The organism is Vagococcus proximus (assembly GCF_029143285.1).
Classification (GTDB): Bacteria; Bacillota; Bacilli; order Lactobacillales; family Vagococcaceae; genus Vagococcus_D; species Vagococcus_D proximus.
In genome coordinates this window covers 1-115,343 of the sequence record NZ_JAPDSH010000008.1, presented here as the reverse complement: position 1 = coordinate 115,343, position 115,343 = coordinate 1, and the positions used below count along the sequence as shown (strand labels likewise).

Below are 115,343 nucleotides of genomic sequence, written 5' to 3'. Positions count from 1 at the left end.
GCAACAATACCAATAAGAGGTGAAAGAGTTAAGATAAGCACAGTTAACCAAATACCAAATAATAGGGCTAATGCACCAAAAATCATCCATATCATGAATAAGCCGTTAAAAAGAAGAACGCCTGCGACTTGGCAGAATCGAATAAAGAAAGAGGCGGGTTTCTTTTGTTGTTCTGAGAAACTCTGATAGTAAGGATGGTCATCGTAAGCATCGCTGCTTGAAAATTCTTGCCAGTCACTGCTTTTTTCAGAAGAGTAATCTGTAGGCTTGATGCCATATTCTTTTAGGATTTCTTCAGCGATATGTTGGGGATGTCCAAGTTGTTTTGAGACGTAGACTTCTTCTAGACCTTCATCTAGTAATTGATTAAATTTATCATTATAGAGGTGTAGAAAGTAAGCTTGTTCTTTTTTAGGTAAAGGACGTAGCTTTATTTTTAACTCAGTTAAAAAGTGTTCCTTGTTCATAAGTAGAACCCTCATTTCTTTGAAATTGCTCTAAACGTGAAAAACGTTAAGTAACTAGTATAAATATAGCCTCTAAAGACTAGTAGTACAATAGGATAGGGCAAAAATCAGTCAAAAGTCCTAGAGGGACTAGGGCGTTAGTTTTGTTTTTAGGTTGCAGTTGATGGGGTTATTTGATACTATGAATAGTATACAAACGAAGAGGAGTAGTAAAGAGTCCTAGCTTACAGAGAGCATGTGGTGGTGTGAACATGCAGTGAACGCTTTTGAACTTACCTTGGGAACTGTTTAACTGATAAGGTTAGACCGGTGTCAGCCGTTATCATGATTATGAGGCATTTGTGAATGACTACAAATGTAAATTATGGGTGGTACCACGTTTAGATGACAATCAAACGTCCTATAAAAGCGACACGTTATTGTGGTGGCTTTTATAGGGCGTTTTTATTTTTATTACTATTAGGAGGGATAATGTATGGGATACCAACACAAAGAAATAGAAAAGAAATGGCAAGATTTTTGGGCTAACAATCACACATTTAAAACAACTGAAGATAAAGGGAAAGATAATTTTTATGCACTAGATATGTTTCCGTATCCATCAGGACAAGGACTTCACGTAGGTCATCCAGAGGGGTATACAGCAACTGATATTTTATCACGTATGAAACGTAGCCAAGGTTATAATGTGTTACATCCAATGGGCTGGGACGCGTTTGGTTTACCTGCTGAACAGTATGCACTAGATACGGGGAACGACCCTGCAGAATTCACACAACAAAATATTGAGGTGTTCCGTAAACAAATCAATTCACTTGGGTTTAGTTACGATTGGGATCGTGAAATTAATACAACAGATCCTAGTTACTATAAATGGACACAATGGATTTTTACAAAATTATTCGAAAAAGGGTTAGCATATGAAGCTGAAATTCCAGTTAACTGGTGTCCAGCTTTGGGAACTGTTTTAGCGAATGAAGAAGTTATCGATGGCAAATCAGAACGTGGAGATCATCCAGTATTACGCGTTCCGATGAAACAATGGATGTTAAAAATTACAGCTTATGCAGACCGTTTGATTGATGATTTAGAAGAAGTAGACTGGCCTGAAAATATTAAAGAGATGCAACGTAATTGGATTGGTCGTTCTGAAGGAGCTAAAGTAACCTTTAAAGTGGCAGATTCTGATAAAGAATTTGAAGTCTTTACAACTCGTCCTGATACATTATTTGGAGCAACTTATGCTGTATTAGCACCTGAATTAGATTTAGTAAAAGAAATTACAATTCCAGAGCAATTAGCAGAAGTTGAAGCATATAGTGAAGCAGCTGCTAAAAAATCTGAATTAATGCGTACAGAATTATCAAAAGAAAAAACAGGTGTTTTCACAGGAGCGTATGCGATTAACCCGGCTAATGGCGAAAAAATGCCTATCTGGATTGCAGATTATGTTTTAGGAACATATGGAACGGGCGCGATTATGGCAGTTCCTGCACATGATGAACGTGATTATGAGTTTGCGAAAACATTTGATTTAACAATCACACCGGTTGTTGAAGGTGGCGATATTGAAAAAGAAGCCTTTGTAGGTGATGGCAATCATATTAATTCTGATTTCTTAAATGGTTTAGGAAAAGAAGAAGCTATTACAGAGATGCTTAAGTGGTTAGAAGAAAAAGAAGTAGGACGTAAAGAAGTAAGTTACCGTCTACGTGATTGGCTATTCTCTCGTCAACGTTATTGGGGTGAACCAATCCCAGTGATTCACTGGGAAGATGGGACAATGACAACTGTTCCAGAAGAAGAATTACCGTTAATTTTACCTGTAACAAACGATATTAAACCAAGTGGTACGGGTGAATCACCACTTGCTAATATTGAAGAGTGGGTGAATATTGTAGATCCTGAAACTGGTATGAAAGGACGTCGTGAAACAAATACAATGCCACAATGGGCAGGAAGTTCATGGTATTACTTACGTTATATCGACCCTAACAATGATGACGTGTTAGCGGATCCTGAGAAATTGAATGACTGGTTACCAGTTGATATGTATATTGGTGGAGCAGAGCATGCTGTTCTTCACTTATTATATGCTCGTTTCTGGCATAAATTCTTATATGATTGTGGTGTTGTTCCAACTAAAGAGCCATTCCAACGTCTATATAACCAAGGAATGATTTTAGGAAGTAACAATGAGAAGATGTCTAAATCAAAAGGGAATGTTGTTAATCCGGATGATGTGGTTGAAAAATATGGAGCAGATACATTGCGTCTATACGAAATGTTTATGGGACCTCTTGATGCAGCTATTGCCTGGAGTGAAAATGGTCTTGAAGGTAGCCGTAAATTCTTAGACCGCGTGTGGCGTCTAATCGTAACAGAAGATAATAAAAAACGTGATGCGATTTCATCAGAAGCAAATGATGCACTAGCGAAGGTTTATCATCAAACAGTTAAAAAAGTAACTGAAGATTATGAAGGTCTACGTTTCAATACGGCGATTTCTCAATTAATGGTCTTCGTAAATGAAGCGAATAAACAAGAAGTATTACCTCAAGAGTATATCGAAGGATTTGTTCAATTGTTAGCTCCTATCGCGCCTCACATGAGTGAAGAACTATGGGCGATCTTAGGTCACGAAGGGAGCTTGACATATGTAGCTTGGCCAACATATGAAGAAAAATTCTTAGTGGAAGATGAGTTAGAGATTGTTGTTCAAATCAATGGTAAAGTTCGCGCGAAGTTAACAGTAGCACGCGATACTGAACGTGAAGAGTTAGAAAAATTAGCGATGGCAAATGAATTAGTTGTTGAGCAATTAGCAGATAAAACGGTTCGTAAAGTGATTGCTGTACCGAATAAATTAGTTAATATTGTGGCGAATTAAATCAATAGTGTAGAAAGAACCGTAACTTTTACGGTTCTTTTTTTTTCGGGTAGACTAAATGAAAATTTAATAATTAAATATGGGCTATACCTTAACTATTGTGTTTATTTTTGGTAGAATGATAGTAACAGTTTTTTAGAATGGTAAGAAAGTTGGACATAAAACATGGAAATTCAAAATGAGAATTTTGAACAAAAGGAATTAGACTCTAAACAGAAGATGGTCCGAGGATCACTTTGGATGACAATTGGTAGTGTTGTATCTCGTTTAATGGGGGCCATTTATATCATACCTTGGTATGCGTGGATGGGTGAGAATGCGAAAGTTGCGAATAATCTATTTACAAAGGGCTATAATATTTATGCGTTGTTCTTAATGATTGCAACGGCTGGTATTCCTGGTGCTATAGCCAAACAAATTTCTCACTATAACTCGTTAAATGAATACGGTTTGAGTAAGAAATTATTTAAAAAGTCGATGTACTTGATGCTAGGTCTAGGTGTAGCATTTGCGGGTATTATGTTCTTTGCAGCCCCGATATTAGCGGCTGGTGATAAAGAATTAATTCCGACAATGAGAGCGCTAAGTGTCGCGCTACTGATTTTCCCTTGTATGAGTGTTATACGTGGTTTCTTTCAAGGTTACCATGACATGATGCCATCAGCTGTTTCTCAAATTGTAGAACAGTTTGCACGTGTCTTTTACATGCTACTTGCAACGTTTATTATTATGAAGGTAAAAACGGGTGATTATGTTGCAGCGGTAACACAATCAACATTTGCAGCATTTATTGGAATGCTAGCAGCGCTAGCAACGTTAGCGTGGTTCTATCAGAAAGAATCAAAGAAAATGCGTGAACTAGAACAAAATAGTGATAATAAAATTACAATTTCAACAAATGATTTATTAAAAGAAATGATAGTTGAAGCGTTACCGTTTATCGTAATCGGTTCAGCTATTACGATTGTGAAAATATTTGATCAATATACATTTGAACGCGCGATGCATCATTTAACAAATTATACTCCGACACAAATCAAAGGGTTGTTTAGTACATTTAGTGCGAATCCAGACAAATTAACAATGATCACTATTTCAATTGCCACGTCTCTTGCTGTAACAAGTTTACCGCTAGTGACAGAAGCTTTTACGCTAAAAGACCGTCGGGGTGTCGCGAAACTAATTGCGGATAATTTTCAGCTGTTTTTCTTCGTTATGATTCCGGCAACAATGGGCATGATAGTGTTAGCTTATCCATTAAATACATTATTCTATGAGCCGGATCATTTGGGTTCATCAGTCTTAATTCAAGCGTGTTATGTAGGAATTATTTTAGGCTTTTATATGCTAGTGTCAACGACGCTTCAAGGCTTGTATGAAAATAAAAAAGCCATGCAATTTTTAGGAATAGGGTTACTTGTAAAAGTGATTTTACAATACCCATTCATTGCGAAGTTCCAAGTTTACGGGCCATTGTTATCAACGGCAGTTTGTTTCTTGGTAGCATCTTATTTAACAACAGCGCATATCAAAAAGATAACTCGATTTGATTTAAGTATTGTATTAAGAAGAACGATTTTAATTTTCATTTTAAGTGTAATCATGACTGTGGCAGCTTATCTAGCTCGTTTACTACTGTGTACATTCCTAAGTCCAGATAGTAAAATGCAATCATTTATTATTGTAATGGTTGTAGGTGGATTAGGTGTTGTAGTGTATGGTTATCTTGCTTTGAAATTACGCTTAGCTGATCAATTATTAGGTGATAAAGTAGCGGGCATTCGTCGTAAATTAAAAATTAAAGCTATTTAAAAATGAGAAGAACACTTTTAAAAGTGTTCTTTTTTACTACCATGAAAATAAGTGAGGGATTAGATGAGATTAGATAAATTAATTAGTCATTGTGGCTATGGCAGTCGTAAAGAAGTGAAAGAAATTTTAAAAAAAGAGAATGTAGAAGTTAATGGTAAAAGAGTTAAGGATGGCAAGTTTAGTGTCAATGAGTCATCGGATAATGTGACCTTAAATGGAGAAGTTCTGGAGTATCAAAAGTATTTATATTATATGCTACATAAACCTGAAGGCGTTATTTCAGCTACAGAAGATAATCGCCACAAAACAGTTCTTGATTTACTAACACGTGAAGATTACCGTGAGGATTTATTTCCAGTGGGACGATTGGATAAGGATACAACAGGTCTTTTGATTTTGACCAATGATGGAAAACTTAGCCATAATTTATTATCACCCAAAAAACATGTTTCAAAATGTTATCACGCCCTGATTGAAGGAGTTGTGACAGAGGAAGATGTAGTCAGGTTTAAAGAAGGGTTGATTATATCAGGAGATGAAGAATGCTTACCGGGTTATTTAACCATAGTGTCTGTTGATGAAGAAATGAAACAATCAAGAATTGAGGTTGTGATCTCTGAAGGGAAGTATCATCAAGTGAAGCGAATGTTTGAAGCGGTGGATAAAACTGTTTTGACACTCCATCGTCATTCTATGGGGGGACTTGTTTTAGACGATAGTTTAGCTAGAGGGAGCTACCGCAACGTCTCAATGGAAGAGCTAGAATTATTACAAAAACCAAAAGTTTAAAAAGATAAGAAGCTCCTTTTTATTTTTTTCGAAAAAAATGGTAGAATGAAGTATGTTTAAAATCAGATAGGAGTGGAATGGATGACAATTAATTGGCGTGAAGAAGTAGAAGCAAGAAAAGACGATTTATTTAAAGACTTATTTGATTTATTAAGTATCCCAAGTGTGAGGGAAGACGATAAAGCAACTGAAGATGCTCCCGTTGGACCTGGTCCTAAAGCAGCTCTATTGCGTTTCTTAGAGATTGGTGAACGTGATGGTTTTAAATCAAAAAATATTGAAAACATTGCTGGCCATTTAGAATTTGGTGAAGGTGATGAAACAATGGGAATTTTTGGTCATGTTGACGTCGTTCCTGTTGGGACTGGTTGGGATACAGATCCATTTACACCAGTTATTAAAGATGGAAAATTATTTGCTCGTGGTTCAAGTGATGATAAAGGTCCAAGTGTGGCAGCTTATTATGCTTTAAAAATGATTAAAGAATTAGGCTTACCTGTTTCTAAACGCGTTCGTTTCATTATTGGGACAGATGAAGAGAGCGGTTGGCAATGTATGGATCGTTATATGGAAGTTGAAGAGAAACCTGATTTTGGTTTTGCTCCAGATGCAGAATTCCCAATCATCAATGGTGAAAAAGGAAATGCTTCAATCAATTTAGAATTTAACGGAACGACTCCAGGTGCTTATCAATTAACAAACTTCAAATCTGGACTACGTGTTAACATGGTGCCGGAATCTGCAACAGCAGTGATTGAAGTATCTGATGAAGAAGCAGCAGCTAAAATGGAAGTAGATTTCATTGATTTTGCTGAGAAAAACCCAATTTCTGGTTCAGTAGAATTAGATGGTAAAACTGTGACAGTTATTGTAAAAGGAAAATCAGCTCATGGCGCTAGCCCTAAATCAGGAATTAATGGTGGAACGTATTTAGCAGCATTCTTAAACAACTTTGCTTTTGAAGGCGATGCTAAAGCGTTCTTAAATACAATTGCTACATCTATTCATGAAGATACAACAGGTGGAAAATTAGGAATTGCACATACAGATGACGTCATGGGTGAATTAACAGTTAATGCTGGTTTATTCTCATTTGTTGCTGGTGAAGAAGGCAACTACGTCACTCTTAATATTCGTTATCCTAAAGGGACAACTGCTGATGACATGAAGGTTAAATTAGAAGAGTTAGTTTCGCCAGCTGGTGGATTGGTAGTAGTATCTAAAGCTAGCCAGCCTCACTATGTACCAGAAGATGATGAACTAGTTAAAACATTATTAGCTGTTTATACTGAACATACTGGTCTTGAAGGAAAAGGTAAAGTGATTGGTGGCGGTACATTTGGTCGTATCTTAGAACGTGGTGTTGCGTTTGGCGCAATGTTCCCACACAGTGTCGATACAATGCACCAAGCTAATGAATTTATGGCAGTAGATGATATTATTAATGCGACTGTTATCTATGCAGATGCGATCTACCGTTTAATTAAATAAAATAAAAAAGCTTAGCCCTTCGGCTAAGCTTTTTTATTAATGGCTATCTTCAATAGACTTTTGTAAATCTTCAATTTCTACTACTTTATATTTTTTCTTTTCTAGATGGGCAATTACAGAATTAAGTGTATCTTCTGTAGTATCTGCAGGTAAAGTAAATAACATGCGTCTGATGAATTCATCTTGTCCGACATCTAATGTAATACAACTTGTAATAGAAGTTTGTTTTGAAATGATTTTAGAAACAGCTGCTAAATCCCCTTGTTGCCCCGTAGAAGCAACAGTTAGTACGTATCGTCCTTCAGTGACATTCCAAGATTGGGCCAAAACGTTTAATAATTTACTGTGAGTTAAAATACCATAAAAATGTTGTTGCTCATCAAGAACAGCGATATAAGGTAATTCTTTAATAGTAAAGAATATTTTGAAGAATGAAGAATTGATATGAATAAATTTCGTCGCGTTTTTGATAAGGTGAGTAACGGGCAGTGTCATATCACCACCGTTAGATTTATGACGGTAGATATGCATTTTGTAGATATTACCTCTGAATATTTTTCCTGTTGAATCGAGAACCGGTACACAACGGTAACCAGAATCTTCAAGAATAGTTAAAGCAGCTTCTAGCGAACATGTCTCGTCAACAGTTGTTAAGGTTTGTTTTGGAATGCAAACTTGTTTGATTAGCATTTTAGGAACCTCCTGATTATGAGTGATTTGTTAGTATTATCTTAACATATATTAATCAAAACCCCTAGATAAAAGTAGAATATATTTTTTGAATACTCATTTTCTTTGAATGGTCAATTGACAGTATAGAAAAATGGTGGTAATGTAAACTAGTAAAACTAAAGCAGGATGGGGGATACTGTACCGTGCCAACTAAAAAATCATCACTTGCTTGTTCGGTTTGTGGGTCTAGAAATTACTCTAAGTCTGTAAATGAAGGACAACGCACAGAACGTTTAGAAATCAAAAAATTTTGTAAATACTGCAAATCACATACATTGCATCGTGAAACAAAATAAGTAAAGAATAGGAGGATTACCTGATGAAATTTTTAAAGAGTGTTCGTGAAGAAATGAAAATCGTAACATGGCCTTCAAAAAAACAATTGAAGAAAGATGTATCTACGGTTATTCAAACAACATTATTATTTGCTCTGTTCTTCGGAGTTGTTGATTATGGTATTAACTTGATTATCAAATTATTTGTATAGTAATGAGAGTCATCCCTAAATGTAGATAGCCTACATTTAGGGATGACTTTTTTTAAATTTTCTCTTTTTTTTAAAAACTTCTTAAAATTATGGAAAATAAAAACAAATTTTATGATATCATGTATATAATATCAAGTTTTATTTGAAAGGATACTTTTAAATAATGTCTTATAAAACAAAAAAGATTAACTATATAAGCTTTTTTGTCATATAATGTTCAGTTAGGTCTCTTTATTTTGTTTTTTGTTAATAAGGTGATCTTATTTTCAAGCGTTCAATTTTAAAAATGAGATAAATTAATATAGGGAATATAATAGGTGGTATGTGATGATTGATAATTTGCTAGATAAAAGTGCTAAACGAAAATTAGATTTTGTCAGAATTTTGGAAATAGCAAGTGATTTTTCAGTTGCTAAAATCGAACTTCAAGAAATGATGGGAATTTCAGAATTTATTTGTAATCAAATTATTGAAGAATTGTTACTTGATTTTGAAGAATATAATTTAAGTGATTATTTTAATTTGATGATTTCTGGTTCAGATATTGTTCTTTTTGAATCTCATCAAGCCAATTCGGAATTATTATTAGAGATGTTGGTTAAAAATTCCTTGAAGTTTAACTTGTTGTTAGATATTTATATGAATGACGAGTTGAATATGAATGAATTTGCAGAAGATAATTTTATCAGTTTGTCAACGATGTATAAAATGGTTAAAGAACTTAAGCAATTTATGTCAGAATTTGATATTGAGATTACTAAGAAATTTGATTTGATAGGTCCAGAAGAAAATATTAGATATTTCTTCTATCATTTATTTAATAGGGTGGATCACAATGCAGATATTATGTACCCTAAAACAATACATTTGGGTGTAGGAGAAATAGTAGATCGTTTAGTTTTTGACACGGGTTTAAGTTGTAAAAAGGTATCAAGAAACAAATTGTTTCATTACATTGATATGTCTATTCATCGTCATAAATCAACGGATTATAGTGGCATTGGGTATAGAGCAATAGATATTTATTCGAGAGACTCTATCATTTGGCAAAGTGTTTATATGTCTTTAGAAAATATTGGGATTTTTTCAGAAGAGGCGCTTGAGCATGAAACAACAGTTATAATGGGGATACTGTTAACTGAACACATGCTAGATGTATCTGATTGTATTGATGTACCAAACGATTCAGTGCTTCATACTTATGTGGGGGACTTTATTAATGAATTTAAAAAAGGCTTCCAAAATGAGATTGTTTTGAAAAGGACAGAGGAAGAGTTTGTTAATGATTTGATTATCTCTGCATATGGGATATTGGCGTTCGCTCCTAACAATATGTGGATGCCCAATAATTTAGAGGTGACCTATTTTGAAGAAACATATAATGAGTATTTCCACTTTTGTAGAGAATATATTATGAATTGTGAGTTACCGAATATTGATGACTATCAACAACACTTGTTTTATAACTATTTGCTAGTACTTATAAAATATATCTCCCTTTCCAATATATCTAAGGCAGTTACAGTATGTGTTGATTTTGGATTAGGGCTGAACTATGTCGAATTTATCAAAGAGAATATGATGTTTTTGAATTCTATTAATATCGAATTTAATGATGATTATAGAGAAGTTGATTTAGTATTGACCGATTCACCAAGTACTTATGAGGATATTGATAATAAAATAGTTTGGTTAGCGCCACCACGTGCGACCGACTGGACAAATTTAGCGAATTATATTGTTAAAATTCGTAATGGAGAAATAAAAAGCCCTATGTCATAGGGCTTTTTTTTAAAATAACTAGTAAATGCCTAACAAGAGTGATATACTAATTGACAGAGAGAACTTCGGAAAAGACTGAGGTTTTTTTATTTTACACAAGAAAGTAGGATGCTAGAAATGGAAACATTTGAAAGACAATGGTATGTATTGCATACATATTCTGGCTATGAAAATAAGGTTAAAGCTAATATTGAATCACGTGCACAAAGCATGGGGATGGATGATTTTATTTTTCGTGTAGTTGTTCCAGAAGAAGAAGAACGCGAAGTGAAAAATGGTAAAGAAAAAATTAATATCAATAAAACATTCCCAGGATATGTTTTAGTTGAAATGGTCATGACAGATGATTCTTGGTATGTTGTTCGTAATACACCAGGCGTTACAGGATTTGTTGGTTCTCATGGTGCAGGTAGTAAACCAGCTCCACTATTAAAAGAAGAAATCGAGCACATCTTACGTAAACTTGGACTAAGCGCGCGCCATAAAGAATTAGATGTTGAGATTGGTGAAGTTGTTAAGATTATCGATGGTGCTTTCTCTGGGTTGACAGGGGAAATTTTCGAAATCGATTTAGAACGTCAAAAACTTAAAGTAACAGTCGATATGTTTGGTCGTGAAACGTCAACAGAGTTAGATTTCGAGCAAATCGATAAATTATAATTTTATGAAGAAAGTCGGTACTCCTATTGTGAAGTATTGGCTTTTTTCGTACATGAAATCCTGAAGTAGAGGGAGAATGAGAAAAATGAAATGGTATAAAGAAGTTTTTTTGAAATGTTCAGATTTTTTTTCAACTCATTTGATTAGAAATAAGCTAAGTTATCAAGAGGAATTAGAGTGTAGGTCTAAAGAAAAAAATCGTATTGTGCCGACCATTATGATGCATGGTACAAATGGAACAAGGCGTTCTTTAGGGAGTATGATCAAGCGTTTGACAAAAGCTAAGAAGGCTAAAAAAGTTATGGATATTGAGGTGTCTAAAACTGGGGATATTACAATAGATGGTGAGTTAGATTATTATAATAATGGTCCGGCTCCATTAATTCAGATTATCTTTAAAGAAAGTAATCCTACAGAATGGCAACAAGGAATGTGGTTGAATGATGTTCTCACTAAATTACAGGTAGAGTACGGTGTTGTTGAGGTGGATTTTGTGGGACATTCTATGGGTGGGATTACAGGTCTGAGATATATTGTGGATCATGCTCATGATTTTAGCGCTATTCAAATTAGAAAGTTAGTTTGTATAGGAAGCCCTTTTAATAGCGAAGTGGTACATGAGTCGGGGATCACTAAGTATGATTGTGATGAGAACGGACCTAATCATTTTCATGAGACGTACCGTTATTTGAAAAGTTATAGTGAACGGTTACCGAATAGCTTACGTATTTTAAATATCTATGGAGATTTGAAGAATGGAAGTAAAAGTGACGGTGTAGTCTCTACTTCGAGTGCGAGAGCTTTAAAACATATAATAGAAGGAAAAGTAAATTATTATATCGAGCGTGAGGTTAGAGGTTGGCGTGCACAACATAGTTTACTTCATGAAAATAGGCAAGTAGATGATTTAGTAGCTTATTTTCTGTGGCGTAAATAAAAAAGAACTCCTAAGAGTTCTTTTTTATTTGAATAATTCTTTTGCAATGCGACGGCCAGTTGGTGTATCAGCAAGGCCCCCTTCAGCAGTTTCTTTAAAAATAGTTGGCATTTGTTCGCCGACTTTGCCCATGGCAATAACGACTTCATCTGGTGGGATGACACTTGTGATACCAGCTAAAGCCATATCAGCTGATACATAAGCTTGCGAAGCACCCAAAGCATTACGTTTAACACAAGGTACTTCAACAAGGCCAGCAACAGGGTCACAGATAAGCCCCATCATATTTTTAAGTGTAATCGCGATAGCTTGTGCTGATTGTTCAGGTGTACCACCTGATACAGCAACTAGAGCGGCGCTTGCCATAGCGCTAGCTGAGCCAATCTCAGCTTGACATCCGCCAGCAGCTCCACTAATAGAAGCGTTATTAGCAATAACTAGTCCAAATGCACCAGCAGTAAATAAGAAATCAGTTTGTTGCTCGTCTGTTAAGTTTAAATCTTCAATAGCCGCACCTAACACACCAGCAGCAACGCCAGCACTTCCTGCGGTCGGGTTGGCACAAATTAATCCCATCTCAGCGTTTACTTCGTTAACGGCGATGGCATTGCGAACCGCTTTAAGAATAGAATCGCCACTTAAAAATTTACCTTTTTCAAGATAAGCATTCATTTTGGGGGCGTCGCCACCAGTTAAGCCTGTAACAGAAGTAACACCTGCTGTCCCTCTGTTAATAGAAGCTAGCATAACGTCACGATTTTTTTGCATATGTTTGATAATATCTTCGCGAGAGGCTTTTGATACTTGCATTTCAAGTTGGATCATTGCTTCAGCGACACTGCCCCATTTATTAGCTAGGGCGACCAGTTCCTCTATAGTTTCGAACATGATTTAATCCTCCGTAGTATGTAATTAGTTAAAGAATGAGATGTTTTGAATTTCAGATAATTTCTCCAGTTCAGGGATGCAACTGTCGGCAGTAGGGGAATCTACTTCGATAACCATCATAGCGTTACCGCCTTTGTTTTCACGAGTGACATTCATGATGGCGATGTTGATATTTTGTTCTTGGAAAATACGGGTCACGTTTGCAACGGCTCCAGTAATGTCTTTATGTACAATGATAAAGGTTGGGACGCCGGCATTTAAAGCAATTTTAAAACCGTTTATTTCAGTAATTTGAATATTACCACCGCCAATTGAAATACCTGTTACGCTTAATTTACGGTCGCCTTTTATCAGGCGCATTGTCACTTGGTTAGGATGATCCGCTTGTTCTTTTTTCGGAACGAAAGCGACCTCAACTCCAGCTTCATGTGCTAATTTAAGTGATGAAGACAAGCGTGGATCATCGGGCTCCATTCCTAATAAGCCACCAACTAGAGCGATATCTGTTCCGTGGCCGCGGTAAGTTTTGGCGAATGATTCATAGAGTAAAATGTCCACTTGTTCAGGGAGTTCTCCAAAAATTTTACGAATAATTTTTCCGATACGAGCAGCACCTGCTGTATGAGAACTACTTGGCCCAATCATTACGGGGCCGATAATATCAAAAACACTTCTAAATTGTCCTGTAGACATGCTAATTCTCCTTTGGTCTGTTAGATTTACTTGATAGTGTCATGATAACATATCCAATGGTATAAAAAAATTAGGGAGTACTATTAGAATGGTAAGAGTTTTAATAGAAATGAAAAGAAAAGGGCTTGCTATATAAAGCCGTATCCACTATAATTATACAAGTGCGTGGAAACACGTATTCTTTTGGCAACAAAAGAAGGTGGGAGGAGAAATCTTAATCTCCATATAACCACATCACGGACTTAAGGAGGTATGTCTCGTGGCAAAAAAAGTAGAAAAAATCGTTAAATTGCAAATTCCTGCAGGTAAAGCAACACCAGCACCGCCAGTAGGTCCTGCGTTAGGTCAAGCGGGTATCAACATCATGGGATTCACTAAAGAATTCAATGCACGTACTGCTGATCAAGCTGGATTAATCATTCCAGTAGTAATCTCTGTATATGAAGATCGTTCATTTACATTTATTACAAAAACACCACCAGCTGCTGTATTACTTAAAAAAGCTGCTAAAGTGGACAAAGGTTCAGGCGAGCCAAACAAAACTAAAGTTGCATCAGTAACAAGCGACCAAGTTAAAGAAATCGCTACTCTTAAAATGGAGGACCTAAACGCATCTGGTATCGAATCAGCAATGCGCATGGTTGAAGGTACTGCAAGAAGCATGGGGATTACAGTAGATAACTAATCTTTGTGTAAAGCCACAGCCTGGCAAACAATTAAAGAATGTACTGTAACCACCGGAAGTAGCTTCTCAGTCGGTTTATATTGAAAGATATAAATTCCGTGGGAGGTTCTACCGTTATAACCACAATCAAGGAGGAAACATAATGGCTAAAAAAAGCAAAAAAATGCAAGATGCATTAAAAAAAGTTGATTCAAATAAAGCTTATGAAATTACAGAAGCTATCGCATTAGCGAAAGAAACAAACATCGCAAAATTCGACGCAACAGTTGAAGTTGCTTACCGTTTAAACGTTGACCCTAAAAAAGCGGACCAACAAATCCGTGGAGCGGTTGTATTACCAAACGGAACTGGTAAAACTCAAAAAGTTTTAGTGTTCGCTAAAGGTGAAAAAGCTAAAGAAGCTGAAGCAGCAGGCGCTGACTACGTTGGTGATTCTGATATGGCAGCTAAAATCCAACAAGGATGGTTTGACTTCGATGTTATCGTTGCTACTCCAGACATGATGGGTGAAGTTGGTAAATTAGGACGCGTTTTAGGACCTAAAGGTTTAATGCCTAACCCTAAAACTGGTACTGTTACAATGGACGTTACTAAAGCTATCGAAGAAGTTAAAGCTGGTAAAGTAACTTACCGTGTTGACAAAGCTGGAAACATCCACGTGCCAATCGGTAAAGTATCATTTGACGATGCTAAATTAGTAGAAAACTTCAACACTATTCATGATGTAATGGTTAAAGCTAAACCAGCTGCAACTAAAGGTACATACATGAAGAACTTAGTAGTAACAACTACATTTGGCCCTGGGGTTAAAATCGATACTACTTCTATCTAATTTATAATATAAAGTTAGAAAAATTTCTTGACCTAATCACTTTGCCTATGGTAAAGTGATTAAGTTAAGTCTAATAAGACGTACCGAAGACAGTAGGTGGCATTTGCCTTAATTCCCTACCGAGGACAATATCTGGCAGTAATGTCAATAGTCCCTCTATGTCAACGGTGGCATGGAGTTTTTTTATTGCCTTGGCAGTATGAGACCCCACCATCAAAAACTCAGGAGGTGAAATTAAAATGAGCGAAGCAATTATTGCTAAAAAAGCACAACTTGTTGAAGAGGTTACAACTAAATTCAAAGAAGCAGCTTCTGTAGTCGTAGTAGATTACCGTGGTTTAACTGTTGATGAAGTGACTAACTTACGTAAACAATTACGTGATGCTAATGTTGAAATGAAAGTAATCAAAAATTCTATCCTTTCTCGTGCTGCTGTTGCAGCAGGTTTAGAAGGTATGGAAGAAGTATTTACTGGACCTACAGCAATCGCCTTCAGTAATGAAGACGTAGTATCACCAGCTAAAATTATGTACGATTTCGCTAAAGATGCGGAAGCATTAGAAATCAAAGGTGGCGTAATCGAAGGTAAAGTATCTTCAGTAGAAGATATCAATGCTTTAGCACAATTACCAAACCGCGAAGGTATGCTATCAATGTTACTTTCAGTACTACAAGCTCCTGTCCGCAACGTGGCGTACGCTATCAATGCAGTGGCAGATTCAAAAGAAGAAGAAGTGGCTTAATAGCGGCTTAATCTTTACAAACTAAAAAAAACAACATAATAATGGAGGAATTTAAAAATGGCATTAAACATTGAACAAATCGTTGCTGATTTGAAAGAATCAAGCATTTTAGAATTAAACGACTTAGTAAAAGCAATCGAAGAAGAATTTGGCGTATCTGCTGCTGCTCCTGTAGCTGCTGCTGCTGCTGGTGGCGCTGCTGCTGAAGAGCAAACAGAATTCACTGTAGAATTAACTGCAGCTGGAGACCAAAAAGTTAAAGTTATCAAAGCTGTTCGCGAAGCTACTGGTTTAGGCTTAAAAGAAGCTAAAGCTGTTGTAGATGGCGCTCCTGCTCCACTTAAAGAAGGCGTTTCTAAAGCTGAAGCTGAAGCTTTACAAGCTTCATTAGAAGAAGTTGGCGCTTCAATCACAGTTAAATAATTTAAATTTAATTGTTCAAAACTCTATCCCTTTTGGGGTAGAGTTTTTTTTTGTATTAAAATATCACAGTATTTTTAAACATATCAATCTAGACTCTACGCAAAACATGTTACAATAGAGAGGAATAATAGAAGGGTCAAATGAAGCTTCTATAGTAAAAAGTAGAGAGGGTATGACATGAACAAGACAAGTTATCCAGACGATAGTTTAGTACTACACACTGATCTTTATCAAATTAATATGATGAAAACCTATTGGGAATTAGGTAGAGCAGAGCGTCATGCAGTGTTTGAATGTTATTTCAGAAATATGCCGTTTAAAAATGGCTATGGTGTATTTGCAGGTCTTGAAAGGTTAGTTGATTATTTTGAGAATTTAAGATTCAGTGAATCTGATATTGCTTATTTACGTGATGTGGAAGATTATCCGGAAGAGTTTTTGACGTATTTAAAAGAATTTAAATTTGAATGTACAGTCCGCTCGGCAGTTGAAGGGGAATTGGTATATAATAATGAACCTATTTTACAAGTTGAAGGTCCGCTTGCTCAATGTCAATTAGTTGAAACAGCTATTTTAAATGTGATTAATTACCAAACGTTAATTGCAACTAAAGCGGCTCGCATAAAATCAGTTGTAGGTGATGAAAAGTTAATGGAATTTGGTTCTCGACGAGCGCAAGAAATGGATGCAGCAATTTGGGGAACGCGTGCGGCGTACATCGGTGGTTGCGATGCGACAAGTAATGTTCGCGCGGGTAAGATTTTTGGCATACCAACTAGTGGGACTCATGCTCATTCACTTGTTCAGTCTTATCGAGATGACTATGAAGCCTTTAAAGCTTACGCAACAACACACAAAGACTGTGTATTCTTAGTAGATACATATGACACGTTAAAATCAGGTGTACCAAATGCGATTAAAGTTGCAAAGGAAATGGGAGATAAAATTAACTTCCTAGGAGTTCGTATTGATAGTGGTGATATGGCTTATATTTCTAAAAAAGTTCGTAAACAATTAGATGAAGCTGGCTTTACTGAAGCGAAAGTTTACGCTTCAAATGATTTAGATGAAGCGACTATTCTGAATTTAAAAATGCAGCACGCAAAAATTGATGTATGGGGCGTTGGAACGAAGTTAATCACAGCTTTTGATCAACCAGCATTAGGTGCTGTATATAAATTAGTTTCGATTGAAAATGATAAAGGGAATATGGTTGATACGATTAAATTATCAAATAATGCTGAAAAAGTATCAACACCAGGTAAAAAGCAAGTGTGGCGTGTGACACATAAAGAAACTAAAAAATCAGAGGGGGACTATATTGCGTTGTGGCATGAAGATCCTAATGAATTAGAGGAGCTTTACATGTTCCATCCTGTTCATACTTATATCAACAAGACTGTTACCAATTTTGAAGCGCGTCCTATTTTACAACCTATTTTTGAAGATGGAAATCTGGTGTATGATTTACCGACTTTATCAGAAATTAAGGCGTTATCTATGGCTAATTATGCAGGGTTGTGGGATGAGTACAAGCGTGACTTAAATCCACAAATTTATCCAGTTGACTTATCTCAAGAGGCTTATGATAATAAAATGCGGATTATTGAATCAGTAAGAAGCGACATTAAAGCGTTATAATAAGTCGGACCAAATAAGAGCAAATCCTATCGTATGAGATGGCTTGCTCTTATTTTTAATTGAAAGGTGAGTGTGAAAAATGAGAGAAAAACAACGAGAAATTATAGAAGCTTTACAATCAGAGGCACGTATTGAACCTAAAGAACAACTAAGAAAAAGAATTGATTTTATGAAAGACTATTTGAAACGTTATACATTTTTAAAATCATTAGTATTAGGGATTAGTGGTGGTCAAGATTCTACTTTAGCGGGTCGATTGGCTCAATTGGCGATTGAAGAATTACGTGAAGAGACAAAAGATGAGAGCTATCAATTTGTCGCAATCCGTTTACCTTATGGAAAGCAAGCAGATGAATCAGATGCCCAAAAAGCATTAGAATTTATTCAAGCAGATAGAGAATTAGTTGTGAATATAAAAGAGGCAGTTGATGCAAGTAGCCTATCTCTTTCAGAAGCGGGGTTAAACATCAGTGATTTTAATAAAGGAAATATTAAAGCGAGACAACGTATGATTGTACAATATGCGGTAGCTGGTGATTGTAATGGTGCGGTTATTGGAACTGACCACGCAGCGGAAAGTGTGACAGGTTTCTTTACTAAATTTGGTGACGGTGGTGCAGATATTTTACCACTTGCAGGTTTAACTAAGGGACAAGGAAAAGCGTTATTAAAAGAGCTTGGAGCGACTGAAGAGTTGTATTTAAAAGTACCGACAGCTGATTTAGAAGAAGATAAACCGATGTTAGCGGATGAAGTGGCGCTAGGCGTAACCTATAAAGAAATTGATGCTTACCTTCAAGGTGAAGTAGTAACAGAAGAGGCTGCAATTAAGATTGAGAATTGGTATACTAAAACAGCTCATAAGCGTCACTTGCCGATTACAATGTATGATGAATTTTGGAAGGCGAACTAGTGCTGAAAAAGTTAGGTCGTGTGTTTTTAGTTTTAGTTGTTGTCTTCTTAAGCCATGTGTACTTACAATTGGCCCAAAATCATTTTTCTTGGCATTTGGCAAGTAAATTTATAGTGTCTTGGCACACGGAAAAATTTATTCTTGGTACGCTTGTTCTACTGAGCGTATGGGGAGTATGTTACGGTATTGTGGCCAATTTATCAGTTAGTTTGTTACTATATAGTTTAGGGATAACAGTACTAGGGATTGCGAATTATCAAAAAATTAAGTACCGAATGGAACCTCTTTATCCAGATGATTTGAAAATGATAACGGAATGGTCTGTTTTAAAAGATATGGTAGGTCCAGTGCTTGTTATTGGGTTAGTTATCATAATAGTGGTGTTGATAGGAATAAGTATCTACTGGGCACTGAGAAGTATTAAGTTGCCTAAAAACAGACAGATTTACAGAGGGATTTTTTTAGTGATTGGGCTTGTGGGTGTAGGGTACAGCAGTCAGTTTAATTCTCCCAATAACTTGCTTAGAAAAGGTTATAATCATACAGCGTTGTGGGTCCCGTATAGTCAAGAGATGAATTACTACAATACGGGATTTGTAGGAGGATTTTTATATAATTTAAAAGTAGAACCTATGACGAAACCGAAAGGCTATTCTAAAGATAGGATTGCTGAAATAGTTAAAACTTATCAGACAAATAAACATAAGAATAATGCGACTGACCAACCTAATATTGTATTTATTATGTCAGAAAGTTTTTCGGATCCAGGTCATTTAACCGGCCCAAAATTTTCAAGAGATACCCTACAACCTTATCATGAGTTGGCACATCAGACTTATAGTGGGCAAATGTTGTCACAAAACTATGGTGGTGGAACGGCAAATATTGAATTTGAAGCTCTAACAGGGATTTCGTTAGAACCATTAAATTCCCAAATGACAACGCCTTATACGATGTTAGTACCTAAGCTAGAGGAACTGCCCTCTATTGTGAGTGTATTAAAAAATGAAGGATATGAAGCAACAGCGATACATCCTTATAATACATCAATGTATAAGCGAAAAGATGTGTATAATGTTTTAGGGTTTGATCAATTTATTTCAGAAAAAGAAATGACCTATCAAGATAAGATAGAAAATAACTCTTATATATCAGATGAATCAGCTTTTTCAGAGGTAATCAAGAAATTGAATGAAAGTCAGAAAGGACAGTTTATTCATCTGGTAACTATGCAGACGCATATGCCATATTCTGAGAAATATCAGGTGTCTAATCAACAGGTTTCAGGTGTAGAAAATCCTATTAGTTTTAAAACTTATTTAGAAGATATTGGTTATACGAGCCAAGCTCTGGCCAAGTTTGTTAAAGAGTTAAAGGTATTAGATAGAAGAACGCTTGTGGTGTTTTGGGGAGATCATTTACCTGGTATTTACGGTGAGCAAACCAAGAAAAATAATGGCGAAACAGCCCTTCATTTGACGGAGTTTATGATGATTGATTCAGAGGATACATTCAAACCTGTAGATAGCGGAAAAGGCAGCATACTTAGTCCGATTTATTTTGGCCCTAAATTATTCGGGAAGATAGGGAAGGCCTTACCTGGATACTATGAATTATTAATTAAGTTGGAGCAAGGGTTACCGGCTTTTGAGAAAAATAGGTATTACAGTAATGGAAAATGGTCAAAAGAAAGAACGCTATCAGAAGAAACTCAAAAAGTATATGAGGATTATGAGTTAATCAGTTATGATTTAGTATCAGGTCATCGTTATAGTGTTGAAATGAATTTTTATAAGGAGTAAGTAAATGGGATTTAAAAAGAAAGACAATCAAAATTACTACACCCCAATCAGACGTGCTATTTTAAATCATGGGTTGATAGAACCTGGTGATAAAGTAGCAATCGGAATGAGCGGTGGAAAAGATAGTACATCGTTGCTTTATTTTTTAGATAGAGTTAAACGAGACAGACGGTTAGGATTTGACTTTGATATCGTGCCAATCAGTTTAGATATGGCGTTTGGGATGGATATCAAACCAATGAAAGAGTTTGTAGCTTCCTTGGGTTACCAATTGGAAGTTGTCCCTACAAATATTTCAACCGTCGTTTTTGATATAAAGAAAGAGCGATCGCCATGCTCGCTTTGTGCTAAATTACGTCGTGGTATTTTAAATAAACGGGCAAAAGAGTTAGGGTGTAATAAGCTTGCTCTAGGGCATCATTTAGATGACGCTATAGAAACATTCTTTATGAATTTTTTATTTCACGGTAAAATGGCCAGCTTCGACCCGATTACGTATCTTAGTAATGTTGATTTAACTGTTATTCGTCCTTTGATTTATTTAGAGGAAAAAGCTATTATAAAGTTGGTTAATCGTGAGGAGTTACCCATTATATTTAACCCTTGTCCCGTTGATAAGAAAACAAAGCGTGAAGAAGTTAAAGGTGTCATTAGTACGCTATCTGAATCTTATCCAGATATTCGGCAAAAATTTATTCAAGGTATGGAACAAGGGAGCATGGATAATTTTTGGGTGAAAAGCTTTAAGATGGAGGATAAAAATTAAACGAAGTGTTATCTTATAAATTGCATATTTAGTGAATATTGTATATAATTAACATGAACTTGCTCATAGGGGAGTAACTGGCGGCGTGAGCCGTGACAACATCACCAACACTGAAAACTATATTTTCTGGTGTTGTCTTAATTAGTGAGACCTATGTATGCTTATTTAAGCATACATAGGTCTCTTTTTCTATCTTATTGAGTAAAGTGAAGAAGTGAAAAAGTAGGGGGGAAAGCAAATGTCAGAAGAAAAAAAGAAACAGCTACAAGAAGCCTTTTATACTCAAACGAGTTCTGAGGTTTTAGAAAAAATGGAGACAACTGAAAAAGGTTTATCTGGTAAAGATGCAGAGGAACGTTTGGCTTCATATGGTCGAAATGAGTTAGATGAGGGAAGTAAAAAATCTCTATTTAGTAAATTTATTGATCAATTTAAAGACTTTATGATTATGGTCTTGCTGGCAGCGGCGTTAGTATCATTCTTTACGGGTGATAAAGTGGAAGCGATTATGATTATTGTGGTGGTTGTCATCATGGCAATATTCGGAGTGGTTCAAGAGGCGAAAGCAGAGCAAGCTATTGATGCACTTAAAAGTATGTCAACGCCGAATGCTAATGCAATCAGAGATGGGCATGTCCAAACGGTAAAAAGTACAGAATTAGTACCGGGTGATGTTGTAACGCTAGAAGCTGGAGATGTTATTCCAGCTGATATTCGTTTGATTGAAGCGAACTCTCTTAAGATTGAAGAGGCCGCTCTTACAGGTGAGTCTGTTCCAGTTGAGAAAGAAGTTGTCGTTTTAGAAGGAACAGATATTGGTATTGGTGACCGAATCAATATGGCGTACATGAATAGTAATGTGACATATGGTCGTGGGTTAGGTGTTGTAGTTGGAACAGGTATGTCAACTGAGGTTGGTAAGATTGCTAGCATGTTAGCACAATCTGATGAGACAGATACACCACTTAAACAGAACTTAAATTCATTAGGTAAAACGTTGACGATTGCTATTTTAGGTATCTGTGTGATTATGTTTGGTGTTGGGATGATGAAAGGCGATCACACTTGGGTAGAGATGCTATTAACGTCTGTATCTCTAGCGGTAGCAGCCATTCCAGAAGGACTACCAGCGATTGTAACAATTATTTTAGCTTTAGGGACACAAAAAATGGCGAAGCGTAATGCTCTAGTTAGAAAATTACCAGCTGTTGAAACATTAGGTAGTACAGACATTATTTGTTCAGATAAAACAGGAACGTTAACGCTGAACCAAATGACAGTTGAAAAAATATTTACAAATAATCAATTGGTTGACGCAGCTGATACGACAATGTCAGATAGTAAAACGTTAAAAATCATGAACTACTGTAATGATACAAAATTCTCATCTGAAGGTAATCTGATTGGAGACCCGACAGAAACAGCATTGGTTCAATTTGGTTTGGATAAAGGCTTCGATGTTCGTGAGAAGTTAGAAGACGAGCCTCGTGTTGAAGAGTTACCGTTTGATTCTGTTCGTAAGTTAATGACAACCGTTCATAAAATAGATAATGGTCGCTTTATGATTACCACTAAAGGAGCGCCAGATGAGTTGTTAAAACGTTGTGAAAATTATGACTTAGATGGTAATGTGTTGAGCTTGGATGATACTCAGCGTCAATTGATTTTAGAAACTAATACAGCTCTAGGTCAACAAGCTCTTCGCGTACTAGCAATGGCTTACCGTATTGTTGATACAATGCCAGCGATTGTTTCTACTGATGAGTTAGAACAAGGCTTAACATTCTCAGGGCTTGTTGGGATGATCGATCCAGAGCGTAAAGAAGCAGCAGAAGCAGTAAAAGTTGCTAAAGAAGCAGGTATCAGACCGATTATGATTACAGGTGATCACCGTGATACAGCAGAAGCAATTGCAGTTCGCCTTGGTATCTTACAGGAGGGACAACATGAAGCCGTTATTACAGGTAGTGATTTAAACGAATTATCTGAAGAAGAATTTGCCAGAGTGGTAGGGCAATATTCAGTTTACGCACGTGTCTCTCCAGAGCATAAAGTACGTATTGTTAAAGCTTGGCAAAATGAAGGTAAAGTGGTTGCAATGACCGGTGATGGTGTTAACGATGCTCCCGCGCTTAAAACAGCAGATATCGGAATTGGGATGGGTATTACAGGGACAGAAGTTTCCAAAGGGGCTAGTGATATGGTTCTTGCGGATGACAACTTCTCTACAATCATTGTAGCTGTAGAGGAAGGACGTAAAGTCTTCTCTAATATTCAAAAAACAGTTCAATATTTACTTGCTGCCAATTTAGGTGAGGTTTTAACATTATTTATTGCAACACTAGTAGGATGGGATACCTTGCTACCTGTTCACCTATTATGGATAAACGTAGTAACAGATACATTCCCAGCGATTGCTTTAGGGCTAGAACCGGCTGAAAAAGATGTTATGGCACATTCACCTCGTGGTCGTGATTCAAACTTCTTCTCAGGTGGCGTGATGAGTAGTATTATTTATCAAGGGATTTTAGAAGCTGCGATTACGTTAGGTGTTTACTTCTTTGCAATCTCTTACCCTGTTCATACAGGTGATTATAATGCGATTCATGCTGATGCTTTAACGATGTCATACGCGACACTTGGTTTAATTCAATTATTCCATGCGTTCAATGTGAAGTCAGTACATCAATCATTGTTCAAAGTAGGCGCATTCCGCAATAAATTCTTTAACTATGCGGCGCTATTATCGTTTGTGTTATTAGCAAGTACGATTGTTATTCCAGGATTCAATGACCTATTTAGTGTGAGTCATTTAGATGGCTACCAATGGGCAGTAGTCTTTGGGTCATCATTTGCAATTATCCCAATCGTGGAAATTGTAAAATTTGTTCAAAGAAAACAAGGTAAAATGTAACAGAAATAGAAGGGGGGAGCTATGTTATTAGCTAGACCCCTTTTTTTATTGGTTGAAACAGTGTAAAATAGGAATAGATTTTAAAAAGAGGGAAAAGAAAGAGGATTATACTATGAAACCAAATTTAGGATTTTACGTACAAAAGATAAATGATATCGTAACAGAAACGGAAGCTATTGGGGATAAATTAAACCCATTTTTCGTTGACGTGAGAACATCATTAGATAACAATGAAGACTTATCATCAGAAAAATTAACAGAAGTTCATACTAATTTTTCTTCAGGTGCTGCGCGTTATGAAGAGATGCTTGCGACTATCGTTGCATTAAAAGCACCGGTTAAAGTAATCGGTATTCATAAAAAATTAGAAAAAGCATATACATCTTATGTAGCCGCTTGTAAAGATATGGTAGACTCTATTGACGCACCAGCTGGAAAAGTTGATCGTGAAAAATTCGATGCTTCTGAAAAAGAGCAAGATGAAACAACAGATGTTATTGCTTTTTGTATTCAACGTATGACAAGTTTATTATTAAAATAATAAACGTTTTTAAAATGTTCATCATTTATGATGGACTTTTTTTTGTAGATAAGATAACGGAAGTGAGTTATTACTATGAGATTAGACAAATTTTTAGAAGAACAAAAGCAAGGGTCGAGAAAACAAGTGAAGAGATTATTGTTATCTAAGCAAGTAACGGTCGACGGCGAAATCGTAATGACGATTAATTATAACGTGGATCCTTTCATCCAGGAAGTTAGAGTAAAAGGCACTCATTTGCAAGGGAAAGCACATCGATATATTATGCTTAATAAGCCACAAGGGGTAGTCACAGCAGTAAAAGATGATAAACATCAAACAGTAATTGATTTGATAGGTGAAGGACCTGAGGTTGAAGGATTATTTCCTGTAGGTAGGTTGGACCGAGATACAGAGGGACTTGTCTTTCTTACCGATAATGGTCAGCTTGCTTATCAGCTAGCAATGGCTGATAAAAAGGTTGTGAAGCGTTACGAAGTCCGTGTGAACGGCGAAGTGACGCCTGAAGATGTTGCTTATTTTAAGCAAGGGGTTGCCTTTTTGGATGGGCCTGTTTGTCGTCCTGCGGAGTTGCGTATTATTGAAAGCTCAAAAAATGATAGTCATTGCTATTTGGATATTGATGAGGGTAAATTTCATCAAGTGAAGAAAATGTTTTTATCAGTAGGGAAAAAAGTCACTTATTTAAAACGCTTGAGTATAGGACCTATTATTTTAGATGAAACATTAGAATTAGGCGGCTGTCGGTTATTTTCTGAAGAAGAACGAGAGAAATTGAATGTGTTTTTTAATTCAAAGTAAAAATATAATCATAAACGTTATTTTTTGATTGAATCTGAAGGCAATATAGATTAGTATAGATAAAGATAATAGTATGCGGAAAGAGGGTTTTATCAAAAATGGATACGTCGACAAAGCCAATCGTTATTGGTGTAACGGGTGGATCAGGTAGTGGCAAAACAAGTGTAAGTAAGGCTATTTTAAATGAGTTTAAAGACCACTCTATTTTATTATTTGAGCAAGACTCTTATTATAAAAATCAAAGTCATTTAGCATTCGAAGAACGTTTAAAAACAAATTATGATCATCCCTTTGCGTTTGATACAGATTTGTTGATTGAACAATTGACGGATTTAATCGCATTTAAAGCGGTAGACAAACCTGTCTATGATTATGAAGCACATACTAGAAGCGACAAAATCGTTCATCAAGAACCAAAAGAAGTAATTATCGTAGAAGGAATCTTGATTTTAGAAGATGAACGTCTACGTGATTTGATGGATATCAAGGTGTATGTTGACACTGAGGATGATATTCGTATTATTCGTCGTATTAAGCGCGATATGGAAGAGCGTGGCCGTACGCTAGATTCAGTCATTGATCAGTATCTATCTGTTGTAAAACCAATGTTTACTCAGTTTATTGAACCAACTAAAAAATATGCTGATATCATTATCCCAGAGGGTGGCGAAAATCAAGTCGCTATTGATTTGATGACAACGAAGATTGGAAGCATCTTAAACAAATAAACATGCCACTAAGGTGTGTTTTTTTTGATTGATAAAGAACTGACGTTCGCTTATAATTAAGAAGAGGAGTGATGTTATGAGTAATGAGCTGCGTTTTCCGTTGAATAATGATTTATCACGAAAGATTATTCATTTAGATATGGACGCTTTTTATGCGTCTGTGGAAGAGCGGGATAATCCAGAATTAGTTGGAAAACCGTTAGTGATTGCTCGTCATCCCAAACAGACAGGTGGCAAAGGGGTTGTCACAACAGCTAATTATGAGGCAAGGAAGTATGGGATTCATTCGGCTATGAGTGCTCAAAAAGCCTATGAACTTTGTCCTAAAGCTAACTTTGTTCAAGGGAACTTGGAGTATTATAAAGAAATTTCTGCTCAAATTCACGAAATATTTAGACGTTATACGGCTATCATTGAACCACTGGCATTTGATGAAGCATATTTAGATGTCACTGAGAATAAAGTTGGGTCATCAAGCGCTATTAAAGTGGCACGGATGATTCAATTAGATATTTGGAAAGAGTTGCACTTAACATGTTCGGCGGGGGTGAGTTATAATAAATTTTTAGCGAAATTAGCTTCAGATTTTGAAAAACCAAGGGGCTTAACTGTAGTATTACCTGATGAAGCTGAAGCATTTTTAAAAGAACTTCCGATTGAAAAATTTCATGGTGTAGGTAAGAAGACTGTTATTAGAATGCATGAGTTAGAAATTTTTAATGGAGAAGATCTCTATAAAAAAAGTGAAATGGCGCTCATTCAAGAGTTTGGTAAGATGGGATATGAGTTATATCGTAAAGTAAGAGGGGTTCACAATGCACCGGTTAACCCGAATAGAGAACGCAAGTCATTAGGTAGAGAGAATACTTATAGTAAGCCGCTAGTTTCAGAGAATGATGTAACCTTACAATTGAGAGAATTGTCAACTAGAGTGGCAGAGTCGCTCAAAAAAAATGACAAGCAAGGTCAGACAGTGGTGCTTAAAGTTCGTTATGCTGATTATGAGACGATAACAAGACGGCACACGATTACAGATTATCTTTCAAGTGCTGAGAGTATTTACTACCATGCTAGTGAGTTATGGGAAGAGTTGGGTGAGATAGCGAGAGGTGTTAGGTTACTAGGTGTAACAGTTACAAACTTAGCTCCGAGAGAGTATGAAAATATTGTGTTGCCATTAAAATAAAAAGCGGCCTACTGATGAGTAGGTCGCTTTTTATTTTTTGAATAACTTAGCAAAAAAGCTGGTTTTTTCTTCAGGTTTTTCCGCAGCAGCGGTGACTTGTTCAGATGTTTTTCGAACAGGTGCGTATTTTTCTGAAACGGCAACTTTTTCAACATTAACAGCAGTATCGCCTGCGTAGACAAGTCCGATTGTTTCATCAGACAACGCTTCATCACTGTCTATGATTTTAAAAGGACAGTTTGCTTTTTGGGCGATGACCATATAATTATTTTGTAGCGAAAAATCAGCGGCAGCATTTAACAACAGTTGTTGACCAGGATTATCTTGGAGCTCTTGTTTAAAATGTGTCACGTTTTTTTTATCACGCATTTCGGCAATCGTCATTGTTAAATAAACACGTTCACGAAAGGTTCCTAAGTATTGTCTTTTTTCTTCTGGTTTAAGTTGTGGGGCGCCGTACATTCCTTTTTCTAAATAGTCTTGAACGTCCTTCGAAGGCATAGTATCACTCCAATTGATTAGTTGTATTTTATTTATTATATCATAGGAAACTTATACTGTCTGAGTTGACCATAACTAATAAGGGATAAAAGTTAGTGAAATAGGCTATAAAACGCTTGCTTTTTATGCTTAAATTCCTTACACTTACAACTGATAGTGAAAATCATTCTCAATTACAAAAGGAGAGACGCTGGTTTGAAAAAAAGTGTTGTTATTATTTGTTTAATACTACTAGCGATTACTTCGTTATTTATAGGTGTTCAGAGCATCCCAGTGACAGATATCTTTCAGTTGGACGAGACTCAGAAATTAGTCTTATGGAGTACACGTGTACCACGAACTGTAAGCCTGATTATTGCAGGTGCAACAAGTGGTGTGTGTGGGTTAATTATGCAGCATCTCACTCAAAATAAATTTGTATCGCCCACAACAGCGGGGACAATGGATAGTGCACGTTTAGGGATATTGATTGCAATGGTCTTTTTCCCGAATAGCTCGACCTTCGTTCGTTCAGGGGTAGCGTTTCTGTTTGCATTTTTAGGGACAGTGCTATTTATCCAACTTATTCAGAGATTGCCTCGTAAAAATCAGGTAATGGTTCCTCTAGTGGGGTTAATGTTTGGTAATATTATCGGATCGGTTGTCACGTTTTTTGCGTATCAACTTCAACTGGTTCAAAATATGTCTTCGTGGTTGCAAGGGAATTTTGCAACGATTACGCGCGGTGGTTATGAGTTAGTTTATCTAACAGTACCACTGTTACTTCTTGCTTACCTTTATGCGTATCACTTTACGATAGCAGGGATGGGAGAAGATATGGCGACAGGAATCGGCTTGAACTATAAAGTGATTCAGTTATTTGGTTTAGGTATTGTTGCTTTAGCAAGTAGCGTGGTCCTTGTGACTATTGGTGGGTTACCATTTCTAGGCGTTATTGTTCCAAACGTTGTCTCGCTCTATTATGGCGATCAAATGAAACAGACAATCTGGTTGACGGCAGGTGCGGGGAGTTGTTTCTTGATTGTCTGTGATATTATCTCAAGGTTAATTATTCAACCCTATGAAGTGCCAGTTAGCTTAGTTGTAGGTGTGATTGGTAGCGTCATGTTCATTGCCTTATTATTAAAGGGGGCACGAAAATGAGAGTAAGTAGATTATCAATTAGAGGAAAACTAGTGTTATTGGTTGTAGCCGTTATAGTGATGAGTTGGTTGTTTTTAACGTATCATACATATGGCAACTGGGAGTTTGCATTAAAACTTAGGGGTAAAAAGTTATTAGCCTTTATGTTTGTTGGTGTCGCAACCAGCTATGCGACAATAACATTTCAAACGATTACACAAAATCATTTTCTGACACCGAGTATTTTAGGGTTTGATTCGCTTTATATTTTAATTCAGACCATTTTATTTTTCTTCATGGGAAGAGAGTCGGCTGGGTTAATGGGACACAGACCATTTATGTTTATACTCAACGTCGTGTTGATGGTTGGGTTAAGTACTGGATTATTTTACTTTTTACTAAAAAAGGGTCAACAGAATTTATTTTTATTATTAATGATAGGTATGATTTTAGGCACGTTCTTTAGTAGCTTTAGCACATTTATGCAAGTTTTATTAGACCCAAATGAATACGATAAGCTACAAGGGAAATTATTTGCTAGTTTTGGAAATGTAGATGTGTCCTTGTTGACGGTTGCAGGTGTTTTGATGGCTGTCACGATTGTGTATCTATGGCTTAAAGCGCCACAACTTGATGTTTTACATTTAGGTAAAGACAAGGCGTTAAATTTGGGCGTGGCCGTAGATAGCTTACAACTTCGATTATTGATTGCAGTTAGTTTACTTGTTGCTTTATCGACTGCTTTAGTGGGTCCTGTTACATTTTTAGGGTTTATTGTGGCGAATTTAACCTATCAATTTTTAGGAACATTTCGTCATCAGTCGTTATTTATTGGAGGAAGTTTGATCGGAATTCTTTTATTAGTAGTCGGTCAATTTTTCGTAGAGCAAGTATTTCACTGGAATACAACAATGAGCGTAGTCATTGAATTCATCGGCGGAATTTACTTTGTGACCAAAATTTTAGGTGAGAGGAAGGCAAGTTAATATGAAAATTGAAAAAGTATCAAAAAAGTACGGTAAAAAACCTGTCGTGACAGATGTTGATTTACCAATTTCAGAAGGAAAATTAACAGCCTTTATCGGTCCTAATGGTGCGGGGAAAAGTACGCTATTGTCAATGATGAGTCGCTTGATTGAAAAAGATACAGGTGAGATTTATCTAGCTGGAGATGAAGTGAAATCTTGGAAACAAAATGATTTAGCAAAGAAATTATCGATTTTAAAACAAGCCAATGCGGTTACTTTAAAGATTACAGTTCGTGAATTAGTTGCATTTGGTCGTTTTCCTTATAGCAAAGGCCGTCTGACAAAAGAAGACAACAAAAAAATTGATGAAGCTTTAGACTATCTAGGTCTAAAAGAGTTGCAAAATGAACCGATAGATTCGCTTTCTGGTGGACAATTACAGCGTGCGTATATTGCGATGGTATTCGCTCAAGATACAGATTATATATTATTAGATGAGCCTCTTAATAATTTAGATATGAACTTTGCGGTTCAAATGATGCAGACGTTGCGACGCCTGGTGGATGATCATGGTAAGACAGTTGTGATAGTCCTACATGACATTAACTTTGCCTCAAGTTATGCAGATGAAATTGTCGCAATGAAAAACGGCCAAGTCTATAAGCATGGCCCGACGGATGACGTGATTCAAAAGGAAGTCCTTGATAGTTTATATGACATGAGTATTCGTGTCTGTGAGTTAGAGGGCAAACGTTTCTGTCTTTACTTTAATGAATCTTAATGGCATCAACTACCTTAAAAAAGGAAATTAAAAAGAGAAAGGATGAAGGTTAAGATGATGAGAAAAACAAAGTTTAAAGCATTTGGGATAGTACTAGCAGGAATGTTGGTTATGGCGGGGTGTTCAAAACCGGCTGATAATAAAGAGGAAAACGAAGCAAAAGGTGACAAGGTTAGCCAAGTTATCACGGTTGAAGATGCTTCTGGAAAAGTAGAGGTACCAACCAATCCGAAAAAAGTAGTCGTTTTTGATATGGGATCGCTTGATACGATTCGTGAATTAGGGAAAGAAAAGTCAGTTATTGGTGTTCCTCAAAAGAATTTACCTAAGTATTTAGAAAGTTTTAAAGAGGTTGAATCAGTTGGTGGACTTAAAGAACCAGATTTAGAAAAAATTAATCAACTAAAACCAGATTTAATCGTTATTTCAGGACGTCAAGAAGATTATAAAAAAGACCTTGAAGCAATAGCGCCAACGGTTTATTTATCAGTAGATAGTTCTAAGACATGGGAATCAACAGTAAGTAACATTAAGACGTTAGCTAAAATCTTTGACGAAGAAAAAGTAGCAAAAGAAAAAGTAGCAACGATTGAAAATAAAATTAAAGCTGTTAAAAAAGATGCTCAAGCAAGTGGGTTGAAAACATTGACGACATTAGTAAATGAAGGACAGCTATCAGCTTATGGTGAAGGTTCTCGTTTCGGTATCATTCATGATACATTTGGATTCCCGGTAGCGGATGATAAGATCGAAGCATCAACTCACGGACAATCGGTTTCTTATGAATATGTGTTAGAAAAAAATCCAGATATTATTTTTGTGGTAGACCGCACGAAAGCAATTGGTGGCGATACGTCTCAAAATAATGTAGCTAAAAATGAATTAGTGGCTCAAACAAAAGCAGGACAAACAAATAAAGTCGTCTCATTAACACCGGATGTGTGGTATTTATCAGGCGGCGGTATTAAGTGTACAGAATTAATGCTTGAAGATGTTGAAAAAGCATTAAAATAATCGATTAGGGAAGTATGACTTTGGTCATGCTTCTTTTTTATTATTAGAGCGAAAGATATGCTATGATAAATAGGACTGAGAAGAAGAGGACGTGAAAAAATGTTTGAGTATCAAGATTTTGATGTATTTGAAGTAGAAGGGTTAGACGAACGTATGGCCGAAGTCAGACGTGTCATTCAGCCAAAGTTTCAAGCGTTAGATGAACGTGTTGTTACTGAATTAGAACCAGTATTAGGGGAAGAATTAATTATCCATATTGCACAACATAGACGCCGTACAACTAATGCACCTGATTTTACTTGGTCAGCTATGGGTGGAGATAAACGAGGCTATAAAAAGTACCCACACTTTACTTTAGGAATTAATGGCGAGTACATCGTGATGTGGTTGTCATTTATTGATAATCCACTTAATGAAAAAACGATGGCTGATGCGTTGATGAAGGAAAAGGGTCTATTTGATGCGCTGCCTGACGATTTCATGATTAATTTAGACCATACCGTCAATAATTATCACTCTCTTAAAGACGCGGATTTAATAGCTGCCCTAACAAGATGGCGAGATGTAAAAAAAGGTGAATTTCAACTAGGACGTATTTTACTTAAAACAGATGAGTTACTAAATCAGCCAGAAAAGGCGATCGATTATATGGTTGAGACGTATGCTAAATTGGTTCCTTTTTATCAGTTAACTCGTCCAATGAGCCAAGTATAAAAAATGAAAAAACCAAAATTGTTCTTTTGTATGAAGGAGAAATCCCATCATATCAAGGAGCAATTTTTTTTTGTATTGCCATAAAAGAGAAATAGAGGCTAAAAAGTCGGATTTACTTTCACAAATAGTAAGCCTTGCTATAATCAATATGGTTGTAGGAAAGGAGATTATCATGAGAGACGCAACATTTTGGGCAGAACAAGTTCGTGAAAAGAACGTGTCACCAGTTGAATTATTAGAAGAAACAAATCGAAAGATTGAACGGTTAAACCCGCTATATAATACGGTGGTTGAGCATGATTTATCCCGTGCATTAAAACAAGCTAAAGAATCAGTTATACAAGGTCCTTTTGGTGGGGTACCGATCGCACTTAAGATGTTAGGTCAGGATAAAGAAGGCTTGGGGGCAACAGCAGGTTCTTGTTTATTTAAAGATGTAAGAAGCAGTCAAACTGACTTTTTTGTAGAGCGATTGGAAAAAAATGGGTTTATCCCTTTTGGTAAAACAAATGCGCCAGAGTTTGGATTTAAAAATGTAACAGACCCAAAACTTTATGGGGCAACAAAAAATGTCTGGCATACAGATTATCATGCTGGGGGCTCTAGTGGTGGAGCGGTTTCAGCTCTTGCTAGTGGGATGTATCCAATAGCGGCAGCAAGTGATGGTGGAGGTTCTATTCGAATACCAGCTAGTTTTTCCGGTGTAATTGGCTTAAAGCCAACACGAGGAAGTATGCCAACAGGTCCTTCGGGATGGAGAGACTGGCAAGGTGCTTCTATTAATTTTGCTTTGACAGTTTCGATGCGTGACACAGAAACATTATTTAAAAGTATGGAGGGCAATCATGTGGCAGCCCCTTATCATGCTCCTTTGTTAAATAATCAGCCGGTGAAACAGCACCTGAAAATTGCATGTTGTGCCACGTCACCGATTGGAAATAAAGTATCTGATGAAGCGATGGAAGCTTTTTATAAGGCGTGTGATTTTTTAGCCAATCAAGGCCATGAGCTTGTTGAAGTTCCGTATCCTGTAGATGGGAAGATGCTCATTCAAAGTTATTATCAAATGAACGGTGCTGAGACGGATAATATGATGTCTCAAATTGAACAGGGACTAGGACGAGAGCTTCAAGTAGATGATATGGAACCCATGAGCTGGGGGATTTATCAATACGGTAAGAAGATGAAAGCAAAAGACTATATATCGGCTCTAGGAAAATGGGATGCAGCAGCTTATCAAATGGAGCAACTATTTGATCAATTTGATTTGTTTTTATCGCCAACAGCTACAAGCGTCGCACCAAAGCTAGATACTGATTTACAAAGTGACGCGATTAGAATGAGATTATCAAAAGCAGAGTTTGCCAGTTTAGAAGAATTGGAACAGGTTGTTTTTGATATGTTCCATGATAGTTTAAAAATCACGCCGTATACTCAGTTGGCTAATTTGACAGGTCAACCGTCTATTAGTTTACCTATCTATGTCAGTCCGTTAGGTTTACCAGTGGGTATTCAATTTATGGCGTCAAAAGGTCGAGAGGATCTTTTATTTCAAGTGGGCCGAGAATTTGAGGCGAACAATCAATTTATTTTACCTGATTATTATAGAAAAGAAAGTGGGACAATATAATGAAAAAAAGTTGGTTAGTAGGATTAGGAATTGTAGCAGCGAGTGTATTATTAGTAGGATGCTCATCACCTAAAGAGGAAAAAGAAAAGACTGCGCCGAAAGATGATAGTTGGTCTAAAGTCGAAAAAGCTAAAAAAATGGTTGTAGCGACATCTGGCACTTTGTTTCCATCATCGTATTCCAATGATAAAAATGAACTAACAGGTTATGATGTTGAAATTGCTAAAGAAGTGGCGAAGCGCTTAGGTGTTGAGGCTGAATTTAAAGAATACAACGTAGATGGTACAATTGCGTCATTAAAAAAAGGAACGGCTGATTTTGTAGCGAATGATTCCTCAATGAATGAGAAGCGTGAAAAAACATTTGCCTTGTCAGTTCCGTTGAAACATTCTTTTGATAGTTTAATTGTGCGTAAGAGTGATGATTCTGGTATTAAAGAACTAGAAGATTTAAAAGGGAAGAAAGCAGCTGGTGAGGGGACAACGGGTTACATGAAGATGGCAGAACAGTTTGGAGCGGAGTTGGTAAGTTATGACAATGCGACGAATGACCAATACCTGACAGATGTAGCTAATGGGCGTACAGATGTGATTATTAATGATTACTATTTACAAAAAATGTCAGTAGGAGCATTACCCGATATCCCTGTTAAGATTTTAGAAGATGTTTACTTTAATGCCTCGACATCAGGTTTTTTATATCTGAAAGAAAATAAAGCATTGCGTGAAAAAATTGATGGGGCATTAAACGAAATGAAGGATGATGGGACGTTAACTAAGATTTCAAAACAGTTCTTCGATACAGATGTTTCGGTTGAACCAAAAGTGAAAATTGATCGTCGAGTGGAAGTGGATTAATGTTAGCAGTTGTTTATGTTCCAAAAATTAATGTGAGTTTAATGATTGACTCTCTTCCTTATATTTTACAAGGACTGCCTTATACAATAGGGATTAGCGTGGTGACGTTTATATTGGGAAATATTGTCGGAATAGTTCTAGCGGTTCTAGGATTGCTTCCCCTAAAAATAGTACAAGGGATTATTAAATTTTATTTGTCATTTTTAAGAGGTGTACCGGGTTTAGTTTTATTATTCCTATTGTACTTTGGTTTACCCATTCAGTTGAGTGCCCTACAAGCTGTGATTATTTGTTTTACTTTAACAAGTAGTGCTTTTATCGGGGAAATATATCGTGGCGCAATCTTAGGTGTCGAGGATGGTCAGTGGGATGCAGCACGTTCACTCGGTATGTCCTTTACTCAAGTGATTGGTCATATTATTATGCCGCAAGCGTTTCGTTTGGCATTGCCTGCTTTAGGAAATGTGGCGATGGATTTGGTAAAAGGAACATCTTTGGCAGCGATGATAACTGTGCCAGAGATGTTTCAAAAAGCAAAAATCATTGGTGGCCGTGAATTTGATTATATGAGTTTATATATTTTAGTAGCGATTATCTATTGGTTATTGTGTATTGGAATTAGTTCGGGCCAGAAGAAATTAGAAAAGCGCTTTAAATTAATGGCGTAAAATTAAATATAAGAGAATGCACATCTCAAACCAAGGGGAGAAATCAGGTTTGAGATGTGTATTAGTTTTAGTCAAAAATACCGCAATAGAGGATTAGAAGATAAATAAGATAAGTAGCTAAAAAGCTTGAATATTGCTAGTAATTTCGCTAAAATGGGTAAGGTACATAAATTGTTATATTATACAAAGGAAAGAGATGAGAGAATGCCTCAAAATAAGATTGAATCAGGTTTTAATTTATTAGACAATGCCATTCAATTGTTACAGTCGTCTTTAACTATTTCTTTTGTAGATGCCTACATTGAAAACGGCGAAAACATGAATGATGATTATCAAGTGCGTGTTGAAGATAATTTACCCGATGACGCAACAAAAACTAAAATCGAAGCCTTATACAAAGAGTTCAAAGAATTAGAACTTGAAGTAGAAGAACGTCGTAAAGTTAGCCAATTGTTACTTCTTAAAGGGACAATGTCTGAACAATTACAACCTAATCATCAGTTAACACCTGATACTTTGGGCTTTCTATTTGTCTACTTAGTGGAACAACTAAGTCCACAAAAGGACAAGCCACTTATTATCAATGATTTAACTGTTGGAATGGGCAATCTACTCCTAACGGTGATGACAAACTTACAATTAGCAGGTTATCATACGCAAGGAAATGGGATTGATGTAGATGATACATTGCTAGCAGTAACTGCTGTTACAACAGAATGGTTAGAACAAGCTGTTCAGTTGTATCATCAAGATAGCATGCAACACTTATTAATCGAACCAGGTGATGTAGCGATTGCAGATCTGCCTATTGGTTACTATCCTCATGATGAGCAAGCAAGTAAGTTTGTGACAAGCGCAGAGGAGGGGCATAGTTATGCGCACCATTTATTAATGGAACAAAGCATGAATTATGTGAAAGATGATGGTTTTGGACTGTTCTTAGTTCCAAGTAACTTCTTAGAAACAGACCAGGCCTCTGAGCTTAAAACATGGTTGACAGAGAAGGTTTACTTACAAGGTGTCTTGCAATTACCAGAGAGTTTATTTAAAAGTAAACAATCACGTAAATCAATTATCATTATTCAAAATCGTGGAGATGTAAGCAAACAGGCCAAAGAAGTCCTGCTAGCAGATGTCCCTTCGCTTAAAGATGGACAGCAAGTGCAACAATTTTTCAAAGAATTCAGTACGTGGAAGACAAAAAATTTAATCTAACAAACAAAAGGAGTGCTTTAAACATGTCAAAAACAATTGCAATCAATGCTGGTAGTTCAAGTTTAAAATGGCAATTATTCGAAATGCCACAAGAAGAAGTAATCGCGTCAGGTATCGTTGAAAGAATTGGTTTAAACGATTCTATCTTCACAATTAAATATGGTGAAGGTAAAAAATTCAATGAAACATTAGACATCAACGATCACGAATTTGCCGTAAACCGTATTTTCGAAAAAATGATCGAATTAAACATTATCGGTTCATTCGATGAAATCACGGGTGCTGGACACCGTGTTGTTGCTGGTGGAGAAGACTTTAAAGAGTCTGCTTTAATCGATGACGAAGCGTTAGCTAAAATCGAAGCTCTTGCTGAATTTGCACCATTACACAATCCAGCTGAAGCTAAAGTTATCCGTATTTTCCAAAAATTAGTCCCTGGAGCTGTAAACGTTGCTGTATTTGATACATCATTCCACACAACAATGCCAGCTGTAAACTATTTATATAGTATCCCAATGGAATACTATGACAAATATCAAGCACGTAAATATGGTGCTCACGGAACTAGCCACCGTTATGTAGCTGATCGTGCTGCTGATATGTTAGGTAAAGACATCAAAGACCTTAAAATTATTACATGTCACTTAGGTAACGGTGCGTCAATTACTGCCGTTGATGGTGGTAAATCAATCGATACTTCTATGGGATTCACACCACTTGCAGGTGTTACTATGGGAACTCGTGCTGGCGATATTGATGCGTCATTATTACCATACTTAATGGAAAAAGAAGGCTTAACAGATATTAAAGATATGGTTGATATCTTAAACAAAAAATCAGGTTTACTTGGTTTATCTGGTATTTCAAGCGACATGCGTGAAGTTGAAGCATCAGATTCAGAAAATGCTAAATTAGCATTAGAAATTTTTAACAACCGCGTTCAAAAATACATTGGTAGCTACATTGCTGCTATGAACGGTGTTGACGCAATTGTCTTCACTGCAGGTATTGGTGAAAATGGTGTTGAGGTTCGTGAAGAAATCATCAACGGTATCACTTGGTTCGGTTGTGAAGTTGACAAAGAGAAAAACAATGTTCGTGGTAAAGAAGTTGTTATCTCAACTGACGACTCAAAAGTTAAAGTATTATTAATCCCAACTGACGAAGAAGTTATGATTGCTCGTGACGTTGAAGCATTAAAAAACTAATAATTAATAGTTAAAAGGTAGAGGTCCTAGGACTTCTACCTTTTTTTATAAAAAATAAGCCTTCTCTTATTTAAGAGGAGGCTTATTAAAATTACTCTCTAGTTTGTTTATTTTCCAAATCTGTTCTGACAACCAGGACATCACAGTGAGCATGACGGATAACGTATTCTGATACTGATCCAATTAATAGTCGTTCAACAGCATTTAAGCCTGTTGCACCAATCATGATTAAGTCTACATTATAGTCATCAGGTAATTGACGAGAAATTAAAGTCTTAGGTGTGCCGTATTCTACGATAGGCTCAATTGTTTCTAGACCTTGAAGATTAGCGTAACCTACTAATTCATCTAAGGTTTTCTTAGCCATATCTGTTGCTTGTTGAGCTAAGTCTTCATCAAAAGATGAGATAGTTTGGAAAGCACGTGTGTCGATAATGTGTGCCAAGATTAATTTGGCGTTGTTTCGTTTAGCAACGTTGACCGCCTTTTTAAAAGCGAGCTCCGCTTCATCTGATCCGTCGACTGCAACTAAAATTGTTTCGTATTGTTCAAACATGTCAAACACCTCATTTCATAATTTTAAGAAAGTGATTTAGCAAATTTAATACTAAAAATAGCAGATGTTAAAATCACTAAACAGATATAGATAATAGCAATCAGTTGGTGATTGAGTAAGAATGCAGCCAGACCTAAAGCACTAAAAAGTAAGCAAGCTTTACTGAACTTCTGTAACGTTTTATCAATAGCCTGACTGTCTTCTTCAGTTGTTCCAAATATTTTACAGATGGACTCTGAGTGTGAATTTAAGTATTTTGCAGTAATAAGTAACACGATAATAATAATAGCAAGTAAAATTCTAATCATGGTAAAGCTCCTTAATAGAATAAAAAGCAACTTGCTTGAGCAAATTGCTTAGGATGTCTTAATTATGGGTAGTGTCCGTTGATGCCGTTGATCACGCCGTAGTATTGATCCCGCAGTAAGCAGGTGGGCTTCGCTATCCAAATGTCAAACTACCAAGAGATAAGGCTTGTTTTCCTTTTGAATTCGTTGAATCCCGATGTAATACTAAAATTGTTCGGTCAACACAGAGTGGAGTGACTCGAACATCACAGATTACCCATCTCTATAATAGCATAGGACTACGAAGTCTTCAATGGAAACACTTTCTCTTGCTGTAGTTATTTTTAGGATAATTTTGTTATTTCATGATAACGCTGAGCTAGCGCTTGCTCGTATTTACCTGTTAATTTGGGTTCATAGTAGCGAGCATTTTTAATTTTATCAGGTAAGTATTGTTGTTTTACCCAGCCAGATGAAACGGCATGAGGGTATTGGTAGTCAACGCCGCGATTTAAGTCTTTTGCGCCCTTGTAGTGACTGTCTTTTAGATGGTCAGGGATAAACCCAGCTTTACCATCTCTGATATCAGCAATAGCAGCATCAAGAGCGACATAACTTGAATTTGATTTTGGTGATAAGCATAAATCAACAACAGCGTTTGCTAGAGGAATTCGTGCTTCGGGAAAGCCTAATTTTTCAGCAGCTTGAACAGCACTAACTGTTCGTGCGGCAGCGGGTGGGTTTCCTAAACCGATATCTTCGTAAGCAATCACCATTAATCGTCGGCAAATAATAAATAAATCACCAGCTTCAACTAATCGACCCAAATAGTGAAGAGCAGCATTAACATCACTGCCTCGAATTGATTTTTGTAGGGCTGAAATGACATCGTAATGACCGTCGCCATTTTTATCATGAGTCAGTGATTTTAGTTGGATACACTCTTCTATGATAGCCAGTGTAATGGTAATTGTGCCATCTTCATCAGGTTCTGTTGATTTAACAGCTAACTCTAATCCGTTTAAGGCACTACGCAAATCACCATTTGTCGCGCGTGACAGGTGAGTTAATGCTAAGTCTTCAATGGCAATCGTTTCATTGCCTAGTCCTCGTTCTTTATCTTGGAGCGCAGCCGTAATCGCACGAACGATGTCGTCTTCCGTTAACGGTTTGACTTCAAAAATTTGTGTTCGACTTCTGATGGCTGGATTGATATTAATATAGGGATTTTCTGTTGTCGCACCGATTAAAATAATTTTTCCATTTTCTAAATGAGGTAAAAGAAAATCTTGTTTGGTTTTATCTAAGCGGTGTATTTCATCAAGTAATAAAATGACAGTGCCGCTCATCTTTGCTTCTTCGGCAACGATTTGTAAATCTTTTTTTGTATCAGTTGCAGCATTTAACATGCGGAAAGCAAATTGAGTTGAGCCGGCTATGGCACTTGCGATACTCGTTTTTCCTGTGCCAGGTGGGCCATATAAAATCATAGAGGATAACATTTCGGCTTGAACCATGCGTCTAATAATTTTTCCTTCGCCAACTAAATGTTGCTGACCTACAACGTCTTTTAAAGTTTTGGGGCGCATACGAAAAGCTAGTGGTTGATGCATATTATCTCTCCTTATCTGTTAAATGTAATGCTTCTATTATAACATAGTTTATCTTATCATCTTGTCCTAGCAGATTTGAAAAGAGTAGTCGCCTTTTAACCTAGAAATCGTTATAATAGGAAAAGGACTTACTGACATTTTATACGGTCGGTTAAAGAGAGAGGGATGAAACGATGAAAAAAGATAATATGTTGTACTTTTTAGAAGCACAATTAGAGAAAAACTTTGGCGATTACGATTTCGCAATTGATTGGAATACAAAAAATCATACAGTAGAAGTGATTGGGGTTATTTATGCTCAAAATCAAACAGACCAAGCGATTGAAGATACAGAAGGGGTTCATTCTGAAGAAGAGGTTATTGAATTTGAAGACAGTTTAGTATTATATAATCCAGATAAATTCACACCAAATGAAGAAGAGTACTTAGCAATGATTCCTTATGAAGGTAAAAAAGGGATTCAAAAACGTGTTCTTGTAGCAGTGGCGACATACTTTAAAGACGTTTTAACTGAAGGCGAAAGTGATTTGTTAGATTTTTTAGGTGACGAAGAAGCAGAAGTATTTGAACTTAATTGGGACAATGCAGCGTTTGAAAAAGTATTATCAGAAGTGACTGGCTTAACAGATTACACAGCCTATCCAAAATATTAAGAGGTGACGACGATGAGATGGACAGAATTAAAAGTAACGACAGCAAGCGAAGCAGTTGAGGCAGTTTCGAATATTATGATGGAAGTCGGCGCAAGTGGTGTCGCCATTGAAGATGCGTTAGATATCGAAAATTTTGTAGGTGATGCTTATGGTGAGTTATTAGATGCAGAAACAATTGATCATATTTCTGAAGGGGCAATCGTGATGGCTTACTTCCCAGAAACAACTTTTTTACCAGAGTTATTGCCAACTATTAAAGAACGTATTGCTAAATTACCAGAATTTGGCTTAGAAATTGGAGAAAATAAACTTGAAATGAGTGAAGTGGCAGAGGATGACTGGGCTACTGCTTGGAAGAAATATTATCATCCGGTTAATATTAGCCGTTATTTGACAGTTGTACCAAATTGGGTAGACTATGAGGTTAAAAATCCAGATGAAAAAATTATCAAACTTGATCCAGGTATGGCATTTGGAACAGGGACACATCCAACAACGATGGTGAGCTTACATGCGCTTGAAATCGTGTTACGTGGTGGGGAGACTGTTTTAGATGTAGGAACAGGTTCAGGTGTTTTAAGTATTGCCAGCAAGCATTTAGGGGCAGATAAAGTTTATGCTTATGATTTAGATGAAGTGGCAGTTGCTGCAGCCCAGGAAAATATGGACATGAACCCTGTTGCTTCTGATGTACAAGTGAGTGCGAATGATTTATTAAACGGTGTATCCACTCAAGCGGATGTCGTTGTGGCTAATATTTTAGCTGAAATTATTTTACGTTTAATTCCAGATGCTTGGAACTTAGTTAAACCTGGCGGTAAATTTATTGTCTCAGGTATTATCGAAGATAAAAAAGAGGAAGTAATGGATGCCTTAAAAGAAATTGGCTTTACAGTATCGGAAATTCTACAACAAGGGGATTGGTTTGGTATTATCTTAACAAAACCGGTTGAGGGAGAATAAGAGATGCAACGTTATTTTTTAGAGGAATCCTATGATGCAAGTCAGGGTGAACCGTTAAAATTAACGGGTGATGATTTTCATCATGCTGCTCATGTGATGCGTATGAAGGTGGCAGACAAATGTTATCTTGTATTCAGTGACTCGGTGGCAGTTGTTGCAGAAGTGACAGAGATTAGTGGAGATGCTATTTTCCTTACAGAACTTGAAAAAGAGACACAGGATAAAGAATTACCGATTGCTATCACCCTTGCATGTGGGTATACAAAAGGGGACAAGCTCGATCTTGTGGTTCAAAAAGGGACAGAGATGGGCGCCAGCCATTTTGTTGGTTTTCCAGGCCAAACGTCCGTTGTAAAATGGGATGGTAAAAAATTAGCGAAGCGTCAAGAACGACTTGCTAAGATTGCTAAAGAAGCAGCTGAGCAGTCTCACCGTCATGTTCAGCCTACTGTAACACTGTATGAAAAAGCAAAAGAGTTCGAAACTATTTTTTCGGAGTATGATGCGATTTTGATTGCCTATGAAGAATCAGCTAAGCAAGGTGAGGCGGGCGAATTAGTTAAGACTTTCCAAACGATTCAACCTAACCAACGCTTGCTTGTTATCTTTGGACCAGAGGGTGGACTATCTCCTAACGAGATTGACGTATTCCAAACTCTAGGGGGGAATGTCTGTGCTTTAGGACCTCGTATTTTACGAGCGGAAACAGCGCCACTTTATCTACTAGGTGCGGCAAGTTATCATTTTGATTTATTAGTTTAGTTTTTAAGGTCGGCCCATTAAGGGGTGACCTTTTTTTGTACGATTAGCTAATAAGTAGTGTGCTATAATAGTAGATAAAAATTAAGTCGTGAAGGAGGGATACCAAATGTTTGGTGTAGAAGATATTATCTCTAAGCAAAAGGCATTTTATAAAACAGGAAAAACGAAAGAAGTTATTTATAGAAAGCAAAACTTACAGAAATTAAAAGAAGTTTTGAAAGCTAATGAGGTAGCGCTCTCCAAAGCGATGGAAAAAGATTTAGGGAAGCATTCGCTAGAAACTTATATGTCAGAGTTGGGTGTGTTGTATGAAAGTATTAATCTTATACAAAGAAACATTTCTGTTTGGCAAAAGAAACAGCGTGTTAAAACGCCTCTCTTTTTATTGCCTGCCAAAAGTTATACGCAAGCAGAGCCATTAGGGCAGGTTTTTATTATCAGTGCCTTTAATTATCCGTTATTGTTAAGTCTAGATCCGTTAGTTGGAGCTATAGCTGGTGGGAATGTGGCGATGGTAGCATTGTCAGAAACAACACCAGCCATCAATAAAGTGTTGATGGAATTAATGGCAGCAACTTTTCCAGAAGAATATATTTTCTTTTTCGAAGGTAATAAAGAACGAAATATAGAAGTGTTGACTTACCGATTTGACAAGATATTTTTTACAGGAAGTTCAACCGTTGGAAAAAGTGTAATGGCGGCAGCGAGTCATCATCTAACGCCTGTCACATTGGAACTAGGTGGGAAGAGTCCTGCGCTTATTACAGATAAAGCTAAATTATCCCATGCGGCTGAGTGTGTGGTTTGGGGAAAGTTTTTAAATGCGGGTCAAACATGTGTCGCACCAGATTATTGTTTAGTAGACAAAAAGTATCATGATGAGTTTATTAACTTAGTGAAACAGAAGCTTGTTGACTTTTATGGAGTTGATCCAGCTCAATCAGATGAGTATGGGCGAGTAGCTAATGAACGTGCAACCTTGAGGCTAGAAAAATTAATGAAACAAGATCAAGAGTACGTTGTCTTTGGTGGACAAATTGATAAAATGATAAATTATGTAGCACCTACTTTGTTAAAAGGGTCAATGACAACCGCACTTATGTCCATGGAGGAGGAGGTATTTGGACCCATCTTACCTATTTTGAGTTATGAGTCATTAGAAGAAGCCCTTCAATTTATTGAGTCCAAGGAGAAACCTCTTGCTTTTTATCCATTTACTCAAAGTAGTAAAGAAGCAAGTTATCTTACAACACGTCTTTCTTTTGGCGGGAGCACGGTTAACGATACGATTCTTCATCTTGCCAATAGTCATCTACCTTTTGGTGGTGTAGGACAGTCTGGGATGGGACAGTATCATGGTAAGGCAAGTTTTGCTTGCTTTACTCATCAAAAATCGATTTTAAAACGAAGTAGTTTGCTCCGTTTATCACTGATGAACCCACCTTATTCTAAACTGAAAGAAAAAATGATAACTTTATTTTTAAAATAACGAACAACCTTGACTTATCAAGGGGCTATGATTGAAAAGGCTAAGTAAAGTTTGTATAATGAATAACATATAACCACGATTAAATAAGGGTAGTTTGATAGATAACTAACTAAAAGGAGTGAGACACATGCCAAAAGAAGTAATATATAGTGGAGCAGATGTGATTGAAATGGTGTCAGGCTATATGAGTAGCGCAAATGTGGCTTTTGTGGAGAAGGCATGTTGTTTTGCCACAGAAGCTCACCAACACCAATTTAGAAAATCAGGAGAAGCTTATATTATTCATCCGATTCAAGTTGCCGGTATTTTAGCAAATTTGAAGATGGATCCCCATACAGTGGCAACAGGATTTTTGCATGATGTTGTCGAAGATACAGATGTAACATTAGAAGATTTAGCTAAAGAATTTGGACCAGACGTAGCGATGCTTGTTGACGGTGTAACCAAACTTGGGAAAATTAAATATAAATCTCATGAAGAACAATTAGCAGAGAATCACCGCAAAATGTTATTAGCGATGGCACAAGATTTACGTGTCATCATGGTTAAATTAGCCGATCGCCTTCATAATATGAGAACATTGAAACATTTACGTGAAGATAAGCAGCGTCGTATTTCAAATGAAACGTTAGAAATTTATGCCCCTCTGGCACATCGATTAGGTATTAGTAAAATTAAATGGGAGCTTGAGGATACGTCTTTACGCTATTTGAACCCGAACCAATATTATCGTATTGTTAATTTGATGGATTCTAAACGAGGGGAACGTGAGGTTTACATTGAACAAACCGTTTCTGATATTAAAGATTCCATTGATGATTTAGGAATAACAGGTGAAATTTACGGCCGACCTAAGCATATTTATTCCATCTATTTGAAGATGAAGAATAAGAAGAAAGAATTTGAAGAGATTTACGATTTACTAGCCATTCGTGTGGTAGTGGACACCATTAAAGATTGTTACGCTGTTTTAGGCGCGATTCATACCCAGTGGAAACCAATGCCAGGTCGTTTTAAAGACTATATAGCAATGCCAAAAGCGAATATGTATCAGTCGCTACATACAACGGTGATAGGGCCTCAAGGTAAACCTGTTGAAGTGCAGATTCGGACGCAAGAGATGCATCAAATTGCCGAGTATGGGGTTGCGGCTCACTGGGCTTATAAAGAAGGCAAGACAGATAAACAAGAAGAAGATCAAGAATCTAAACAATTAAGTTGGTTCCATGAAATTATCGAATTGCAAGATGAAAGTTATGATGCGGCGGAGTTCATGGAAGGGGTCAAAGGCGATATTTTTAGTGATAAAGTCTATGTCTTTACACCTAAAGGGGACGTTACAGAATTGCCTAAAGGGTCTGTTCCACTTGATTTTGCTTATAATATTCATACTGAGGTAGGGAATAAAACCACAGGAGCTAAAGTTAATGGAAAGATGGTTCCGCTTGATTATAAACTTAGAAATGGCGATATCTTAGAGGTGTTAACTTCTAGCAATTCATTCGGTCCAAGTCGTGATTGGATTAAAATGGTAGCGACCTCTCGAGCACGTAATAAAATTAAACGATTCTTTAAATCACAGGACCGTGAAGCAACAGTGATAAAAGGAAAAGAGGCGTTAGAAAAACAACTGCTGAGCATGAATTTTAAACCAAAAGAAATTTTAACAAAAGCGAAATTAGCTGAAGCAGCAGAACGCCTTAATGTGCAAACTGAGGATGATTTTTACGCAGCGATTGGGTTTGGCGAAATAACACCAATTATTGCTGCGAATAGATTGACTGAAGAAGAACGTGAACTACAAGATCAAGAGCGTAAGCAACAAGAAGTAGATGATATTCTTGCTAATGGTGGTAAAAAAGAGAACGATAAAATTAAAGTTCGCCATGAAGATGGGATCGTTATTCAAGGTGTTGAAAACCTGCTGATCCGTATTAGTCGGTGTTGTAACCCTGTTCCAGGTGATGGGATTGTCGGTTATATTACAAAAGGACGTGGAATTTCGATTCATCGATCGGACTGTCCTAATATTGTAAACAATGAAGAAGCAGAGTGCCGTCTGATTGAAGTAGAATGGGAAGATACCGCTGCTGAAAATAATACAGAGTACCATGCAGATTTAGAAGTATTTGCTTTTGATCGCGCAGGTTTACTAAACGATGTCCTTCAAGTGGTTAATGCTACAACGAAACACCTCATTAGTGTGGAAGCTAAACCGATTAAAAATAAAATGGCAGTAATTCAACTGACTGTAAAAATTAAAAACTTAGCTCATTTGGAGCGTATTGTTGATAAAATTAAGAGCATTCCAGACGTGCATAGTGTGCGACGAACGAATGGTTAAGGAGGAATACAGGTGAAAGTAGTGTTACAAAAAGTAGCATCAGCTAGTGTTACAATTGAAGAGAAAGTCGTATCAGAAATTAAACAAGGGTTTATGTTATTAGTAGGTGTTAAAACCGGTGATACAGAAGCGGATGCTGATTATTTAGCGAATAAAATTAGTAAAATGCGCATCTTTGAAGATGAAGAAGGAAAAATGAACTTAGGGATTCAAGATGTTGGTGGTGATATTTTATCAGTATCACAATTTACATTATTAGCAAATACACGAAAAGGAAATCGTCCAAGTTTTATTGAGGCAGCGAGACCAGATGAAGCGACCGCATTATACGATTACTTCAATGAAAAATTACGCGCTGAAGGTTTGAAAGTGTTAGAAGGTGAATTTGGTGCGGATATGCAAGTGGCATTAGTAAATGATGGACCTACAACAATTATATTAGATACAGAAAATAAATAAAAAGCTAGTCCATAACGGACTAGCTTTTTTTAGTGATTTTCGAAATAATTATAAAGGCCATCAGCCACCGCTTTTGCCACCTTTTTCTGATAAGATTTTTTAATGAAATGATCTTTATCGAAGTCATTGTTCATATAGCCAAGTTCTAATAATAGGGCAGATGTTGTACTCTCACGAATGACCATGTAATCACCAAATTCAGTTCCACGATTTGGAAGAGGTAATTCTTTTCCAAGTTCATCACTGACAGATTGTGCTAATAACTGATCGTTTGGATTATAGTAATAGGTAGTGAACCCAGAGGCTTGATTGCTATATTCTGTCGAATCGTAGTGGAAACTGATAAAAACATCAACATCTAATGAGTTTTCTTTTTTTGTAATGTCATCTAGTGGTAATGTTGTATCGTTAGTACGAGTCAAGATAACGTGAGCCCCTTTTTTCTCGAGTGCTTTTTTGACATAACGGGCAGAAGCCAGCGTTACGGTTTTTTCATAGACAATCTCGTCGTTACTTAAGGCTCCAGCGTCGTCACCACCATGTCCCGGATCAAGCATGATTGTTTTACCAATAATGGGGTTAATAAGGTAAGGGTGTTTTTTATTGGGCTTTGTAAAGTTAACCACCCAGTTAGGGATGTAGCCAATTTTATCTTTATTCGTTAATACTTTATACCACCCATTTTGACGTGATAAATAAATTAATTCATCATTGTAAAATAGTTTGGATACAACTTTGCTTGACTCTTTAGGTTCGGAGTAAAGAGAGGTTGTTTTTTGTCTAACGTAAACATTAGTCGACACGGTTTCATTCTTATCTGGTTTTGACAGTTGACGCAGAGAAGAAGTCAAGACCCATCCCTCTACTTTTTCTGTTGAAATCTGAGACCATTCAGCTAATTGGGCCGTAATAGTGATAGCTTCTTTTTCCGAGAGAGTTCCGACAGTTAAACTATCTGTATCCGGTTTTAGCTTGATTTTAACATTATCTTTTTTTGAGAGTGCTTTTATATTAGTACTGTGATTGATTTGTCCACGATTGGTTTCAGTAACAGGTAACCATCCATATTTTTTCTTGCCTACTTTTACGCGATACCAGTCTTTTTTACGATTTGTAATTTTGATGGTATCTCCCATTTTCTTATTTGTAATCTTAGTAGAGTTTAAGTCTGGCTCCATGCGAATAACTGCTTTATTTCCTGTGATAACAACATCACGTTTAGGGTTTAAATCAGCGATGGCCAAACGAATAGTTACGACAAAACTAACAGTCAAAATGGCTGTAGCAAGTAAAAACAGGAGGTAAATCTTCCATTGTTTTTTCTTAGCTTTCATTATAGGTCCTCATTTTTAATTTATTAACGGTACTATTATATCAAATAAATCTTGTTTAATGTAGTTTTGTCGGTTATAAATCTAAAATAGGTTTGATTTATGATTATTTTCAGGTGACGGAGGCTTGACTTATCGGTATTTTTTTAGTATTTTTAGGTAGTATATAATAAGTCGATGACGAAGAGAGTAGCAGGATTTTTTATCAAAGAGAAAATTACCTAGGCTGAAAGTAATTATAAAAGAGCGTGTGAAGGACCCTTCTGAGATAGAGTAGTGAGAGCTACTTCGTGTGCGAGCGATAATCGTTAAAGCGGAAAGAGTAATCTTTCAAACTAGGTGGTACCACGTATGACATCATTCGTCCTTGTTTATCGACACGATAAGCAGGGATTTTTTTGTTTTTTTAAGAGTGTATAAGAGAAAGAGGGATTATAGATGAGATATCAAAAACCAAAAGGAACAGCAGATATTTTACCGGGGACAGTGGAGAAATGGCAATATATTGAGGAAGCGGCACGTCGCATTTTTAAAACATATGACTGTCATGAGACACGGACACCAATATTTGAACACTATGAAGTAATTTCTCGTAGTGTTGGTGGGACTACAGATATCGTCTCAAAAGAAATGTATGATTTTAAAGACAAAGGGGATCGTCATATAACCTTACGTCCAGAAGGAACAGCTCCAGTTGTTCGTGCTTTTGTTGAAAATAAATTATTTGGACCAGAATTCCAAAAACCTTATAAAACATATTATATGGGACCTATGTTCCGCTATGAGCGACCTCAAGCAGGGCGTTTTCGTCAATTCCATCAAATCGGTGTGGAAGTATTTGGCAGCAGTAATCCAGCTACTGACGTTGAAACAATTATGATGGCAATGAGTTTCTACAAAGAGTTAGGAATTAAACATTTGCGTCTAGTTATTAATTCATTAGGTTCAAAAGAGGATCGTCAAACCTATCGTCAGGCGTTAATCGATTATTTAGAACCACAGGCTGAAGAATTAAGTGAAGACTCTAAAAAACGTCTACATGATAATCCTTTACGTGTACTTGATAGTAAAGATAGAAAAGATAAAGTGATTGTAGAAAATGCCCCTTCTATTTTAGATTATTTAAGTGACGAATCAGCAGCATTCTTTAAACAAGTGACAGATATGCTTGAAGCGTTAGAAGTTCCGTATGAAATTGATCACCGTATGGTTCGTGGTTTAGATTACTATAATCACACTATTTTTGAGATTATGAGTGATGCACCAGGTTTTGGTGGAGCGATTACAACAATCTGTGCTGGTGGCCGTTATGACGGATTAGTTGAAGAATTAGGTGGACCGAAAACACCAGGTTTTGGTTTTGCATTAGGTGCAGAACGTACATTAATTACGCTTGAAGCAGAGGGAATTGAGGTTCCCATAGAAGATAAAGTTGACGCGTATGTAGTGGCGTTAGGGGAAGAAACAAATTGTGAGGCGTTGAAACTAGTACAAGCAATTCGTCAAGCTGGTTTTGTCGCAGAACGTGACTTTATGAATCGTAAAGTGAAAGCACAATTCAAATCAGCTAATAAATTAAACGCGACTGTAGCTTTAACGATTGGTGAGAATGAATTGGCAGAAGGTAAAGTAAACATGAAACATATGGCAACAGGGAAAGAAGTATCAGTTGCTTTAACAGATATTTACAGCGATTTTACGAAAGTATATGACGATTTATTAGCATCTATCAACTAATTTAAAAGAGAGAGGTTTTCAGCTATGACAAAGAGAACAAATTATTGTGGCGAGGTATCAAAAGCTCAATTAGATCAAGAGGTAACATTAAAAGGTTGGGTTAAAAAGCGTCGTGATTTAGGTAATTTAATTTTTATCGATTTACGTGACCGTAGTGGTTTTGTTCAAATCGTATTCAATCCTGAAACAAATAAAGAAGCGTGGGAAATGGCAGATACATGTCGTTCAGAATATGTTATTGAAATTAAGGGAACAGTGGCGGCTCGTGAAGGTTCTGCTATTAATCCAAATATGGCAACAGGTGAAATTGAAGTGATTGCATCAGAGATTTCGATTTTAAATGCGGCGAAACAAACACCATTCTTGATTGATGAAGCAGATCAAGTAAATGATGATTTACGTCTTAAATATCGTTATTTAGATTTACGTCGTCCGGAAATGTTAGGCAACTTCCGTTTGCGTCATGCGATTACTAAATCAGTTCGTTCATACCTTGATGGCGAAGATTTTATCGATGTAGAAACACCTTATTTAAATAAATCAACACCAGAAGGCGCACGTGATTATTTAGTACCATCACGTATTCAAGAAGGGCATTTTTATGCCTTACCTCAATCACCACAAATCACAAAACAGTTATTGATGGGTGCTGGATTTGACCGTTATTACCAAATCGTTCGTTGTTTCCGTGATGAAGATTTACGTGGTGACCGTCAGCCTGAATTTACACAAATTGATATTGAAACAAGTTTCTTAACACCAGAAGAAATTCAAGACCATACAGAACAACTTGTTGCTAAAGTCATGAAAGATGTTAAAGGAATTGATGTTACTCTACCGTTCCCTCGTATTAGCTACGATGAGTCTATGGCACGTTATGGTAACGACAAACCCGATACACGTTTTGAAATGGAATTAATTGATTTAAGTGAAACAGTAAAACCTGTTGAATTTAAAGTATTCCAAATGGCTTTAGAAAATGAAGGACAAGTCAAAGCAATCGTGGCTAAAGGTGCTGCTGATAATTATTCACGTAAAGACATGGATAAATTAGGAGAATTCGTTGGTCAATACGGTGCTAAAGGATTAGCTTGGTTAAAAGTTGATGAGGAAGGTCTAAAAGGACCAATCGCTAAATTTATGGTAGGTCATGAAGACGCATTAATTAGTGCAACAAAAGCTGAAGCAGGCGATTTAATTATGTTTGCTGCAGATAAACCAGAAGTTGTAGCGGCTGCTTTAGGCGCTCTTCGTAATAAATTAGGTAAAGAGTTAGGCTTAATTGACGAGTCTAAATTCAATTTCCTATGGGTAGTAGATTGGCCATTACTTGAGTACGATGAAGAAGCGGAACGTTATACATCAGCACATCATCCATTCACAATGCCAAAAGCAAGCGACTTGCCGTTATTAGATTCAGATCCTTCAAAAGTTTACGCTGAAGCGTATGATATTGTTTTAAATGGTTATGAATTAGGTGGCGGTTCAACGCGTATTCATACTCGTGAAGTTCAAGAAAAAATGTTTGAAGTATTAGGATTCACGAAAGAATCTGCAGAAGAACAATTTGGTTTCTTATTAGAGGCGTTAGATTACGGGTTCCCACCACATGGCGGTATTGCATTAGGGTTAGACCGTCTTGCGATGTTACTTGCTGGTAAAGATAATATTCGTGAAGTGATTGCTTTCCCTAAAAATAGTAAAGCGATTGATCCGATGAATGAAGCGCCAGGTCAAGTATCAGATCAACAATTAGCAGACTTGAGCTTATTAGTGGATAGTAGTGAAAAATAAACCTGTTATATGAGAAGTTTCAGAAAACAGAATGAGAATCTAAAAGAATAGATTAAAATCGGGTAAAGCTTAGGCTTTACCCTTTCTTTGTATTTGGTATAGTCGTATAATAGTGGTAATTAAATTGACTGAGGAGAGAATCATTAGACGATGAAAGAATTCCAGAAGAAGTTATCAAATTATGAGTACACGACGAAAGGGTCCGTCGCGATTATCTATGCTATCTTAGCAGCCATCGCTTTGAATCTTTTCTGGCAACCGGGAAACATCTATGCAAGTGGGGTAACGGGTATAGCCCAAATTTTAACAACCGTATTGGAAAAATCATTAGGATTTAAACCACCGGTTTCACTTATTTACTATTCACTAAACATCCCGCTATTTATTTTAGCGTGGCGAAAGATTAACAAGAAGTTTACTATTTTTACTTTCATCAGCGTATCTTTAGCAACAATCGCGATTCAGCTAGTGCCAGTGACGACTCTTACAACAGACCCTATTATTTGTGCCATCTTTGGTGGAGCAATTAATGGATTTGCCATTGGATTTGCTCTTAAAAATGGAATTTCCTCAGGTGGACTGGATATTATTAGTATTAGTATCCGCCAAGCAACTGGTCGGAATGTTGGCGCCATTAATACCATCCTAAATGGGATGATTGCTTTTACGGCAGGCTATTTATTTGGTTGGAAATATGCGTTCTACAGTTTACTTTCGATATTTGTAACTGGGAAAGTGACAGATATTGTCTTTACAAAGCAACAAAAAATGCAAGTCATGATTATTACGAATAAACCAGACCTGGTAATTGATGAAGTTCAAGACCGTTTACGTCGTGGGATCACGATTATCCATGATGCTGAGGGTGCGTTTAAACATGATAAAAAAACAATTCTCTTCACTGTCATTACGCGTTACGAAATGCATACATTAGAGGAAGCGATGGAAGCTGCAGACCCAGCTGCCTTTGTGAGTATTGCCGATAATGTTAAAATTCTTGGTAACTTTTATGATCCAGGAATGGACTAATAGATAATAAAAAGACTACCATGCCATTGGCTTAGTAGTCTTTTTTTGCTAGAGGTATTTTTTTAAAAATTTCTCTTTTTCATGGCGAGCCAATTGTTTAAAGGCGTACTCTGCCCGAGTGGCTTCGCTTCTTGTTTCAAAGGCTTCCGTGTAAATCATACGCATAGGATGGCGTCGTTTGATGCGGGTATATTTAGCACCCACACCATCATTGTGTTCTTTCAGTCGTCGTTCAGGGTCAGTGGTATAGCCACCGTAAAAGGTATCATCTGCGCAGTGAAGAACATAGAAATAATGTTTTTTAGCTTCAGTCATTCCCGTATAACATTCCTTTCGCTTCTGGTAGGTAGTTGCCTTCTTCGTCATAGATGGTTAGTGGCGGTAATATTTTTAAGCCATTAGGTTTACCTTGTCTAATTCCTTCAACTAAAACGACATTCGCTTCTTTTCCAGGTTTTGGGTAAACGAATTGAACACGTTTAGGCATGATATTGTATTTTTTCATCGTCTCAACAATATCTAAAAAGCGTTCAGGTCTATGAACCATTGCCAGTTTACCGTTAAATTTTAAAAGTCCGGCAGATTGTTTAATCACATCATCTAATGTGGCATGAATTTCATGTCTAGCTGCTGCCAAATAAGGATTAGGATTCGTTTTATTCGTCGGCAGTTCTTTAAAGTAGGGAGGATTGCAGACGATGAAATCGACTGAATCTTTTTTGATAGCCGTCGTGACATCATTCAGGTCTAGTGTTAATAATTGCATCTGGTCCTCAAGTTTATTAAGTTGAATACTACGACGCCCCATATCGGCCAAACGCTCTTGCAGTTCGATTCCAGTAATAGAAGCTTGTGTTCGGGCACTTAAGAAAAGCCCGACGGCTCCATTTCCGGCACATAGATCTATAATGGTTCCACGTTTTGGAATGCTAGCGAAATTAGCTAGTAAGACAGCATCTATTGAAAAAGAAAAAACGTCATGGCTTTGGATAATTTGAATATCGTTCGCATAGAGTTGATCAATGCGCTCGTTGGGTTGTAATAAGTCAGTCATGGTGTGAGACTCCTTTGTGTTATAATCTTAAACATTATAGCATGCAGCATGAAAAAAAGAAAAAACTTGCAAGATAGCTAAATATTCGGCATACTATGAGGGAAAATGAAAAGTGAGGCGAAAAAAATGTTCTTTCGATTTATCAGACAAGTTGCACGTGTAATTGTGTTTATTATTAATGGGCGTGCAAGTTATGAGCAACGTGACAAGTTACCTAAAGATACCAATTATATTTTAGTAGCACCACATAGAACGTGGTGGGACCCGATTTATTTAGCGTTAGCAGCATCACCTAAAGAATTTAGTTTTATGGCAAAAGAAGAGTTATTCAAAAATCCTATTCTTCGATTTATTTTAACAAAAGCTCATGCTTTTCCAGTAAAACGCGATAATCCTGGACCGAGTGTGATTAAAACACCTGTGAAGTCACTAAAAAATTCTGATTTAAGTTTGATTATGTTTCCAAGCGGAACGCGTCATTCTGATGAATTAAAAGGTGGTGCAGCTTTAATTGCTAAGATGGCAAAAGTGCCGATTGTGCCAGCCGTGTACCAAGGGCCTGTAACATTAGGTGGTCTGTTTAAACGTAAAAAGGTAACCGTTCGTTTTGGTGATCCAATTTATATTACAGATATTCCTAAAATGAATCAAGAAGGTATTCAAGAAGTTGAGCATCGCATGATGACTGCTTTTGAGAAATTAGATAAGGAAGTTAATCCAGATTTTGTTTACATTCCAAAAAACAAAAAGAGCTAACTTAGACAAGTTAGCTCTTTTTATTTTGGATTGAAGTGTAATAAACTTAAATAACGTCTATAAATTTGTTATAATGGTGGGAAGCAGTAAAATCGAACTGAAAAAGGAGAGACCGCATCATGAAATGGAGCATTCCAGAAAAAATTGTCAAACTTGGCCGCGCGTACGCTGATGAGGGGCGTGTTACGAATATTACTCAAGATTTAACGCAGCAAGTTTGGCATGCGGATGTATTGGGTTCTCAACTTTATAAAGTAGTCTTAGATGGCACACCTAAAGAAGAAGATGTTTGTAATTGTTCATTTTGGCAAAAGAATAAGTATTGTAAACATACAGTGGCTGTAGAGTTGACGTTGAGAGATCAGTCTCTTAATCGCGTACTAAAACAAAATCCTAGTTTAAAAAACACATATAAAACACCGACCTTATCAACATTATTTACGGATAGTTTTTCTAAGCTTCAAGAGCAAGCGACACGTCATTTTTTTGAGGATGTCACACCGCTTACTATGACATTTGTTGTTGAAAGTGTTGATGTATCAACGTATCATCCTGAAAGAGCTATTTGGGCAATGACCTTAAAAATTGCTTTAGATGGTGGTAGGGCTTATGTCGTTAAAAATGTTGGAGACTTTCTAACCGCTTTTTACAAACAAGAGTTATATGAGATTAATGAAAAGTATACAGCCTCACTTTTACGTTCTAATTTCTGTGAGAGTGATTTAAATGTATTAGATGAATTGGTTCAGATTTATCAAGGTAGTTTATTAGTAGCGGGGCAAGGGGTTCCAGTGAAAGGTAGTTTGAAAAAGCGTTATTTAATGCTAACACCTCAGAAATTAAGAGACTTAATGGAGCAACCGCGCTATCATGAGCGTTTGGCATTTATGGTGGCTAAGAAACTTTATCCAACATTGTCTTTAATGAAAGAGAAACCTCCATTAAAAGTTCAAGTGATACCTGATGGAGAAGGCTATACGATGCTTTTAGATACAGAGGGGCATCATTTTTGGGAAAAGTATAATTGGTTACTTGTTGCTGGTAAATTATATGAGCTGACGTTTGCACAACAGGAAGTTTACCAGACTATGACTCAATTGTTGAAGCGCGCAGAGAAACCAGAAGTATTTTATGGAGCATCTGAAATTTCTGATTTATTTACCTACGTTATTCCTCAATTAAGTTTAATTAGTGATATTCAAGTGGCTAAATCAGTTGAGAGTGAACTAGTTAGATTACCACTAGAACCTAAATTAGAATTTACTTTAGAAGGAAAGACACTTAAAGTATTGCCAGTGTTTCAATATGGCGAAACATTATTTTATGGTTCAGGAGAAGTTAAAGGAAATGATACGGTTCAAACTATTGTCAGAAATCAACAACAAGAACAACAAGTTTTAGCAGTTCTTGAGCATTTTAATTATTTAAATCGTGGTGAGCAATTTAGTAAGTCATTACCAGAATCTGAAGCACTTTATCAATTCTTTACAAGAGAATTGCCATTGTTACGTGAAGTTGCAGCAGTGGAATTGAGCGACGAGGTTAGCAGTTTATATTTAGAAGCAGCACAGCATCAGCCGAAAGTGACAGTAAAAGAAGAAGGCTCATGGTTTGATGTCGATTTTGATATCTCGTCCATTGCAGATGAGGATGTTGCAGATTTACTAGTCAGTCTTGTTGAGAAGAAACCATTCCATCAATTTCCAAATGGTCAGTTATTGTCATTAGAATCAGAGGGGTTCTATCAAACAAGTGAGGCGTTGAAACAGTTACGTCATGTGATGACCTTTAAAGAGGGACAAGTTTTAGTTCCAAAATACAAAGGGCTACAAATTGAGTCTGCCCTATCTACGGTTTCTGACGTGAGTTACAGTACTGGTTTTGAAGAGATGGTTAAAAATTTGACACAATTAGATTCACTGACAGATGAGGTGCCAGAGGGGCTTCAAGCTACATTACGCGATTATCAGTTAACAGGGTACCGTTGGCTTAAGATGCTTAGCCGTTATCAATTTGGTGGTATTTTGGCAGACGATATGGGGCTAGGTAAAACGGTTCAGACCATTGCTTACCTATTATCTGAAAAAGAAAAGTCGCATGAGGGTCCTTCTGTGGTTGTGGCGCCTGCAAGCTTAATTTACAACTGGAAGGTAGAGTGTGAAAAATTTGCACCTAGTTTATCTGTTGTCATTGTGAATGGGACACAAGATGAACGTCAGTTTATTTTAGAACGGGCAAAAGACTACGATATTTTAATTACATCGTATGCTACATTACGTCAAGATGCTGAGCATTATGAAAAAATAGCGATTAATGCCTTGATTCTTGATGAGGCTCAGATGTTAAAAAATTCGGGAACAAAAACATTCCAAGCGATGAAAAAGTTAAAAACAGTTCAACGTTTTGCATTAAGTGGGACACCAATTGAAAATAATTTAGAAGAATTATGGGCCTTATTCCATATTGTGATGCCAGGTTTTTTCCCAGCAAAAGCTAAATTTAATAAGTTGTCAGTTGATGAGATTGCGCAAATGATTCAACCGTTTATTTTAAGACGTGAGAAATCACAAGTGCTAAGCGATTTGCCAGAAAAAATTGAGTCTAATTTATATAGTAATTTAACAACGGAACAAAAAACAACGTATCTGGCGTACTTACGTCAGATGCAAGAGTCCGTGCAATCGATGAGTTCAGCAGATTTTAAAAAGAATCATCTCACTATCTTGTCTGGGCTAACTCGTTTACGTCAGATTTGTTGCGATCCTCGTTTATTCTTAGAAGATTATGAGGGTGGTTCTGGTAAATTAGAGCAAGTGAAAGATTTAATTGTGTCAGCTAAAGCAAATGGTCGTCGTATTTTATTATTCTCTCAATTTACAGGGATGTTGAGTTTAATTGAGGAAGAATTAGATGCATTGGGCATTGACAGTTTTTATTTAAGAGGAAGCACCAAACCCAAACAACGTATGGAGATGGTTGATGCTTTTAATGGTGGAGAGAAAGACGTCTTTCTAATTTCGTTAAAAGCGGGTGGTACGGGGCTAAACTTAACTGGAGCAGATACTGTTATTTTATATGATTTATGGTGGAACCCTGCAGTGGAAGAACAAGCAGCAGGACGTGCACACCGTATGGGTCAGAAAAAAGTAGTTGAAGTATGGCGCTTGATTGCGGAAGGAACCATCGAAGAGAAGATGCATAAACTTCAAAATGATAAGCGTGCCTTATTTGACAAACTAATGTCAGCTACAACAGAAGAACAATTAGGAAAATTAACGGAAACCGATATTCGTGAAATCCTAACAATTGGCAGTGAAACAGTCTAGACATTTTGTCGGGCTGTTTTTTTTGTTAGATGGAAGTTAAAATGAGCATGGTAATTAGTTGAGCGATTCATTATAATAAGAAAGGATTTAATGTGTAAGGAGGATTGGATGATACTTTTTAATAGTGACCGTAACAAGCCACCCTCTGCTTTTGTTACTAAAAAGGGATAAAAGAAAGTGGAGGATTTTATGAGAGAAATAGAGAATAAAAAATATATTAGTTGGCCTGTTTTAGCATTTATGGCTTTTTCAACAGTTATTGGATTTGACGATTTAATTTATAATTTTAAAAATCAAGGACTAGGAGTTATCACATCATGGATTATTTTACTGTCATTATATATGATTCCGTATTCACTGATGGTCGGACAACTGGGGTCGACGTTTAATAAAGAAGGTGGCGGACTTAGTTCATGGTTACGAGGAACTAAAGGGGATGCTTGGGGATATTTTACAGCCTGGACATATTGGGCAGCAATGGTGCCGTATGTTGTAGAATCGGCCAACGCAGTTGTAGTTGGTATTGGTTGGATGATCAATGGTGATAATAGTTTAGCTGATCAATTGACAACTTCTAAATTTGCCTTATTGACGTTTGTTGTTTTCGTTATTTTTGTTTTTATTCAATTGAAAGTAAAAAATTTACTTGAGATATTAGGGACTATCGGTGGAGCGGCAATGTTTATTATGTGTATTTTATTTATTGTGATGGCACTTGCTTCATTAATGATGCCAGGAACAAAAATGGCAACTCAACCAATGGAGTTACGAACTTTTGTACCAAAATTTAATTTGCACTATTTAACGACCGTTGCGTTGTTAATCTATGCGATTAATGGGAGTGAGTTAGTTGCACCATACGTGACTCGCATGAAAAAACCGGCTAAAGAATTTCCGAAAGCCATGATTTTCCTAACGATAATGGCAGCCGTTTTAACAATATTTGGTTCATTTTCATTAGGGATTTTCTTTGATGCCAATAATTTACCTCATGATTTAAAAATGAATGGGTCTTATTATGCTTTCTTAGCATTGGGGGAACGTTATGGTTTAGGCAAGATTTTAATGTACCTATACGCTCTGATTAGTGTGACCTATATGAGTGCCCTTTTAGCGGTATTATTAGATGCTATGACGCGTATGTTGATTTCAGATACAGGTGAAAAGTACATGCCAAAAGCTTTGCTTAAAAAGAATGAACGTGGGCTACCAGTTAATGGGTATCTTTTAACAGCTGGTTTATCCGCATTTATCTTAATCTTACCGATTTTTGGTTTGAAAAATATTAACCTTATTTTTGATTGGTTGCTACAGTTAAATGGAATTATTTCACCATTTGTAACGTGTTGGATTTTTTATGCCTTCATGCAAATTCGTAAAAATAGTCAAAAATACAAAGCAGAGTATATCTTTATTAAAAATGATAAAATTGCCTATTTAATTGGCTTTTGGTGTCTAGCGATAACGTTTGCGGCAAGTATTTTTGGAATGATTCCTCAAGGAAATCCGAGTACGTTTGAATGGAAGTATACATTGGCAATCAATATTTTAGCGCCAACTGTTTTAATTGGTCTGGGTGGTGTGATGCCTTGGTTAGCCAGTCGTGAACGTAAGAAAGAGCAAACTAATTTATAAAGTTATTGAAAAGAGTCCTCTAAATGAGGTCTCTTTTGCTTTATCTGACAAAAAAAGGTATGATTGTAGGATGTTTAAAGGGGGTATTTATGAAAAGGAAGAAAAAAAGTTCAGTTATTGACATGTTATCTTTTGTTTTTAAAAAGGTTTATAAAGAATGGAAAGTGATCCTTGTGAGTCTAGTTGCACTAGTGTTAATTGCATTAGTAGAATTTAGTATTCCGCAAGTGACCCAAACTATTATTGATGATATAATTCCTGAAAAGTCAAAAAGTATGTTAGTTCAGGCGATTTTTTGGTTAGGTTTTTTAACTGTGGCACTTAATGTGTTATCCTACATTTCGACTTACTTGATGAGTAAAATAAGTCAAGAAGCAGTGGCTGAATTGAAACAAGATTTATATGGTCATGTATTAGAGCAAGACTTAACTTATTTTGAAACACAAAAAACTGGAGACTTAATGACTCGTTTGACAAGTGATGTTAGAACGATTCAAGATCTAATCTCACCAAGTACATTGAAAATTATTAGTAATATTGTAACATTTACGTTAGTTCTTGGTTTTTTATTTTATACAGATTGGAAATTAAGTTTAATGATTGCCATAACGTTTCCACTGTTATATATTGTGAATGATTTCTTCAGTAAACGTATGAAAGCGAATTTTAGAAAAGTAAGAGAATCATCTGCTCATTTTAATAATCATTTACAAATGACATTGACTTCTATCTTGATGATTAAAAATTCTGCAACAGAATCATTTGAAGAACAGCGTTTGAAAGAGGTTAATGAAGAAGTTAAGAACAATCAGTTACAAGCAACTAAAACACAGGCTTTATTTTCGCCATCAATGGATTTAGTCAATTTCTTAGGTGTAGCAATTGTTTTGACTTATGGGACACTAAAAATTTTCGACGGGGAATTGACTGTCGGGAGTATGATGAGTTATTTAGCTTACCTTAAACTTCTTCAAAATCCTATCCGTTCAATGACACAAATGATTAGCCGTTTTCAACAAGCATTAGTCTCTTATGAACGTTTGATGGATATTTATGAGAGTGAGCCTAGCATCGTGGCTGCAGACGATACAGTAAAAATTGAGCGCTTAGAAAAAGGGATTACTTTTGATAATGTCTCATTTCATTACTTAGAAGGGAATAAAGTCTTAACGGATTTAACTTTCACTATACCTAAAGGAAAGTTAGTTGCATTAGTAGGATCTTCAGGATCGGGTAAAACAACAGTGACACGTTTGTTATCACGTTTATATGACCCAACTGCAGGTAGTATCAAAGTCGATGACCATAATTTAAAAGATATTGATATTGAGTCTCTAAGACAAGCTATCGGAATTGTATCTCAGGATATTGAATTGATGGATGGTTCAGTAAGGGATAATATTACGTACGGTATCTTTGATAAAAGTGAAGAGGAAATTTTAAAAGCGATTGATGCGGCAAGGTTAACAGAATTTATAGAGGGACTTCCTCAAGGGTTAGAAACTCAAATAGGTGAACGTGGTATGAAATTATCTGGTGGACAAAAGCAACGTTTAGCAATTGCTAGAGTATTTTTAAAGAATGCTCCTATCTTAATATTAGATGAGGCGACTGCAGCATTAGATAATGAATCGGAACGATTTATCCAACAGTCTTTAGAAGAATTATTAGAGCAAAAAACGGCCTTAGTGATTGCGCATAGGTTATCAACTATTCATCATGCGGATACAATATTGGTAATGGAGAAAGGACGTATTGTGGAGAGTGGTAACCATCAAGAACTAATGGAGAAAGCTGGACGTTACGAGACACTTTATTCTGCACAGTTTAAATAAAAAGTGAGGCATGGCCTTGCTTTTTTTATATACAAAAAAACACCTCAAGGGGATGAGGTGTTTCGGAGATTTTATTTACTTTGGAGGAGTAAATAATGAAAAAAGTTTTGTTTGTTAGGGTTGTTTTGTTTCTATAGGTATATAATAGCTTTTAAATATGACGAAAGTGTGATGAAGTTTATATAAAACAATGAATTATTTATGTGATAAATATAGACCGAAAGAAAAGGACCTCTTGTACAAGAGGTCCTTTTGTGTTTATTTACTTTGGAGGAGTAAATAAAAAGTGTTAGGGTTGTTTTGTTAGTACTCTTTTATAATAAAAGAAAAGTGTGAAAAAAATGTGTCTAAGTTATTAGGTATTTATTAAGACTGTTTAAATTAAATCACTATATAAATAATAAGTCACTAATTTTTCAGTTGCATCAATTGAATCTTGATGTGTCCGCTCGTAGGCATGACTTGCATCTATACCAGCGCCTATTAAACCATGTCGCACGTCAGCGCCAGCTTTCATAGCAGCAGATGCATCGCTTCCGTAGTAAGGATAGATATCTAATTTATAAGGAATAGCTTCTTCATTGCAAAGTTGAACAAGTTGATTGCGGAGACCTAAGTGGTAAGGCCCGCTACCATCTTTCACACAAATAGAAACAGTATATTCGTCGGTTTGTTGGTCATCGCCAATTGCCCCCATATCGACAGCTAAATAGTCCACGACTTGTTCAGGAATGTTAGAATTCCCACCATAACCAATTTCTTCATTATTGGAAAAAAAGAAATGAGTGGTGTGGGGTAAGATATTACCAGATTCTGCTAAGTCTTTTAAGAATTGAATTAGGATAGCGACACTTACTTTGTCATCTAAGTGTCGTGATTTAATAAATCCGTTTGGTGTCACAGTTGTTCGGGGGTCAAAGCTAACAAAATCACCGACTTGAATACCTAAATTTTGTGTGTCATTAGCATCTCTCACTTTTTCGTCAATGCGCACTTCCATATTTTCTTGATTGCGCTCAGCGGTTCCAGCGTCTTTATAGACATGAACACTTGTTTGATGCATCAAAATTGTACCGGTATAGGTCTCACCAGATTGTGTGTGTACGGTGCAGTATTCTCCTTCGATAGCATTAAAACGAAAGCCGCCAATTAAATCTAATTTTAATCGGCCATCAGGTTTGATTGCTCGAACCATTGCACCTAACGTATCAACATGAGCAGTAATAAACCGTTGTTCGGCATCATTTTCGCCTGAAACTGTTAGGATAAGACTGCCTTTTCTGTTGAGTTTAGGTGAATAGCCTACTTGTTCTAATTCATTAGTGATGTAACGAATAATGGTTTCTGTGCACCCTGTAGGTGATGGGATAGTTGTTAATTTAGCAATTAAATCAATAGTACGTTGCTTCATGAAATCACTCTCCTAATTATAGTTGATGGCTTTATCATAACGGATTGTTTTGATAAATGAAATTAAAAACATAGAAAAAGGCTTTACTATATACCCCACGGGGTATATAGTAAAGAGAGAATAGAAAAGGAGTGAGTGGATGTTTTTATTTAATAAAATTCCAAGTATTACAGGTGCTGAACTGCAACAATTAGGCAGCAAAGCTACTATTTTAGATGTTAGAGAGCCAAATGAGTTTGAATCAGGTCACATTCCAGGTTCTAAAAATATACCACTAGGTGTCATCCAAACTTACAAAGGAAAAGGGCCAGTTCATGTTATTTGTCAATCAGGTATGCGTAGTAAGAATGCAGCAACGCGCTTGAAAAAAATGGACATTGAAGCCATTAACGTTAAAGGCGGAATGATGTTGTGGCAAGGTCCTATTAAAACAGGAAAAAAGTAAGGCGAAAAGGTGAGTAGTAACATGGAAAAAAAGTGTGATCCTAAGATTATGAATCGGTTAAAACGTTTAGAGGGCCAAATGCGTGGTGTACAGAAAATGATAGCTGAAGAAAAGGAATGTTATGATATTATGATTCAGTTATCCGCAATACGTTCAAGCGTTGATAAGGTAATGGGTGTAATGGCTGCTGAAAATCTGAAGCAGTGTTTGGAGTATCCTCTGGAAAATGAGCAAGCTCAACAGGAAAGATTAGAGCAGGCTATGAAGATAATTGAAAAAAAATAAAACGACACTTATTTAAAAGGTGTTGTTTTTTTTAGGGATTTTATAAATCTATTCTTTCGACTTTTGAGATTCAGTGCTACAATGAATAGTAAAATAAAAAGTCGATTAGGAGGTGACGAATGAGTCCGCATATAAAACCAATTATTATGTTAGTTGCAGGGTATTTAATTATTGCAACTGTTTTAATAGTTCCAAGAATAATACGTCAATACCGACACTCAGGTTCTATTGAGTTTAGTAAAAAAGCGACGATTATAACATTAGTCATCTATCTTGTTGTGACATATATATTAGTATCGTTACCTATTCATAGTGATTACCAAGAAAATCTTGCCATAGAAGGTGTGGGACGAGCGCAGTTAAGACCTTTTGAAATACTTAGAGTGTTTTTAGGCTCGTCTAAAGAGGTCTGGATAGTATCCGCAATGTATCAAATGTTTTTTGATATATTGATGATGATCCCGTTAGGAATTTACTATTATGTTTTAACGCGTAAAGAGAAAAAAAGTTGGTTTAAAATAGCTGGAATTGGTTTCTTAGTATCGCTCTTTTTTGAATTCTCTCAACTAACAGGTATGTTTGGTCTACAAGCAGAGCCTCTTCGTTTATTTAATGTAGATGACCTTTGGTTGAATACGTTGGGAACGATTATTGGCTATGGATTAGCCCCAGTCTTACTATTTTTTATGCCTGATTGGAAAATTCGTTTGGCTGATTCAACCGATTATATGAATGCTGATTATACGATACAGATGGTCGAGTTGTATTTAACGATACTAATTGCTAATATTCTAGCAATTTTTACTAATTCATTTATTGGGACAGGTGGACCATGGTTTAAATTAACACTTAGCACCATTTTTTATTTTATAATAAGTGTCGCGATGCCGAGGTTTTTTGAAGGTAAAACATTAGGTGGGCTTATTTTAAATGTAAAATTGATTCCTGATAAAACAAAACGATTTTGCCCCTATATGGTTAGAATGGTACTAATATTTGTCCCGTTATGGTTTAATGAATTTGCAGTTTGGATATGTAGTATTTCATCTGTGGATAACTTAATGATCAATGTTCAAGTGATTTTTTTCTTTGCCACAGCGATGTTATGGATTATTATTTATTTTGATATTATGATGAAATGGCTCAAAGGAGCAGCAGCACCTTATTATAATGAAAAGAGTGGCATTAAGGTGGAATATAATAAAATTAGAAGTGAAAGTAGGCGTTAAAATTGAAAAAAAGAGGATTCGAAAAAGTTACGACGTTTGATGAGTCGATTAAACTTCCTGTAAGAGCAACTAAAGGTGCGGCGGGTTATGATTTTGAAGCAGCTGAAGACATTGTTATTCCAACAATTTGGAAGCAAGGTATTGGAACGGTTTTAAAAGCAGTTTTAAAAGGTGAAGAAGCTTTAGTCGACGATTCATTAAGAAAAGAAGTGAAGCCTGTATTAGTTCCAACTGGAATTAAAGCTTATATGGGAGAGGAAGAATATCTACAATTATGTAATCGTTCAAGCAATCCACTTAAAAATTTCTTGCTAATGGGAAATGGTGTAGGTGTTATTGATAGTGACTATTATGGGAATGAAGCAAATGAGGGACATATTATGTTTCAATTTTTAAATTTTGGTTTAACAGATAAGACGATAAAAAAAGGTGAACGAATTGGACAAGGTATCTTCTTGCCATTTTTAAAAGCAGATCAAGATGAAAGTTCAACCGAAAGAACAGGTGGATTTGGTTCTTCAGGTCAATAAACAAAAAACCAGACAACATGTCTGGTTTTTTTAGTAGTAAAAATGATTAAATTCATTTTAAACGTACTGTTATTAAGGACTAGAATGCCTGAATTATGTTAAAATGAAAGAGTATAATAAAAAGAATTATACAGAAAAAGAGGGACGTTATGGCAAAAAAAGCAAAAACACATTTTGAATGTCAAGCGTGTGGGTATATTTCTCCTAAGTATTTAGGAAAGTGTCCCAATTGTGGCGCTTGGAATGAGATGTTAGAAGTTAAAATACAAGAAGAACCGGCTAGAAATAGTCGTGTCAGTTTAGAAGGCAAACGAACAACTGCAAAGAAATTAAGTGATGTTACCTCGCAAAAAGAACCACGTGTTAAAACGCAACTAGAAGAGTTGAACCGTGTTTTAGGTGGAGGCGTTGTACCAGGCTCGCTAGTTTTAATTGGAGGAGATCCAGGTATAGGTAAATCAACACTGTTATTACAAGTCTCACAACAATTACATTTGAGTGGCGGTAAAGTGTTATATGTTTCAGGTGAAGAAAGTGCTGAGCAGATTAAGATGCGTGCAGAACGTTTAAGTATTTCAGGTAATGATTTCTATGTTTATCCTGAGACGGATATGTCAGCAATTCGTCAAACAATCGAAGATGAGTCGCCGGATTATGTCATTATTGATTCTATTCAAACGATGATGCAACCTGATATATCGAGTGCAACAGGAAGCGTCAGTCAAGTTCGTGAAACAACTGCAGAGTTGATGCAAATTGCAAAGACTAACCAAATTGCAATTTTTATTGTCGGACATGTGACGAAAGAAGGGTCGCTTGCAGGCCCTAGGATGTTAGAGCATATGGTAGATACAGTTTTATACTTTGAAGGAGACCGTCATCATACCTTCAGAATACTTAGGGCGGTTAAAAATAGGTTCGGTTCAACGAATGAAATTGGTATTTTTGAAATGAAAGAAATTGGCTTAGTAGAAGTTGCTAATCCATCAGAAGCTTTTCTAGAAGAACGAATTGATGGTGCGACAGGTTCAGCGATTGTAGTGGCAATGGAAGGAACACGTCCAATATTGGTTGAAATTCAATCTTTAGTAACACCTAGCGTATTTGGAAATGCGAAACGAACCTCAACAGGATTGGATTATAACCGCGTGTCACTTATCATGGCAGTATTAGAGAAACGTGCCGGTTTACTTCTTCAAAATCAAGATGCTTACTTAAAAGCAGCAGGAGGGGCTAAATTGGATGAGCCCGCTATTGATTTGGCGATTGCAGTTGCAATAGCCTCAAGTTACAAAGAAAAAGGAACATTACCTTCGGAGTGCTTTGTTGGAGAAATCGGGTTGACAGGAGAAATTCGCCGTGTTAACAGGATTGAACAACGCGTGGGAGAAGCTCAGAAATTAGGGTTCAAACGGATGTATATCCCTAAAAATAATCTACATGGTTGGGAGCCGCCAAAAGGTATAGAGGTAATAGGTGTCGCAACATTAGGTGAAGCGTTACATAAAATTTTTAAATAAAGAAAAAGGAGGGGTTCCCTTTGGTTAAAAAGATTTTTATAGGATTAATGCTAGTATTAGGTTTGAGTTTAGGGATTACCTTTTTACCGTCAACATGGACAACATTAGGTATGGGTGACAACCTTGTTGTTAATAATTATTTTACAAATGGACTGATTGGGGCACTTATTTCATTATTTATTTGGGCTATATTTGGTAGATACATCATTTCAGCTGTGAAGAAAGCAGAAGTTGCGTTGACAGGTCAAAGTTTAGAGTCGTTATTATTTGGTTCAGTCGGAACGGCAATGGGCTTATTGCTAGGGGTTTTAGCATCAATGCCGTTATTTAATTTGAATATCAGAATTGTAAGTAATGTTATTCCGACGTTTATCTTATTTGTTTTAGGTTATTTAGGATTTAAAGTAGGGACGCTAAAAAAAGAAGAATGGAAGAAGATCTTCTTTCCTAAAAATAAAAAGCAAACAGAAGACGTACTGGAACGAAAAGTGACAGACACGCATCATAAATATAAAATATTAGATACAAGCGTTATTATTGATGGCCGTATATATGATGTTGCTAAGACAGGTTTTATCGAAGGTGTCTTATTGATTCCGAATTTTGTACTGTATGAGTTGCAGTACATTGCAGATTCAGGAGACAGTTTGAAACGTGTTCGTGGTCGTAGAGGTTTAGATATCCTAAACTCTCTACAAAAAGAAGAATCAGTTCAAGTTGAAATGTATGAAGGCGACTTTGAAGATATTGCAGAGGTTGACAGTAAATTGTTGAAATTAGCAAAAATGCTTGATGGCGTTGTTGTCACAAATGATTTCAACTTAAATAAAGTAGCAGAGTTTCAAAATGTTCCAGTTTTAAATATTAATGCGTTAGCAAATGCAGTGAAGCCAGTTGTCATACCCGGTGAAAATATGCGTGTCCTAGTTGTTAAAGATGGGACGGAAAGACAACAAGGAGTCGCTTATCTTGATGATGGGACGATGATCGTAGTTGAAGATGGCCAACATTACATGAATAAAGAAATAGAAGTTGTTGTAACCAGCGCGCTTCAAACAGCAGCTGGGCGTATGATCTTTGCAAAACCAGCTCATATGCAACGCGGGTTAAACAATTCGGACAAATAACAGACAGAGGAGTGCATCTAATGAGAATAGGTCAAGGGTTTGATGTTCATGAGTTAGTCGAAGGTCGTAAATGCATCATAGGTGGCGTAGAGATCCCTTATGAAAAAGGGTTACTTGGTGTGACGGATGCTGACGTCTTAATTCATGCTATCATTGATGCGCTATTAGGTGCAGCTGCTCTCGGTGATATAGGTCAGGTCTTTCCTGAAACCGATGAAAATGTAAAAGGAGCCTCTTCGGTAGACCTTTTAAAAGAAGTTTGTTATAAAATCGAGCAAGAAGGCTTTACTATTGGTAATATAGATTGTACAATTTTAGCAGAGAAGCCAAAAATGTTACCCTATTTAACTGATATGAAGAAAGTCATAACAACTGTTTGTAAGATAACAACCCAACAACTTAATCTAAAGGCGACAACGATGGAGAACATGGGCTTCGTTGGACGTGAAGAAGGAATAGGTTCGTTGGCTGTGGCCATATTAAAAACTAAGAAAGTGGGAATAGAAAATGACTAAAAAAGTACGTGTACGTTACGCGCCAAGTCCAACAGGACATTTACACATCGGTAATGCAAGAACAGCATTATTTAACTATTTATATGCAAAACATCATGATGGAGATTTCATTATCCGTATTGAGGATACCGATTTAAAACGTAACATTGAAGGCGGAGAAAAAAGCCAGCTAGAAAACTTAGCTTGGTTAGGAATGGATTGGGCAGAGAGTCCAGAAAATCCAGGCGAATATGGACCTTACCGTCAATCAGAACGTGCTGAAATCTATTTACCATTAATCGATCAATTACTTGCAAGCAACTTAGCTTACAAATGTTATGCGACAGAAGAAGAGTTAGAAGAAGTTCGTGAAGCACAAAAAGCACGTGGTGAAATGCCTCGTTACAATGGCATGTGTGCCAACTTAACACCAGAGCAACAAGCAGCCTATGAAGCTGAAGGCCGTGAAGCAGTTGTTCGTTTCCGTGTACCTCAAAATAAAGAGTATAAATTTAACGATTTAGTTAAAGGTGATATTTCGTTTGATTCATCAAGTATTGGTGGCGACTTTGTCATCTTAAAACGTGATGGCATGCCAACATATAACTTTGCAGTAGCGGTGGATGACCACTTAATGGAAATTACACACGTTTTACGTGGCGATGACCATATTGCGAATACACCAAAACAATTAATGATTTATGAAGCACTAGGTTGGGAAGCGCCAGTATTCGGTCATATGACATTAATCATCAATAGCGAAACTGGTAAAAAATTAAGTAAACGTGATGAGTCAATCTTACAATTTATCGAGCAATACCGTGAATTAGGTTACTTACCAGAAGCAATGGTTAACTTTATTGCTTTATTAGGTTGGTCTCCAGTAGGTGAGGATGAAATCTTTAGTGAAAAAGAAATTATCGAAATGTTTGATGCTGATCGTTTAAGTAAGTCACCAGCAGCTTTCGACGCTAAAAAATTAGAGTGGATTAACAACCAATACATCAAGCAATTAGATTTAGACGTGATGACAGAAATGGCATTACCTCATTTAGTTAAAGCTGGACGTATTGAAGAAAATCCAACACCTGAAAAAATGGAATGGGTTAAGAAATTAGTAAGTTTATACCAACCACAAATGAGTTATGCAGCTGAAATTGTTGAACTTTCAGAATTATTCTTCGGTGAACATCCAGTAGCAGGTGATGAAGCGAAAGAAGTTTTAGCAGGAGAAACAGTTCCAACTGTTTTAACAGCATTCAAAGAACAAATCGCAGCGCTTGAAGAATTTGATGTTCCAGGAATTAAAGCAGCAATTAAAGCTGTTCAAAAAGAAACTGGTGTTAAAGGTAAAAACTTATTCATGCCAATTCGTGTGGCTGTATCAGGCGAAATGCATGGTCCAGAACTTGGTGATACAATCGTATTGTTAGGTAAAGAAAAAACATTAGATCATTTAACAAAAGCATTAGCTTAAAAATAAAACACATAGAAAAGAAGAAGTAATCAAGGGAACATCTTTAGAGAGTCTGCGCATGGTGTAAGCAGATGTTGGAACTTGGTGAAATGCCTCTTTGAGTGGTTCAGGCGAACGTCTTAGTTGAGACAAGTAACTTGAAACGGCAGGTGGTCGTTAGACACAAAAGATATTTGTTGCTGTGAGGTGACAAATAAGAAAAGTGGAACCACGCGTAGCGCGTCTTTTTGTTTGGCTAGCCCGAACAAAAAGACGCGCTTTTTATTTAAAGTAATCGAAAAGGAGCAGATTATTATGTTAAAAATATATAACACATTAACTCGTACGAAAGAAGAGTTCAAACCTTTAGAAGAGGGAAAAGTAAAAATGTATGTATGTGGTCCGACTGTTTATAATTATATTCATATAGGGAATGCTCGCAGTACAATTGCTTTTGATACCGTTCGAAAATATTTAGAATATCGTGGCTATGATGTGAATTATGTTTCTAACTTTACGGATGTTGATGATAAAATTATTCGTACAGCAAAAGAACAAGATATGACACCGAAAGAATTAGCTGATCAATTTATTGCAGCGTTTAAAGAGGATACGGCTGCTTTAAATGTGAAACCAGCTTGCCATCATCCTCGTGTTATTGACCATATGGATGACATTATTGACTTCGTATCAGGTTTAATTAAATTAGGGTTTGCTTATGAATCTGCGGGCGATGTGTATTACCGTACAAGAAAATTTGAAGATTACGGTGAATTGAGTGATCAGTCATTAGATGAGCTTGAGATAGGTGCAAGTAATAGAACAGGTGATGAGCAAGCTAAGAAAGAAGATCCGATAGATTTTGCTCTTTGGAAATCTGCAAAAGAAGGTGAAGTATCTTGGGAGTCTCCTTGGGGATTAGGTAGACCAGGTTGGCATATTGAATGTTCTGTAATGGCGACTAAACTTTTAGGCGATACGATTGACATTCATGGCGGGGGACAAGATTTAGCCTTCCCGCATCACGAAAACGAGATTGCTCAAAGTGAAGCGAAAACAGGTCAAACATTTGCGAATTATTGGATGCATAATGGTTACGTAACGGTTGGGGATTCTGGCGAGAAAATGAGTAAATCACTAGGTAACTTTGTAACAGCTCATGATTATATTAAAGAGGGACATGCTGCAAGCGTTCGTTTTGCATTAGCAAGTACGCACTATCGTCGCCCGCTACCCTTCACTGAAGAAACCATTACAGAAGCTGAGAATAACTTACAGAAGATAAAAACAGCTATAGATAATGTTGCGTTTAGAATGAAAGATGGTGTATCTGGTTTAGAAGTAGATTCTGAAGATGAAGCGGCACTGGTAGCATTAACAGAACGCTTTATTGAAGAGATGGATGATGATTTTAATGTGGCGAACGGTTTAACAGTTGTATATGAATTTGTTAAATGGTTAAATCAATATAGCGAACGTCAAGAAGTATCATCTGTTATAATGACAAAAGCAACAGAATTATTAACAGACTGGTTAACAATTTTTGGTGTTGCTTTTTCTAGTGAGAATGAGTTATTGGATGAAACAATTGATCAATTATTAGTGGAACGTGATGAAGCGAGAGCTAGTCGTGACTTTGCGCGTAGTGATGAAATTAGAGATTTACTAAAAGACCAAGGGATTATCTTAGAAGATACGGCCCAAGGAACGAGATGGAGAAGAAGTTAATTATGGCAAAACAAGATTATACACTACTAAATGGTTTGGCTCTAGCTTATGTAGGCGATGCGATTTATGAAATTTATATTCGTGAGTACTTAATAAAAGAAGGGTTAACGAAACCAAATATGTTGCATAAAACAGCGACAAAATATGTTTCGGCAAAATCTCAATGTTATTTAATGCAAGAAATGCTGGCAGCAGAAGTGTTATCTGAGCAGGAGATGCTAATGTATAAACGTGGTCGTAATGCTAAAAGTCATACATCAGCTAAAAATGCAGATGTCACAACATATCGTATTTCAACAGGTTTTGAAGCCTTGTTTGGTTACTTACATTTAACAGAACAAAAAGAACGTTTAGAGGAATTAGTGGCTTGGTGTATTAAGAAGATAGGGGAACGATAAAATGGCAAATGATTTTCAAGGGAATAAAAAGCGTCAAACAAAGCATCGATTTGATAAAGGTGGCAGAAGTGAACGTGATGATCGTTCGGGGAGACGTGGCGGACGCTCAACTGGTCGTGAAGTAGAAGAGGTTACGGGAGAAGAAAACCAAGGTTCAGAGGATTTTTCATTTGGAAGACATGCTGTTATAGAAGCCTTGAAAAATAATCGTGGAAATAAATTATTCTTACAGGATGATTTAAAAGGTCCTAAAACACAAGAGTTAAAAGATTTAGCAGCTGAATTTTCAGTGCCGATTTCTTGGGCACCTAAAACAAAATTAGATAAATTAACAGACAGTGCAGTTCATCAGGGGATTGTATTAGGAATTACAGAATACGAGTACTTAACAGTTGAAGAATTAACAGCTCAAGTAAAAGAGAAAAAAGAAGAGCCATTCTTTTTAATTTTAGATGGTATTGAAGACCCGCATAATTTTGGTTCGATTTTAAGAACGGCAGATGCAACAGGAGTTGACGGTGTTATTATACCTAAGCACCGAGCGGTTGGAATCACGTCAGTTGTGGCTAAGACCTCAACTGGAGCAGTGGAACACATTCCGGTGGCGCGTGCAACAAATTTAAAGCAAGCTGTGCAAACACTTAAGTCAGCGGGTTTTTGGATTTTCGGAACAGATATGGAAGGAACGAGCTATGAAAAATGGAATGTATCAGGTTCATTAGCTTTAATTATTGGAAATGAAGGAAAAGGCATGTCTCCAATTTTGAAAAAAGAAGTAGACGAAATGTTATCTATACCTATGGTAGGACATGTACAAAGTCTTAATGCCAGTGTAGCAGCAGGATTGTTAATGTATGAAGTATTGCGTAAACGAATGAAATAAGTGTGTAGATAAGAAAGGAAGGAGGGAATGAAGTGAAACGACAAATACTATTAGTAGATGGGTATAATATGATTGGGGCGTGGCCTGAGCTGGTTGCACTAAAAAATCAGGATAAAATGGAAGACGCACGTGATTTACTGTTATTTAAATTATCTAACTACGCTAAGTACCATGATGTTCAAGTGATTGTAGTGTTTGATGCTCAGTTCGTTCCTGGACTTTCTAAAGAGTATCGAAAATATCAATTGACAGTTGTATTTACAGGGATTGATGAAACAGCGGACACCTATATTGAGCGCAGAGCAGGGGAATTGGTATCCCGGTTGACTTTAGTGACTGTGGCGACAAGTGATTTAGCAGAGCAGTGGCTTATCTTTTCTAAGGGTGCGCTGAGACAGTCGGCTAAGGAACTGTGGCGTGATTTGGAAGAAACAAAATTAGCTATTGTGAGTGACACAAAAGACTATCAATATCAAAATTATCGTCGAGCAGGGACATGGCGTCCTGAACAATTAAATAAATTAGACAAACTACTGGAAGATTTATCTCAGTAGTTTTTTTAATGTTCTCTTTTTACGAATGCCAAAAAGTGGTATGATAGCGTCGCAATAAGAGGGAAGATCAAATGTCGACACTTAAATCCGGGACGAGTTGTCAGTTTTAAATATCTGGAGGTACCGCTATGGATAGTGAAGAATTAAATAGTTATATCGCTTCTGCAAAGAATGGCGATAGTGATGCGTTAGTCGTGTTGTTTGATAAATATCAACCGGTTGTATATAAATTAAGACAAATGTATACTGTGAAAGATTTGGATTTTGAGGACTGGCAACAAGAAGGTAGACTATGTCTACTTCTGTCTGCTGAAAGCTATCAAGAGGACGTTGGGATTACGTTCGGTGCCTATTTCAAAAAAAATATGACACGTCGTATATATAGTTTACTCAGAAAACAAAATGCATTTAAAAGGCGAATGGATGTATCAGCTACTTCTCTAGAGAATGAAGTGGGTGTAAAAGAAGAACTTGTGGGAATGGTTAAAGAAAAACCAACTGATTACGTTAGTGATTTGATTATTTTACGAGATGAATTAGTAACTTATTGTCAGTGCTTATCTAATTTTGAATGTTTAGTTCTATTAGGCTACTTAACCTCGGTGCCGTTATGTGAGATAGCGGCAATGACGAGGTGTTCTGAAGAAAAAGTAAAAAATGGGATAGACCGTGCTAGACGAAAGTTGAAAAAAATAGCCGAATAACATATTGATAACTCTAATTCTCTCTTATTACGCTTTAGCAGATTGATATATATAATGTATTGCATTTAGATATAAAATGTGATAAACTTGTAATTTTTATAAAAATATGGTAGTGTTAAGTTAGAGGTGAAATAAATGCCAACAACGTTGTCAACGATTAAGAAAAAGATGGAAAGTCATATCGGTAGTCGGATTACATTAGTTGCTCAGACAGGTAGAAAGCGCCAAACAAAACATTCAGGTATTTTAACTGAAACGTATCCAGCAGTTTTTATTGTTGATTTGGATGAGGATGGCGATTCAAGAGAGCGTGTTTCATATAGTTATACTGATATTCTGACTCAAACAGTGGAAGTAGATTTTTTGTAAATGTAAGTAGTTTCAGATAACGAGCCTAGTACGTAAGGGCTTTTTATTTTGGGCAGAAATGAGGATAGTATGATATTTATAGATGGGGATGCTTGTCCTGTAAAAAAAATTATTATGGAAGAAGCCGAGAGATATGATGAGAAAGTAACAATGGTTACCAGTTTATCTCACTACTCCGAAAAGGAATTACCAAAGCATGTTGATGTTGTATATGTAGATGAAGGGGCAGATTCTGCAGATTTTAGATTAGTATCATTGTTAAAACAATCAGATATTTTGGTGACACAAGACTATGGACTAGCTTCTTTAGCTTTACCTAAAGGAGTTCACGTTTGTCATCATACAGGTTTTGAATATGATTCTTATAAAATTGACATGATGCTAGAAACTAGATTTGCGAGTGCCAAACTTAGAAAAGCAGGTCAACGAACTAAAGGACCCAAAAAATTTACAGATGAAGATCGTCAAAAGTTCAGAATGCTACTGGTAAAATTGCTTCAAAATAAAAAAGAAAGCCTTTTGTAGGCTTTCTTTTTTATTTATAGGTATTCGTTTCTAATTCGAATGCATTAAACATGTCGTTTGTTGCATCTTTATTTTTTACTTTTTTAATAAACTCACCTTGGACGATTAAGCGATTAGCACCTGTCGCGTCACAAGTGACTAAAGTCACCTCGGTTTTGTTTTTGTGATCTTCAATAAGGTCAGTACGAGTAGGCTCAACGTATTCTTTATAAGTAACGGTGTAGACGTAAATATTCTCTAAGTCTGTTAAGTAGATCGTTTGTCCGATTTGAGCGTTAACTAATGCGCCGAAGAGTAAATTACGTTCTAGCATATTGTGGCTAGCTAAAGCATAATTTCCTTTGCCCATTTTTTGATCTTCTTTCATTGTTCCCGCACCGACGATTAGAGAATAATTATCGACACCTTTTAAGATGGGGAGATTCAATCCGATTTCAGGCATCGCGATACCACCGATTGTATAGGCTGTTTGATAACCGATGAATCTTGAGGATACTACTGTTTCTAAATCTAGTGAAACAACATCTTTAAAATCAAACGAGACATCCTCTTGTTTTTCATTCTTTTTGATTTGTTCAGGTGTGACTTGATGAACTTTATATTTTTCAGTTGTTTTTTCAACGATGACGTCTTTTACTTTGTTATTGAAAATTAGGAGTAATCCTATTAGTAACATGATTAAAAGGAGCAGATTGATTAAAATGTTTTTTATAATCCGACCTTTAGATTTCTTTTTTTTGTGTTGTTGTCGTGCCATGTTCTTTTAACCTCCTATTTTATATGTTCTTCTTGATTATACGCTAACTTTTAGCAAAGTGCATCCTAAATAAATGATTATTTTAAAAGGAAAAATTATTACAAACTTATTTCTTGAAAAAATGAAAAAAATTGCTAATGTAATGAAAATTTAATTAATAATTAAACCATTTTGGTTCATAAATAAGGTAGAATAGGATTATAATGAAAATAAAGTAGAGGAGGGTAGAAAATGTCGCTTAATTATATATATATTCACTTGGATACAATATCGAATTCGCTTTTTTCTAGGGGATTAAATATTCATGATTTTTCATCATCGGTATTTGATATTCCAGAAAACATTTTACTACTTGACCCTCATGAGAACGATGGCGAATACGAACCACATACAGGTTTGCGAGTGATTCGTGGTCAAAATCAGGTGCTTCGTTATTTTTTCCAAAAATCAAAGCAACGAGAATCTGAAGTGAAATGGATTGATTTTAAAGATATCAATCTGATTCAGCAGTTGACACCAATGGAAATTGCAGAACTTTTATATTTTGGACATATGAGTTCGCAGCTACATTCGCCATTCTTTTATAAGCTTCAAAATAATTTTGTGTATTTTGAAAAACCTGATGATTTAACAAAAGTATTTTATCGTCGAATGGATGATTTTTATAAACTTATTAGTGCGAAGCTTGAAAATATTGTGTTTGACAAAATGAATCATAAAAAAGGATTATTTAAAAAACCAGTGACGGTTAGTAAAATAGAATTTGAAAAAGTTAAAGTGTTGAAAACTGCTTTTCAAGAAGGACTAGTTCTGGATGTAAGGCAATCGGGTACAAAAGAAGAGGAGTATATTATTCCTTTGTATGTTGTTGAAGATCGTATAAGAAATATTTCCGATCGTGATTTACGTGAAGAAAACCGAGTCGGACAAATTGTATATTCTACATCATCTATGCTATGGACAATTGAGGTGACGGATACATGGTTAGTCCAAGGGGCGTTAAAAGTTTAACTAAGAGGGCTTGTATCACATGTGAAAACAAAAACCACTGAGTTAGGCTTTTTTTTGTAAAAAAAAATTGGTATAATGAGACAGTCGAGTTTATTAAGGAGGAACATTAAGTGAAAATTATTATCTTATATGGTGGGAAAAGTGCAGAGCATGATATTTCAGTTTTATCAACTTTTTCGATGTTAAAAGCATTTTATTATGATTATTATGATGTTCAATTGATATATATTTCAAAAGAGGGCGAGTGGGTAAAAGGACCGTTAGTGAAGTCAGCTCCAGCCACTCAAGATGAGTTATATTTAACTGCAGAAACTGGCCAAGTGATTCAACCGTCAGATATTAAAGAGGAAAATAGTATTGTCTTTCCGGTCTTACATGGACCAAATGGTGAAGATGGTACCGTTCAAGGATTACTTGAAGTGTTAGATATGCCGTATGTAGGAGCTGGTGTCTTAGCTAGTGCGTGTGGTATGGATAAAATTATGACAAAATATATCTTGCAACAAATCGGGATTCCACAAGTGCCGTATGTTTCAGTTTCTAAAATAATTTGGAAAGAAACACCTGAAGAAATTTTTAATCAATGTGAGGGTTCACTTGTCTACCCAATGTATATCAAACCCGCTAATATGGGATCAAGTGTTGGTATCAATAAGGCTGAGGACAGAGATTCTCTAGAAGCAGCCATTAATGAAGCGTTCTTATATGATCAACGTGTGGTTGTTGAGCAAGGGATAGAGGCTCGAGAAATAGAAATTGCTGTTTTAGGTAATGAAGAAGTAAGAACAACATTAGCAGGTGAAGTTGTAAAAACAGTAGATTTTTATGATTATGAATCTAAATATTTAGATAATAGTGCGACACTACAAATTCCGGCAGATATTCCAGAAGAGGTACATGAAAAAGCCCGTCAATATGCTAAACAGGCCTACCTGTCTTTAGATGGTAGTGGTTTAAGTCGCTGTGATTTCTTCTTAACAAGTAATAATGAATTATTCTTGAATGAAGTTAATACTATGCCTGGTTTTACACCGTTTAGTATGTATCCATTGCTATGGGAAAACATGGGAATTAAGTATGGTGATTTGATTGAAGAATTAATTCAACTAGGTTTAATGCGCCACAAGCAGCGTCAAGCATTATCAATTACACATGACTAACAAAATAAAAAGCTGAACGCCAATCGTTCAGTTTTTTTTGGTAAAGGGTGGACAATTAAGATGACAATAACAATTAGAGAATTAGCTGAAGTGGTAGGTGCCAAAAATGACTGGCAGAACTGGGGAAATTTAACAATTGATTCAGTGGAATTTGATACTAGAAAAGTAACAGAAGGGTCACTATTTGTACCATTACAAGGTGGTGCAAGAGATGGGCATGAGTTTATTAATGTAGCTGCTGATAACGGTGCAGTATTGTCATTATGGGCTGCTAATCAAGGTATTGAAAAGCAAGTTATTCCAACATTAGTGGTAGAAGATACACTAGTAGCAATGCAAGAAATAGCAAAATTTTATTTGAGAAAAATTGGACCAAAAGTTATTGGAATTACTGGAAGTAACGGTAAAACAACAACGAAAGATATGGTAGATGGCGTTTTATCACAAGCTTTTAAAACGTATAAAACACAAGGGAATTTTAATAACCAAATTGGGTTACCTTATACTATTTTAAGTATGCCCGCTGATACAGAGATGCTTGTTTTAGAGATGGGGATGAACGGGTTTAACGAAATTGAAGAATTAAGTTTAATCGGTGAACCAGATGTAGCTGCAATTACTATGATAGGTGAGTCGCATCTTGAATTTTTAGGTACTCGAAAAGGGATTGCACAAGCGAAAATGGAAATTACTGCGGGTCTGAAAAAAGAAGGGCTATTGGTTGTTCCAAGTGATGAGCCGTTATTAGAGTCATTTTTAGAAGAAACATCACAAGAAATTAAAACATTTGGTTTTGATGAAGCTAGTGATGTTAAAGGTCAGATTACAGAAGAAACGCGTACGAGCACGTCATTCACTGTTAATTTAACAGGGGACCAAGTTTTAACTATTCCGGTGTTAGGAAGTTATAATGTGAAAAATGCACTGATTGCGGCGACTATCGGTAACTATTTTGGAATTTCTTCAGATAAAATTGCCAAAGGGTTAATGATGATGAATCTGACTCAAAGTCGTACTGAATGGTTAACGGCAGCTAATGGCGCGGAGATTTTAAGTGACGTTTATAACGCTAATCCGACAGCAATGTCATTAGTATTACAAGCATTTGAAGAGCTTCCGTGTGAAGGTGAAAAACTAGTGGTATTAGCAGATATGGGAGAATTAGGTGATACTGCGAAGGAATTACATGAAAGTATTGCGGAATTTATCCCTCAGGACAAGATTGCTCATGTCTATTTGTATGGGACTCAGATGGAGGCTCTAGCGGATAAACTTAAAGAAGAATTTCCTGAAAGGCGTTTGCATCACTATGCTCTGGACGAAAAAGAAAAGTTAGCTAAAGCTGTTAAAAAGCAATTGAAATCAGAAGATATGGTTGTACTTAAAGGAAGTAATAGCATGAAATTAATTGAAATCGTTGAAAAGCTTGTTGAAAATTAAAAGCTCTTTTCATTGTAAATGCTAATAGTCCATGCTATACTTGGACAGATGTGGACATTTAATAAATACACAGAGGGATTCTGTGTGGATATATGTAAATAAATAATAAATATAATGATCGTAAAGACATTAGGAGGATATCATTTGAAATTTGAAGAATTAGATTTATCACCTGAATTACTAGCAGCTATTACCCGTGCGGGATTTGAAGAAGCAACACCAGTTCAAGCTGGTACTATTCCCTTAGCATTAGAAGGAAGAGACGTTATTGGTCAAGCACAGACAGGTACTGGTAAAACAGCTGCATTCGGGTTGCCGATGTTAGAGAAGATTGATACAAGCAAACGTATGGTTCAAGGTTTAGTTATTGCACCAACACGTGAGCTAGCAATCCAAACACAAGAAGAATTATTCCGTTTAGGTAAAGATAAAAAAATCCGCGTTCAAGCGGTATACGGTGGGGCTGATATCGGTCGCCAAATCCGTACATTAAAAGATGGTCCGCACATTGTTGTAGGAACACCTGGTCGTTTAATTGACCATATTAACCGTAAAACGTTAAAATTAGAGACAGTTGAAACATTAGTTTTAGATGAAGCAGATGAAATGTTAAATATGGGATTCCTGGAAGATATCGAAATGATTATTTCTAAAGTTCCAGCAACTCGTCAAACATTATTATTCTCAGCAACTATGCCTGACCCAATTAAACGTATTGGTGTTAAGTTCATGAAGAACCCTGAGCACGTTGCCATTAAAAACAAAGAGATGACAGCTAATTTAATTGATCAATACTATGTACGTAGTAAAGATTTCGAAAAATTCGATATCATGACTCGTTTATTAGACGTTCAAACACCTGAACTTACAATTGTTTTTGGTCGTACAAAACGTCGTGTTGATGAATTGGCACGTGGTTTAGAGTTACGTGGTTATAAAGCTGAAGGAATCCATGGTGATTTATCACAGCAAAAACGTATGAGCGTTTTACGTGCGTTTAAAGGTGGTCAATTAGATATTTTAGTTGCGACAGACGTTGCGGCACGTGGATTAGATATTTCAGGAGTTACCCATGTATACAACTATGATATTCCACAAGATCCAGAAAGTTACGTTCACCGTATTGGACGTACTGGTCGTGCTGGTAAAGAAGGTCTTTCAGTTACATTTGTAACACCAAATGAAATGAGCTACTTAAACGTTATTGAAAATTTAACTAAGAAAAAAATGACACCATTACGTCCACCTTCACAAAAAGAAGCAATGGCTGGACAAATCGGAGCTGCGATTGAAACAATCCAATCACAATTCGAAGGTGCTGAATTAGAAGAATATACAACAGCTGCTAGCGATTTAGTTGCTCAATACTCAGCAGAAGAATTAGCAGGAATGTTAATTAAAACTGTTGCAAAAGAAAGTTCAGCTGAAGTGCCAGTTAAAATCACACCGGAACGCCCATTACCTGGTGGTAAACGTGGTGGCGGCGGCAACCGTGGCGGTGGAAACCGAGGCGGCGGAAGTCGTGGTGGAAACCGTAGTGGCGGTAATTACCGTGGAAACCGTGAAGGCGGCAACCGTGGTGGACGTGGCGAAGGTCGTGGAAAAGATAACAAAGAAGGCAGTCGCGGTGGCGAACGTCGTCGTAACTGGGAAAATAAAGACAAACAACAAGGTGGCGAACGTCGTCGTTCAGAACCTCGTAAGTCTGATGCAAACAAAGGTGGCGGGAACCCTAAAAAAGGGAAACGCGATTTCGTTATCAGAACTGGTAATAAATAATTAAATTTTAAAACGATGAAAGTTTCGACTTTCATCGTTTTTTTTGTATAATGGAAAAGAAGTTACGGAATAGAGGGATGTTAAGTGATAAGAGGAATTGGATTAGACGTAGTAGAGATGGACCGAATGAAGATGATTGTTTCAGAAAAACCATTATTTATTTCTCGTGTGTTAACAAAGAATGAGTTTGAGGTGTTTGAATCGCTGGGTGATAAACGTAAAGTGGAATTTATGGCGGGACGATTTGCTTGTAAAGAAGCTTTTTCTAAGGCTTATGGAACAGGAATAGGAGAAGTCGGCTTTCACGATATTGAGATTTTATCGCTTGAGTCAGGCCAACCTGTTGTGACAAAATCACCGTTTAATGGAAAGTGTTGGGTATCTATTTCTCATACGGCTGACGTGGCTGTAGCACAAATTATTTTAGAAGAAAATTAAAAAAGCTAACCCTAGTTGAACGGGTTAGCTTTTTTCTAATTGTTGTTGAGAAGTATCTGTCTGCTTAGACTTTAAGAAACTTATTTTTTTGATATGTCTGACAGGAATCATTCTGACTTTGTCGGTTTGTTCATCGGTCAATATAACCATATCAGTATTGTTGGGGCTGCGTTTCAGCTTGCCATATGTCGTTTCAAAAGCAGATTCTGTTGCTTCTCGCTTGTTAGCGAGTTGAAGGACAACAAATGATTGTTGTGAACAAGCTATATCGATTTGTTTTAAAAGTTGGGCCTGTTCTTTCCTAAGTTTAGGATTATCATCTAAAAAGGATGCGAGAAATTTTTGAGAAGAATCAGAAATCTTTTTTGTTAACTGTTTCATGCTTTTGATTGAAGTATCTTTTGCCAAATAACTCACCTCCGATGGTTGTTTTGTTAGTTAAACACATTATACAAAAAAGGTGATTAATAAGTCAAATATATTACTATTTCTTTACGGTAGGATTTTATTATCCAATAGTATTGAGAATTCACCTGCTCTAATAGGTATGCTATACTTTATTTAGTAATGTTTTAAGGGGGACATAATATGAGAATTATTAAATTGAATTGTTATAATGAAAGTGAACTGATACAGGTTGGTAAAAAAATGACACAACTTTTTCCGCATTGTCCCTCGCATGGAATAGCAAGAAAAAGAATTGTAGATAGATTGATGTCAGCTTCAGATACTGTGAAAGTCATGGGTATTGAAGATGGAAATAAAATAGTAGGCGTGATAGGTTATGAGGTTTATCAAGATACGATGAGTGTGACAGATTTTTTGATTTTACCAAGTAAGCTAAAGAAGAATAAAGGTGTTACTTTTTGGCTAGAGATGTTAGAATCCACTGCTAAAATAAATCGTTTTAAATACATAGAGATTAAACTAGCGATAAATGATTTAGCTATCGTGGCAAAATCTAAGCTCCTAGGTTATGAGTTTTCACAAATTTCTCAAGGTGCTTATAGTCTTTCGAAAACATTATCTTTTCATACGGGTTTAGTACTAGCTGGTGGTGGAGCAAGAGGTGCTTATCAAGTTGGCGTCTGGAAAGTTTTAGAAGAACTGGGTATTGAATTTGAATTAGTTTGTGGGACATCCGTTGGAGCGCTTAACGGTGGGCTTATAGTGCAAGGAGATTACGAGCAGGCGAAAAAGATGTGGGCTGAAATTGATACGGGGAAAATATTAAGTTATCAAGGTAACCAGAATGACGATAATTTTTCATTGCAACAGATGTTAAAAGATGTTCAGAAGCTTGTGAAATCGGCTGTTGAAAATCAAGGTGTAAGCACGCAACCTCTTAAAGAGTTAATTCTTGATTTGATTGATGATGAGAAGATGTATAACCAACCTAAAGAGTTGTATTTGTGTACCACACAGTTACCACTCATGAAAGAGATTGTCATTTCTTTGAAAGAAACACCAAAAGGAGAATTTTCAAATTGGTTGTTAGCGTCAGCTTCATTTTTTCCTGCGATGGAGGCGACAGAAATAGGTGGCACGTATTATGTTGATGGAGGCTATAGGAATAATATACCAGTAGATGTTGCGTTAGAACGCGGTGCAACAGAGTTGATTGTTGTGAATGTGAAAGGTCCAGGTGTAACAAAACTACATTCCTATAAAGAGAGTTTACCTCAAATTACTATTTCGAGTCCGTGGAGTTTAGGGACTGTTCTGTTATTTGATGGTGCGAGATCGCAATTCAATATAGATTTGGGTTATTTAGAGGCTAAGAAAGCTTTTGGTGATTATTGTGGTCATTGGTACACATTGAATCATGAATTAACAGATGAGTCTGTTGTTCAAATTTATGATTGGTTGGTAGAAGCTGTTTCGCTTAATTTGTCGGAAAATGAAAGAGAAGTTTTAGAAACGGATCAACTTATTCAAGGTTTTGTGACAAAAATACGTAAGTTTTATAACGACAGGGTGACTATTGAAACATCAGGGTTATTTATCTTAGAATTTGTTGCGAAAATTGTAGGAGTATTGCCAACCCGACTTTATACTGTAGAAACGCTCTTGGACGCTGTCAAAGAGCAGTTGGCAACAGATTGGCAAGGAGGGTTAGGAGAGGAAGAATCAATGCTACTATCTTTGAATGAATGGGTAAAAGACTACATTGATGGGCTTCCTCTTCCAAGTGAAAAACAGCAAGTTATTTATCTCAATCGTTTGCTGAAATCAAAAGAAAAAGAAGGTAAATTGAGTTCAGTTATTACCTTTGCACCAAAAATTTATTTAGCTGCAAAAGTAATCAATTGGCTTGAAATGACTCTAAATGAGGAGGAAGAAAAAGATGGCACAAGAGTTTAGTTATGAAATTATAGAAGAGATTGGTGTTCTTTCAGAAAATCCGAAAGGTTGGCGCAAGGAGCTAAATTTAATCAGTTGGAATGGACGTCCACCCAAATTTGATTTACGCGAATGGGCGCCGGATCATGAAAAAATGGGAAAAGGTGTAACATTAAGTAATGAAGAGTTAGCAGAGTTAAAAAAAGCACTATTGGATATGGAATAAATGTAAGTGATGTTTAGCTGATAAAAAGGAGCCCTGTCGCATGAAGAGCATGACCGGTTTTGGTAAAAAAAGTATAGCGAATGAAGAGTATCAAGTGACTGTAGAAATTAAAGCAGTAAATCATAGGTTCTTAGACATACAGTTAAAGCTCCCGCGTGAATATAATCATTTGGAAATGGAAATAAGACGACTCTTAAAGGAGCATTTTTCTCGTGGAAGGTTAGAGTGTTTTGTAACGATTCAAACGTTAGGTGAAAAGAAGAAAGAACTTCAAGTTAATTGGGGACTTATGGATAGTTTGGTAGAACAATTGACGGAAGCGTCTGAAAAACGTTACCATAGTAAGCTTGATTTATCTCCAATTTTATCTGGTTTAATTAAACAAGAGTCATTTTTTGAAGTTGTGGAAAATGACGAAGAGACGACATGTGATGTGCTGCTATTAGAAACTATAGGAGCGGCATGCGTTGAGTTGCGGGTAAGTAGAGAAGTTGAAGGGGCTGGGATTCAGAATGTGTTAAGTGGGTATTTACTTGATTTTATGGGCTATTTAAAACAAGTGAAGTCACACGCGTCAGCAAGTGAACAGTTTTACCGTGAGAGATTAGAGGGAAAAGTATTAGAGATACTAGGTGATGCTATTGATGAAAGTCGTTTGTTGACTGAGGTTGTGTTATTATTAGAACGTGGCGATATTAATGAAGAATTAGACCGTTTGGTTATTCATAGTAACAAAATGAAAGGGTTGTTGGCAGTGTCGCACAGTGTGGGGCGTGAACTTGATTTTGTTATTCAAGAAATGAATAGAGAAGTGAATACGATTGGCTCTAAATCAACTCAAATCGAGATTAAAGAGAGTGTGGTACAAATGAAGACCATTCTTGAAAAAATTCGAGAGCAGGTTCAAAATATCGAATAGTGGTACCTTAATAAGTTTTTAGCTAGTTTAGGCAGAAAAGACTTGAAGAAGTTCCGAAAATATCATAAACTAATTAGATATACGATTAGTTGAAAGGGACGACACTATGACAGAAAAAGGGTTGTTAATAGTCCTATCTGGTCCTTCGGGAGTAGGTAAAGGGACGGTCAGAAAAGCTATTTTTGAAAGTGAAGGCACGGATTTCGAATACTCGATTTCAATGACAACACGTCAAATGAGAAAAGGTGAGGTTGAAGGTGTGGATTATTTCTTCCGTACACGTGAAGAATTTGAAGCATTAATTGAATCTGGCCAAATGTTAGAGTATGCAGAGTATGCAGGTAATTATTACGGCACGCCTTTGACATATGTTAATGAAACATTGGAACAAGGGAAAGATGTCTTTCTTGAAATAGAAGTCCAAGGGGCGATGAAAGTAAAAGAAAAGGTTCCAGATGGGGTCTTTATCTTCTTGACGCCACCTGATTTGATTGAATTAAAATCAAGAATTGTTGGTCGGGGGACAGATGAGTTATCAGTGATTGAAGAACGCATGCGTATCGCTGTATCTGAGATTGAGATGATGAGTCATTATGATTACGCCGTTGTAAATGATGAAGTAGCTAACGCTGTTTCTCGTATTAAAGAAATTATTAACAGTGAGCATTTACGTGTTGATCGCGTAATCCATCGCTATATTAAAATGATAAAGGAGCTGTAGCCAAATGATGCTAAAACCGTCGATTGACTCATTATTAGAAAAAGTAAATTCAAAATATTCACTAGTTATTCTTGCAAGTAAACGTGCTCACGAATTAGAGGCAGGAGCAACTCCTATGCTAGAAAACTTTGACTCAGTAAAAAATGTAGGTCGTGCTCTGGAAGAAATAGATGCAGGTGATGTGGTCGTTGATCCTAACCCAGAATTAAAACGTGAATTACTAAAGCGTAAAGAAGAAGAACGTAAAGTAATTAAAGAGCGTGAAACAGCTGAATTAGAAGCTAAAATAAAAATGGAACACCGAGGTTAATATCCTCTAGTAAACAGGACTTGTAGTTACGAGTCCTGTTTTTATTTATTTTTCATTAGAATTACTAGGGAATAGACTTGTTATACAGACAAAACGGCAATTCTTTAGTAAAATAAGAGAGATACATATAAATTGTTAAGAAAGGTTGGATTGGTAATGATTTATGTAGCGGAAGTAATTGTAGATGTCCCGACAATGCAGACGGATACACCCTATACTTATTTGATCCCTCCTGCCTTAGGAAAGTATATAAAAAAAGGGATGAGAGTAGAAGTTCCCTTTGGAAATGGTAATCGTCATGTACAAGGGTTTGTACTTAATACAGTATATTATGAGTCGATGTCGGATTTTTCTGGTTATGATATGAAGAAGATTGTTGCCATTTTAGACCTAGCTCCTGTTTTGAATGATGAGTTATTAGCACTAGCGGATGAAATAAAGGAAAAAACTTTTTCGTTTAAAATCACCTGTCTTCAAACAATGTTACCAAGTGTGATGAAGGCGTCCTATGAGAAATATTTGAGATTGATTGATGAGGTTCCAGACTCTATTTCATTTGAGATTTTTAAAGGACGAGACGAGATACCGTGGGACGAGGCTGTTCTATCTAATCGCTTACCTGAGTTAATGGCATTGAGGCAGGAAGAAAAATTAGAGATTAGGTACGAGGTTAAGACTAAAAATAAGAGTAAGACTGCCAAAGCCATTCATAGTAGATTAACAGTTGAATCTGCAGAAGAAATACGAGAATCGTTGTCTGCTAGAGCCCATCAAAAAGTAAAACTCTTGAATTTACTGCAACAGATGTCTGATGAGACCTCAATTTTGGTGACGGAAGCTATTAAACAACATGAAATTAGTCGTGCTACGATTAATGCCGCTGAAAAACAAGGTTGGCTAGAACTGATTGATCGTGAGATTCAGCGGGATCCTTTTGCAGGCAAAACAATTATAAAAGATCAGCCGCAAGTATTAAATCCTGAGCAGCAGGTGGCATACGAAGCGGTCAAAGAATCAGTTGAAGCGCAACAACCAGATACATTCTTGTTAGAAGGTATAACGGGAAGTGGTAAGACAGAGGTGTATTTACAAGTTATTGCGAGCGCATTAAAGAAAAATAAAACGGCTATTATGCTAGTACCAGAGATCTCGTTGACTCCACAAACCGCTAATCGTTTTAAAAGTCGATTTGGCGATGATGTTGCTGTTTTACATAGTGGCTTATCTGTAGGAGAAAAATACGATGAGTGGCGCAAAGTTGAACGCGGAGAAGCTCGTGTTGTAGTAGGTGCTCGGTCAGCTGTATTTGCCCCATTAGACAATGTAGGTGTGATTGTAGTCGATGAGGAACATGAAGCGAGCTATAAGCAAGATGATTCTCCTCGTTATCACGCTAGAGATGTGGCGATATGGAGAAGTCACTATCATAAGTGCCCTGTTATTCTTGGAAGTGCGACACCAAGTCTTGAAACGCGAGCTAGAGCGCAAAAAGGAGTTTATCAATTCTTAACTCTGACAAGGAGAGCGAATCAGGCTGCCCAACTGCCAACGATTGATATTGTTGACTTACGTGATGAGATGACACTAGGTAAAATGCAAACTTTCTCTAAGACTCTGTTAGATAAGCTGACAGATCGTTTGGCAAAAGGTGAACAAAGTGTCTTAATGTTAAATCGTCGAGGGTATTCATCCTTTATTATGTGTCGGGATTGTGGCTTTGTCCTACCGTGTCCAAATTGTGATATTTCATTAACGCTTCATATGGATAACAGAAAAATGAAATGTCATTATTGTGGTCACGAAGAAGAGATTCCTTCGAAATGTCCAGTCTGTGCGAGTTCGAAAATGCGTTATTATGGAACGGGGACTCAAAAAGTTGAAGAAGAGTTACAAGAGATATTTCCTGAAGCGCGTATATTAAGAATGGATGTTGATACAACAAGAAGAAAAGGTGCTCATGAAGCTCTCTTGGAAAAGTTTGGCAATCATCAAGCAGATATTTTATTAGGGACGCAAATGATAGCTAAAGGGCTGGATTTCCCTAATGTAACACTTGTAGGTGTACTAAATGCGGATACAGCTCTTAATTTGCCAGATTTCAGGTCAGCGGAGAGAACATTCCAATTGCTTACTCAAGTAAGTGGCAGAGCAGGTCGTGCTGAAAAACCTGGTGAAGTTATTATTCAGACATTTAATCCGACTCATTATGCGATCGAATTTGCAAAAGAACAAGACTTTGAAGGGTTTTATCAAAAAGAGATGTATATGAGACACCAGGGGAATTACCCACCATTCTTTTATACAGTTAAAATAACAGCTAGTGATGAGGAAGAAAATAAAGCAGCTAAAAAAATGTACGAAATAGTTATGGAGCTGAAAGATGTTCTTTCACCGACTAGCATTTTATTAGGACCGACACCTAAAGCTATTTTAAGAGTGAATAATCGTTATTTTTATCAAATGGTTATCAAATATAAGAATGAACCGGCTTTAAACGAAGCGTTAAAAAAAATATTAGAAGACAGTCAAGTGGCTATGCGAAAAGGGTTGAAAATTTCAATTGATGTTGAACCTCAACAGTTCATATAATAAAGTTGCAATGAAAAAGAAAAGAGGGAATTAATGCGTTTACCAGTAGTGATACACCCAAATAAGATATTAGAAAGACCCACACAGGAAGTTGATATGGTGACGGATGAATTAGTTCAGTTATTAGATGATATGCGTGAAACAATGATTGCCCATGATGGGATAGGTCTAGCAGCCCCACAAGTAGGGAAAAGTTTACGTGTGGCGATTGTTGAAATAGATGATGAAACAGGGTTGTTTGAAATGATTAATCCTGTTATTGTTCGCAGCTCAGGCTCTAACATAGATGTCGAAGGGTGTTTAAGTTTCCCAAATATTTATGGAACAGTTGAACGTTACAATGAAGTGACGGTGCGATATTTTGATCGTGAAGGTGACGAGTATGAGGTGACAGCAACAGAATATTTTGCGAGAGCTATGCAACATGAAATTGAACATTTAGATGGTAAATTATTTACAGATAAAATTATAGAGCGTATTGCACCAGAAGATTTAGATGAGTATATGGAGGGACGAGAAAATGACTAAACTAGTATTTATGGGAACACCAAGTTTTTCAGTGCCAGTACTAGAAGGCTTATTAGAAGCGGGGTATGATGTGTTAGCAGTTGTGACACAACCAGATAGACCTGTGGGACGTAAAAAAGTAATGACCCCACCACCTGTAAAAGCGGCGGCAGTAAAGCATGGCTTGGAAGTATTACAACCAGAAAGAATTTCAGGTTCAGAAGAGATGGCACGTGTTATTGAACTACAACCAGATATTATTGTAACGGCTGCCTTTGGCCAATTTTTACCAGAGAAGTTGTTACAAGCACCTAAGTATGGTGCCGTAAATGTTCATGCATCCTTACTACCTAAATACCGTGGTGGCGCGCCAGTTCATTATGCGTTAATTAACGGAGATGAAGAAGCGGGTGTTACGATTATGGAGATGGTCAAGAAAATGGATGCGGGAGATATCATATCGCAAGGTTCTCTAACTATCGAGGGGACAGATGATGTTGGAACAATGTTCGATAAGTTAAGTGTTCTAGGTCGTGATTTGTTATTAGAAACATTACCAGGTTATCTTGCTGGCGACATTAAAACACGTGTACAGGATGAAGAGAAAGTAACGTATTCTCCTAACATTAGTCGTGAAGAAGAACGAATCGACTGGAATAAAACAGCAACAGAAGTCAATAATCAAATCAGAGGGATGCATCCTTGGCCAGTGGCTTACACGATGTTTGAAGACAGTCGTTGGAAATTGTATCAAGCGAGTGTTAGTGATACGACAACAAATTCAGAACCGGGTACAATTATTGAAATTAATAAAAAAGATTTCTCAATTGCATGTGGCAATGGAACAGTGTTAGTAATTAAAACAATACAACCAGCAGGCAAAGGTAAACTTAGTGCTGCTGAATTCTTGAATGGAGCTGGTCAAGGTTTAACCGTTGACCAAAAGGTGAATTAGATGGCGAAGAAAATCCCAGTAAAAATAAAAAGTAGTGCACGTTTTGTAGCGATGAATGTATTAAATAAAGTGGAAACACAACAAGCTTACTCAAATTTATTAATTAATCAAGCGATGAATGATGCTCAACTGAGTGAAAAAGATGGCAGATTAATGACAGAAATTGTTTATGGTACAATAAGTCGTAAATTAACTTTAGAGTTTTATTTGGCACCCTTTGTGGTTAATGCTAAGAAAATTGACCCATGGGTTAAGCAATTATTATTATTATCGCTTTATCAATTAGAGTATTTAGATAGAGTACCTGCTCATGCAGTTGTTGATGAGGCTGTTGAAATAGCGAAAGCTAAAGGGAATGTCGGTGCAAGTAAATTTGTTAACGGTGTTTTAAGAACGATTCAACGTAAAGGTCTTCCAGAAGTATCTTCTATCAAAGATCCATTAGAGCGCCTATCAGTAGAGTTAAGTATGCCGGTTTGGTTGGTTCAAAAATTAGTAGCAATACTGGGTGAAGAAGAAGCAAAAGCTATAGGCTTATCTTTATTTGAACCAAGCCGCGTAAGCGCTCGTGTTAATACGGCTTTAATCAGTCGCGATGAAGCGGTTCAAGATTTAATTGATAATGATTTAGAAGTCGTAGCTAGTGAGTTATCTCCTGTTGGTTTAACAGGTAAAAAAGGGTTTATTGCTGGAAGTTGGTTGTTTAAGGAAGGTAAATTGACGGTACAAGATGAGTCGTCTATGTTAGTAGCGCCAAGTTTACAAATTGAACCTAATCATGTTGTATTAGATGCATGTGCAGCTCCAGGTGGTAAGACAACACACATGGCAACGTATGTTGATGAAGCAAAAGGTGGTAAAATTATTGCTTTAGATATCCATAAACATAAAGTTAAGTTAATCGAATCTAATGCTGAGCGTTTACATGTGTCAGATCGTGTTGAAGCAAAAGTGTTAGACGCTAGAAAAATATCTGAAGAGTATGCTGATGAAACGTTTGATCGTATTTTAACGGATGCCCCGTGTTCTGGTTTAGGATTATTAAGACGTAAACCAGATATTAAATATAGCAAAAAAGAGTCAGATTTTGAGGGGCTACCGAGTATTCAATTAGGTATTTTAGAAAGCTTAGCGCCAAAATTAAAAAAATCGGGTATAATGACGTATAGTACATGCACGATTACTCAAGAAGAGAATCAAGGGGTGATTCGTTCATTTTTAGAAAAACATCCTGAGTATAAAGCAATTGATATTAAGGGCTGTGAAGATATTCAGTCTAATGAAGAATTCCCTTCAGTGACGATTTATCCACATCAGTATCAGACAGATGGATTCTTTATTTGTTGTTTACAGCGACAGTCTTGAGAAAAAAGTAAAGAGGTGTAATCATGGAAATTGGTTTTTTAACAGATATCGGTTGTAAAAGACGAAGCAATCAAGATGCTGTAGGTGTATATGTAAACCAAACTAACTTAAAGTTAGCGATGGTTGCCGATGGCATGGGAGGTCACCAAGCCGGTGATATAGCGAGTCAACTAACGATTTCTGATTTAGGGAAAGCTTGGGAGTCATCAAGTTTATCTGAACAAGAAGAAATTATTCAGTGGTTGCTAAAAAATATTCAAGCAGAAAATGAGCTTATTTATGAAAAAGGCCAAACTAATCCTGAACAAACAGGAATGGGGACGACGCTAGTTGCCTTGGTTCTTTTAGAGGACTCATTAATATTTGCTCATGTAGGGGACAGTCGTTTTTATTTGATAAGAGAAGGTAAGATTAAGCAATTGACAGACGATCATTCTTTAGTAAATGAGTTGGTTAAGAGTGGAGAAATCACACTAGAGATGGCTCAGACTCATCCAAGAAAAAATGTATTGGTCAGATCGATTGGGATGCCTGGTTTAGTTGAGATTGATGTAACCGATATGAAGACATTGCCAGAAGATGTTCTTTTGGTATGTTCAGATGGTTTAACAAATATGGTGTCTGATGATGTTATTTTAAAATTGATATTAGATGCTCCGACATTAGAAGAAGCGTTAAGTTCGCTTGTTAATGAAGCGAATGAAGCTGGTGGTGTTGATAATATAACGGTACTACTAGCGAAGGTAACCGACGGTGTTGAGGAGGTAACTCATGATTGAGATAGGTCATAAAATAAATGGACGCTATAAGGTGTTAGGGAATATTGGTAGTGGCGGTATGTCCAATGTCTTTCTGGCACGAGATTTAATTTTAGATCGAGATGTAGCGGTTAAAGTTCTGCGTTTTGATTTTCAAAATGATCAAGTTGCAATTAGAAGATTTCAACGTGAGGCTTTGGCTGCATCTGAACTAGTGCATCCAAATGTTGTAGGTGTTTATGATGTGGGTGAAGAAAATGGCATGCAGTATTTGGTAATGGAGTATGTCAAAGGGACGGACTTGAAGCGTTATATTAAAGATAATCATCCTATTTCACTAGATGAAGTGGTTTCTATTATGAGTCAAATTTTATCAGGAATTTCACTTGCCCATCGTCAACGTATTATTCATCGTGATTTAAAACCTCAAAATATCTTATTAGATTTAGAGGGTAATGTTAAGATAGCTGATTTTGGAATTGCGATTGCGTTGTCAGAAACATCGTTAACTCAGACTAATACGTTATTAGGGTCGGTTCATTATCTTTCTCCAGAGCAAGCTCGTGGAGGCATGGCGACAAGACAATCTGATATCTATGCATTAGGTATCATATTGTACGAGCTTTTAGTCGGAAATGTACCATTTGAAGGGGAATCTGCAGTATCTATCGCACTTAAGCATTTCCAGTCGGAAGTTCCTTCGGTTAAGCAGGTGAATTCAGAGATTCCGCAAGCTTTAGAGAATGTAGTTCTCCATGCTACGACTAAAGAAGCTTCGGATCGATACGAGACGGCGGATGATATGTTTAATGATTTGGTAACGTCCCTTAACCCGGAACGTGCCAATGAAGCAGTCTTTGTGCCAAGTGCTGAGGAAGATCAGACTCGTGTATTAGAGCCTATTACTGATGATACCCCTATGCCAGATTCATTTAGACAAATGGATGGTCCATATATTCCATCTACTAAAGAGGGAGAAGAGGATAACGAAGAACCTATCGCTTACGCAGAACCTAAGAAAAAAAGAGGGAAATGGTGGTTATTTCTATTAGTATTGATTGCAGGTGGGATAGCGGTTGCTAGTTTCTTAGCCTTTAGTCCTAAACCTACGATTGAAGTTCCTGATTTGAAAGGTAAGACGTCATTAGAAGCGACATCAATTTTATCAGATTTAGATTTATTAATTGATTCTGATTTAAAAGAAATTGCGAATGGGTCAGTTGAAGAAGGTAAGATTGTAAAAACGAATCCGCCAGCATTTACTCGTGTTAAGCCAGGTGCTCGTGTGAGTTTATATATAAGTACTGGTTCTAAGAAAATTGAGATTCCGGATTTTAAAGATAAAACTTATCAGGATGCGTATCGTGAATTGGCTGACATGGGGTTTAGTGAAAAGCAGATAACTAAAGTTGAGCAAGAGGATGATGAGGTGCCAAAAGGAACCGTTATTTCTCAGACTCCAGAAGCAGGCGCAGAACTTGATCCTAAAAATGATGAGATAGAATTGACTGTCAGTAAAGGCGCTGAGACATTCGTGTTGCGCGGCTTGGATGGTTACACGAAAATGGAAGTTCAAGAGTATTTAGAATCGAAAGGTCTTCTGTATGAAGAAAGAGTATCCTATTCTAATGCGATGTCCGAAGGCCGAGTGGTGAATCAAGATCCACCTATGGGGACATCCGTTAGTAAAGGAGATACTGTTACCATTACTATTTCTTTAGGTAAAGAAAAGATAGAACCAACTGCGACATCAGAAACTGAGGAAAGACAGACAAGCGGCACTACAGAGTCGAAAGAACAAGAAATGAGCAGCGAATCAGAGGAGTCATCAGAGGATGAAGAGACCTCAGAAACAGATGAAACTAGTGAAACATCGTCTTCTGAGAGTGAGAGTTCAGATGATCAATCGAGTGAAGCAAAACCTGCTGAACAGTTGGATGGGAAAACTAAAGATTAGAGAAAAGAGGTGAGGGATTTTTCCCTTGCCTTTTTATTTAACTAAAAGTTCTTGAAATATCTGCTTTTTTTAAGTAGAGTAAAGGGTGAGAAGAGATGGAGGTGCTTTGTTGAAAGAAGGGCAAATTAGAAAAGCTTTAAGTGGTTTTTATTATGTATTTTCTGAAGGTGAAACGTATCAAACAAGAGCACGAGGGAATTTTAGGAATAGGAAACTAACGCCACTTGTTGGAGATTATGTTCAATTTGAAAGTGACAATACAAGAGATGGTTATATATTAGAATTATTGCCTCGACATAATCAATTAGTAAGACCAGCTGTTGCTAATATTGATCAAGGTGTTGTTGTGATGAGCTGTGTAGAGCCCAATTTTTCTAGTAATTTATTAGACCGGTTTTTAGTGACGTTGGAATATGAAAAAATATTACCCGTTATCTATTTTACAAAAGTTGATTTATTAACAGAAGAGCAGTATGCAGAGATGCAAGTTATCAAAAAAAATTATGAAGAAATAGGTTATGAGGTATTTCTTTCGGAGAAAGAGAGTGACGCGGAGGCTATTAGGTCTTTAACTGCGACATTCAAAGGGAAGTTAACCACCTTTATGGGACAAACAGGGGCAGGCAAGTCAACGCTTCTAAATAAGATTTCCCCTGAATTAGCTCTTAAAACTGGAGAAATATCTGACTATCTTGGTCGTGGACGTCATACAACACGTCATGTTGAGCTAATACCGTTAGCAGATGGTTTGGTAGGAGACACACCAGGGTTTAGTGCCATCGATTTTCTAGAGATTGAAGCTGAAGAGTTAACCTCTCAATTCCCAGAGATAGCAGAAGCCTCTGCTTCTTGCAAATTTAGAGAATGTTTACATATTCATGAGCCAAAATGTGAAGTGAAAGCATTAGTTGAATCTGGTGATATTATCGAAAGCCGATATAAAAATTACTGTCAATTTTTAGGTGAGATAGAAAATCGTAAGCCAATGTATGGTAAAAATAAAAAATAATATAATGGAGGAATAAATATGAAGATAGCACCATCGATTTTAAGTGCAGATTTTGCGAATTTAGAACGAGATATTAAAGTAGTAGAAGCAGGTGGAGCGGACTATATCCACGTTGATGTTATGGATGGGCAATTTGTACCAAATATTACAATCGGCGCTAATGTGGTATCAGCTATTAGACCTACTACAAAATTACCATTAGATGTTCATCTGATGATTACAGAACCTGAGCGTTACGTAGAAGACTTTGCTAAAGCAGGGGCAGATTTTATCGTTGTGCATCAAGAAAGTACGCTTCACTTACACCGTGTATTACAAATGATTAAAAATGCAGGTGTTAAAGCAGGTGTGGTTATTAACCCAGCAACGCCGGTATCAGCGATTAAAGAAGTGTTAAGTATGGTTGATTTAGTACTAGTTATGACAGTTAATCCAGGGTTTGGCGGACAAGCGTTCATACCGTCTTGTTTAACTAAGATTGAAGAATTAGCAGCTATTCGTAAAGAATGCGGTTATGACTATGAAATTGAAGTGGATGGCGGAGTTGTACCAGAAACTGCTGCATTATGTGCACAAGCAGGAGCAGATGTTTTTGTAGCTGGGTCGTATGTTTACAATGCGGAAAATCCAGCTCAACAAATTGAACTTTTGAAAGCTGCGATTGAATCATGAGCAAAAAAATAGTAATAGTGGCTGGGGGGCCTAGAGACCTCTGGCCTGATATTTCTAATTTTTTATCAACTGACACGATTTGGTTTGGAGTAGATAGGGGTGCTCATTTTTTATTAGAGGAAGGTATAGTTCCTGAGTGGGCCGTTGGCGATTTTGATTCTCTTGCAGAATCAGAGTTAAAGAGAGTGGAAGAAAAAGTAAGCAATATCAACTATGCTAAGCCGGAAAAAGATGAAACAGATACACAATTGGCTTTGTCGATTGCAATGAGAGATTATCCAGAGTTTCCAATATATTTAATAGGAGCTACTGGAGGACGCCTGGATCATTTTCTTTCAAACTTATGGTTAGTAATTGGGTCGAAATATCAGCAAATTGCTAGTAGACTTACTTTGATGGATGCACAAAATACAATTACGTACTATTTACCAGGGGAACATTGTATTAGTAAAGAAGAAGATAAATTTTATTTGGCATATGTTTGTTTAACTCCCGTAAGCGAGTTGACCTTAGTGGATGCGAAATATACGTTAACGAAGCAGGAAATTCCTTACCCTGTAAGTTTGTCGAGTAACGAATTTGTAGGTGAGAAGAGTCATTTTTCATTTAGTTCGGGACTGATTGCGGTAATACAAAGTAAAGACAAATAAAAAAACCATTCAAACAATTGTTTGAATGGTTTTTATTTTTTTGAAATTAGATTAAACGCGTTCTACTTTACCTGATTTCAAAGCACGAGTTGAAACCCAAACTTTTTTTGGTTTACCGTCTACTAAAATACGGACTTTTTGTAAATTCGGTTTCCAAGTACGTTTTGATGCATTCATCGCGTGAGAGCGTGTATTACCACTTCTAGATTTACGTCCAGTAATATAACATTCTTTTGCCATGTTTCTTCCTCCTTTGCTTTGATATTGGAGCGGATATTTGTTCTGCTCATACTAGACTAATTTATCATGGATAGCTATTTATTGCAAGCTAATTTTGTTATTTTTTATCGAAAATAAGCGAAGAAAGTTCTAGTTGTTGACAAAAGACTCTTAAAAAAACATTAATAAGCTTATAAACCTTTTAAATAAACAACGCCTATGATAAAATAAAAGAAGAAAATGGGCAATTATAGCTCAAAGGAGGCTTAATCTTATGGCTGTAAAAATTAAAACACAAGCAGGAACTATTGAAATTAGTAACGATGTGATTGCGACCGTCGTAGGCGGGGCTGCAACAGATATTTACGGCATCGTTGGAATGGCTAGTAAAAATCAAATCAAAGATAATTTAAATGAAATACTACGTAAAGAAAATTATTCTCGTGGAGTTGTCGTTCGTCAAGAAGATAACGGGGTAGCAATTGATGTCTATACGATTGTTAGCTACGGCACAAAAATCTCAGAAGTGAGTCGTAACGTGCAAGAGAGTGTTAAATATAATCTTGAAACAATGTTAGGCGTTACAGCTAACTCAGTAAATATTTTTGTACAAGGCGTACGCGTACTACCTGACTAGAGCGTCAGTGGGTAGTCTAATCTTAAGGAGGATAATTAAGTGAAGGTAGCAACTATAAAGAGCGGTCAGTTCCAAGCAATGGTTCAAGCTGGGGCGGAACGTTTAGATAAGAATGCAGAATACGTTAACTCGTTGAATGTATTCCCAGTGCCAGATGGCGATACAGGAACAAATATGAATTTATCAATGACAAGTGGGGCTGAAGCAGTCTCATCAAGTCTTTCTGAAAGTGTGGGCGAATTAGCTCAAGTTTTATCTAAAGGATTATTAATGGGAGCTCGTGGAAACTCAGGCGTTATTTTGTCTCAATTATTCCGTGGTTTTTCAAAACAAATTCCAGACGTAGTTGAATTAAATGCGCAAGATTTAGCAGCAGCATTTACTCATGGTGTGGAAACAGCTTATAAAGCAGTGATGAAACCTGTTGAAGGAACTATTTTAACTGTGTCTCGCGAAGCGGCTAAAGCTGGTGAGAAAAAAGCAAAAGAAACAGATGACTGTGTTGAAGTAATGGAAGCTGTTGTTAAAGGGGCTAAAAAATCATTAGACCGTACACCAGATTTATTACCTGTTTTAAAAGAAGTTGGCGTGGTTGATAGTGGTGGACAAGGTCTATTATTCATCTACGAAGGATTCTTAGAAGTTTTATCAGGTAAAATCGTTGAAAATCCAGTTTACCAACCAAATGCAGCGCAAATGACTGAAATGGTTAATGCTGAGCACCACCGTAGTGTAGCAGGTCATGTTGCGACTGAAGATATTACATTCGGTTACTGTACTGAAATCATGGTTAAAATTGGCGAAGGTGAAACTGTTGATAGCGAATTTGATTATGATACATTCCGTAACTATTTAAATGATTTAGGTGATTCATTATTAGTAGTTGCTGATGATGAGATTATCAAAGTTCATGTTCATACAGAACGTCCAGGCGAAGTAATGAACTATGGGCAAAAATTCGGTTCACTAGTTAAAATTAAAGTGGATAACATGCGTTTACAACACGATACTATTTTAGAAAATGAAAAAACTGTCCCTGTTTCTGAAAAGCAACCAGCTAAACCATTTGGTGTTATTGCTATTGCAGCAGGTGAAGGTGTTCAAGAGTTATTCCGTAGTTTAGGTGCTAACTATATCATTAGTGGTGGGCAAACAATGAACCCAAGTACTGAAGATATCTTAAAAGCAATTGACGAAGTCAATGCTGAAAATGTTGTTATTTTACCAAATAACAAAAATATCTTTATGGCAGCAGATCAAGCAGCTGAAGTAAGTGATATTCCAGTTGCAGTTGTTCCTTCAAAAACTATTTCTCAAGGTATGACAGCGATGTTAGGTTATAACGACCAATTATCTTTAGATGATAACAAAGAAGCGATGATTGCAATGTTAGATGAAGTGAAGAGTGGTCAAGTAACGACTGCAGTTCGCGATACAACTATTGACGGTATCGAAATCAAAGAAGGTCATTATATCGGAATGTTAGAAGGCAAAATTGTTGTCTGTCAGTCTGAATTAGTGGCGACATCTATTTCAACATTAGAAAAAATGATTGATGAAGATAGCGAAATTGTTACAATCATCATTGGTGAAGATGGTAATGCAGAAGATGCAGAAGCATTAGAAGCAGCAATCTTAAATATCGATAGTGATTTAGAAGTTGAAATTCACGAAGGTGGCCAACCGGTTTACCCTTACTTATTCTCAGTAGAATAAAATGATTATACGGAAAAGCCAGACATAACTGTTTGGCTTTTTCTTTTTTATAGTAGGAAAGGAGGGAAAGTGATGAAGGGTTTATCAGATTCAGTGAGTTGTTTAGCGGGTGTAGGTCCAAAAAGACAAGAGAATCTTCAGAAGTTAGGGATTGAAACGGTTGAAGATTTGTTAACGTATTTCCCTTTTAGGTACGATGATATTCAAGCGAAACGGATTGAAGAAATTGGCGACCAAGAGAAAGTTGTATTAAAAGGGGTTGTTATTGCAGAGCCTGTTGTGTCTTATTATGGACATCGTAAAAGTAGGTTGAGTTTTAGAATGATGGAAGAACATGCGGTTGTGAGTGTGACTTTCTTTAATCAACCGTTTTTAAAGTCTAAAATTAATGTGAACGAAGAAGTAGCCATTTATGGTAAGTGGGATGCGAAGCGTAAGTCTTTGACAGGGATGAAAGTATTGGGGACGAAGGATCAGGATATTGATTTTTCGCCAATCTATCACGTTTCTAAAGAGGTGAGACAGCAAGCTTTAGTGGAGTTAATTAAAGTAGCGTTCACGGAGTATGGTGATTTGCTAACAGAGTGGTTGCCAGAAGAACTGATAGAACGTTATCAATTAATGCCACGTCCTGAAGCGATAAAAGCGATGCATTTCCCAAAAACGTCAGAAGAAAGTCACTTGGCTCGTCGTCGTTTGATTTATGAAGAGTTTTTTGAGTTCCAGATGAGAATGCAACAGCTTCGTCATCAAGAGCGTGAAATGGGACAGGGCAGACAACTGTTATATGATGTAGAACGTTTAAAAGGTTTTATTACAACGTTACCCTTCGAATTGACAGAGGCTCAGAAACGGGTGACTAATGAAATTTGCCGTGATATGAGAAGTCATAAGCATATGTTACGTTTGCTTCAAGGGGATGTTGGGAGTGGTAAAACAGTTGTGGCAGCTCTCGTTCTTTATGCAGCGGTGACAGCTGGTGTTCAAGGGGCGTTGATGGTTCCTACGGAAATACTAGCAGAACAGCATTTGGCAAGTTTAAATGGCTTATTTGATCCTTTGGAAGTAAACGTTGCGTTATTAACAGGTTCAACGAAGGCGAAAGAACGTCGTCATATTTTAGCAGGGCTAGCGGATGGGACGATTGATATTGTAGTAGGAACTCATGCTCTTATTCAAAAAGATGTTGAATTCAGTCAGTTAGGTCTAGTTATAACGGATGAGCAGCACCGTTTTGGTGTTAATCAGCGTAAGATTCTACGTGAAAAAGGGATGGATCCAGATGTGCTCTTTATGACGGCTACGCCAATTCCAAGGACACTGGCTATAACGGCTTATGGTGAGATGGATGTCTCGGTTATTGATGAGTTACCAGCAGGTCGTATTCCGATTGAGACTAGGTGGATTAAGCCACCTCAATTAGAAACCGTTTTAGCATGGATGCGTACGGAATTAGAAATGGGACATCAAGCTTATGTGATTTGTCCGCTGATTGATGAGTCTGAGACCTTAGATGTAAAAAATGCGATGGACATTTATGAGAAACTGCATCATTATTATGGACCAACATATGAAGTTGGCTTGCTTCATGGGAAAATGAAGCCCTCAGAAAAAGATCATATTATGACAGAGTTTAAAGAAAATAAGTGTCAGGTACTCGTTTCGACAACCGTTATTGAAGTAGGTGTGAATGTTCCGAATGCTACAGCAATGATTATTATGGATGCGGACCGATTTGGGTTGGCACAGTTGCATCAGTTAAGAGGACGTGTTGGGCGTGGGAGTCAAGCGTCGCATTGTATTTTAGTGGCTAATCCTAAGAGTGAAATGGGAAGTCAGAGAATGAAAATCATGACAGAGACGAATGATGGGTTCGTTTTAAGTCAAAAAGATTTAGAAATGCGTGGACCGGGGGAAGTTTTCGGTGCGAGACAATCTGGTTTGCCGCAGTTTATGGTAGGTGATTTGGTAGCTGATTTTGTAGTAATGGAGGCAGCAAGACAAGATGCTGCGTTGATATGGTCAGAAGAAGACTGGTGGAAGAATAAGCTTTATAACGGGATGAAAGAAAAGATTTTAACAGGTGAGGCTGCTAATCCGTGGTTTGATTAACCTAAGAGAGAGTGAACAAAGATTTGTTTATGATATAATAGTCGAGTGAATATAAGAGAGGAGAGTCTACATATGAAAATAGCGGTAGATGCAATGGGCGGCGATTTCGCACCTAAAGCGATTGTGGAAGGTGTTATGCTTGCTCAGAAAGAATTTCCTGATACGGAGTTTCAACTATATGGAAAAGAGTCGGCGATAAGAGAACACTTAACGAACGAAAAGAATATAGTGATTATCCATACGGATGATAAAATTGAAAGTGACGATGAACCGGTACGTGCCATCCGTCGTAAAAAAGAAGCGTCAATGGTTTTAGCGGCTAAAGCCGTTAAAGAGGGTCAAGCGGATGCTATCTTTTCAGCAGGAAATACAGGAGCCTTACTTGCAGCTGGTTTATTTATTATTGGTCGTATCAAGAATGTTGAGCGTCCAGGTTTAATGACAACCATGCCCGTTATGGGACAACCTGATGGTGGATTTGATTTTATTGATATGGGGGCTAATGCTGATAATAAGCCAGAGCATATCTTACAGTATGCTATATTAGCCTCTTATTACGCGAAAAATGTAAGAGGGATAGCTAATCCACGTGTTGCGTTATTGAATAATGGGGCTGAAGCGACAAAAGGAAGTGAGCTAACTAAAAAAGCTTATGAATTATTAGCTGCTGAAGGTTCTATTAATTTCACTGGAAACATTGAAGCGCGCGACTTACTGGCAGGTGCCGCAGATGTTGTGGTAACTGATGGCTTTACAGGCAATGCGGTTCTTAAAGCAACTGAAGGGACAGCCATGTCACTAATGTCAGTTCTTAAAAAATCTATTTTAGGCGCAGGGTTAAAAGGTAAAATTGGGGCCTTGCTATTAAAAGATGCGTTACGTGGTATGAAAAAAGAATTAGATTATTCTTCTCATGGTGGTGCGGTCTTGTTTGGACTAAAAGCACCAGTGGTTAAAACACATGGTTCGACAGGTCCAGAAGCTGTTTCGCATACAATTCGTCAAATTCATACAATGCTAGAAAGTAATGTTATTGGTGAATTGGTGGCATACTTTGATGAAAAAGTGGAAGAAGTTACTGAAAAGTAAGAGTTTTTTAAGTAATTTGCAAAAAAACTAGACAAAGCTCGAATTAATAAGTAAAATAATATTGTATTATATGTAAATTGTTTGTAATAGTCTGGAGGTGGACAAACATGACTAAAGAAGAAGTATTACAAAAAGTACGCTTGATTATCACGAAACATTTCGATATTGAAGAAGAAAAAGTAGTCGAATCATTGAGCATTAAGGATGATCTTGGTGCAGATTCAATTAGTATCATGGAATTTGTTCTAGAACTTGAAGATGAGTTTGGTACGGAAATTTCTGACGAAGACGCAGAGAAAATAGAAACAGTAGGTGCCGCAGTTGAGTATATTTCAACTAACCTATAAAAATAAGTAATCATTAGCAGATGCACAGCTGATGGTTGCTTATTTTTTTTGCTCTTTTTAGGTTTTATTAAAACGGTTTAATATAAAAATGTGAAAATAATGTTATTAATATTTGAATTTAATGAGAGCGTTGTGTATAATAATTAAATAACGATAAGAAAATTAAAATAACATGAGAAAACGAACGTGTTTTAGATTGATTTTCATTTATTAAGAGTTATAAGGAGGTTATTTAGATGGAAGATACTAATCAATTATTAGATATTCGTGAATTACATACAGGTTTTCGTATAAAAGATGATTTTTATGACGCAGTTGACGGTGTTTCTTTAACATTAGATAAAAATGAGGTTTTAGCTATAGTTGGAGAGTCTGGTTGCGGAAAGAGTACCTTGGCGACGACGATTATGGGACTTCAAAATGCAGGAAATACTAGAATTACTGGAAATGTCATCTATAAAGATATGAATATATTAGAGTTTAATGAGACATTGTATAACCAAATTCGCGGAAATGATATCGGAATGATCTTTCAAGACCCCTTATCAGCTTTAAACCCTCTGATGAGAATTGGCGACCAAATTGCAGAAGCGTTGTCTTACCATACTGATTTTAATACGGAGCAGAAAAAAGCACGTGTTTTAGAATTATTAGATCAAGTAGGGATTAAAAATGGCGAACGTGTGGCTGAGCAATATCCTCATGAATTATCAGGTGGAATGAGACAACGTGTCATCATTGCGATTGCGATTTCATGTAAGCCGCCCGTGATTATTGCGGATGAACCGACGACAGCATTAGATGTAACTATTCAAGCGCAAATATTAGATCTGTTATCAGAGTTACAGAAGGAAACAGAATCAGGGATTATTTTAATTACCCATGATTTAGCGGTTGTAGCAGAGGTTGCAGATAGAGTAGCGGTCATGTATGCGGGGCAAATTGTTGAAGAAGCGCCTGTCGCTGAATTGTTTGCTAATCCGAAACATCCATATACTCGTTCATTATTAAATTCAATCCCTCAAGAGGATTCGATTGATAAAGAGTTACATGTAATAGAAGGAATCGTCCCATCGCTTAAGAATTTACCAAGAGTAGGGTGTCGATTCGCGCCGCGTATTCCGTGGATTGAAGAATCGGAACACGAAGAAGACCCAGAGTTGCACGAAGTAGCACCAGGGCATTTAGTTCGTTGTACATGTTACAAACATTTCCATTTTAAAGATGAAGGAGCTGGCGTGTAATGGGAGAATTAATGAGAATTAACGATTTGAAAATACATTATCCTATTCGTAGTGGCTTTCTAAATCGAGTAACGGATCATGTTTTAGCGGTAGATGGTGTTGATTTTGTAATTGAAGAAGGAAAGACTTACGGACTTGTTGGTGAATCAGGTTCAGGGAAGTCAACGACAGGAAAAGCAATTGTTGGACTTGAAAAAGTAACGTCAGGTGAAATCATTTACCAAGGCCAAGATATAACAAAAAAATCAATCCGTAAGCAAATGGATTATAACAAAGATGTGCAGATGATTTTCCAAGATTCGATGTCGAGTTTAAATCCTAAGAAGCGCGTTATTGATATTATAGGTGAGCCTATTCGTAACTTTGAACGTCTATCAGACCAAGAAGAAAAGAAGAAAATTCAAGCGATGTTAGATATTGTGGGAATGCCGACAGATGCTCTTTATAAATATCCCCATGAATTTTCAGGTGGACAGCGTCAACGTTTAGGTGTAGCTCGCGCGGTTGCGACAAGTCCAAAGTTGATTGTAGCGGATGAGCCGGTATCAGCTCTTGATTTATCCGTACAAGCGCAGGTTCTTAACTTTATGAAACGCATCCAAGAGGAATACGGTCTGAGTTACTTGTTCATTTCTCATGATTTGGGAGTAGTGAAGCACATGTGTGATAATTTAGCGATTATGCATAAAGGTCGTTTTGTTGAGATTGGAACGAGGGAAGATATTTATACTAATCCGCAGCATATTTATACGAAGCGTTTATTATCGGCTATTCCAAAGATTGATGTAGCGAATCGTGAGGAACATAAAGCGAAACGTATACAAGTGGAGCAAGAATATCAAACGTTACAACAAGACTATTACGATGAAAAGGGACGTGTTTATGATTTGAAAGAATTAACACCAACACATCAAGCGGCCTTAAGACAGTTAGAAAGTGAGGGAGTTTAATTATGTGGAAAACGATATTACGACGTGTGATTTTAATGATCCCTCAAATTTTCATTTTGAGTGTCTTCATCTTTATATTAGCTCAGTTGATGCCAGGGGACCCATTCTCGGGACTTATAAATCCGAATATGGACGGGGCAACGATTGATAAAATGCGAGAAGCTGCAGGGTTGAATGACCCGTGGACGACGCAATATATCCGTTGGGTTACCAATGCGTTCCACGGAGACTTTGGTAAGAGTTTCTTGTATAAAATGCCAGTGTCAACATTAATTGGTGAACGTGCTATTAATACAATCTTATTGTCAATTGTGACAGTTATTATCACGTATTTGATTGCGTTGCCATTAGGGCTACTTGCTGGTCGCTATAAAAACTCATGGTTCGATAAACTGGTTGTCATTTATAACTTCTTCAGTTTTGCGGTACCAGTTTTCATTTTTGCTTTAATTATGCTATTTGTTTTTGGTTACCGCTTAGACTGGTTCCCTACAACAGGGTCTGTTTCAAGTTCGGTTATTCCGGGAACAGGAGCTTATTACTGGGATAAATTTTATCATTTGATATTACCAGCGATTTCTCAAGCGCTACTTGCGACGGCTGTAACGATTCAGTACCTACGTAGTGAGGTTATCGATTCGCAAGGTTTGGATTATGTTAGAACGGCTCGTTCGAAAGGTGTACCGACAAATCGTGTGTACACACGACATATATTCCGTAATGCTTCATTACCGATTGCTTCGCAATTAGGGTATGAAATCACAGGTTTAATTAGTGGATCAATCGTTATTGAGAAAATATTCGGTTATCCAGGTATTGGTAAATTATTTATTGATTCTATTCTTCAACGTGATTATACAGTTATCACTGCCTTGATTTTGATTTTAGGGATTGCCACATTGGTAGGGACGTTATTGTCAGATATCATTATGAGTTTAGTAGACCCTAGAATTCGTATTCAATAAGAAAAATTGAGGAAAGGTGGAGAAGAGGATGAATAAAGAGAAGAATGAAGCAGTTGCGACAGTTGAAAGTATCCCACCTATGGGGTTCAAGATGATTGCTCGTGAATTTAAAAAAGATAAATTAGCTATATTTTCATTAGGGTTATTAGTTTTAATTTTATTAACCGTGTTTATAGGAGCGATAGTCGTAAATCAAGATGCGGTGATGAAAGTTAGTATTTTTGATAAGTATGCTGAACCAGGTATGTACAGTAAGGCGAAAGATATGACTTACTTACTAGGGGCGGATGAAGGAGGCCGAGATGTTTTAGGTCAACTGATTATCGGAGCCAGAAACTCAATTTTGATTGGGTTTGCGATTACAATTATTACCTCAGTCATTGGGGTGGGAATCGGGATTGCTGCTGGTTACTATGGTGGTAAAGTAGATAACTTCTTAATGAGAATTGTCGACTTTATTATGATTTTACCGATTCAAATGATTATCATCGTGTTCGTAACGATTATTCCTAAATATAATGTTTGGTCATTTATCTTCATTATGAGTGCTTTTTATTGGGTAGGTAAAGCAAGGCTATTTAGAAGTAAGACGTTATCAGAGAGTAGACGTGATTATGTGAATGCTTCTAAAACGTTAGGAACAAGTGATTTCAAAATTATGTTTAGAGAAATCATGCCTAACCTAAGCTCATTAATCATTACCAACTTAACGATGAACTTTGCGTCAAATATTGGGATTGAAACAACTTTAACCTTCTTGGGCTTCGGCTTACCGAATGATGTCCCAAGTTTAGGAACATTGATTGCTTACGCCGCTAATGGCGATGTGCTTTCAAATAAATTATGGATTTGGTTACCAGCGTCAGTACTAATTTTAGTGATGATGTTAAGTATAAATTATGTGGGTCAAGCGCTAAAACGTTCGGCTGATGCAAGACAACGATTAGGATAAAAAAACAGGGGGGAATACACATGAAAAAGAGTAAACAATTTGGTATGTTGGCACTAACAGGTTTAGCAGTTCTATCACTAGCAGCATGTAGCGGCGGTGGGAAAAAAGGTGAAAAAGCGAATAAAGAAACTGAAAAGGTTGACGCGACGACCTTCCCAATAACTGTTTCTAATAGAGAGAAGCCAATTAAAGGTGGCACGTTAGATGTTGCGATGGTAACAGATTCTCAGTTCCAAGGTTTATTCTTATGGGAGTTGTATTCAGATAACACAGATGTTCAGTTTATGGCACCATCTCATGAGTCATTGTTTAGTGCAGATAAAGATTTCCAAATCACAGATGATGGGATTGCGAAGTTAGATATCGATAAAGATAAAAAACAAGTGACGGTTACACTTCAAAAAGATGTGAAATGGTCTGATGGTGAAAAATTAACAATTGAAGATGTAATGTATCCATATGAAATTATCGGACATAAGGATTATACAGGGGTTCGTTATGATACAACATTTACAAATGTTGTCGGCATGGATGAGTACCATTCAGGTAAAGCGGATACGATTTCAGGTATTAAAAAAGTGGATGATAAAACAATGACGATTGATTTCAAAGAGATGAATCCGAGTATGATGCAATCAGGTGGTGGCGTTTGGAGTTATGCGGCTCCTAAACATGCGCTTAAAGATATTGCAGTGAAAGATTTAGATTCAGCAGATGTTGTAAGAAAACACCCAATTACAACAGGCCCATATGTTATGGATAAAATCACACCTGGCGAATCAGTCGTGTATGTTCCTAATAAACACTACCACGGTGAGAAACCAAAATTAGACAAGATTGTCTTCACAACAACACCTTCAGCATCAGTGGTAGAAGCGATGAAGTCTAAGAAATTTGATATCGCTATTAAAGTCCCAACAGATATGTACCCTAACTATAAAGATATCGAAGGGTATGAAATTTTAGGTCGTGAAGAACAATCGTATACATACATTGGCTTCAAGCAAGGGAAATGGGATAAAGATAAAAATGAAGTTGTAACTGATCCAAATGCGAAGATGGCAGATAAGAGCCTTCGTCAAGCAATGGGTTATGCTTTAGATAATGATTCAGTTGGGAACGAGTTCTACAACGGACTGCGTCAAAATGCAACAGCTTTAATTCCACCAATCTTTAAAACATTCCATAATAGTGAAATGAAAGGTTACACACAAGATGTTGAAAAAGCTAAAAAATTACTAGCGGATGCTGGGTATAAAGATGTAGATGGCGATGGCTTAGTAGAAGATAAAAAAGGTGAAAAATTAGTTATCAAATTTGCTTCTATGTCTGGTGGCGAAACAGCTCAACCGTTAGCAGAGTATTATATGGATGCATGGAAAGAAATTGGTTTAGATGTTCAACTGACAAGTGGTCGTTTGATTGATATGCAGTCGTTCTATGACAAGTTGAAACAAGATGATCCAGAAGTCGATGTCTATCAAGGTGCTTGGGGTGTAGGTTCAGATCCGTCACCTTCAGGATTGTATGGTCGTACAGCACAATTTAACTACACACGTTTTGCTGATGAGAAAAACGATGAGTTGTTAGGTGCAATTGATTCAGAGAAATCATTTGACCCAGATTTCCGTAAGAAAGCATTCGATGAGTGGCAAGAATACGCGTTTGAAGAAGCGTTTGTTATTCCGACACTTTACCGTCATGAGTTACAACCAGTAAGCAAACGTGTAACAGGTTTTGATTGGAACACAGATGTTTACAATGTTTGGGAAAAAGTAGGCGTGTCTTCTGAAGAGCACTAGTGAGTCTAAAACTCCTTCTATTATAGAAGGAGTTTTTTTATTATGTGAGAATTAAAAGATAGAGAAGTGAGGAATATTAGAGTTGATGTGCAATTAGGTAATAAAACTTTCATGTTCACAGAGAAGTCTTCCATTATACAAAAAACGGTATATACTTTAACTATGAAAACGTTTCCTATCCCGGGAGGATAGGGTGCTAAATATATATTAGGGGGAACTTCTATGTACCGTGAAGAACATGATAGTGTAGGCAAGTTGAATATTCCAGGAGAAGCGTACTATGGTGTGAATGCCCAACGCGCAATGGATAATTTCCAAATTACGCAAATGAAATTAGATCCCGTTTTAGTTGAGAGTTTAATTGAGATAAAGAAAGCATGTGCCCTTACCAATATGGAGTTGGGAGAATTAGATCCTAAAGTTGGTGAAGCGATCTTAGCAGTAGCGGATGAAATGCTTGCAGGTAATTTGATTGGACAGATGATTGTTGATCCGATTCAAGGTGGTGCTGGTACAAGTACAAATATGAATATTAACGAGGTTATTGCCAATCGTGCGATTGAATTATTAGGTGGCGAAAAAGGGGACTACGATTTAGTTAGTCCGAATGACCATGTTAATAAAGGCCAATCAACGAATGATGTTTACCCATCTAGTGGAAAACTAACTATTTTAAAATTAGCAGACATGTTCCTTAAAACATTAGAAGAGTTAGCAGTATCCTTTGAAGAGAAAGCGCAAGAGTTTGCTCATGTTAAGAAAATGGGCCGTACGCAATTAAGTGATGCTGTGCCGATTACATTAGGGGCGGAATTCCATGCGTACTACATGGTGACAAAACGCAATATTAAACGTTTAGCAGCAGTTAGAGATGAGGTGCGTTCTTTGAATATGGGAGGAACAGCTATTGGAACAGGAATTTCGGCTCATGAAGCGTTCCCGGTAACAGTTAACAAGCACCTGAATGAATTAACGGGTTTAAACTTGGAAGTAGCTGAAGATTTAGTAGATGGTACGCAAAACATCGAAAGTTTTGGTGTGGTAGCAGATTGCTTAAAAACAATTGGCTTAAGTTGTTCTAAGATTGCGAATGATATTCGATTACTTTCTTCAGGGCCTCGTACAGGATTTGGTGAAATTTTAATCCCAGCACGCCAAAATGGGTCATCTATTATGCCGGGTAAAATCAATCCGGTTATTCCTGAAGTGGTAAATCAAGCGGCCTTCTTAGCAGCGGGGAACAGTGTGACGGTAGCGATGGCGGTAGAAGGTGGGCAATTAGAGTTAAATGCTTTCGAACCGGTTATCTTTCATAAAATTATCGAATCATTCCGTGTGTTAGATAATTCATTAATGACTTTTAATACGAACTGCGTTAAAGGTATTAAAGCTAATGAGGAAAGATGTCGCGAGTTATTAGAAAGAAGTACGTACTTAACGACAGCCTTAGCGGCACATATTGGCTACGATGAAGCCTCTACTATTACGAAAGAAAGTTTACGTGATAATAAAACAGTACCGCAAGTAGCGCGCGAACATGGTGTATCAGAAGAAATATTAGCAGCTATTATGGAATAGAACAAATTAAAATACCTCCAAACATCTTACGTGTCTGTTTGATGTTCGGGGGTATTGTGGCATAATAAAGGTATAGAAATTGAAAATAAGGGAGCGATTGTAAGTGGGAGAGTATCGTATAGAAAGAGATTCAATTGGTGAAATAGAAGTTCCTGTAGAAGCAAGTTGGGGAGCGCAAACACAAAGAAGTTTACAAAACTTTCCGATAGGATCTGAAAAAATGCCTGAGGAATTGGTGAGAGCATTAGTTCATGTTAAACGCGCGGCGTCAGTTCAAAATGCTGCTGAAAGTAAATTATCAAATGAAAAAATGCTGCTTATTACATCAGTATGTGATGAGTTGTTGTCTGCAGATGACATTATGAGCTTCTTCCCATTAAAAGTATGGCAAACAGGTAGTGGGACGCAAACTAATATGAATGTTAATGAAGTGATTGCTAATACAGGTAATAAAAAAACTGGAGAGAAGACGCTTCACCCGAATGATGACATCAATATGTCACAAAGTTCAAATGATGTCTTTCCAACGGCTATGAACATGGCTGCTCGTCGTATGGTAATTGAAAAGTTACTACCAGAGATGGAGATGTGGTTAAACGAGTTGGCAGTGTTAAAGGAACGTTACGCTAAACAAGTCAAGATCGGAAGAACACATTTACAAGATGCAACACCTCTAACGTTCGGTCAAGAAATTAGTGGCTGGCACGCTATGATCGAAAAGAACTATACGATGCTGCAACAATTAGTTGAAGAATTAGCATATTTACCTATTGGGGGAACAGCTGTAGGGACAGGACTTAATGCATCCTCTACTTTTTCAGAGGGAACAGTAAATGCGATCAACGAAGCCTTCTTCCCTGGATTTAAAGAACATCTAAATAAATTCTATGGCCTAACTTCTCATAGTGATATGACTGCGGTTCATGGTGTGTTGACAAGTTTAGCAGGAGACTTGATGAAAGTTGGAAATGATATCCGCTGGTTAGCAAGCGGTCCTCGTTGTGGTTTTGGAGAAATTACAATACCGAGCAATGAACCTGGAAGTTCTATTATGCCAGGTAAGATTAATCCAACACAGGTTGAGGCGTTAACTATGGTAGTGGCCCAGATTATGGGAAATCAAACAACCATTCAGTTTGCGGCAAGCCAGGGTAATTTTGAGTTGAACGTATTTAAACCAGTTATTATGCTTAATTTTGTTCAAAGTGTAAATCTTTTAGCCGAAGGTATGGCATCGTTTAGAGAACGTTGTTTAGTAGGGATTGAAGTGAATGAAAAACGTATGACAGGTTTGTTGAATGATTCGTTAATGTTGGTTACAGCTTTAAATCCTCATATTGGTTATGATAATAGTGCTAAAGTTGCGAAATATGCATTTGCTAATGATCTAACTTTAATCGAAGCTGCAGTTGAGTTAACAGAATATACAGAAGAACAATTGATTGAGATATTAAATCCTAAAAAAATGCTAGATTAATAAATCCATTGTAACGCTTCCAAAAAAACAGATGGAAGATATTGCAATCCATTAAAAAACTCTATATAGTATATACTATATAGAGTTTTTGATTTGTGGAAGGATGATAGAGATGCAGGGGTTTGTTAAACACAGTTATACAGTAGGAGAATGGATTTTAAGGTTCTTGGAGATTCAAATTTTGTGGATTGTTTATGTGCTGAAAGGTGTAATCGCTTTCGGTGTGTTCCCTGCGACGGGGACGGTGTTTAGAATTATTTACCTATTTATTAGTGAACCCGAAGAGGAAATTGACACAAGGTCTGTTTTTAAAGACTATTATAAGACTAATTTTTGGGAGTTGAATAAATTAGGGTATATTATGACAGCGCTTTTATTGGTTTTGGCAATTGATTTAAGAATATCTCAGGCTTATATAGGGTCTTATTTTGTTCATTATTTTTTATTGGCTTTGCTAATACTTGTTTTAGGGACGTTTTTGTACTTGTTTCCGATATATTCACGTTATGATTTATCAACATTTTCTTATATTAAGCAAGCGTTTATTTATTTCTTCAGTAATATTTTTGAAACAATCGCAATCTTATTAGGTTTCGGACTGTTGCTTATTATAACGACGGCATTACCTATTTTGATGATTTTTGCGGGAGTTCCTTTATTTATTATTCCGACGAGTTGGTTTGTTTACCAGGCTATGAAGAAGATGGAGCGCAAAAGAGAAGCGTTAGAAGAGGAGTGAGAACGGAGGAGTAGTTGTGAGAGGGTATGTTAAAAAGTATTGCACAGGGTTATTATTTAGATATTTCGTATCATATTTACTCATTTTTTTAGTCCCGTTTGTCATATTGGTAGGCGCGCTTTATCATTCGACAGTATTAAGTCAAGAAAAGCAATTAGAGGCTTCTAATGTCAATAACCTAAGGCAGACAGATACATTAATTTCTGAACGTTTTAGTGAACTGGATAAGATGGCAGAACAAGTGAAGTTAAATCCTAAACTTACTAATTATATGTTGAAACATCCTTATTATAATATTGAAAGTCGAACAGAGTTAGGGAATATCCAATCAAATAGTTCATTTATCTCAGAGATGTTTCTTTATTATAATACGGATGAGTTATTTTATTCTCACAATGGTACTTATACTAAAGAAGCGTTGGTAGAGAATAGATTCAGAGATAAAGGATTGACTTTAAAGGCGTTGGATAATAATTTGAAATTGAAATTACCGACGTTGACATTGTCTCCCTCTCGAGAAGGTTCTAGAGGTATGGTGCAGTATTATGTTCCGTTGTTTTCGGGAGGTATTCAAAATGGAAGTGCGTTTTTCTTGATAAATAAGCAAGAATTACAAAAGGTTTTGAATAATACTACAGCTGATTATGAAGGCGTAGCTTATTTAGTAGATAAAGAGAATCGCGTAGTAGTATCATCGGCTGAAAGTAAAGAAGTGTTTGTAGAAAATGGTGAAATCACTCCCTTGCTTAGAGGGGGATCTAGGATAAATATAGAAGGTATGGATTATACTGTTTCAAGTTTAAAGATGGGAGTGGAAGGTTTTCGACTTGTAACGATTTTAGAAACGGAACAGTTCATGTATCCGTTGAAGGCAGCTAAGAAGTTATTTGGTATTGTAAGTGTTATTATTTTTAGTGTTGGTTTAGTTATGAGTTATATAATGAGTTTAAAGCAGTATCAACCAATTAAGAAGATAGATGCAGCCTTTCAGAAGATTGCCTCAAAGGAGGAACCGTTGGATGACCATGGAGAGTGGTTATCTCTTGAAAATAGAGTGAATAACTTCGTTCAAGAACATCAATCAATGAATAAAGCGCTCGATGAAAAGCAAAGTTATGTACGGGGCTATTTTTTAACGAAATTGTTAGAGGGTAAGTATAAAACAACAGATATATTAAATGACAAAATGGACGAGTTGTCTGTAGAGATGGCTGGAAGTAATTATTTTGTTATGTTACTAGGAACACAGGACGAGATAGCTGAGAAAGATAAAGTGAAACAAAGAACGGTGTTGTTAGAGCATTTTCCTATGGAAATCGAAAGTGCGAGAATTGATGCAGTCGAGATGCCGGATAGGGATCAATTGGTTTTAGTGGTTACAGATGAAAAAGTAATAACTAATCATCGGCAGTATGTATTAAGTTTGCAAAGGGTATTGAACCAAGAATTGTACACAAAAACGGTCCTTGATATAGGTGAATGCTACTCGGAATTAATCTATCTTAATAGGTCGTATATAGAAGCTATTTCGGCATATAATGCTCACAGAGAATCGAGGAAAGAAGACCTATTCTTTTTTAAAAATATTATCTACTCTGCACCGAAATTTTTTAGTATCCCTAATGCTTTGAAAAGTAAGTTGAAACAAGGGATTGCAGAGGGAGATGAAGTTGTTTCAATGGAGACTGTAAAAACAATTTTTTCGAATAGTGAATTGAGAAGCATGACCAGTAACGAAAAAAAATATTATTATTTCGATACTATTAAAGCGGTTATAGATTCAATTGATCAACTAGAAAAAGAAGACTTGTTAAGTTCATTTCAAACGATAGTTGAATACGATACGCCAGATGCATTAGAAAAAGAGTTATTAGAATTAGTTAATCAAGTTTGCCAAGAAGTGAATAGGGCTAAAGAAGAGAAAACTAATAAATTAGAGTCGGACATTATTATCTATATCAATGACAATTATAGATCGCATGATTTATCACTTGAGAATATGGCATTAATATTTAATTTCTCTATATCGTATTTAAGTCGTTTCGTAAAAGAGCAAACAGGAGTAACGTTTTCTAGATATGTACAAGAGTTAAGGTTGGAGGAAATTAAGCGCCGATTGGTAGAGACAGATGACACAATTAAAGAAATAGTAGTTCAAACAGGATACTATGATGTATCTAACTATACTAGAAAGTTTAAGAGTATTGTAGGCGTCACTCCGGGACAATATAGGTCAGAATATAAAAAATAGAGACGTGCTGATGCGCGTCTTTTTTTTACATTGGCGAAATAATTATTAAGAAGTATAGCATTCAGATGATGTAGTACTACATTGTTTTTAAATAAAAATAAAAAATTATGGGAAATAGGTTGACGAATTAAAAATCA

At 36.7% G+C, this 115,343-nt stretch carries 108 protein-coding genes, 1 other RNA gene and 4 other annotated features (1 of these 113 running past the window's edge); of the genes, 93 read left to right on the top strand and 16 right to left on the bottom strand.

Annotated features, from left to right (window positions below; genetic code table 11):
• A protein-coding gene (locus OL233_RS10155; RefSeq protein WP_275472196.1) for a DUF1700 domain-containing protein crosses the window boundary here: on the bottom strand, positions 1–467 show its 5' portion. It extends 172 nt beyond the left edge of the window; 467 of the gene's 639 nt are visible here — the first part of the coding sequence; its start codon is at positions 465–467; the stop codon falls past the left edge of the window.
• Between the two features lie 182 nt (positions 468–649).
• Positions 650–873, top strand: a binding site (T-box leader).
• Between the two features lie 69 nt (positions 874–942).
• On the opposite strand from OL233_RS10155, the gene leuS reads away from it, so the two are divergent.
• The 4 genes from leuS to pepV all read left to right on the top strand — a co-directional run bounded on the left by leuS (position 943) and on the right by pepV (position 7,449).
• Positions 943–3,357 (top strand): leucine--tRNA ligase, encoded by a 2,415-nt coding sequence (gene leuS / locus OL233_RS10150; RefSeq protein ID WP_275472195.1) that lies wholly within the window; start codon positions 943–945, stop codon positions 3,355–3,357.
• Positions 3,358–3,522: 165 nt separating this feature from the next.
• Positions 3,523–5,169 (top strand): putative polysaccharide biosynthesis protein, encoded by a 1,647-nt coding sequence (locus OL233_RS10145; RefSeq protein ID WP_275472194.1) that lies wholly within the window; start codon positions 3,523–3,525, stop codon positions 5,167–5,169.
• A gap of 63 nt (positions 5,170–5,232) precedes the next feature.
• A complete protein-coding gene (locus OL233_RS10140; protein WP_275472193.1) occupies positions 5,233–5,958 on the top strand; it encodes a pseudouridine synthase in 726 nt (241 codons plus the stop codon).
• An 81-nt stretch (positions 5,959–6,039) separates the two neighbouring features.
• Positions 6,040–7,449 (top strand): dipeptidase PepV, encoded by a 1,410-nt coding sequence (gene pepV / locus OL233_RS10135; protein ID WP_275472192.1) that lies wholly within the window; start codon positions 6,040–6,042, stop codon positions 7,447–7,449.
• Between the two features lie 36 nt (positions 7,450–7,485).
• Here the strand turns inward: pepV and cbpA are convergent, their stop codons facing one another.
• The gene (cbpA, locus tag OL233_RS10130; RefSeq protein WP_275472191.1) at positions 7,486–8,139 is read right to left on the bottom strand and encodes a cyclic di-AMP binding protein CbpA; all 654 of its coding nucleotides are present in this window, start codon (positions 8,137–8,139) and stop codon (positions 7,486–7,488) included.
• Between the two features lie 185 nt (positions 8,140–8,324).
• Between cbpA and rpmG the strand changes: the two genes are divergently transcribed.
• The 5 genes from rpmG to OL233_RS10105 all read left to right on the top strand — a co-directional run bounded on the left by rpmG (position 8,325) and on the right by OL233_RS10105 (position 12,047).
• Positions 8,325–8,477, top strand: a complete 153-nt coding sequence (gene rpmG / locus OL233_RS10125) for a 50S ribosomal protein L33 (protein ID WP_126832656.1) — start codon at positions 8,325–8,327, stop codon at positions 8,475–8,477.
• 23 nt (positions 8,478–8,500) lie between these two features.
• Positions 8,501–8,668, top strand: coding sequence for a preprotein translocase subunit SecE (secE, locus tag OL233_RS10120; RefSeq protein ID WP_126832658.1), 168 nt, complete (start codon positions 8,501–8,503; stop codon positions 8,666–8,668).
• 327 nt (positions 8,669–8,995) lie between these two features.
• Entirely contained in the window at positions 8,996–10,450 is a 1,455-nt protein-coding gene (locus OL233_RS10115; RefSeq protein ID WP_275472190.1) for a helix-turn-helix domain-containing protein, read from the top strand.
• Positions 10,451–10,567: 117 nt separating this feature from the next.
• Positions 10,568–11,110, top strand: coding sequence for a transcription termination/antitermination protein NusG (gene nusG / locus OL233_RS10110; RefSeq protein ID WP_126832662.1), 543 nt, complete (start codon positions 10,568–10,570; stop codon positions 11,108–11,110).
• 85 nt (positions 11,111–11,195) lie between these two features.
• A complete protein-coding gene (locus tag OL233_RS10105) occupies positions 11,196–12,047 on the top strand; it encodes an alpha/beta hydrolase (RefSeq protein WP_275472189.1) in 852 nt (283 codons plus the stop codon).
• Positions 12,048–12,071: 24 nt separating this feature from the next.
• Here OL233_RS10105 and sdaAA read toward each other — a convergent pair whose 3' ends face one another.
• Both sdaAA and sdaAB read right to left on the bottom strand, forming a co-directional pair.
• Complete coding sequence (sdaAA, locus tag OL233_RS10100) at positions 12,072–12,935, bottom strand: L-serine ammonia-lyase, iron-sulfur-dependent, subunit alpha (RefSeq protein ID WP_275472188.1); 864 nt, start codon at positions 12,933–12,935, stop codon at positions 12,072–12,074.
• A gap of 24 nt (positions 12,936–12,959) precedes the next feature.
• The gene (sdaAB, locus tag OL233_RS10095; protein WP_275472187.1) at positions 12,960–13,628 is read right to left on the bottom strand and encodes an L-serine ammonia-lyase, iron-sulfur-dependent subunit beta; all 669 of its coding nucleotides are present in this window, start codon (positions 13,626–13,628) and stop codon (positions 12,960–12,962) included.
• A gap of 259 nt (positions 13,629–13,887) precedes the next feature.
• On the opposite strand from sdaAB, the gene rplK reads away from it, so the two are divergent.
• From rplK to dinB, 13 genes are all read left to right on the top strand, one after another.
• On the top strand, positions 13,888–14,313 hold the full coding sequence (rplK, locus tag OL233_RS10090) for a 50S ribosomal protein L11 (RefSeq protein ID WP_275472186.1): 426 nt from the start codon (positions 13,888–13,890) through the stop codon (positions 14,311–14,313).
• Between the two features lie 142 nt (positions 14,314–14,455).
• On the top strand, positions 14,456–15,145 hold the full coding sequence (rplA, locus tag OL233_RS10085) for a 50S ribosomal protein L1 (RefSeq protein ID WP_275472185.1): 690 nt from the start codon (positions 14,456–14,458) through the stop codon (positions 15,143–15,145).
• A gap of 65 nt (positions 15,146–15,210) precedes the next feature.
• Positions 15,211–15,339, top strand: a sequence feature (ribosomal protein L10 leader region).
• Between the two features lie 45 nt (positions 15,340–15,384).
• A complete protein-coding gene (rplJ, locus tag OL233_RS10080; protein ID WP_275472184.1) occupies positions 15,385–15,888 on the top strand; it encodes a 50S ribosomal protein L10 in 504 nt (167 codons plus the stop codon).
• A 57-nt stretch (positions 15,889–15,945) separates the two neighbouring features.
• Positions 15,946–16,311, top strand: coding sequence for a 50S ribosomal protein L7/L12 (gene rplL, locus OL233_RS10075; RefSeq protein ID WP_275472183.1), 366 nt, complete (start codon positions 15,946–15,948; stop codon positions 16,309–16,311).
• 177 nt (positions 16,312–16,488) lie between these two features.
• The gene (locus OL233_RS10070) at positions 16,489–17,952 is read left to right on the top strand and encodes a nicotinate phosphoribosyltransferase (RefSeq protein ID WP_275472182.1); all 1,464 of its coding nucleotides are present in this window, start codon (positions 16,489–16,491) and stop codon (positions 17,950–17,952) included.
• 79 nt (positions 17,953–18,031) lie between these two features.
• Positions 18,032–18,865 carry an NAD(+) synthase gene (gene nadE, locus OL233_RS10065; protein ID WP_275472181.1) on the top strand — a complete coding sequence of 278 codons (834 nt, stop codon included), beginning with the start codon at positions 18,032–18,034 and terminating at the stop codon, positions 18,863–18,865.
• The gene (locus tag OL233_RS10060; protein WP_275472180.1) at positions 18,865–20,667 is read left to right on the top strand and encodes an LTA synthase family protein; all 1,803 of its coding nucleotides are present in this window, start codon (positions 18,865–18,867) and stop codon (positions 20,665–20,667) included. Before nadE ends, OL233_RS10060 begins: the two co-directional genes overlap by 1 nt.
• 4 nt (positions 20,668–20,671) lie before the next feature.
• Entirely contained in the window at positions 20,672–21,433 is a 762-nt protein-coding gene (locus tag OL233_RS10055; RefSeq protein WP_275472179.1) for a tRNA 2-thiocytidine biosynthesis TtcA family protein, read from the top strand.
• Positions 21,434–21,671: 238 nt separating this feature from the next.
• Positions 21,672–24,347, top strand: coding sequence for a cation-translocating P-type ATPase (locus tag OL233_RS10050; protein WP_275472178.1), 2,676 nt, complete (start codon positions 21,672–21,674; stop codon positions 24,345–24,347).
• Between the two features lie 112 nt (positions 24,348–24,459).
• The gene (locus tag OL233_RS10045) at positions 24,460–24,888 is read left to right on the top strand and encodes a hypothetical protein (protein WP_275472177.1); all 429 of its coding nucleotides are present in this window, start codon (positions 24,460–24,462) and stop codon (positions 24,886–24,888) included.
• Between the two features lie 75 nt (positions 24,889–24,963).
• Positions 24,964–25,689, top strand: a complete 726-nt coding sequence (locus OL233_RS10040; protein WP_275472176.1) for a pseudouridine synthase — start codon at positions 24,964–24,966, stop codon at positions 25,687–25,689.
• Positions 25,690–25,787: 98 nt separating this feature from the next.
• Positions 25,788–26,417: a uridine kinase gene (gene udk, locus OL233_RS10035; RefSeq protein ID WP_126832692.1), complete on the top strand. Its 630-nt coding sequence runs from the start codon at positions 25,788–25,790 to the stop codon at positions 26,415–26,417.
• A 76-nt stretch (positions 26,418–26,493) separates the two neighbouring features.
• Positions 26,494–27,603 (top strand): DNA polymerase IV, encoded by a 1,110-nt coding sequence (gene dinB, locus OL233_RS10030; protein ID WP_275472175.1) that lies wholly within the window; start codon positions 26,494–26,496, stop codon positions 27,601–27,603.
• A gap of 30 nt (positions 27,604–27,633) precedes the next feature.
• On the opposite strand, the gene OL233_RS10025 is transcribed toward dinB, so the two are convergent.
• The gene (locus OL233_RS10025; RefSeq protein WP_275472174.1) at positions 27,634–28,104 is read right to left on the bottom strand and encodes a YueI family protein; all 471 of its coding nucleotides are present in this window, start codon (positions 28,102–28,104) and stop codon (positions 27,634–27,636) included.
• A gap of 195 nt (positions 28,105–28,299) precedes the next feature.
• On the opposite strand from OL233_RS10025, the gene OL233_RS10020 reads away from it, so the two are divergent.
• The 10 genes from OL233_RS10020 to OL233_RS09975 all read left to right on the top strand — a co-directional run bounded on the left by OL233_RS10020 (position 28,300) and on the right by OL233_RS09975 (position 38,281).
• Positions 28,300–29,247 (top strand): ABC transporter permease, encoded by a 948-nt coding sequence (locus tag OL233_RS10020; protein WP_275472173.1) that lies wholly within the window; start codon positions 28,300–28,302, stop codon positions 29,245–29,247.
• Complete coding sequence (fitB, locus tag OL233_RS10015; RefSeq protein WP_275472172.1) at positions 29,244–30,212, top strand: iron chelate uptake ABC transporter family permease subunit FitB; 969 nt, start codon at positions 29,244–29,246, stop codon at positions 30,210–30,212. The genes OL233_RS10020 and fitB overlap by 4 nt, the downstream gene beginning before the upstream one ends.
• A gap of 1 nt (position 30,213) precedes the next feature.
• Complete coding sequence (locus tag OL233_RS10010) at positions 30,214–30,975, top strand: iron ABC transporter ATP-binding protein (protein WP_275472171.1); 762 nt, start codon at positions 30,214–30,216, stop codon at positions 30,973–30,975.
• Positions 30,976–31,032: 57 nt separating this feature from the next.
• Positions 31,033–31,989 carry a siderophore ABC transporter substrate-binding protein gene (locus OL233_RS10005; RefSeq protein WP_437184417.1) on the top strand — a complete coding sequence of 319 codons (957 nt, stop codon included), beginning with the start codon at positions 31,033–31,035 and terminating at the stop codon, positions 31,987–31,989.
• Positions 31,990–32,088: 99 nt separating this feature from the next.
• The gene (locus OL233_RS10000; RefSeq protein ID WP_275472169.1) at positions 32,089–32,703 is read left to right on the top strand and encodes a DUF1054 family protein; all 615 of its coding nucleotides are present in this window, start codon (positions 32,089–32,091) and stop codon (positions 32,701–32,703) included.
• Positions 32,704–32,875: 172 nt separating this feature from the next.
• Positions 32,876–34,333 (top strand): amidase, encoded by a 1,458-nt coding sequence (locus OL233_RS09995; protein ID WP_275472168.1) that lies wholly within the window; start codon positions 32,876–32,878, stop codon positions 34,331–34,333.
• Positions 34,333–35,190, top strand: coding sequence for a transporter substrate-binding domain-containing protein (locus tag OL233_RS09990; RefSeq protein WP_275472167.1), 858 nt, complete (start codon positions 34,333–34,335; stop codon positions 35,188–35,190). The genes OL233_RS09995 and OL233_RS09990 overlap by 1 nt, the downstream gene beginning before the upstream one ends.
• The gene (locus tag OL233_RS09985) at positions 35,190–35,858 is read left to right on the top strand and encodes an amino acid ABC transporter permease (RefSeq protein ID WP_275472166.1); all 669 of its coding nucleotides are present in this window, start codon (positions 35,190–35,192) and stop codon (positions 35,856–35,858) included. Before OL233_RS09990 ends, OL233_RS09985 begins: the two co-directional genes overlap by 1 nt.
• Positions 35,859–36,062: 204 nt before the next feature.
• Entirely contained in the window at positions 36,063–37,073 is a 1,011-nt protein-coding gene (locus OL233_RS09980; RefSeq protein ID WP_275472165.1) for a class I SAM-dependent methyltransferase, read from the top strand.
• Between the two features lie 23 nt (positions 37,074–37,096).
• Complete coding sequence (locus OL233_RS09975) at positions 37,097–38,281, top strand: acetate/propionate family kinase (protein ID WP_275472164.1); 1,185 nt, start codon at positions 37,097–37,099, stop codon at positions 38,279–38,281.
• A 91-nt stretch (positions 38,282–38,372) separates the two neighbouring features.
• Here the strand turns inward: OL233_RS09975 and OL233_RS09970 are convergent, their stop codons facing one another.
• From OL233_RS09970 to OL233_RS09955, 4 genes are all read right to left on the bottom strand, one after another.
• Positions 38,373–38,837: a universal stress protein gene (locus tag OL233_RS09970; protein WP_275472163.1), complete on the bottom strand. Its 465-nt coding sequence runs from the start codon at positions 38,835–38,837 to the stop codon at positions 38,373–38,375.
• Between the two features lie 23 nt (positions 38,838–38,860).
• A complete protein-coding gene (locus OL233_RS09965) occupies positions 38,861–39,145 on the bottom strand; it encodes a hypothetical protein (protein WP_275472162.1) in 285 nt (94 codons plus the stop codon).
• Between the two features lie 68 nt (positions 39,146–39,213).
• A non-coding RNA gene (ssrS, locus tag OL233_RS09960) (6S RNA) lies at positions 39,214–39,402 on the bottom strand.
• A gap of 66 nt (positions 39,403–39,468) precedes the next feature.
• Positions 39,469–40,737, bottom strand: a complete 1,269-nt coding sequence (locus tag OL233_RS09955; RefSeq protein WP_275472161.1) for a replication-associated recombination protein A — start codon at positions 40,735–40,737, stop codon at positions 39,469–39,471.
• A 173-nt stretch (positions 40,738–40,910) separates the two neighbouring features.
• Here OL233_RS09955 and OL233_RS09950 point away from each other — a divergent pair, with 173 nt between their 5' ends.
• The 6 genes from OL233_RS09950 (at position 40,911) to dtd (ending at position 47,407) form a co-directional block, all read left to right on the top strand.
• Positions 40,911–41,390, top strand: a complete 480-nt coding sequence (locus OL233_RS09950; RefSeq protein WP_275472160.1) for a DUF3013 family protein — start codon at positions 40,911–40,913, stop codon at positions 41,388–41,390.
• A gap of 12 nt (positions 41,391–41,402) precedes the next feature.
• Positions 41,403–42,353 carry a 50S ribosomal protein L11 methyltransferase gene (gene prmA, locus OL233_RS09945; protein ID WP_275472159.1) on the top strand — a complete coding sequence of 317 codons (951 nt, stop codon included), beginning with the start codon at positions 41,403–41,405 and terminating at the stop codon, positions 42,351–42,353.
• A gap of 3 nt (positions 42,354–42,356) precedes the next feature.
• Entirely contained in the window at positions 42,357–43,115 is a 759-nt protein-coding gene (locus OL233_RS09940; protein WP_275472158.1) for a 16S rRNA (uracil(1498)-N(3))-methyltransferase, read from the top strand.
• A 106-nt stretch (positions 43,116–43,221) separates the two neighbouring features.
• On the top strand, positions 43,222–44,604 hold the full coding sequence (locus tag OL233_RS09935; protein ID WP_275472157.1) for an aldehyde dehydrogenase family protein: 1,383 nt from the start codon (positions 43,222–43,224) through the stop codon (positions 44,602–44,604).
• 127 nt (positions 44,605–44,731) lie between these two features.
• The gene (locus tag OL233_RS09930) at positions 44,732–46,948 is read left to right on the top strand and encodes a RelA/SpoT family protein (RefSeq protein ID WP_275472156.1); all 2,217 of its coding nucleotides are present in this window, start codon (positions 44,732–44,734) and stop codon (positions 46,946–46,948) included.
• 12 nt (positions 46,949–46,960) lie between these two features.
• Positions 46,961–47,407, top strand: coding sequence for a D-aminoacyl-tRNA deacylase (dtd, locus tag OL233_RS09925; protein WP_275472155.1), 447 nt, complete (start codon positions 46,961–46,963; stop codon positions 47,405–47,407).
• Between the two features lie 29 nt (positions 47,408–47,436).
• Here the strand turns inward: dtd and OL233_RS09920 are convergent, their stop codons facing one another.
• Complete coding sequence (locus OL233_RS09920; protein WP_275472154.1) at positions 47,437–48,741, bottom strand: N-acetylmuramoyl-L-alanine amidase family protein; 1,305 nt, start codon at positions 48,739–48,741, stop codon at positions 47,437–47,439.
• Between the two features lie 165 nt (positions 48,742–48,906).
• Positions 48,907–49,110 (top strand) — a binding site (T-box leader).
• A 66-nt stretch (positions 49,111–49,176) separates the two neighbouring features.
• Here OL233_RS09920 and hisS point away from each other — a divergent pair.
• From hisS to OL233_RS09905, 3 genes are all read left to right on the top strand, one after another.
• Positions 49,177–50,475 carry a histidine--tRNA ligase gene (hisS, locus tag OL233_RS09915; protein ID WP_275472153.1) on the top strand — a complete coding sequence of 433 codons (1,299 nt, stop codon included), beginning with the start codon at positions 49,177–49,179 and terminating at the stop codon, positions 50,473–50,475.
• A 24-nt stretch (positions 50,476–50,499) separates the two neighbouring features.
• Positions 50,500–52,269: an aspartate--tRNA ligase gene (gene aspS, locus OL233_RS09910; protein ID WP_275472152.1), complete on the top strand. Its 1,770-nt coding sequence runs from the start codon at positions 50,500–50,502 to the stop codon at positions 52,267–52,269.
• 150 nt (positions 52,270–52,419) lie between these two features.
• Complete coding sequence (locus tag OL233_RS09905; RefSeq protein ID WP_275472151.1) at positions 52,420–53,298, top strand: YitT family protein; 879 nt, start codon at positions 52,420–52,422, stop codon at positions 53,296–53,298.
• 48 nt (positions 53,299–53,346) lie between these two features.
• Here the strand turns inward: OL233_RS09905 and OL233_RS09900 are convergent, their stop codons facing one another.
• The gene (locus tag OL233_RS09900) at positions 53,347–53,613 is read right to left on the bottom strand and encodes a GIY-YIG nuclease family protein (RefSeq protein WP_275472150.1); all 267 of its coding nucleotides are present in this window, start codon (positions 53,611–53,613) and stop codon (positions 53,347–53,349) included.
• Positions 53,606–54,352, bottom strand: a complete 747-nt coding sequence (locus OL233_RS09895; protein WP_275472149.1) for a tRNA1(Val) (adenine(37)-N6)-methyltransferase — start codon at positions 54,350–54,352, stop codon at positions 53,606–53,608. Before OL233_RS09895 ends, OL233_RS09900 begins: the two co-directional genes overlap by 8 nt.
• A 126-nt stretch (positions 54,353–54,478) precedes the next feature.
• On the opposite strand from OL233_RS09895, the gene OL233_RS09890 reads away from it, so the two are divergent.
• The 4 genes from OL233_RS09890 to OL233_RS09875 all read left to right on the top strand — a co-directional run bounded on the left by OL233_RS09890 (position 54,479) and on the right by OL233_RS09875 (position 61,904).
• A complete protein-coding gene (locus tag OL233_RS09890; protein WP_275472148.1) occupies positions 54,479–55,108 on the top strand; it encodes a lysophospholipid acyltransferase family protein in 630 nt (209 codons plus the stop codon).
• Positions 55,109–55,227: 119 nt separating this feature from the next.
• Positions 55,228–58,434 carry a DEAD/DEAH box helicase gene (locus OL233_RS09885; RefSeq protein ID WP_275472147.1) on the top strand — a complete coding sequence of 1,069 codons (3,207 nt, stop codon included), beginning with the start codon at positions 55,228–55,230 and terminating at the stop codon, positions 58,432–58,434.
• Between the two features lie 189 nt (positions 58,435–58,623).
• Entirely contained in the window at positions 58,624–60,069 is a 1,446-nt protein-coding gene (locus OL233_RS09880; protein WP_275472146.1) for an APC family permease, read from the top strand.
• Between the two features lie 89 nt (positions 60,070–60,158).
• Complete coding sequence (locus OL233_RS09875; protein WP_275472145.1) at positions 60,159–61,904, top strand: ABC transporter ATP-binding protein; 1,746 nt, start codon at positions 60,159–60,161, stop codon at positions 61,902–61,904.
• A 376-nt stretch (positions 61,905–62,280) separates the two neighbouring features.
• Here the strand turns inward: OL233_RS09875 and OL233_RS09870 are convergent, their stop codons facing one another.
• Positions 62,281–63,315 carry a M42 family metallopeptidase gene (locus OL233_RS09870; RefSeq protein WP_275472144.1) on the bottom strand — a complete coding sequence of 345 codons (1,035 nt, stop codon included), beginning with the start codon at positions 63,313–63,315 and terminating at the stop codon, positions 62,281–62,283.
• Positions 63,316–63,454: 139 nt separating this feature from the next.
• Between OL233_RS09870 and OL233_RS09865 the strand changes: the two genes are divergently transcribed.
• The 15 genes from OL233_RS09865 (at position 63,455) to OL233_RS09795 (ending at position 75,562) form a co-directional block, all read left to right on the top strand.
• On the top strand, positions 63,455–63,760 hold the full coding sequence (locus OL233_RS09865; protein ID WP_275472143.1) for a rhodanese-like domain-containing protein: 306 nt from the start codon (positions 63,455–63,457) through the stop codon (positions 63,758–63,760).
• 21 nt (positions 63,761–63,781) lie between these two features.
• A complete protein-coding gene (locus OL233_RS09860) occupies positions 63,782–64,045 on the top strand; it encodes a metal-sensitive transcriptional regulator (RefSeq protein WP_275472142.1) in 264 nt (87 codons plus the stop codon).
• Positions 64,046–64,164: 119 nt separating this feature from the next.
• On the top strand, positions 64,165–65,274 hold the full coding sequence (locus OL233_RS09855; protein WP_275472141.1) for a VanZ family protein: 1,110 nt from the start codon (positions 64,165–64,167) through the stop codon (positions 65,272–65,274).
• A 2-nt stretch (positions 65,275–65,276) separates the two neighbouring features.
• On the top strand, positions 65,277–65,804 hold the full coding sequence (locus tag OL233_RS09850; RefSeq protein WP_275472140.1) for a dCTP deaminase/dUTPase family protein: 528 nt from the start codon (positions 65,277–65,279) through the stop codon (positions 65,802–65,804).
• 149 nt (positions 65,805–65,953) lie between these two features.
• Positions 65,954–67,324, top strand: coding sequence for a DNA repair protein RadA (radA, locus tag OL233_RS09845; protein WP_126832765.1), 1,371 nt, complete (start codon positions 65,954–65,956; stop codon positions 67,322–67,324).
• 20 nt (positions 67,325–67,344) lie between these two features.
• On the top strand, positions 67,345–68,451 hold the full coding sequence (locus OL233_RS09840) for a PIN/TRAM domain-containing protein (RefSeq protein WP_275472139.1): 1,107 nt from the start codon (positions 67,345–67,347) through the stop codon (positions 68,449–68,451).
• A 20-nt stretch (positions 68,452–68,471) separates the two neighbouring features.
• Positions 68,472–68,966 carry a 2-C-methyl-D-erythritol 2,4-cyclodiphosphate synthase gene (gene ispF, locus OL233_RS09835; RefSeq protein ID WP_275472138.1) on the top strand — a complete coding sequence of 165 codons (495 nt, stop codon included), beginning with the start codon at positions 68,472–68,474 and terminating at the stop codon, positions 68,964–68,966.
• Positions 68,959–70,422, top strand: coding sequence for a glutamate--tRNA ligase (gene gltX, locus OL233_RS09830; RefSeq protein ID WP_275472137.1), 1,464 nt, complete (start codon positions 68,959–68,961; stop codon positions 70,420–70,422). Before ispF ends, gltX begins: the two co-directional genes overlap by 8 nt.
• A gap of 3 nt (positions 70,423–70,425) precedes the next feature.
• Positions 70,426–70,652 (top strand) — a binding site (T-box leader).
• Between the two features lie 64 nt (positions 70,653–70,716).
• Positions 70,717–72,129: a cysteine--tRNA ligase gene (cysS, locus tag OL233_RS09825; RefSeq protein ID WP_275472136.1), complete on the top strand. Its 1,413-nt coding sequence runs from the start codon at positions 70,717–70,719 to the stop codon at positions 72,127–72,129.
• Positions 72,130–72,131: 2 nt separating this feature from the next.
• Positions 72,132–72,527, top strand: a complete 396-nt coding sequence (locus tag OL233_RS09820) for a Mini-ribonuclease 3 (RefSeq protein WP_275472135.1) — start codon at positions 72,132–72,134, stop codon at positions 72,525–72,527.
• Between the two features lies 1 nt (position 72,528).
• Positions 72,529–73,410 (top strand): 23S rRNA (guanosine(2251)-2'-O)-methyltransferase RlmB, encoded by an 882-nt coding sequence (gene rlmB, locus OL233_RS09815; RefSeq protein WP_275472134.1) that lies wholly within the window; start codon positions 72,529–72,531, stop codon positions 73,408–73,410.
• 32 nt (positions 73,411–73,442) lie between these two features.
• A complete protein-coding gene (locus tag OL233_RS09810; RefSeq protein WP_275472133.1) occupies positions 73,443–73,964 on the top strand; it encodes an NYN domain-containing protein in 522 nt (173 codons plus the stop codon).
• A 128-nt stretch (positions 73,965–74,092) separates the two neighbouring features.
• Positions 74,093–74,668, top strand: coding sequence for a sigma-70 family RNA polymerase sigma factor (locus tag OL233_RS09805; RefSeq protein WP_275472132.1), 576 nt, complete (start codon positions 74,093–74,095; stop codon positions 74,666–74,668).
• Positions 74,669–74,803: 135 nt separating this feature from the next.
• Positions 74,804–75,037, top strand: a complete 234-nt coding sequence (locus OL233_RS09800; RefSeq protein WP_275472131.1) for a Veg family protein — start codon at positions 74,804–74,806, stop codon at positions 75,035–75,037.
• A gap of 48 nt (positions 75,038–75,085) precedes the next feature.
• Positions 75,086–75,562: a YaiI/YqxD family protein gene (locus OL233_RS09795; RefSeq protein ID WP_367618500.1), complete on the top strand. Its 477-nt coding sequence runs from the start codon at positions 75,086–75,088 to the stop codon at positions 75,560–75,562.
• Between the two features lie 10 nt (positions 75,563–75,572).
• Here OL233_RS09795 and OL233_RS09790 read toward each other — a convergent pair whose 3' ends face one another.
• Positions 75,573–76,319 (bottom strand): class A sortase, encoded by a 747-nt coding sequence (locus OL233_RS09790; RefSeq protein WP_275472130.1) that lies wholly within the window; start codon positions 76,317–76,319, stop codon positions 75,573–75,575.
• Between the two features lie 231 nt (positions 76,320–76,550).
• Here OL233_RS09790 and OL233_RS09785 point away from each other — a divergent pair, with 231 nt between their 5' ends.
• The 5 genes from OL233_RS09785 to acpS all read left to right on the top strand — a co-directional run bounded on the left by OL233_RS09785 (position 76,551) and on the right by acpS (position 82,147).
• Positions 76,551–77,330: a hypothetical protein gene (locus tag OL233_RS09785; protein ID WP_275472129.1), complete on the top strand. Its 780-nt coding sequence runs from the start codon at positions 76,551–76,553 to the stop codon at positions 77,328–77,330.
• A 110-nt stretch (positions 77,331–77,440) separates the two neighbouring features.
• Positions 77,441–78,490: a D-alanine--D-alanine ligase gene (locus OL233_RS09780; protein ID WP_275472128.1), complete on the top strand. Its 1,050-nt coding sequence runs from the start codon at positions 77,441–77,443 to the stop codon at positions 78,488–78,490.
• A 60-nt stretch (positions 78,491–78,550) separates the two neighbouring features.
• A complete protein-coding gene (locus tag OL233_RS09775) occupies positions 78,551–79,930 on the top strand; it encodes a UDP-N-acetylmuramoyl-tripeptide--D-alanyl-D-alanine ligase (RefSeq protein WP_275472127.1) in 1,380 nt (459 codons plus the stop codon).
• Positions 79,931–80,074: 144 nt separating this feature from the next.
• Complete coding sequence (cshA, locus tag OL233_RS09770) at positions 80,075–81,709, top strand: degradosome RNA helicase CshA (protein WP_302470593.1); 1,635 nt, start codon at positions 80,075–80,077, stop codon at positions 81,707–81,709.
• 84 nt (positions 81,710–81,793) lie between these two features.
• Entirely contained in the window at positions 81,794–82,147 is a 354-nt protein-coding gene (gene acpS / locus OL233_RS09765; RefSeq protein WP_275472125.1) for a holo-ACP synthase, read from the top strand.
• Between the two features lie 24 nt (positions 82,148–82,171).
• Here acpS and OL233_RS09760 read toward each other — a convergent pair whose 3' ends face one another.
• On the bottom strand, positions 82,172–82,555 hold the full coding sequence (locus OL233_RS09760) for a hypothetical protein (protein ID WP_275472124.1): 384 nt from the start codon (positions 82,553–82,555) through the stop codon (positions 82,172–82,174).
• A gap of 180 nt (positions 82,556–82,735) precedes the next feature.
• On the opposite strand from OL233_RS09760, the gene OL233_RS09755 reads away from it, so the two are divergent.
• The 14 genes from OL233_RS09755 to OL233_RS09690 all read left to right on the top strand — a co-directional run bounded on the left by OL233_RS09755 (position 82,736) and on the right by OL233_RS09690 (position 97,128).
• Positions 82,736–84,511, top strand: a complete 1,776-nt coding sequence (locus OL233_RS09755; protein WP_275472123.1) for a patatin-like phospholipase family protein — start codon at positions 82,736–82,738, stop codon at positions 84,509–84,511.
• Positions 84,495–84,716 (top strand): YdbC family protein, encoded by a 222-nt coding sequence (locus tag OL233_RS09750; RefSeq protein ID WP_126832802.1) that lies wholly within the window; start codon positions 84,495–84,497, stop codon positions 84,714–84,716. The genes OL233_RS09755 and OL233_RS09750 overlap by 17 nt, the downstream gene beginning before the upstream one ends.
• Before the next feature lie 40 nt (positions 84,717–84,756).
• A complete protein-coding gene (locus OL233_RS09745; RefSeq protein ID WP_275472122.1) occupies positions 84,757–85,635 on the top strand; it encodes a YicC/YloC family endoribonuclease in 879 nt (292 codons plus the stop codon).
• 106 nt (positions 85,636–85,741) lie between these two features.
• The gene (gene gmk, locus OL233_RS09740; RefSeq protein ID WP_126832806.1) at positions 85,742–86,356 is read left to right on the top strand and encodes a guanylate kinase; all 615 of its coding nucleotides are present in this window, start codon (positions 85,742–85,744) and stop codon (positions 86,354–86,356) included.
• Positions 86,357–86,360: 4 nt separating this feature from the next.
• Positions 86,361–86,666: a DNA-directed RNA polymerase subunit omega gene (gene rpoZ, locus OL233_RS09735; RefSeq protein ID WP_275472121.1), complete on the top strand. Its 306-nt coding sequence runs from the start codon at positions 86,361–86,363 to the stop codon at positions 86,664–86,666.
• Between the two features lie 156 nt (positions 86,667–86,822).
• Entirely contained in the window at positions 86,823–89,255 is a 2,433-nt protein-coding gene (gene priA, locus OL233_RS09730; protein ID WP_275472120.1) for a primosomal protein N', read from the top strand.
• A 33-nt stretch (positions 89,256–89,288) separates the two neighbouring features.
• The gene (gene def, locus OL233_RS09725; protein WP_275472119.1) at positions 89,289–89,783 is read left to right on the top strand and encodes a peptide deformylase; all 495 of its coding nucleotides are present in this window, start codon (positions 89,289–89,291) and stop codon (positions 89,781–89,783) included.
• The gene (gene fmt / locus OL233_RS09720; protein ID WP_275472118.1) at positions 89,776–90,717 is read left to right on the top strand and encodes a methionyl-tRNA formyltransferase; all 942 of its coding nucleotides are present in this window, start codon (positions 89,776–89,778) and stop codon (positions 90,715–90,717) included. The genes def and fmt overlap by 8 nt, the downstream gene beginning before the upstream one ends.
• Positions 90,718–92,082, top strand: a complete 1,365-nt coding sequence (gene rsmB / locus OL233_RS09715; protein WP_275472117.1) for a 16S rRNA (cytosine(967)-C(5))-methyltransferase RsmB — start codon at positions 90,718–90,720, stop codon at positions 92,080–92,082.
• 23 nt (positions 92,083–92,105) lie between these two features.
• On the top strand, positions 92,106–92,861 hold the full coding sequence (locus OL233_RS09710; protein WP_275472116.1) for a Stp1/IreP family PP2C-type Ser/Thr phosphatase: 756 nt from the start codon (positions 92,106–92,108) through the stop codon (positions 92,859–92,861).
• Positions 92,854–94,797: a Stk1 family PASTA domain-containing Ser/Thr kinase gene (pknB, locus tag OL233_RS09705; RefSeq protein WP_275472115.1), complete on the top strand. Its 1,944-nt coding sequence runs from the start codon at positions 92,854–92,856 to the stop codon at positions 94,795–94,797. Before OL233_RS09710 ends, pknB begins: the two co-directional genes overlap by 8 nt.
• A gap of 109 nt (positions 94,798–94,906) precedes the next feature.
• Complete coding sequence (gene rsgA / locus OL233_RS09700; RefSeq protein WP_275472204.1) at positions 94,907–95,806, top strand: ribosome small subunit-dependent GTPase A; 900 nt, start codon at positions 94,907–94,909, stop codon at positions 95,804–95,806.
• 18 nt (positions 95,807–95,824) lie between these two features.
• Entirely contained in the window at positions 95,825–96,478 is a 654-nt protein-coding gene (rpe, locus tag OL233_RS09695) for a ribulose-phosphate 3-epimerase (RefSeq protein ID WP_275472114.1), read from the top strand.
• The gene (locus tag OL233_RS09690; RefSeq protein ID WP_275472113.1) at positions 96,475–97,128 is read left to right on the top strand and encodes a thiamine diphosphokinase; all 654 of its coding nucleotides are present in this window, start codon (positions 96,475–96,477) and stop codon (positions 97,126–97,128) included. Before rpe ends, OL233_RS09690 begins: the two co-directional genes overlap by 4 nt.
• A 51-nt stretch (positions 97,129–97,179) precedes the next feature.
• On the opposite strand, the gene rpmB is transcribed toward OL233_RS09690, so the two are convergent.
• Positions 97,180–97,368, bottom strand: a complete 189-nt coding sequence (rpmB, locus tag OL233_RS09685) for a 50S ribosomal protein L28 (protein ID WP_126832830.1) — start codon at positions 97,366–97,368, stop codon at positions 97,180–97,182.
• A gap of 253 nt (positions 97,369–97,621) precedes the next feature.
• Between rpmB and OL233_RS09680 the strand changes: the two genes are divergently transcribed.
• From OL233_RS09680 to OL233_RS11450, 14 genes are all read left to right on the top strand, one after another.
• Positions 97,622–97,984 carry an Asp23/Gls24 family envelope stress response protein gene (locus OL233_RS09680; protein WP_126832832.1) on the top strand — a complete coding sequence of 121 codons (363 nt, stop codon included), beginning with the start codon at positions 97,622–97,624 and terminating at the stop codon, positions 97,982–97,984.
• A 39-nt stretch (positions 97,985–98,023) separates the two neighbouring features.
• Positions 98,024–99,700: a DAK2 domain-containing protein gene (locus tag OL233_RS09675; protein WP_437184415.1), complete on the top strand. Its 1,677-nt coding sequence runs from the start codon at positions 98,024–98,026 to the stop codon at positions 99,698–99,700.
• A 72-nt stretch (positions 99,701–99,772) separates the two neighbouring features.
• Positions 99,773–101,812 carry an ATP-dependent DNA helicase RecG gene (gene recG / locus OL233_RS09670; RefSeq protein WP_275472112.1) on the top strand — a complete coding sequence of 680 codons (2,040 nt, stop codon included), beginning with the start codon at positions 99,773–99,775 and terminating at the stop codon, positions 101,810–101,812.
• Positions 101,813–101,884: 72 nt separating this feature from the next.
• Positions 101,885–102,901, top strand: coding sequence for a phosphate acyltransferase PlsX (gene plsX / locus OL233_RS09665; protein ID WP_275472111.1), 1,017 nt, complete (start codon positions 101,885–101,887; stop codon positions 102,899–102,901).
• Between the two features lie 107 nt (positions 102,902–103,008).
• The gene (gene acpP / locus OL233_RS09660) at positions 103,009–103,248 is read left to right on the top strand and encodes an acyl carrier protein (RefSeq protein WP_126832838.1); all 240 of its coding nucleotides are present in this window, start codon (positions 103,009–103,011) and stop codon (positions 103,246–103,248) included.
• A 236-nt stretch (positions 103,249–103,484) separates the two neighbouring features.
• Positions 103,485–104,492 (top strand): ABC transporter ATP-binding protein, encoded by a 1,008-nt coding sequence (locus OL233_RS09655; protein ID WP_275472110.1) that lies wholly within the window; start codon positions 103,485–103,487, stop codon positions 104,490–104,492.
• On the top strand, positions 104,492–105,442 hold the full coding sequence (locus tag OL233_RS09650; protein WP_275472109.1) for an ATP-binding cassette domain-containing protein: 951 nt from the start codon (positions 104,492–104,494) through the stop codon (positions 105,440–105,442). Before OL233_RS09655 ends, OL233_RS09650 begins: the two co-directional genes overlap by 1 nt.
• A 2-nt stretch (positions 105,443–105,444) precedes the next feature.
• Positions 105,445–106,407: an oligopeptide ABC transporter permease gene (gene opp4B / locus OL233_RS09645; RefSeq protein WP_275472108.1), complete on the top strand. Its 963-nt coding sequence runs from the start codon at positions 105,445–105,447 to the stop codon at positions 106,405–106,407.
• Positions 106,408–106,435: 28 nt separating this feature from the next.
• Positions 106,436–107,359 (top strand): ABC transporter permease, encoded by a 924-nt coding sequence (locus tag OL233_RS09640; RefSeq protein WP_275472107.1) that lies wholly within the window; start codon positions 106,436–106,438, stop codon positions 107,357–107,359.
• A gap of 20 nt (positions 107,360–107,379) precedes the next feature.
• The gene (locus OL233_RS09635) at positions 107,380–109,161 is read left to right on the top strand and encodes an oligopeptide ABC transporter substrate-binding protein (protein ID WP_275472106.1); all 1,782 of its coding nucleotides are present in this window, start codon (positions 107,380–107,382) and stop codon (positions 109,159–109,161) included.
• 222 nt (positions 109,162–109,383) lie between these two features.
• Positions 109,384–110,739, top strand: a complete 1,356-nt coding sequence (locus OL233_RS09630) for an aspartate ammonia-lyase (protein WP_275472105.1) — start codon at positions 109,384–109,386, stop codon at positions 110,737–110,739.
• A gap of 103 nt (positions 110,740–110,842) precedes the next feature.
• Positions 110,843–112,216 (top strand): class II fumarate hydratase, encoded by a 1,374-nt coding sequence (locus tag OL233_RS09625; protein ID WP_275472104.1) that lies wholly within the window; start codon positions 110,843–110,845, stop codon positions 112,214–112,216.
• A 112-nt stretch (positions 112,217–112,328) separates the two neighbouring features.
• Positions 112,329–112,955: a YesL family protein gene (locus OL233_RS09620; protein WP_275472103.1), complete on the top strand. Its 627-nt coding sequence runs from the start codon at positions 112,329–112,331 to the stop codon at positions 112,953–112,955.
• A gap of 16 nt (positions 112,956–112,971) precedes the next feature.
• Positions 112,972–115,206 (top strand): helix-turn-helix domain-containing protein, encoded by a 2,235-nt coding sequence (locus tag OL233_RS11450; RefSeq protein WP_275472102.1) that lies wholly within the window; start codon positions 112,972–112,974, stop codon positions 115,204–115,206.
• Positions 115,207–115,343: the final 137 nt, after the last annotated feature.

What these genes read in the sequence shown, in the direction of transcription:
- leuS (WP_275472195.1), top strand. Translation starts at nt 943, where the DNA reads ATGGGATACCAACACAAAGAAATAGAAAAGAAATGGCAAGATTTTTGG.
- OL233_RS10145 (WP_275472194.1), top strand. Translation starts at nt 3,523, where the DNA reads ATGGAAATTCAAAATGAGAATTTTGAACAAAAGGAATTAGACTCTAAA.
- OL233_RS10140 (WP_275472193.1), top strand. Translation starts at nt 5,233, where the DNA reads ATGAGATTAGATAAATTAATTAGTCATTGTGGCTATGGCAGTCGTAAA.
- pepV (WP_275472192.1), top strand. Translation starts at nt 6,040, where the DNA reads ATGACAATTAATTGGCGTGAAGAAGTAGAAGCAAGAAAAGACGATTTA.
- cbpA (WP_275472191.1), bottom strand. Translation starts at nt 8,139, where the DNA reads ATGCTAATCAAACAAGTTTGCATTCCAAAACAAACCTTAACAACTGTT.
- secE (WP_126832658.1), top strand. Translation starts at nt 8,501, where the DNA reads ATGAAATTTTTAAAGAGTGTTCGTGAAGAAATGAAAATCGTAACATGG.
- OL233_RS10115 (WP_275472190.1), top strand. Translation starts at nt 8,996, where the DNA reads ATGATTGATAATTTGCTAGATAAAAGTGCTAAACGAAAATTAGATTTT.
- nusG (WP_126832662.1), top strand. Translation starts at nt 10,568, where the DNA reads ATGGAAACATTTGAAAGACAATGGTATGTATTGCATACATATTCTGGC.
- OL233_RS10105 (WP_275472189.1), top strand. Translation starts at nt 11,196, where the DNA reads ATGAAATGGTATAAAGAAGTTTTTTTGAAATGTTCAGATTTTTTTTCA.
- sdaAA (WP_275472188.1), bottom strand. Translation starts at nt 12,935, where the DNA reads ATGTTCGAAACTATAGAGGAACTGGTCGCCCTAGCTAATAAATGGGGC.
- sdaAB (WP_275472187.1), bottom strand. Translation starts at nt 13,628, where the DNA reads ATGTCTACAGGACAATTTAGAAGTGTTTTTGATATTATCGGCCCCGTA.
- rplA (WP_275472185.1), top strand. Translation starts at nt 14,456, where the DNA reads ATGGCTAAAAAAAGCAAAAAAATGCAAGATGCATTAAAAAAAGTTGAT.
- rplJ (WP_275472184.1), top strand. Translation starts at nt 15,385, where the DNA reads ATGAGCGAAGCAATTATTGCTAAAAAAGCACAACTTGTTGAAGAGGTT.
- rplL (WP_275472183.1), top strand. Translation starts at nt 15,946, where the DNA reads ATGGCATTAAACATTGAACAAATCGTTGCTGATTTGAAAGAATCAAGC.
- OL233_RS10070 (WP_275472182.1), top strand. Translation starts at nt 16,489, where the DNA reads ATGAACAAGACAAGTTATCCAGACGATAGTTTAGTACTACACACTGAT.
- nadE (WP_275472181.1), top strand. Translation starts at nt 18,032, where the DNA reads ATGAGAGAAAAACAACGAGAAATTATAGAAGCTTTACAATCAGAGGCA.
- OL233_RS10055 (WP_275472179.1), top strand. Translation starts at nt 20,672, where the DNA reads ATGGGATTTAAAAAGAAAGACAATCAAAATTACTACACCCCAATCAGA.
- OL233_RS10050 (WP_275472178.1), top strand. Translation starts at nt 21,672, where the DNA reads ATGTCAGAAGAAAAAAAGAAACAGCTACAAGAAGCCTTTTATACTCAA.
- OL233_RS10045 (WP_275472177.1), top strand. Translation starts at nt 24,460, where the DNA reads ATGAAACCAAATTTAGGATTTTACGTACAAAAGATAAATGATATCGTA.
- OL233_RS10040 (WP_275472176.1), top strand. Translation starts at nt 24,964, where the DNA reads ATGAGATTAGACAAATTTTTAGAAGAACAAAAGCAAGGGTCGAGAAAA.
- udk (WP_126832692.1), top strand. Translation starts at nt 25,788, where the DNA reads ATGGATACGTCGACAAAGCCAATCGTTATTGGTGTAACGGGTGGATCA.
- dinB (WP_275472175.1), top strand. Translation starts at nt 26,494, where the DNA reads ATGAGTAATGAGCTGCGTTTTCCGTTGAATAATGATTTATCACGAAAG.
- OL233_RS10025 (WP_275472174.1), bottom strand. Translation starts at nt 28,104, where the DNA reads ATGCCTTCGAAGGACGTTCAAGACTATTTAGAAAAAGGAATGTACGGC.
- fitB (WP_275472172.1), top strand. Translation starts at nt 29,244, where the DNA reads ATGAGAGTAAGTAGATTATCAATTAGAGGAAAACTAGTGTTATTGGTT.
- OL233_RS10010 (WP_275472171.1), top strand. Translation starts at nt 30,214, where the DNA reads ATGAAAATTGAAAAAGTATCAAAAAAGTACGGTAAAAAACCTGTCGTG.
- OL233_RS10005 (WP_437184417.1), top strand. Translation starts at nt 31,033, where the DNA reads ATGAGAAAAACAAAGTTTAAAGCATTTGGGATAGTACTAGCAGGAATG.
- OL233_RS10000 (WP_275472169.1), top strand. Translation starts at nt 32,089, where the DNA reads ATGTTTGAGTATCAAGATTTTGATGTATTTGAAGTAGAAGGGTTAGAC.
- OL233_RS09995 (WP_275472168.1), top strand. Translation starts at nt 32,876, where the DNA reads ATGAGAGACGCAACATTTTGGGCAGAACAAGTTCGTGAAAAGAACGTG.
- OL233_RS09990 (WP_275472167.1), top strand. Translation starts at nt 34,333, where the DNA reads ATGAAAAAAAGTTGGTTAGTAGGATTAGGAATTGTAGCAGCGAGTGTA.
- OL233_RS09985 (WP_275472166.1), top strand. Translation starts at nt 35,190, where the DNA reads ATGTTAGCAGTTGTTTATGTTCCAAAAATTAATGTGAGTTTAATGATT.
- OL233_RS09980 (WP_275472165.1), top strand. Translation starts at nt 36,063, where the DNA reads ATGCCTCAAAATAAGATTGAATCAGGTTTTAATTTATTAGACAATGCC.
- OL233_RS09975 (WP_275472164.1), top strand. Translation starts at nt 37,097, where the DNA reads ATGTCAAAAACAATTGCAATCAATGCTGGTAGTTCAAGTTTAAAATGG.
- OL233_RS09970 (WP_275472163.1), bottom strand. Translation starts at nt 38,837, where the DNA reads ATGTTTGAACAATACGAAACAATTTTAGTTGCAGTCGACGGATCAGAT.
- OL233_RS09965 (WP_275472162.1), bottom strand. Translation starts at nt 39,145, where the DNA reads ATGATTAGAATTTTACTTGCTATTATTATTATCGTGTTACTTATTACT.
- OL233_RS09955 (WP_275472161.1), bottom strand. Translation starts at nt 40,737, where the DNA reads ATGCATCAACCACTAGCTTTTCGTATGCGCCCCAAAACTTTAAAAGAC.
- OL233_RS09950 (WP_275472160.1), top strand. Translation starts at nt 40,911, where the DNA reads ATGAAAAAAGATAATATGTTGTACTTTTTAGAAGCACAATTAGAGAAA.
- prmA (WP_275472159.1), top strand. Translation starts at nt 41,403, where the DNA reads ATGAGATGGACAGAATTAAAAGTAACGACAGCAAGCGAAGCAGTTGAG.
- OL233_RS09940 (WP_275472158.1), top strand. Translation starts at nt 42,357, where the DNA reads ATGCAACGTTATTTTTTAGAGGAATCCTATGATGCAAGTCAGGGTGAA.
- OL233_RS09935 (WP_275472157.1), top strand. Translation starts at nt 43,222, where the DNA reads ATGTTTGGTGTAGAAGATATTATCTCTAAGCAAAAGGCATTTTATAAA.
- OL233_RS09930 (WP_275472156.1), top strand. Translation starts at nt 44,732, where the DNA reads ATGCCAAAAGAAGTAATATATAGTGGAGCAGATGTGATTGAAATGGTG.
- OL233_RS09920 (WP_275472154.1), bottom strand. Translation starts at nt 48,741, where the DNA reads ATGAAAGCTAAGAAAAAACAATGGAAGATTTACCTCCTGTTTTTACTT.
- hisS (WP_275472153.1), top strand. Translation starts at nt 49,177, where the DNA reads ATGAGATATCAAAAACCAAAAGGAACAGCAGATATTTTACCGGGGACA.
- aspS (WP_275472152.1), top strand. Translation starts at nt 50,500, where the DNA reads ATGACAAAGAGAACAAATTATTGTGGCGAGGTATCAAAAGCTCAATTA.
- OL233_RS09905 (WP_275472151.1), top strand. Translation starts at nt 52,420, where the DNA reads ATGAAAGAATTCCAGAAGAAGTTATCAAATTATGAGTACACGACGAAA.
- OL233_RS09900 (WP_275472150.1), bottom strand. Translation starts at nt 53,613, where the DNA reads ATGACTGAAGCTAAAAAACATTATTTCTATGTTCTTCACTGCGCAGAT.
- OL233_RS09895 (WP_275472149.1), bottom strand. Translation starts at nt 54,352, where the DNA reads ATGACTGACTTATTACAACCCAACGAGCGCATTGATCAACTCTATGCG.
- OL233_RS09890 (WP_275472148.1), top strand. Translation starts at nt 54,479, where the DNA reads ATGTTCTTTCGATTTATCAGACAAGTTGCACGTGTAATTGTGTTTATT.
- OL233_RS09885 (WP_275472147.1), top strand. Translation starts at nt 55,228, where the DNA reads ATGAAATGGAGCATTCCAGAAAAAATTGTCAAACTTGGCCGCGCGTAC.
- OL233_RS09880 (WP_275472146.1), top strand. Translation starts at nt 58,624, where the DNA reads ATGAGAGAAATAGAGAATAAAAAATATATTAGTTGGCCTGTTTTAGCA.
- OL233_RS09875 (WP_275472145.1), top strand. Translation starts at nt 60,159, where the DNA reads ATGAAAAGGAAGAAAAAAAGTTCAGTTATTGACATGTTATCTTTTGTT.
- OL233_RS09870 (WP_275472144.1), bottom strand. Translation starts at nt 63,315, where the DNA reads ATGAAGCAACGTACTATTGATTTAATTGCTAAATTAACAACTATCCCA.
- OL233_RS09865 (WP_275472143.1), top strand. Translation starts at nt 63,455, where the DNA reads ATGTTTTTATTTAATAAAATTCCAAGTATTACAGGTGCTGAACTGCAA.
- OL233_RS09860 (WP_275472142.1), top strand. Translation starts at nt 63,782, where the DNA reads ATGGAAAAAAAGTGTGATCCTAAGATTATGAATCGGTTAAAACGTTTA.
- OL233_RS09855 (WP_275472141.1), top strand. Translation starts at nt 64,165, where the DNA reads ATGAGTCCGCATATAAAACCAATTATTATGTTAGTTGCAGGGTATTTA.
- radA (WP_126832765.1), top strand. Translation starts at nt 65,954, where the DNA reads ATGGCAAAAAAAGCAAAAACACATTTTGAATGTCAAGCGTGTGGGTAT.
- ispF (WP_275472138.1), top strand. Translation starts at nt 68,472, where the DNA reads ATGAGAATAGGTCAAGGGTTTGATGTTCATGAGTTAGTCGAAGGTCGT.
- gltX (WP_275472137.1), top strand. Translation starts at nt 68,959, where the DNA reads ATGACTAAAAAAGTACGTGTACGTTACGCGCCAAGTCCAACAGGACAT.
- cysS (WP_275472136.1), top strand. Translation starts at nt 70,717, where the DNA reads ATGTTAAAAATATATAACACATTAACTCGTACGAAAGAAGAGTTCAAA.
- OL233_RS09820 (WP_275472135.1), top strand. Translation starts at nt 72,132, where the DNA reads ATGGCAAAACAAGATTATACACTACTAAATGGTTTGGCTCTAGCTTAT.
- rlmB (WP_275472134.1), top strand. Translation starts at nt 72,529, where the DNA reads ATGGCAAATGATTTTCAAGGGAATAAAAAGCGTCAAACAAAGCATCGA.
- OL233_RS09805 (WP_275472132.1), top strand. Translation starts at nt 74,093, where the DNA reads ATGGATAGTGAAGAATTAAATAGTTATATCGCTTCTGCAAAGAATGGC.
- OL233_RS09800 (WP_275472131.1), top strand. Translation starts at nt 74,804, where the DNA reads ATGCCAACAACGTTGTCAACGATTAAGAAAAAGATGGAAAGTCATATC.
- OL233_RS09790 (WP_275472130.1), bottom strand. Translation starts at nt 76,319, where the DNA reads ATGGCACGACAACAACACAAAAAAAAGAAATCTAAAGGTCGGATTATA.
- OL233_RS09785 (WP_275472129.1), top strand. Translation starts at nt 76,551, where the DNA reads ATGTCGCTTAATTATATATATATTCACTTGGATACAATATCGAATTCG.
- OL233_RS09775 (WP_275472127.1), top strand. Translation starts at nt 78,551, where the DNA reads ATGACAATAACAATTAGAGAATTAGCTGAAGTGGTAGGTGCCAAAAAT.
- OL233_RS09755 (WP_275472123.1), top strand. Translation starts at nt 82,736, where the DNA reads ATGAGAATTATTAAATTGAATTGTTATAATGAAAGTGAACTGATACAG.
- OL233_RS09750 (WP_126832802.1), top strand. Translation starts at nt 84,495, where the DNA reads ATGGCACAAGAGTTTAGTTATGAAATTATAGAAGAGATTGGTGTTCTT.
- OL233_RS09745 (WP_275472122.1), top strand. Translation starts at nt 84,757, where the DNA reads ATGAAGAGCATGACCGGTTTTGGTAAAAAAAGTATAGCGAATGAAGAG.
- gmk (WP_126832806.1), top strand. Translation starts at nt 85,742, where the DNA reads ATGACAGAAAAAGGGTTGTTAATAGTCCTATCTGGTCCTTCGGGAGTA.
- rpoZ (WP_275472121.1), top strand. Translation starts at nt 86,361, where the DNA reads ATGATGCTAAAACCGTCGATTGACTCATTATTAGAAAAAGTAAATTCA.
- priA (WP_275472120.1), top strand. Translation starts at nt 86,823, where the DNA reads ATGATTTATGTAGCGGAAGTAATTGTAGATGTCCCGACAATGCAGACG.
- def (WP_275472119.1), top strand. Translation starts at nt 89,289, where the DNA reads ATGCGTTTACCAGTAGTGATACACCCAAATAAGATATTAGAAAGACCC.
- fmt (WP_275472118.1), top strand. Translation starts at nt 89,776, where the DNA reads ATGACTAAACTAGTATTTATGGGAACACCAAGTTTTTCAGTGCCAGTA.
- rsmB (WP_275472117.1), top strand. Translation starts at nt 90,718, where the DNA reads ATGGCGAAGAAAATCCCAGTAAAAATAAAAAGTAGTGCACGTTTTGTA.
- OL233_RS09710 (WP_275472116.1), top strand. Translation starts at nt 92,106, where the DNA reads ATGGAAATTGGTTTTTTAACAGATATCGGTTGTAAAAGACGAAGCAAT.
- pknB (WP_275472115.1), top strand. Translation starts at nt 92,854, where the DNA reads ATGATTGAGATAGGTCATAAAATAAATGGACGCTATAAGGTGTTAGGG.
- rpe (WP_275472114.1), top strand. Translation starts at nt 95,825, where the DNA reads ATGAAGATAGCACCATCGATTTTAAGTGCAGATTTTGCGAATTTAGAA.
- OL233_RS09690 (WP_275472113.1), top strand. Translation starts at nt 96,475, where the DNA reads ATGAGCAAAAAAATAGTAATAGTGGCTGGGGGGCCTAGAGACCTCTGG.
- rpmB (WP_126832830.1), bottom strand. Translation starts at nt 97,368, where the DNA reads ATGGCAAAAGAATGTTATATTACTGGACGTAAATCTAGAAGTGGTAAT.
- OL233_RS09680 (WP_126832832.1), top strand. Translation starts at nt 97,622, where the DNA reads ATGGCTGTAAAAATTAAAACACAAGCAGGAACTATTGAAATTAGTAAC.
- recG (WP_275472112.1), top strand. Translation starts at nt 99,773, where the DNA reads ATGAAGGGTTTATCAGATTCAGTGAGTTGTTTAGCGGGTGTAGGTCCA.
- plsX (WP_275472111.1), top strand. Translation starts at nt 101,885, where the DNA reads ATGAAAATAGCGGTAGATGCAATGGGCGGCGATTTCGCACCTAAAGCG.
- acpP (WP_126832838.1), top strand. Translation starts at nt 103,009, where the DNA reads ATGACTAAAGAAGAAGTATTACAAAAAGTACGCTTGATTATCACGAAA.
- OL233_RS09655 (WP_275472110.1), top strand. Translation starts at nt 103,485, where the DNA reads ATGGAAGATACTAATCAATTATTAGATATTCGTGAATTACATACAGGT.
- OL233_RS09650 (WP_275472109.1), top strand. Translation starts at nt 104,492, where the DNA reads ATGGGAGAATTAATGAGAATTAACGATTTGAAAATACATTATCCTATT.
- opp4B (WP_275472108.1), top strand. Translation starts at nt 105,445, where the DNA reads ATGTGGAAAACGATATTACGACGTGTGATTTTAATGATCCCTCAAATT.
- OL233_RS09640 (WP_275472107.1), top strand. Translation starts at nt 106,436, where the DNA reads ATGAATAAAGAGAAGAATGAAGCAGTTGCGACAGTTGAAAGTATCCCA.
- OL233_RS09635 (WP_275472106.1), top strand. Translation starts at nt 107,380, where the DNA reads ATGAAAAAGAGTAAACAATTTGGTATGTTGGCACTAACAGGTTTAGCA.
- OL233_RS09630 (WP_275472105.1), top strand. Translation starts at nt 109,384, where the DNA reads ATGTACCGTGAAGAACATGATAGTGTAGGCAAGTTGAATATTCCAGGA.
- OL233_RS09620 (WP_275472103.1), top strand. Translation starts at nt 112,329, where the DNA reads ATGCAGGGGTTTGTTAAACACAGTTATACAGTAGGAGAATGGATTTTA.